Source organism: Roseococcus sp., from assembly GCF_965227005.1.
Lineage (GTDB): Bacteria > Pseudomonadota > Alphaproteobacteria > Acetobacterales > Acetobacteraceae > Roseococcus.
Genome location: NZ_CBDDFJ010000006.1, coordinates 56,396 through 167,178, shown reverse-complemented (window position 1 = coordinate 167,178; position 110,783 = coordinate 56,396). Strand labels below are relative to the sequence as shown.

The following is a 110,783-nucleotide window of genomic DNA, read 5'->3' as shown; positions in this document are numbered from 1 at the left end:
CGCCGCGCCGCACTCATCGAGGAGCGCCTGCCGCCCGTGAAGGGCCGCGCCCTCGCCTTCCCCGAGCCGGCGCCGACCGGCCATCTGGGCGGTTGGACGCTGCTGACGGGCGACACCATCCTCGCCTCGCCCACCAAGTCCTCGCCCTTCCCCGGCGGCGCGCCGCGCTTCGTGGAGGACCGCGAGGGGCCGCCGTCGCGCGCCTATCTGAAGCTCTGGGAGGGGCTGACGCGGATCGGACGCCACCCGCAGCCCGGCGAGACCTGCCTCGACCTCGGCGCCTCGCCCGGCGGCTGGACCTGGGCTTTCGCCAAGCTCGGCGCGACGGTGACGGCGGTCGACAAGGCGCCGATCGACGCGCGCGTCATGGCCATGCCCGGCGTGTCCTGGCGCCAGGAGAGCGCCTTCGGCCTGCCGCCCGAGAAGGTCGATTGGCTGTTCAGCGACGTGATCTGCTACCCCAAGCGGCTGCTCGGCTTGGTCGGGCGCTGGCAGGGCTTCGCGACGAACTTCTTCTGCTCGGTGAAGTTCCAGGGCGAGACGGATCACGACATCGCCGCGGAATTCGCGGCCATCCCGGGCGCGATGCTCTTCCACTCCGCGCACAACAAGCACGAGCTGACCTTCGTCGTGCTGGGCTGACTTGGCCAAGGGGACTGGGCCAGGGCGCGGAAACGCGCTCCGATGGCTCCCAAGAATTCCGGGAGCAACGACATGACCACCGCGCTGACCATCCGCAGCGTCCAGATCCGCGCCGTCGATGCGCCCATGGACCCGCCGCTGCGCAACAGCCTCAACGTCATCGATCGCGCACCGCTGGTCATCGCCGAGATCCAGACCGAGCAGGGCCCGCGCGGCACCGCCTATGCCTTCGCCTATGCGCCCTCGGCCCTGGGGCCGCTGGCGGCACTCACGCGCAATATCGGCGCCTCGCTGATCGGTCGCACCGTCGCGCCCGTCGCGCTCTGGGACGAGTTGCAGAACGGCCATCGCCTGCTCGGCGCCGAGGGGCTGGTGGAGATGGCCATCTCCGTCCTCGACATGGCGCTGTGGGATGCCCTGGCGAAGGCCGCGCGCATGCCCCTGGCACGGCTGCTGGGCGGCGACCTCGCCCCCATCCCCGCCTATGGCAGCCTGCGCGGCTGGGGCCCCGCCATGGTGGCCGAGGAGGCCGGGCGGACCGTGGCGGCGCTCGGCGTGCGGGCGGTGAAGTTCAAGCTGGGCGCGCCGCGCCTCGCCGACGACATCGCGACCATCCGCGCCGTGCGCGAGGCCGTGGGCGATTCGGTCGAGATCCTGGTGGACTATAACCAGGGCCTCGACCGGCCCGAGGCGCTGCGGCGCGGCCTGGCCGTGCAGGCGGAAGGCGTGCGCTGGATCGAGGAGCCGCTGCATGTCACGGATGACGAGGGCCTCGCCTGGCTCTCCGGCCAGCTGGAGGTGCCCATCCAGGGCGGCGAGAACTGGTGGGGCGTCACCGGCATGGCCCGCAGCCTGGCGGCGCGCGCAACGGATCTCTGCATGCCCGACGTGATGAAGATGGGCGGCGTCACCGGCTTCCTGCGCGGCATGGCCCTGGCGGGTGCGCATCGCGTGCCGCTGTCCTCGCACATCTTCATCGAGGCGAGCGCCCACCTGCTGAGCGTGTCACCCAACCGGCACTACCTGGAGCACCTGGATATCGCGGGCGCGCTGCTGAAGGAGCCGCTGGTGGTGAAGGACGGAAACGCCCTGATCCCCGATCGTCCGGGCCTCGGTTTGGAGTGGGAGGAGGCCGCGCTGGTCCGCCATGCCGCAAACGCATGAGGGGGGTGGGTTGCCAACCCTCAGAAGACATGGCAAATACTCACTCACGGAGCGGGCGGGCGTAGCTCAGGGGTAGAGCACGACCTTGCCAAGGTCGGGGTCGAGGGTTCGAATCCCTTCGCCCGCTCCAGTCTTCCCCGAACACACATTCTCTCATGGATCAGGCTGGCACTAAAGTCCGGTTGGGCTGCACGCCCTTGATGGGCCGTTGATCGAACACTCAAGAAATTTGTTCTCGGTGCGGCGGAGAATCTCCGAGCCTTGAGGCCTCAGCGATTCGGCCAACAAGATTCAAAGCCCTGAAATCGTAAAATTCTGCGCCAGCCTCATAGGCTGGATTTCGTCGTCGGCACTGCCGGGCGGTTGAGCCGCCGGCGCAGACCGTGCGGCAGCCCCATGCGGCGGTGGCGTTGAACCCATACCCTCCTATTCCAGGCCCGCCGCCTCACTGATGATGTTGCAAAGCGGGATGCGGAGCTCGATCGCGATGCCCGCGGCGGCCCAGTTCCGCGTGATGGTTCCATCGAGCCCCTGGACGGTCCCCCGCTCGAGCAGACTGCCGAAGCCTTCCTGCTGCGGCTTCGTCACGAGCGGTCCCCCGACCTCCGTCCAATCCAGAACGACCGTCTCATCGCGAATCGTCGCATGTGCGACGACATGCCCATCGGGTCGCAGCAGCGCGCCATATTTGGCGGCGTTCGTCGCGAATTCGTGGAGCAGCAGGGCAAGAGAGGTGAGCGCGGAGGACCGAAGCGGGACATCGGTTCCGCTGATCGCCAGTCGCGGATTTCCTCCCAGGGTGTGCGGCTCGAAAATTGCCCGCAGCAGCGAGAAGAGCGTCGTACCCACTTCCCCCGCCGCGGCGTTGCTCATGTCCGGAAGCGTCAGCTCATGCGCGCGCGCCAGGGCCAGGATCCGCTCCCGAAGCACATCGGCCAGCTCGTCCATATCGCCGGCGGTGTGCCGGCTGATGGAAAGCAGGCCGGTGACGACGGCGAAGAGATTCTTCACCCGGTGATTCATCTCGCGCAGCAGCAGGTCCTTCTGATGCTCGGCGCGCTTGATCGCCGTGATGTCGCGGGCAATCTTGGACGCACCGATGATCCGCCCGTCCTGGTCTCGAACGGGCGAAACGGTGAGCGATATCTCGACGAGACTGCCGCTCTTCTGCCGGCGCTGGGTCTGGAAATGCTCCACCCGTTCGCCATGGCGGATGCGGTTCAGAATTTCCGCTTCCTCGTGAAGGCGCTCCTCCGGAATGAGCAGGGTGATCGGCTGTCCGATCGCTTCTTCCGGGGTGTAGTGGAACAGGCTCTGCGCACCTCGGTTCCAGCTCAATATGACGCCGTCCAGGGATTTGCTGATAATCGCGTCGTCCGAATTTTCGACGATGGCGGCCAGCAAAGCGACCGCACTCTCGGACCTGTCGACGGTGTGGCCCGTCAAATGGGGCGCTCCGCAAGGATCGGCATCGCAGTTTTCAATACGTTCATCCATGGGACGGGCGAAGCCCGATTACGGCATTGCGGCACGCCGAAGTTCCAACCGGCACCTCGGCAGCCACACGACCTCAATATGGCCCGCCCCAATACCACATCGAAGCGGGATCGTCCGCCGGAGCCACCGGAACTTGCAATCGCCAAATGGTTTGCAAAGAAGGAATGGCCCGAAAGCACGGCGCGCGCCCCTCAATCGACGCGGATATCCGCCGAGCGGACCAGCGCCGCATGTCGCTGCACCTCCGCGCCCAGGAACCGCCCCAGGCTCTCCGGCGGTCCACCGGCCGCGCCGTCCGCAATCTCCAGTCCCTGCTGCACGAGCCATTCACGGGCCGGGCTGTCGAGCATCTCGTTCACCGCCCCATTGATCGCGGCGATGATCTGCGGCGGCGTCCCCTTGGGCGCGAGCCAGGCGAACCAGGTGCCCATCACCACGCCAGCGTAGCCGGCCTCGGCCGTGGTCGGCACCTCGGGCAGGACGGCGGCGCGCTTTTCGGACAGCACGGCCAGGACGCGGATCTCGCCCCCACGGGCCAGGGGCACCGCGCCCGGCGCGCCGAGGAACATGGCGCTGACGCGCCCCGCGATCGTGTCGGTCGTGGCCGCCGCCGGCGAGCTATAGGGCACGTGCGTGAGCTGCGTGCCGGTCGCGGCGGCCAGCATCGCGCCGGCCAGATGCATGGAGCTGCCGTTGCCCGTAGAGCCGAAGGTCACCGCGCCGGGATTGGCCCGCGCCATCGCCACGAAATCCGCCATGGTCCGCACGGGTGAATCCTTGCCCACGACGAGCGCGTTGGGAATGGCGCCGAAGCGCACGATCGGGTCGAAATCGCGCTGCGAGTCGAAGGTGAGGTTGGGATAGAGCGCCATGTTGGTGGCGAGCGGCCCGGCCCAGCCGAAGAGCAGCGTGTAGCCATCGGCCGGAGAGCGCGCGGCCGCCATCATGCCGACATTGCCCGAGGCGCCCGGCCGGTTCTCGATGACGAAAGCCTGGCCGAAGCGCCGGGTGAATTCCTGCGCGCCGTAGCGGGCCAGCGGATCGGAGGAGCCGCCTCCCGCCGCGGGAACGATGATCCGCACGGGCTGTCGCGGCCAGGCGGGTTGGGCCAAGGCGGGCTGGACCAAGGCGGGCGCCGCGAGCCATCCGCCCGCCGCGCCGAGGAGAATCCTGCGGCCCAATCCTATGGTCATTCCCGTTCTCTCCCGGCGCCGGACTTGTCGCCCTTGCGTCTTTGACGGCAGCTTTGCACGCGTGCTTTTTTTGTCCACAAGCATGTACAAAATCGCCCGCCCTCAGGCCGGGCCGGGGGTCGCAAAAGCCATGGCTGGTCCGCTCGACGGAATCCGCGTTCTCGACCTCACCTCGACCCTGATGGGCCCCTATGCCACGCAAACCCTGGCCGACATGGGCGCCGAGGTGGTGAAGGTGGAACCGCCCGAGGGCGATATCGTCCGCCACATCGGCCCCGGGCGGAATCCCGGCATGGGGCCGATCTTCCTCAACACGAACCGCGGCAAGCGAAGCCTCGTGCTCGACCTCAAGAAGCGGGAGGGACGGGAGGCCGCGCTGCGCCTGGCCGCCCGTTCGGACGTGATGGTCTACAACCTGCGCCCGCATTCGATGGAGCGGCTGGGCCTGGGCTACGAGGCGGTGGCCGCGGTCAATCCGCGCATCGTCTATACCGGCGTCTACGGCTTCGGGCAGGAAGGGCCCTATGCCGCCTTGCCCGCCTATGACGACCTGATGCAGGGCGCGACCGGCGTCGCCTCGCTGAATGCGCGCATCGGCGGCGGCACGCCGGGCTATGTGCCGCTCGGGCTGGTGGACCGCATCGTAGGGCTCGCGGCCTCGGGCGCCATCTCCGCTGCGCTGCTGCACCGGGAGAGGACCGGCCTCGGTCAGCGCGTGGACGTGCCGATGTTCGAGACGATGCTGCCCTTCGTGCTGGGCGATCATCTCGGCGGGCTGTCCTTCGATCCGCCGCTCGACCAGGGCGGCTATGCGCGGATGCTCTCGCCGGGGAGGCGGCCCTATCGCACGCGCGACGGCTGGATCTGCGCCATGGTCTATACGGACAAGCACTGGCGCAGCTTCTGCGCGGGCCTCGACATGCCCGACCTCGTCGCCACCGATCCGCGCTTCGCGGATCATGGCGCGCGCATCGCCCATATCGACGAGATCCTGGACATGGTCTCCGGCATCCTGGCGCAGCGCGACACGGCCGAGTGGATGGCCTTCTTCGCCAAGGCCGACATCCCCGCCATGCCGGTGAACGAACTGCCCGCGCTCTTCGACGACCCGCATCTGCGCGCCACCGGCTTCTTCGAGGCGGAGGAGCATCCGACGGAGGGCCGGCTCAACCGCCCCGCCATCGGCCCGCGCTGGTCGGCGAGCCCGACCGGCGAGCGCCGCCCCGCGCCCCGCCTCGGCGCCGATGGCGCGGAGGTGCTGCGGGAGGCGGGATATTCCGACGAGGAGATCGCGGAGCTCGCCGCCGTCGGCGCCACGCGATGGTCCAAGGCGGGCGCTTAGCCCTCGCGAAGCCGGCCAGAGCGAAGATGCCGGCGGCACTCTCGGCGGCTCGCTCGCTAGGACGACCCCAGGGCGCCGGCCACCTCGGCCATGGCGGGCCGCCGCGAGGATCGCGGCTGGAGGCATCGCTGCCGCATCTCCCGGAGCGCCGTGAGCTCGTCCCCGCCCCTCCCGGCCAGCGCCAGGAGCTCGCCGAGCAGGATCCCGAAGGCCCGGACCTCCACGCGCTGAAGCGCGCCGCCCGTCTCGTCCGGCAGGAAGCAGGCCGCGCCGAAATCGCTCAGCATCGCCTCGCCGGCCGCTCCGTCCCAAAGGATGTTGTGGGCATAGAGGTCGCCATGCAGCAGGCCCCGGCCATGCAGATGCGCAACCGCCGCGGCGATCCGCCGCGCGATGCGAAGCGCGACCGGCGCGTCCAGGCGCAAGGCGGGATCATAGACGTCGCGGGTGCAGCTCTCGAGGCTGGGCGGCCCGGCGAGGACGCGCCAATGCGCGGGCACCAGGGGCATGAGCAGCCCCTCCACACCCTCGGGATGCGCGTGCAACCGCCCGAGCGCGCCGACCAGCTGGGGATGCGGACCCGCGGCGAGGCAGGCGGCCATCTCCCGCTCGGGCAGGCCGTCGCTCGTCATCGCGCCCTTGAACAGCTTCAGCGCCGCTGGCCGGCGGGCGACATCGCCTTCGGCCTGCCAGAGCACGTGATGCACGCGGCCCGATGCCCCCTGCCCCAGCAATGAGCCCAGCTCCAGCTCGGGCCAATCCACGGCTCGGGCGGCGGGCACGGTACTCGCATCGAAGGGATTTCCGGCCCAGGCCAGCCAGGCCAGGGTCGGGTGCGCGGCCATCCAGGGCGGCAGGGCCTCGAAGCGATTGGCGGCGATCCGCAGTAGCTCGAGGCCGGGCGCTTCGCCCAGGCTCTCCGGAAGCTGCCGCAGCTGGTTGCCGGACAGCATGAGCTTCTGCAGCGCCGGCCGCTGGCCCAACGCGGCCGGCAGCGTCTCGATGCGGTTGTCGGTCAGGGTGAGCCAGCGCAGGCGCGGCGGCAGAGCCTCGGCGGGCACCTCGCGCAGGCCCACGCCCCGAAAACCGATCTGGCTGAGCGCCGCGCAATCGCCGAGCGCGGGCGGCAGGCGCTCGAAGCGATTGCCCGAGCAGAACAGCACGCGCAGATGCCGCAACCGCCCCAGATCGTCCGGCAGCATGGACAGGGCGTTGAAGCCGAGGTCGAGCACTTCCAGGCTCTCGGCCAGACCGAATATCTCGGGCGGGAATTCGGTGAGGCCGCAGCCGCCGAGCCGCAGCTCGCGCGCGCCCGCCAGCGCTCCACGCCGCAACGCATCCAGGGTCGCCAGGCTCATGCGCGCCCGCTTAGCAGCGATCCCGGCCCGTGGCACGGCCCCGGGGCAAGGCCACCGCGCTATTTGAGCTGGCTGTCCTTGCTGCCCCGGCGATTGATTCCGACGTTCACCGGACGTCGATCGCGTTCGGACTGGCAGGTCACGCAGGTTCGCACCCCGATGATCGCCTCGCGCCGGGCCTGCGGGATCTCCTCACCGCATGCGCTGCAATGCATCTGGCTCTCGCCGGCAGGGATCGCCGCCCGCGCCCTCAGAACGCCATCGGTGACCGTGTCGTCGATCTGGTCCTGCACCGCCCCGTCCGGAGCCCATCCCGTTGCCATGGTCGCCGTCCTCCTCGATCCGCCTCGGCCGGAGAGATGGGGTGGGCCTGGCCGGGATCAAAGCCCGGCGGAAAAACGGCCCGACGCTGCCGCTGCCCTGGCCAGCGTCAGGACAGGGGCGCGGATCATGCCGGATATGGTACTGTTACGGCCGCGGGCGGTCGAAGGCCCCCTTTTTGCCGGACGGAAGGATCTCCCGTGGCCCAGATTTGCAGCGAATGCGCGGTCCGTGATCAGTCGCTTTGCGGCAGCCTTTCCGACACCGAGCTCACGACCCTCAACAGCATCGGCCGCTCGCGCCACCTCAACCGCGGCGAGACGCTGGTCTGGGCCGGCGACGACGCGCTGGTCTGCGCCAATCTGCTTTCGGGAGTGCTGAAGCTCAGCGCCTCCACGGCCGATGGGCGCGAGCAGATCGTGGGCCTGCTCTACCCGGCCGATTTCGTCGGCCGCCCCTTCGCGGAGGAGGCCGAGCACAGCATCACCGCGCTCACGGATGTCGAGCTCTGCGTGTTTCCGCGCAAGGGATTCGAGAACGCGCTGGAGACCCATGCGCGGCTGGAACGGATGCTCCTGCGCCGCACCCTCTGCGCCCTCGACGAGGCGCGCGCCCGCATGCTGATGCTGGGCCGCAAGACCGCCGAGGAGAAGGTCGCGAGCTTCCTGATCGACATGGCGCTCCACCTCGCGCGCAACACCGCCTCGCGCGTCACGGAATTCGAATTGCCGGTCACGCGCGCGCAGATCGCCGACGTGCTTGGCCTCACCATCGAGACGGTCAGCCGCCAGCTCACCAAGCTGAAGCGCGACAGGCTGATCGACCTGCCCACCGGCCGCCAGGTCATGATCCTCGACCGGGGCGCGCTGCGCCTGCGCTCCGAGGCGGCCTGACGCCCGACACCTGATGCCCGGCGCGCGCTAATCCATACGGCCGTCGCGCGGGGCGATCGCGGCGCCGATGTTCATCCCGATGCCCGGCTCGGTGTCACCGCCGAGATACAGGATCGCCAGTTCCTCGAAGGCGAGCGCGCGGCGGCATCCGAGGAAGAAGCAGCGCAGCATATAGCCCAGCGACGCCGCGTCGCCGCCCTTCGCCTCGGCCAGCGCCACGCCGAGGTCCTGGGCATGGACGAGGTCAGTCACCTGCTGGCTGCGGATGCGCGCGGCCAGAGCCTGGCGCGTGCCGGTAGGGTCGCGCAGGTAGAGCAGCATGTCGAGCAGGTTGTCCTCCTCGCGCTGGCGCAACAGGGCCGACAACTCGCCCATCAGGCATTGGCTGCCCCCCTCCGGCAGGGCCGGCAGATGGTCGGCAATGGCCTCCAGGCGATCGCAAAGCTCGCGAAGCCGCGCATGCTCGGCGATCCTGCTGTGGATGCGCCCCGCCAGGCTGGCCTGCCGATGGCTGTCGCTTTGGCCCGTCAATCGCACATTCCCTCTCGAAGCCTGCGGTATCGCCCGCGGGATTCGCGCTCGCCTTGACCTCGATCAAGGAATCCGGACCGCGCGAGGATTATCCACGCGCCATGGACGATGCCGCCCCCCGCCTTCCGCTCGCGCTCGCCGAGGCCCGCGTGCCCCGCTACACGAGCTATCCCACGGCGGCGCAGTTCGGCGCGCTCGACGAGGCGAGCTGGCGCCGGTGGATGCGCGAGGGCATCGCCCCCACCGATCCACTGTCGCTTTATGTCCATGTGCCCTTCTGCCGCGACCTCTGCTGGTATTGCGCCTGCCACGCCAAGGCGACGCGCTCGGCCGAGCGGATCGCCGCCTATGCCGACGCGCTGCTCGCCGAGGCCGCGCTGCTGGCGGAGGCCGCGCCGGCCCATGGCGGCATCGCGCATCTGCATCTGGGCGGCGGCACGCCCTCGATCCTGGGCGACCGCCATCTCGCCCGACTGATGGACGCGCTGCATCGGCGCTTCGGCCTGCGCGCCGGCGCGGAGATCGCCATCGAGCTCGATCCACGTACGCTGGACGATGCGATGGCGGACGCGCTGGGCCTGATGGGGTTCACCCGCGCGAGCCTCGGCGTGCAGGACATCCATCCGGCGGTCCAGGCCGGCATCGGCCGCCCCCAGCCGGCGGTGCTGGTGGAGACCGCGATGGCGCGACTGCACCGCGCGGGCATCGGCGCGGTGAATATCGACCTGATGTATGGCCTGCCCCACCAGACCGCCGAGCATGTCGCGGCCAGTGCGCGCTTCGCCGCCTCGCTCGGCGCCGACCGGATCGCGGTCTTCGGCTATGCGCATGTGCCCTGGATGAAGCCGCAGCAGAAGGCGATCGACGCCGCCGCCCTGCCGGATGCCGGCGCGCGCCTCGAGCAGGCGGAGGCGGCCGAAGCGGTGCTGAAGCAGGCGGGCTACATCGCCCTCGGCCTCGACCATTTCGGCCGCCTCGGCGACCCGCTGACCACGGCGGCGCTGGAGGGCCGGCTGCGCCGCAACTTCCAGGGCTATACGACGGATACGGCCCCCGCCTTGCTGGGCTTGGGCGCCTCGTCGATCGGCTCTCTGCCGGGCGGCTTCGGCCAGAACATCACCGATGAGCGGCGTTGGGCCGAGGCCATCGTGGAAGGGCGCCTGCCCATCGCGCGCGGCGTCGCCGTCACCCTCGACGACCGGCTGCGCGCGCGCCTCATCGAGCGGCTGATGTGCGACTTCGCGCTCGACCTGCGCGAGGCCTCGCCGCAGGCCCAGGACATCCTGCGCGAGGCCGCCGCGCGCATGGACGGGCTGGAAGCCGAAGGCCTGGTCCGGCGAGACGGGCTGCGGCTCACCGTGACGTCAGCCGGCAGCCGCTTCGTGCGGCAGGTCGCCGCCTGCTTCGACGCCTATCTGACCGCCTCGTCCACCCGCCATTCCAGTGCCGTCTGACGTCACTCCACCTGGATGCCAAGGCGGCGGATCAACTCGGACCAGCGGATCAGTTCCGATTGCGTGAAGGCCGCGAGCTCCGCGGGGTCCATATAGGCTGGGGTCGTGCCGCTCTCCTCCGAGCGACGCCGGAAGACGGGATCCGCGGTGACCTGGCGGATCGCCTCCGAGAGGCGATTGACCACCGGCGGCGGCGTATCGGCGGGGGCATAGACGGCAAACCAGGCCTCCAGCTCGAGCTCGCCGAACCCGGCCTCGGCGGTCGTCGGGATATCCGGCAACATCGTATGGCGGCTGGGGGATGCGAGCGCGAGCGCACGGACCGCTCCGTCCCGGAGCAGGCCGACAACCGCCGGCGGGGTCGTGATCATCAGGTCGACGGTCCCTGCGACCAGGTCGTTCATCGCCGGGCCCGCCCCGCGATAGGGGACGTGGAGCATCGGCGCACCGACCATGCCCGCCAACCACTCGCCGCCGATATGCTGGATCGAGCCGGCGCCGGACGACGCGTAGGTCAACCGTCCCGGGTTCCGCCGCGCATAGTCCGCCAGCTCGGCGAGGGTCCTGACCGGGAGGTCCTTGCGGACGACGATGACATGCGGCGCGCGCAGCACCAAAGCGACGGGCGCGAAACTCCGGACCGGGTCCCAGGCCAGATTGGGGAAAAGGGCCGGGAAGGCCACATGCGTTCCGGAATAGGCCAGCAGCACCGTATACCCATTCGGTGCAGCGCGGGCGACGGCGGTGGCCGCGACACTCCCGCCCCCTCCCACCCGGTTCTCCACGACGAAGGCTTGGCCGAGGACGCGGGTCAGACCTTCGCCGAGAAGCCGCGCGGCGAAGTCGCCTCCCCCGCCGGGTGCCGCGGGCACCACGATCGTGACGGACCGATCCGGATAGCGCGTCTCCTGCGCCGTCGCGCTGCGGACGCTCGCCGCCGCGGCCAGCAGCGTCGCCATGCGCCTCGTCGTCGTCAACATGCTCGTCGTTCCTTCCCGTCCGCGTTTTGGGTGCGCGGTCTTCGCGCGATCTGACGCCGCCAGAGGACCGGCGGCAAGGCGCTTGATGGACCGGTCGATCAACCGAAAGCGCCGGAGCGGCGCCAGCGCACCCGGCTGTGCCGCAACCCGAGCGATGCCAGCATCCCCGCCATGCGGAGCGGGGCGCCGATCCCCTCCACGACGGGCACGCCGACCTGCCTCTCGACCCAGGCCGGATCGAGCAGGACCGGGCATTGCGTGACGCCCATGGCGAGGATCACGTCGCAGCCGTCCTCGCGCACGAGTTTGCGCGCCACCTGCACGAAAGCCTCGCCCATGGCCGCGGCATTGGCGCTGATATCCGGCAGGTCGAAGCCGGTCGCACGCCAGCCTGCCATCTTGTCCTCCATCCCGTGGCGGCGGACGATCGCGCGGAGCATCGGGATGAGGTTGTCGTGGTAGACGACCGCGCCGAAGCGGTCGCCGAGCAGGCTGGCGACGTGCAGCATGGCTTCGGTCGGCGCGATGACCGGGATGTCCACGACGCTGCGGCCCCCGTCCACACCGAGATCGAGCGTGCCCAGGGGCACCACCGCGTCGTAACCCTCGCGCTCCGCCTCTCGATAGGCAGCGATGAAGCTCGGCGCCGCGAGCTGCACTTCGGCGGGCGTCAGGCCATGGACAAACGGCGTCGCGGCCGCGCGCACGATGCCGATCTGGAGGTCGGACGTGGCGTAGGAGAGCGCAGCCGCCTCGCGTTTGCGGAACTCCTCCTCGGGGTAGTCGCCGATGACGAAGGCCACGCGAACGGGCCGGGGTCCGCCATGCGCGCGGGCGGTGGCGGAAGGAGCGACGGCGTCGCGAGATTCTGGCGTTTCCATGCGCCGCATCATGCCCCCGTCGCAACGGGTTAGACAGGGGACGCCCGGGTCAGGTCTCGATCGCCGTCATTACCCGCGCCAGCTTGTCCGGATTTCGGGTGATGTAGATGGCGGTGATCCGCCCCTCCTCGATCGCCAGGGCCGTCGTCTGCACGATCCCGCGCTCCAGGCTGACATAGCCCGGCAGGCCGTCGATCCACTGCGGCTGCACCAGCACCGAGGGACGGCCCTTGCGCGCCAGGCCCTGGAACAGCCGCAACACCTTCGCCAGCCCGAGGATCGGATTGCGGAAGGCCAGCACCTTGCCGCCGCCATCCGCTTGCAGCGTCACATTCTCCGCCAGCAGAACGCGCAGGGCCGCGAGATCACCGCTGTGCGACGCGGCGTAGAAGGCCCTGGCGATGCGGTCCCCCTCCTCGCGGGGCACCGGATAGCGGGGCCGTGCCTCGCGCAGATGCTGGCGCGCCCGCACGGCGAGCTGGCGCACGCTGGCGGGTTGGCGATCGAGCGTAGTCGCGACCTCGTCCAGCGGCACCCCGAAGACATCGTGCAGGAGGAAGGCCGCGCGCTCCAGGGGCGAGAGGCGCTCCAGCGCCAGCATCAACGTGAGGGTGAGCTCGTCGGGCCGCATCTCCTCCTCCTCATGGTCGTCGAGGATCGGCTCCGGAAGCCAGCTCCCGACATAGGTTTCGCGCCGGGCACGGGCGGATTTCATGGCGTCGAGGCAGAGATGCGTGACGGTGCGGGTGAGGAAGGCGGCAGGCTCGCGCACCTCCGCCTGCGCCACCCGGCTCCAGCGGAGCCAGGCGTCCTGCACCGCATCCTCGGCCTCGGCCATGGAGCCGAGCATGCGATAGGCGAAGCGCAGCAGCCGGGGCCGGTGCGCCTCGAAGGTGGTGGTCCCGGCGTCAGGCCGCGGCACGGGCCGGTTCCGCGGGGTGCGCGACGCGGAAGCCCACCTGCAGGCGATTCCAGGTGTTGATGACGCCGATGGCGAAGGTGAGGTTCACTTGCTCCGCTTCCGTGAACTGGGCCTTGAGGAGTTCGTAATCGGCATCCGGCGCACCGGTCTCGGCGACCAAAGTGAGGGCCTCGGTCCAGGTGAGGGCGGCGCGCTCACGGTCCGTATAGAGCGTGGATTCGCGCCAGGCGGGAAGCATATGGATGCGCATCTCGGTTTCGCCAGCCTTGCGCGCGTCGGTCGTGTGCATGTGCAGGCAGAAGGCGCAGCGGTTGATCTGCGAGGCGCGGATCTTCACCAGTTCCAGGAGGCTATGCTCGAGGCCGTTGGCAACGGTGGCGGACAGCGCCAGCATCGCCTTCACGGTGTCGGGAGCGGCCTTGGCGGGATTTTTCATACGAGGGGTCATGGTCTTCTCCTTGAGCGCGAAGGGCGCGCTTGCAGACAGGACGAGACGGCGGGGCGGAATGTGACACGCGCGCACCCAGCTGAGCCCCGCTAAGCCGCATATTCCGCTTTCCTGCCACGCCCGCGACGACCTAGCATCCGCCCGGCACGGCCCGACACAGGGCCGGCCTCGGGGATTTCGCCATGTCCGTCACATCGCTCTCGCGTCGCGACCTCACGCTCCTTCTTGGCGCCACCGCGGCCACCCTGCCCTTGCTGCCGGGCGGCCAGGCGCTGGCCCAGGCGCGTGGCAACACCCTCGTCATCGGGCTCGACATCTCGGACACCGTCACCTTCGATCCGGTGAAGCAGTCGCAATACACGCCGCCAATGACGCTGGCCGCCTGCTACGACAGCCTGATGACGCTGGAGCGGGATGACCTCATCAATCCCAAGCCGTCCCTCGCCTCCGCCTGGGCGCGCACGCCGGACGGCAATGGCTGGCGCTTCACGCTGCGCCAGGGCGTGCGCTTCGCCAGCGGCGCCGCGATGACGGCGGAGGACGTGAAGTTCTCCTTCGACCGCATCCTCGGCATGCAGGACCAGACGCAGCAATACATCAAGGCGGTCGACCGCGTGGAGGTGGTGGACGCGCAGACCGTCGACTTCATCCTGAACTCGCCCAACGCGCCCGTGCTGCCGATCTTCTGCAATCCCGGCTGCGGAATTTCGGAGAAGGCCGTGGTGGAGCGCCAGGGCGGCATCGGCGGGCCGACCGCGAAGGAGGCGGACCGCGCGACCGAATGGCTGAACGGCAACTCGGCCGGCACCGGGCCGTATCGCCTCCTGCGCTGGGAGCGTAACTCGCAGATCCAGCTCCAGCGCAACCCGAACTACTGGGGCCAGCAGCCCGCCTTCGAGCGCGTGATCATCCGCCATCTCTCCGACAGCGCGGCCCAGCTGCTCGCCGTCCGGCGCGGCGACGTGCATGCGGCCTTCAACCTGATCCCCGAGCAGATCGCCACGCTGCGCAACGATGCGAATGTGCGGATGGAACGGCTGCCGAGCCTCGACTTCGTCTACATGGCCGTAACGCAGAACGGCGCCGCCAATCCCGCTTTGGCGAAGAAGGAGGCGCGTCAGGCCATCGGCCACGCCATCGACTATGACGGCATCATCAACAACCTGCTCGGCGGCGTCGCGCTGCGCCCGGCGCATTTCCTGCCCATCGGCGTGAACGGCAGCACGGAGCAGGTCGCGCGCGAGATCGGCTACAAGCAGGATCTGGGCCGCGCGCGGCAGCTGCTGCAGCAGGCCGGCGTGCCGGACGGCTTCGAGATGGAGATCGCCTATGGCAACGCGGCCGTGGCCGGCATCTCCTACCAGGTGCTGGGTCAGAAGCTGCAATCCGATCTCGCGCGCGTCGGCATCCGCGTCCGGTTGAATCCGATGGATCAGGTGAACATTCGCACCACCTATACGCAGGGCCGCGCGGCCGGCGGCGTGCTCACCTTCTGGAACCCGCCCGCCGTCTGCAACGACCTCTGGGCCAGCGCGGTGGTGGAGCGGGTGGCGCGGCGCGTCCACTGGCCCGTGCCGCCGGAGATGATCGCCCTCGTGAAACAGGCGTCGGAGGAGCAGAACCTCGACACCGCGGCGAACCTCTGGATCGAGTGGCAGCGCAAGATGGTGGACGAGGCCCACCACTTCATCCTCTTCCAGCCGATCTACCAGATCGCCGTGCGCAACAATATCCGCGGCTTCCCGCTGACCGCCGCGGGATGGCAGCTCGAGATGGCGCATGTGACGCCGGCATAGGGACCACCGCCTTGGTGCGATACATCGCGACCCGCCTGGTTTCCGCCGTCGCGATGGCGATCCTCGCCAGCCTGGTGGTCTTCCTCATCTCCGCGCTGGTGCCGGGCGATCCGGTGCTGGCGCAGCTCGGCGACATCCAGGCCTCCAACCCGCAGACGGTGCTGGAATGGCGCGCGAAATGGGGCCTCGATCTGCCGCTCTGGGAACGCTACGGCATCTTCCTGAAGGGGCTGGCCCAGGGCGACCTCGGCATCTCCATCGCCACGCGACGGCCCGTGCTGGACGACATCGTGCAATACGCGCCGGCGACGGTGGAGCTCGCCACCATCGCCTTCCTGCTGGCGATCGGCATCGGCATTCCCCTCGGAATCGCGGCCGCCGTCTGGCGCGACAGCTGGGTGGATTCGCTGGCGCGCGCCATCTCGCTGCTGGGCGTCTCGGCGCCGACCTTCTGGCTCGCCTTCATCATGCTGGCGATCTTCTATGGCTGGCTCGGCTGGGCGCCGGGTCCGGGGCGGATGGACCCCATCGCCTTCCCGCCCGAGGGGCCGACCGGCCTCTTCCTGATCGACACGCTGCTGGCCGGCGATGCGGAGGCCTGGTGGGACGCGGCCGCGCATCTCGTACTACCGGCCGTCGTGCTGGCGGCGGCGACGATCGGGCTGATCACGCGCACGACGCGCGCCGCGATGCTCGACGCGCTGGGCCAGGACTTCGTGCGCGTGGCCCGCGCCAAGGGCCTGCGCGGGCGCGCCGTCGTGCTGCGCCACGCGCTGCCCAATGCGCTGGTGCCGGTGGTGACGCTGGGCGGCCTCGCCTATGCGAACCTTCTGGCGGGCGCGGTGATGACGGAGACCGTGTTCTCCTGGCCCGGCCTTGGCCGCTACACCTTCCGCTCCGCCGCCGCGCTCGATTTTCCGGCGATCATGGGGATCACGCTGGTCGTCTCGGCCACCTATCTGCTCGTGAACCTGCTGGTGGATCTCTCCTACGCCGCGCTCGACCCGCGGGTGCGGCGTTGAGCGCCACCGCCCTCGCCATGCCGGCGACACGCCCGCGCTGGCGCCGGCGGTTGCGGCGCTACGGCCCGGCCTGGGTGGGCGGCGCGATTGTGCTCGCCTGGATCCTGGTCGCGCTCCTGGCCCCGCTCATCGCGCCCTATCCGCCGCATGTGCAGGACATCGTGAACCGCCTCGCGCCACCCTCGGCCGCGCATTGGCTCGGCACCGACGTGCTGGGGCGCGACGTGCTTTCAAGGCTGATCTACGGCGCGCGCCTCTCGCTCTTGGCGGGCTTCTCCGTGGTGCTGCTGGGGGCGGCGATCGGCGTCACGGTCGGCATCGTCGCGGCCTGGGCGCGCGGCTTCGTGGACGAGGCGCTGATGCGCTTCACCGATCTCGTTTTGTGTTTTCCGCCGATCATCCTGGCGCTGGCCATCGCCGCCGCGCTGGGCATCGGCAGCACCAACACCATCCTGGCGATGCTCATCGTCTGGTGGCCGAAATTCGCGCGCCTTGCCCGCGCGCTGGCCCTCGTGCAGCGTAGCCAGGAATATGTCGAGGCCGCGACGGTGCTGGGGCTGAAGCCCGTGCGCATCCTCGGCCGCCATATCCTGCCCAATACGCTGGGGCCGCTCGCCGTGCTCGTCACGCTCGATCTCGGCAACGCCATCCTGACCTTCGCGGGCCTGTCCTTCCTCGGCCTCGGCGTGGTGCCGCCCACGCCGGAATGGGGCTCCATGGTGGCCGAGGGGCGCGAGCTGGTGGAGCAATGGTGGGTCGCCGCCTTCCCCCGGCCTCGCCATCCTCACCGTCGTCGTCGGCTTCAACTTCCTGGGCGACGGGCTGCGCGACTGGCTCGATCCGCGGATGCGCGGACATTGAGGGATCCGGGCACGCTCCCCGTGCTGGAGGTGGAGGATCTGCGGACGGTCTTCCTCACCGATGCCGGCGCCGTGCGCGCGGTGGACGGCGTCACCTTCGCCGTCGGCCCCGGCGAGACGCTGGGCATCGTGGGGCGAAAGCGGCTCGGGCAAGAGCGTGACGGCGCTTTCGCTGATGCGCCTGCTGGAGGAACCCGCGCGCATCATCGGCGGCTCCATCCGCTTCCAGGGCCGCGACGTGCTGGAGATGTCCGGCGAGGAGCTGCGCAACTGGCGGGGCGACCGCGCGGCCATGGTCTTCCAGGACCCGATGACCGGGCTGAACCCGGTCATCCGCATCCTGCGCCAGGTGACCGAGCACATGGTCTCCCACGGCCGCCAGACGCCGGCCCAAGCGAAGCCGCGCGCGGTGGAGCTGCTGCGGCGGATGGGCGTGGCGGCGCCCGAGCGCGCGGCGGCCTCCTTCCCGCATCAGTTCTCGGGCGGCATGCGCCAGCGCGTGATGCTGGCCATCGGCGTGGCGAACGACCCCGCGCTGCTCATCGCCGACGAGCCGACGACGGCGCTGGACGTCACCATCCAGGCGCAGATCCTCGACCCTCATGCGCGGGCTTAACCAAGAATTCGGCACGGCCATCGTGCTCATCTCGCACGACCTCGGCGTCATCGGCACGGTCTGCCGGCGCGTGGCGGTGATGTATGCGGGCGAGATCGTGGAGGAGGCCGAGACGGCGGCGGTCCTCACCGATCCGCGCCACCCCTATGCCTGGGCGCTGGTCAACGCCGTCCCGCGGCTCGACAGCCCGGCGGGCGCGCGCCTCGTCTCGATCGAGGGCGGCCCGCCCAGCGCGCTCGACCCACCGCCCGGCTGCCGCTTCGCCGCGCGCTGCCCCTTCCGGATCGCGCGCTGCGACACCGACCATCCGCCGCTGATGGAGGTCGCGCCCGGCCGCCGCGCGCGTTGCTGGGTGACGATGGACGGCAGCCCCCTGCCCCCGCCGCCCATCGCCGCCGAGGCCGCCTTGCGCAGACCCGCGCCGGAGGAGCGTCCGCTGCTGGAAGCGCATGACCTCGTGAAGCACTTCCCGCTGGGGCGGATCGGCTTCTTCGGCCCGAAGCCCGTCGTGCATGCCGTGAACGGCGTCGACCTGCGGCTGCGCCGGGGCGAGGCGCTGGGCATCGTGGGCGAAAGCGGCTGCGGCAAGTCCACCCTCGCGCGGCTGGTGACGCGGCTGCATGCGCCGACCTCCGGAACGCTGCGCTTCGATGGGCAGGACATCACGGACTTCACCGCCGCCCAGATGCGGCCGCTGCGGCCGCGCATCGGCATGATCTTCCAGGATCCCTACGCCTCGCTCAATCCGCGCATGACGGTCGGCGCCGCGCTGGCCGAGCCGTTGCTGGCCCATGGCCGCGTCGCGACGAAGGCCGAGGCGCGCGAGCGCGTGCTGGAGCTGATGTCCACCGTCGGCCTCAAGCCGGAATGGGCGGAGCGCTTCCCGCATGAGTTCTCCGGCGGGCAGCGGCAGCGCGTCTCCATCGCGCGCGCGCTGGCGCTGGAGCCGGATCTGGTGGTCGCGGACGAGCCGGTCTCGGCGCTCGACGTGAACGTACAGGCGCAGGTGCTGAACCTGATGCTGGACCTGCGCGAGCGGCTGGGCCTGTCATACCTTTTCATCGCGCACGACCTCGCCGTGGTGCGCGCCTTCTGCGATCGCGTGGCGGTGATGTATCTCGGCCGCATCGTCGAGGAAGGCCCGGCGCAGGCGCTGTTCGCGCAACCGCTGCACCCCTACACCGTGGCGCTGACCTCCGCCGTTCCGGAGCCGGGCCGCGAGCGCGTCGTGCTGGCGGGCGAGCCGCCCTCGACGCTGTCGCTGCCCGCCGGATGCGCCTTCCGCGCGCGATGCCCCGTGGCGCGGCCGATCTGTTCCGAGGAGCGCCCTCCGCTCGTGCCGGCGAGTCCCGCACGTCTCGTGGCCTGCCATTTCCCCGGCGCTTTCGTCGTCTGAGGGAAAGGCTCCCGCCTCTCCTCAATGCCCCCAGAGCGAGTCCGCGCCGCGCTTCACCATGAAGAGCGCGAAGGCGATGCTGACGAGCGTCAGCCCCGTGCCGAAAAGCGACATCCCCACATCCTGCGCCCGCGCGATGGCGAAGAGGCCGAGGATGGCCAGCGCGAAGGAGCCGGCGAGATAGACGCAGCGGCTCACGGGGAATCCGATGGCGGGCATTTGGGGGTCTCCTGGTTGTCGTCGAAAAGGATGCGGGCGGCGGCGCCATCGGGGTCTTCATACTGACCGTTGCGCAGCGTCCAGCCGAAGAAGGCCAGCGCCATGAGGCCGAGGCCGAGGGCCAGCGGCACGAGCACGGCCAACGCGTTCATGCGTCCCTCCCCGCGCGCAGCGAGTTGAGGATCACAATGAGCGAGGACGAGGCCATCACCACCGCCGCGAGAAGCGGCGTCACGAAGCCGAGCACGGCCATGGGCACCGCCACCGCGTTATAGGTCAGGCTGAAGCCGATGTTCTGCCGTGCGAGGGACTGCGCCCGGCGCGCCGTCGCGATCGCGGCGGGCAGGGCCGACAGCCCCTCCGCGCGCAGCACGAGATCCGCCGCGGCCTGGGCGAGATCGGTGCTGCCGGCAGGGCTGGCGGAGGCATGCGCGAGGGCGAGGGCCGCCGCGTCGTTGATCCCGTCGCCGAGCATCAGCGGCCGGCGCCCCTGCGCGCGAAGTTCCTCGATCCGCGCGGCCTTGTCGGCTGGCGTGACGCCGGCCCGCCAATGGTCGATGCCCAGCGCCCCAGCCGCCTGCGCGACGGCCGAGGGGGCGTCGCCGGAGAGGAGTTCCACCTCCAGGCCGAGCTTCCGCAGCGCCGCCACGGCCTCGGCCGCATCGGGGCGCAGCGGGTCGACGAAGCGGAAGGCCACCGGCTCGGCCGCCGCGCCGGCGCGATACCACAGCGAGGGGCCGGCTTCCGCCGTGGCCGGCACGCCGCAGAAGGCCGCGCTGCCCAGCAGAGCGCCCTCGCGCCGCAAGCCGGCGCCAGGGATCTCGACGACACCCTCGGCCGCCTGAACGGGCGTCTTGCAGGCCGCGACCAGCGCACGGGCCAGCGGGTGCCGGCTGCTCGCCGCCAATGCCGCCGCCGCTTCCAGAACGCCTTCCGGTCGGGCCGGATCGGGCAGCAATTCCGGCCGCCCCGTGGTGAGCGTGCCGGTCTTGTCCAGCACCGCCACGTCGCAAGCCGCGAGCCGCTCGAGCGCCGTTGGCGAGCCCACCAGAACTCCGCGCCGGAACAGCGCGCCGACCGAGACCACCTGCACGGCCGGCACCGCGATGGCCAGGCCACAGGGGCAGGTCACGATGAGCGCCGCCACCGCCGGCACCAGCGCCTCCTGCCAGGACAGCCCGACGCCGAGCCACCAGCCCAGGAAGGTCATCAGGGCCACGACATGCGCGACGGGCACATAGATGCGCGCCGCGCGATCGGCGATGGAGACATAGCGGCCGCGCGATTGCTCCGCGCGCTCCAGCAGGCGCGACACTGCGGCCAGCGAACCTTCGGAGGCGGCCGCCGTCACGCGCTGTATCAACGCCGCGCCAAGATTCACCGCGCCCGCCGGCAGCGCTTCGCCACGGGTGAAGTTGCGCGGCAGGCTCTCGCCCGTGGTCGCGGCGGTGTCGAGCAGCGCCTCGCCCTCCTCCAGCGCGCCGTCGAGCGCGAGGCGTTCCCCAGGCGCGACCAGCAGGCGCTCGCCGGGGCGGATATGCTCCGCGCCAATGCGCTGCGCGGTGCCGTCGGGCGCGAGGCGCGTCACCTCGGCGGTTTGCAGCGCCAGGAGCTCGGCGCAGGCCTGGCGGGCACGGCGGCGCGCGGCGCGATCCAGCAGGCGTCCGGCCAGCAGCAAGGCCAGCAGCGCCGTCGCGCCGTCGAACCAGGTGAAGGGGCCGTTGCGCAGCGCTTCCGACAGGCTCATGGCCGTGGTCGCGAGCACGCCGAGCGAGACGGCCATGTCCATGTTCAAGCGGCCCGCGCGCAGGGCGGAAAGGGCCGAGCGGTAGAAGGGCATGCCCGCGACCAGCACCACCGGCATGGCGATGAGCGCGGCCAGCCAATGCATCAGCGCGCGCGTCGCCTCGCCCATGTCGCTGCCGACCCAGACGGCGACGGAGAGCATCATCACGTTGGAGACGCCGAAGGCGGCCAGGCCGAGGGCGCGGGTCAGCGCCTTTTCCTCGGCGTCCTCGGTGGCGCGCAGGCAGGCGGCGGACCAGGGTGCGACGCGAAAGCCGAGCCGCGCGACGATGCCGATTAGATCCTCCGCGCGCGAGGCGGGACCGCGCCAGGTGAGGGTGAGACGCCGCGCCGTGAGGCTGGCGCGCGCACGCAGGACGTCGGGCTCCATGGCCAGCGCCTGCTCGACCAGCCAGACGCAGGCGCCGCAGGTGAGGCCCGCGACCATCAGCTCCAGCCGATGCTCCGCGCCGTCGCGCAGCGGCACCGCGCGCGCGGAAAAGTCGACAGGGGGCAGCGGGACGGGCCGCAGATCGGCGATGGCCTCGCGGCGGCGATAGAACGCATCCAGGCCAAGGCCGGAGATCAGCGCGGCCGCGCCCTCGCAGCCCGTGCAGCAGAAACGCCCCAGGTCCGCCGGGACCGGCGCGCCGCAATGGGCGCAGCCAGCCACGGAAGCGCGCGGCGTCTCGACCTCGATCCGGGCCGGAAGGGCGTTCACGGGAAGGTCAGCCTTTCACGCAGTTCCAGACGATCCGTCCCGCGCGTCACGGTCAGCACGGCCTCCCAGGCACCCGGGGCCGGAACCGCCGCCGCGGCGCGCCAGCCACCCGGCGCGGACGGCTGAAATTCCAGCGGAAGCGAGGTGCGCTCCAGCGGCCGCTGCAGGCGGCCGGTAACCACCGCATCGGCCGGAAGCGGCGTGCCATCGGCCTGGCGCAGGGCGATCACCACGAGGTCATCGGCCCGCGCGATCCGCCCGCTCCAGCCCAGAGCCCGCTGCCGCGCGGCCTCGGCCAGTACATCGCCATAGCCGAGCCCACGGTCATAGGAGCCGGTCGTCGTGATGCCGGTGAAGGTCGTCACCGCCGCCGTGATGAGCACGGCATTCACCGCGACCACCACGCCGAAACCACCCACGAAGACCCAGGGAATCCAGCGGCCGCGCGGCAGCGTCGTCGTCATGATCTCGGCCTCAGGAAGGAGGTGGTGGCGACTGCGCGCGGGGCGCTGCCATCGGTGGGAAGAAGGCGGATCGTCACCGGCGTGCCCTCTTCGGCCGGCAGCGCGTAATGCGGCGTGGTGACGAAGAGGCGGAACTCGGCGACGCCGTCCGGGCGGGTGCTCACCAAGGGCAGGCCCGATGCGTCCTGCCGCGTCACATCCAGCACCTGCCAGACGGTACCGGAGGGCAGCCCTTCGACGGAGACCGCGAGGGCCTCAACGGCATGCCGGTGATCGGCGAGCTTCAGCGTGTAGCTGTTGCGGATGCCGCCATCGGCGAGGCGGACATAAAGCGGCGCACGGTCACGCAGCACCTCCAGCGAGAGCGGCTGGCGGATCGCCAAGCCGATCAGCATGGCCAGCACGATGCCGGCCATGGCCGCGACATAGACCCAGGTGCGGGCACGCAGTAGCAGCACCGGCTCGCGCGCCTTCATGCCCGCGGCGCAGCGCGCCGGGCCGGGCGGGATGGACATCGTCGCGGCATCGGCGGCCGCGAGGTTGCCGACAGTCTCGAAGGCGATCAGGCCTTCGGGGCGACCGAGCTTCGTCATGATGCCGTCGCAGGCGTCGATGCAGAGGCCGCAATTGATGCAGGCCATCTGCATGCCGTCACGGATGTCCACCCCGGTCGGGCAGACGTTCACGCAGGCGCGGCAGTCCACGCAGTCGCCGGCGGCGGGATCATGCGCCTTGCCGCGCGGCTCGCCGCGCCAGTCGCGGTAGGAGACGGCGAGGCTGTCGGAATCCAGCATCGCGGCCTGGAAGCGCGGCCAGGGGCACATATAGGTGCAGACCTGCTCGCGCGCCCAACCGGCGAGCACATAGGTGGTGAGGGTGAAAAGGGCCGCGAAGCCCAGGATCGTGGCGGAGACGTTCAGCGACACGAGGTCGCGCGCCAGGGTCGGCGCATCGGTGAAGTACATCACCCAGGCGCCGCCTGTGGCCACCGAGATGGCCAGCCAGGCGGCGTGCTTGCCGAGCTTGCGGCCCCGATCCGCGAGGCTCCAGCGCGCCTTCTGGTCGCGGCGCATGCGGGCGTTGCGATCGCCCTCGATCCAGCGTTCGACGAGCATGAACAGGTCGGTCCAGACCGTCTGCGGGCAGGCGAAGCCGCACCAGACGCGGCCATAGAGCGCGGTCGCCGCGAAGATCGCGATGGCGCCGAGCAGCAGCAGGCCGGTGAGGTAGTAGATCTCCTGCGGCCAGATCTCGAGCGCGAAGAAGAACAGCCGCCCACGCCCGATATCCACGAGGATGGCCTGGTCCGGCTGGTCCGGGCCACGATCCCAGCGCAGCCAGGGCAGCAGGTAGTATAGCCCGAGGCAGGCGATGAGGATCGCCCATTTCGCGCGCCGCACCCGCCCCTGGACCGCCTGCGGATAGACCCGCACGCGGTCCGCATAGAGAGGCTGGTCGCGGTCGTCGGGCGCGAGGGCCTCGGGCTTGTCCATCTTGCTCATCTCGCTACTGCTCGGTGCCGCCCAGGCTGTGCAGGTAGATGACGAGCATGCGGATGGTCGCCGCATCCAGGCGCGTCTCCCAGGACGGCATCACGCCGCCACGACCCATGGCGACGGTGCGCAGAATGCTCGCGCGGTCGCCGCCATAGAGCCAGACGCGGTCATCCAGGCGCGGGGCGCCCATCTCGCGGCTGCCCTGGCCACGCTCGCCATGGCAGCTCACGCAGTTCTCGGCGAAGACGGCCGCGCCCCTGGCGGCGGCCGCCGCATCCGTCGAGCGCCCGTCCAGCGAGAGCACATGCTCGGTCACGTCGCTCGCCTGCGCGGCGGTGATCATGCCGTCCGCCACGAAGCGCGGCATGAGCGAGTAGTGCGTCGCGTCGTCATCGGGCGCGCGAATGCCGTGGCGGATGGTCTGCTCGATGGCGTCGAGGCCGCCGCCCCAGAGCCATTCGTCATCGGCCAGGCTCGGGAAGCCAGGAGCGCCCTGCCCGCCCGCGCCGTGGCAGCCCGCACAGCTATTAGCGAAGGCGACGCGGCCACCGGCCATGGCGAAGCCGCGCAGATCGGGGTCGGCGAGGATCTGCGCCGGCGTCGCCGCGCGCAGCCGGGCCAGCATGGGCTCGATCGCCGCGGCATGCTCGGCGCGATCCTGCTCCGCCGCGCCGCGCGTGGTGTGGCCGAGCAGACCCGTGGCGCCCGTCATGGGCAAGGCGGGATAGAGCACCACCCAGACCGCCGCGAAGGCGATGCAGGCATAGAAGGTCCAGAGCCACCACCTGGGCAGCGGCGTGTTGAGCTCGCGGATGCCGTCCCACTCATGGCCCGTCGTGGTCTGGCCAGTCACCGCGTCCAGATCGGCGGCGTCGCGCTCGGAATGATTGTCCATCTCGCGGATCCCTAATCGGCGTCGCGCAGCGGGATTTGCCGCGCGCGCTCGAAACGCTCCCGCCGGGCCGGGCGGAAGGCCCAGACCAGAATCCCGGTGAAGAGCACGAAGAACCAGATGACCCAGGCGGTGGTCAGCAGGCTGTGGAACTGGTGGATGTCCATGTCGGGCCCCTTACTGCTGCCGCAGCCGCTCGGGCGTGACCTCGGAGAAGTCCACGAGGGTGCCGAGCATCTGCAGATAGGCGACGACCGCATCCATCTCGGTGATGGTTCGGGCATTGCCGTCGGGATCCATTTGCCGGGCGCGGGCGTAGCGCGTGGCGAAGGCAGTGCCGTCTTCGGCGGGGCGTGCCTGCGCCTGGAGATCGGCGGCGGCATTGGCCACCATCTCCTCGGTATAGGGCACGCCGAGGGCCCGCTGCGTCGCCAGCTGCTCGCGGATATTCGCGTAGTTCAGCGGGCGGTCGAGGAAGGCGTAGCTGGGCATGACGCTCTCGGGCACGAGATCACGCGGCGCGCGCAGGTGCAGCACCTGCCACTCGTCCGAGTAGCGGCCGCCGACGCGGGCCAGGTCGGGGCCCGTGCGCTTGCTGCCCCATTGGAAGGGACGGTCGTACATGCTCTCGGCCGCGAGGCTGTAGTGGCCGTAGCGCTCGCGCTCGTCGCGGAAGGGACGCACCATCTGGCTGTGGCAGGTGTAGCAGCCCTCGCGCACATAGATATCGCGCCCCGCGAGCTCGAGCGGCGTGTAGGGGCGGATGCCGCCCACGCGCTCGATCGTGCTCTCGATGGTGAAGAGCGGGATCACCTGGACGAGCCCGCCGATCGAGATGGTGATCAGCGTCAGCACGCCGAACAGGATGAGGTTCCGCTCGATCCTGCTGTGGCTGAAACGAATTCCGAACATGGGATGCGCCTCCTCAGGCGGCCACGGGCGCGGCGGCCGGAAGGACGCCCCGCGGCGCCTCCACGGGAGCCCGCACGGTGCGGTACAGGTTGTAGGCCATCAGCAGGGCGCCGATGAGGAAGAGCACGCCGCCCATCGCGCGGATCACGTAGTAGGGATGCATCGCGGCGACCGACTCCACGAAGGAGTACTGGAGGAAGCCGAGGTGGTCGTAGGCGCGCCACATCAGGCCCTGCATGATGCCCGACACCCACATCGAGGTGATGTAGAGAAGGATGCCCAGCGTCGCGATCCAGAAGTGCCAGCTCGCGAGCTTGTTGGACCAGAGCATCGTGCGGCCCCACAGGCGCGGCACCAGCCAGTACAGCACACCGAAGGTGATGAAGCCGTTCCAGCCGAGCGCGCCGGAATGCACGTGGCCGATGGTCCAGTCGGTGTAGTGCGACAGCGAGTTGACGGCGCGGATCGACATCACCGGACCCTCGAAGGTCGCGATGCCGTAGAAGCCGAGCGCGGCGACGGAGAAGCGCAGGCCGGGATCGGTCCGCAGCTTGTCCCACGCGCCCGAGAGCGTCATCAGCCCGTTGATCATGCCGCCCCAGGAGGGCATCCACAGCATGATCGAGAACACCATGCCCAGCACCTGCGCCCAGTCGGGCAGCGCGGTGTGGTGCAGGTGGTGCGGGCCGGCCCAGATGTAGAGGAAGGTCAGTGCCCAGAAGTGCACGATCGACAGGCGGTAGGAGTAGATCGGCCGCTCCGCCTGCTTCGGGATGAAGTAGTACATCATCCCCAGGAAGCCGGCGGTCAGGAAGAAGCCCACCGCGTTGTGGCCATACCACCACTGGATCATCGCATCCTGCACGCCGGCCGCCGCGCCGTAGGACTTGGCGCCCGCGAAGGAAACCGGCAGCGCCATGTTGTTGCCGAGATGCAGCACGGCGACGGTGATGATGAAGGCGAGGAAGAACCAGTTGGCCACGTAGATATGCGGCTCCTCGCGCCGCAGGATCGTGCCGCCGTAGATGACGAGATAGGCCACCCAGACGAAGGTCAGCCAGAGATCCGCATACCACTCGGGCTCGGCGTATTCCTTGCCCTGGGTGACGCCCAGCAGATAGCCGGTGGCCGCGATCACGATGAAGAAGTTGTAGCCCCAGAAGAGGAACCAGCCCGCATCGTCGCCGCCCAGCAGCCGCGCGCGGCAGGTGCGCTGCACGACATAGAGGCTCGTCAGCAGCAGCGCGTTGCCGCCGAAGGCGAAGATCACCGCCGAGGTGTGCAGCGGGCGCAGGCGGCCGAAGGTCGTGTATTCGAGGCCGAGATTCAGCACCGGGAAGGCGAGCTGAAGGGCGATGTAGACGCCCACGAGAAAGCCCGCGATGCCCCAGAAGATGGTGGCGATCGCGAAGGCCTTCAGCGGCTCCTCGACATAGACGGGCTGCGGGCGTGCGGGGCGGTGCGCGACCGGCGGCAGGGCCGCGGCGGCGATCACGTCATGGGGCATGGTGAACTCCTGGCATGACGGTCTGATCGGCCCTTGCGGCGCGCGGCGCGTTGATTTGAATCAAGCGAGGCGCAGGGCGAGCGCGAGAAGCACGGCCGCGTTCGCCACCAGCGCGATCCCGCCGAAAAGACGCAGTCCCGCGCCGAAGCGCCGGCCGAAGAACCGACCTAACAGGGCGACGCCGGTGAGAGCCGGGGCGGTGCCGGCCACGAAGGCCAGCATGGCGATGGCGCCCGCGAGAGCACTGCCGCTCGCCGCCGCTGCCGCGAGTGCCGCGTAGAGCAGGCCACAGGGCAGCGCGGATAGCAGCAGGCCGATCAGGAAGCCGCGTCGAGGGCCGGGTGTCGCGCGCATCAGCCGGCCGAGGGGAGCCATGATCGGGATGGGCGGTTGGGCGAGATGCATCCGCAGCCTCGGCGGGAGCGGCAGGCTCGATGCCGCCTGGACCAGCATCAGCACAGCCGAGACCGTCAGCGGCACGGCGAGGAGCGACCTGGACAGACCCAGCGAGGCCAGTCCGACCGCCCCGCCCGCGGCTGCGCCCAGCGCGGCATATCCCACCGCGCGGCCCAGATGGTAGGGCAGGAGTTGAAAGCTCTTCGAGCCGGACTGCATCGTCTGGGCCATCACGAAAGGCCCGCACATTCCGGCGCAATGGGTGACGCCACCCGCGAGTCCCGCCAGCAACATCGCACCCGTCAGCGCGAGAATGCCGCCGGCGCCAAGCGCGGCCAGGTCGTGAAGGCAATCGGCGAGCATCCGGCTGCATGGCACGGACGCCACGCGGCCGGGTTGATGCAGATCAACGCGTGGACAGGGCCGGCTCCGCGTCCTGGATCAGTCGGCGCGGTCACGTGCCGGCAAACCTGTCCTGCAGCCTTCAGACAGTATCTAAAGAAAAATTTCCCTCAATAAACGAATCCATTATTTCTATTTTACCTCTCAATTCGTTATTCTATTTGGATATTTTATGTATTTATGTGATTTATATACCTTCATTGAAGGTATTTTCTCTGCCCTGGCCAGCGCCTTCGGCGACCAAGCACCACGACATCTTCTGTAACTAGCTGAAGGATGTTGACGTGAATGGATTCTGGGAAGGATACGTGCACTGACGGAATGAGGGTCAGATGACGGCGCGGATTTCCCTGGGACAAGCCAAAGCGCCACACGCAGGTATTGGCCAGGATACGGCTGGATCTCCTGTCACCAAGGCATGGCAGGCAGGTGAAAATCCGAAATCTCCGCATGATGCGTGACGCTATAAGCCCCCCACCAAACGGCGCGGAGCTGAAGAGAATGCGGAATCGGCCGAATCGCTTCTCTCGCAGCCTCGCCCTCGCTTTCATTCAAGGGTTTTCGAACTGGCCATGACCGAGGTCCGCCACCGCACGGTAAGCCTCGACCATGTGCAACTGCGCGTGATGCTCGTTCTCGTCGACGGCCCAATCACGATCGAGAACGTCGCCTGGCGCGCCGGTGTCGGAGCCTTCGCATCGTCGCCGCGCCCGTCGCGTCAGATCTCGGCCTGGTGGCGCAGCATCGTGAAGCGGATGCCGCCGGGTCTGATCACCTCCACCTGGCATCTGCCGAAGCACCAGCTGCTCTGGTCGCTCACGGGATTGGGCTCGGACGTGCTCCGGGAAACGATTCGCTCGGAACTGTCGAACGCCGCCTGATTCAGGCGCCGCACTTCTCGGGCCGATGCTTCCGCTCCGTCGAGGCCGGAAAGGCCGCCAGTTTCGCCGCCGGCCGGACGGGTCGCCGCACCAGCTCTCCGCTGCAATTCGGGCAGACCCCGCCCGGCAGCTTCGTCGCCACGCAATCGGCGCACCAGGTACATTCGAAGGAGCAGATCAGCGCGTCGCCGCTGTCCGGCGGCAGGTCGCGGTCGCAACACTCGCAATTCGGGCGCAGGCTCAGCATGGTTCTTGGCTCCTGGACGTTGTCGGGATTCATGGCGGACGGCCTATCGGCGCGTCAACCATTCGCCTCGCGGAGCTTGGCATTCGGCCCAACGTCCCGATTTCCCTGACGACGGGGAAAGGATCGCGCCCGGCCAAGCTTCGTCCGGGGTTGTAACCTGTGGCGCGCTCGCGCTTTCTTCCCGCGACGCAAAGGAGCCGGCATGACCACCCGCACCGAAACCGACAGCCTCGGCACGATCGAAATTCCCGAGGAGCGCCTCTGGGGCCCGCAGACCGAGCGCGCGCGCCGCCTCTTCGCCATCGGCAGCGAGCGCTTCTCGCCCCTGCTCATCAAGGCCGTGGGGCAGCAGAAATGGGCGGCCGCCGAGGCCAATGCCCATCTCGGCGAACTGCCGCTGCACATCGCCGACCCCATCCGCCAGGCCGCCAACGAGATCATCGCCGGGCAACGCGACGAGGAGTTCCCGCTGCATATCTGGCAGACCGGCTCGGGCACGCAGACCAATATGAACGCCAACGAGGTCATCTCGAACCGAGCGAACCAGATCATGGGCCATCCGCTCGGCGCGCGTCAGCCGGTGCATCCCAACGACCATGTGAATCGCGGGCAGTCGTCCAATGACAGCTTCCCCACGGTGATGCATCTCGCCGCCGCCCAGGCCGTGGAGCTGCGGCTGAAGCCGGCACTGCAGCTTCTGGCCGACAGCCTGGGCGCGCGCGCCTCCCAATGGGCCGAGATCACGAAGATCGGCCGCACGCATCTGATGGATGCCGTGCCCGTCACGCTGGGGGGCGAGTTCGCGACCTATGCGCGGCAGGTGCTGCTCGGCATCGCGCGGCTCGAATCGACCATGCCGCGGCTGCTGCAGCTGCCCCAGGGCGGCACTGCGGCGGGCACCGGGCTGAACCGGCATCCCGATTTCGACCGCGTCTTCTGCGAGGTGGCGGCGACGCGGATCGGCCTGGCCTTCACGCCCAACCCCGACAAGTCCGAGGGCATGGCCGCGCATGACGCGCTGCTGGAGCTGCACGGGCAGATGAACACCATCGCCGCCTCGCTGATGAAGATCGCCAACGACGTGCGCCTCCTGGGCAGCGGGCCGCGCGCGGGTATCGCCGAGCTCGTGATCCCGGAGGACGGCCTGTCCAGCAGCATCATGCCGGGCAAGACCAACCCGACGCAGAGCGAGGCCCTGACCATGGTCTGCGCCCAGGTGATGGGGAATCAGACCACGGTGACCATCGGCGCGAGCCAGGGCCATCTGGAACTCAACGTCTACAAGCCGGTGATCATCAACGCCGTGCTGCAATCGGCGGCGCTGCTGGCCGATGCGGCCGAAAGCTTCGCCCACAACATGGTGGACAAGCTGGAGCCGAACCTGGCGAAGATCGCGGACAACCTGGCGAAATCGCTCATGCTGGCGACCGCGCTGAACCCGCATATCGGCTACGACCGGGCTGTGGCCATCGCCAAGCTGGCCCTGCATGAGGACCTGACGCTGCGCCAGGCCGCGCTGCGCCTCGGCGCCGTCAGCGCGGAGGACTTCGACAACTGGGTGAAGCCCGAGGCGATGCTGCGGCCGGGCATCAGCCTTCCGGGGGGCTGATGCGCCATCTGGCCAAGCGCAGCGTGCGCCTTGCGGGCCACGCCACCTCGATCGCGCTGGAGCCCGCCTTCTGGGCCGTCCTGGAACAGGCAGCGACGCGGCGGGGCACCACCCTCGCCGCGCTCATTGCCGAACAGGACGCCGCGCGGGCCGGCGCCGAAGAACCCCTCGCCAGCCGGCTGCGCGTTCACGCCCTGAAGCTGGTCTCCGGAGAGGCCTGAGCCTTACTGGGCCGACTCTTCCGGATTCGGGGCCGGACGGCGGTGCTGCGGCATGGGCAGGGTCTCCGCCTCGCCGGCCAGCTCGGCTTCGAGGCTGGCAGAGCCATTGCCCTCGCCGCCCTCGCCCTGCTCCTGACCCGAGCCGCCTTCCTGGCCGTAGCCCTCGCTCTGGTCGCGATAGCCTTCGCCCTGCTCGCGGTAGCGGCGGTCCTGCGGCTGTTGCGGCTGGGCCTGCTGCTGCGCCGCGTTCATGGCGCCCAGGATGCGGAAGTAATGCTCGGCATGCTGGAAGTATCCCTCGGCGGCCACACGGTCGCCGCCGCCGGTCGCGTCGCGACCAAGCTGCAGATACTTCTCGAAAAGCTGCTGGGCCGTGCCGCGGAGACGGACGTCGGGGCCGCTGGAGTCGAAAACGTGGTTGCGATTCAGCGGCTGATTGCCGCTCCCGCCGCTGCCGCCGCCAGTGTGCCGGTACTGACCGCCACCACCACCGCCGCCGCCGCTACCGCCGCCGCCGCCTCCACCATGACGATGGCCACGGCGCATGCGCTTCATGTTCATTCGTTGCTGTGCTTCGCTGTCTTGATGCCGCGCAGGTCTCGTCTCCGCGCGAGCTGTCGGTTGTGAGGCGCCGCCTGCCCTGGGTTACCCCGGAGGGGCCGCTTCGCCCGTCGGCCGGCCTGAGGCCTTGCTGACGATCGGACACTAGACGGGATCGGCGCTTCCGCCAACCGGTTTCTGTTGCAGTTCCAACAACAACGCCCGGGTGATTCCGCCAAGGTCTTCCCGCCCGCCCCGGACACGGAGCCCGGCCGCTTCGGCCAGGGCCGAGACGGCGGGCCCCTGCCCTTCGCCCAACTCCAGCACGGCAATTCCGCGGGAAGTCAGAAGACGAGGCAGTTGGCTCAGGATGGCGCGATAGGCGTCGAGCCCGTCGGTGCCCCCATCGAGGGCGGAGGCGGGCTCGTGCCGCGAAACTTCGGGCATCAGCCCGGCGATCACGCCGCTCTCGATATAGGGAGGGTTGGAGAGGATTGCATCGAATCGGCCGAAAATCGCGTCCGCCCAATGCCCCGCCAGGAAATTCGCCCGTCCTTGCAGACCGTTGCGGGCGGCGTTGCGCCGGGCCAGGCCAGCGGCCTCGGGCACCAGGTCGATGCCGACACCCTGGGCCTGCGGGAATTCCGCCAAGGCGGCGAGAAGCAGGCAGCCGGTGCCGGTGCCGAGGTCCAGGATGCGTTCCGGCGCGATCTCCGCGGCGAGCAGCGCCTCGATCAGCGACTCGGAATCGGCGCGGGGGATGAGGGTCTGCGGCCCGACCTCCAGCTCGATGGTCCAGAATCCGACATGGCCGATGACCTGGGCCATGGGTTCGCGGGCTGCCCGGCGATCCAGCAGGACGAGGAAGCGGCCGGCCCCCTCGGGCGCCACCTCCGCGCGGGGCTCCCGCAGCAGGGCCTCGGTGCTCGAATCCAGCGCATGGGCGAGCAGCACGCGCGCCTCCCAGCGGGCATCCTCGATCCCCGCCTCGCGCAACACCCGGCCGCCCTGGCAGAGCAGGGCGCCGACATTGCTCACCCTTCCTCCGCGAGGCGGCGGGCCTCGTCCTCGCTGACGAGGGCGTCGAAGATGTCGTCCATCTCACCCATCATCACACGGTCGATCTTGTGCAGCGTCAGGCCGATGCGGTGGTCCGTCACGCGCCCCTGGGGGAAGTTGTAGGTGCGGATACGCTCGCTGCGGTCGCCCGTGCCGACCTGGCCGCGGCGATCGGCCGCACGGGCGGAATCGAGGGCCGAGCGCTGCGCGTCGTAGATCTTGGCGCGCAGCATCTTCATGGCCTTGGCCTTGTTCTTGTGCTGGCTCTTCTCCTCCTGCATCGCCACCACGGTCCCGGTCGGGATGTGGGTGATGCGCACCGCGCTGTCCGTCTTGTTGACGTGCTGCCCGCCCGCGCCCTGGGCGCGATAGGTGTCGATGCGGAGGTCCTTGTCCTCGATCTTGAGGTCCACCTCCTCGGCTTCCGCGAGGACGGCGACCGTCACGGTCGAGGTGTGGATGCGCCCCTGCGTCTCCGTCGCCGGCACGCGCTGCACGCGGTGCACGCCGCTCTCGAACTTGAAGCGGGCGAAGACATCCTTGCCCTCGATCTCGGCCGAGGCATTCTTCACGCCGCCCAGCTCGTTCTCGTCGTATTCGAGCACGGTGAAGCGCCAGCCGCGGGATTCCGCGTATTTCTGGTAGGCGGCGAAGAGCTCGCCGGCGAAGAGACCGGCCTCGTCGCCGCCCGCGGCCGGGCGGATCTCCAGGATGGCGTTGCGCTCGTCGGCCGCGTCGCGCGGCAGCAGCATGAGACGGATCTCGCGCTCCATGCGGGGCAGCTTGTGCTTGGTCTCGTGCAGCTCGGCCTCGGCCAGATCCTTCATCTCGGGATCGGAGAGCATGGCCTCGGCCTCGGCCATGGCGGTCTCCAGGGCGCGGTACTCGGTGACCTTCTCCACCAGCGGCTCCAGCGTCGACAGCTCCTTGGAGAGCGTGCCGACCTGCGCGCCGTCGGCGGTCTCGAGCTGCGCGCGCAGCTCGGCCGCTCGGATCATCACCCGGTCGAGGGAGGCGGGTAGGCTCATCCGCGCAGGCGTCCCACGATATCGGCGAGGAGGACTTCCTCCTGGGTACCCGCGTCGAGGTCGCGCAGCTGGACCACGCCCTTGGCCGCCTCGGCCTCGCCGATGATGAGGGCCGCCCGGGCATTCTGCTTGTTGGCCCGCTCCATGCGGCGCTTGAGATTGCCGCGATAGCCCATCTCGGCCGCGATGCCGCCGGCGCGCAGCGTCTGAAGCACGGTCACCGCCACGCCCTCCTCGGCCTCGGAGACGGGAATCACCGTCACCAGCCGCGGCGCGGGGGGCGTGAGGCCGGCCACGTCCATCAGCATGGCCAGGCGCTCGACGCCAGCGGCCCAGCCAACGGCCGGCGTGGGGGGGCCGCCCATCTCCTCGACCAGGCCGTCATAGCGCCCGCCGCCCATCACCGTGCCTTGGGCACCGAGGCGGTCGGTCACGAATTCGAAGGCGGTGTGGCTGTAATAATCGAGGCCGCGGACGATGCGCGGGTTCTCGCGGAAGGGCACGCCGAAGCTCTCGAGGTGACGGCGCACCGCGTCCCAATGGGCGCGCGCCGTCGGCGTGAGGAAGGGCTCGATGGTGGGCGCATCGGCGACCAGCTTGCGGTCTCCGGCATCCTTGCTGTCGATGATGCGCAGCGGATTCTTCTCCAGCCGGCGCTGGCTGTCCTCGCTGAGGGAGTCGCGATGGGCGGAGAAGTGCTCGACCAGTGCCGCGCGATAGGCGTCGCGGCTCTCGGTGTCGCCCAGCGTGTTCACCTCCAGGATCGAGCCCTCGGCGATGCCGAGCTCCTGCTGGATGTGGTAGCCGCAGGCGATCACCTCGGCATCGGAGAGCGGCTCGGCCGCGCCCAGGATCTCGGCGCCGATCTGGTGGAACTGGCGGTAGCGCCCGGCCTGGGGCCGCTCGTAGCGGAACATGGGCCCGGCATAGAAGACCTTGCGCGGCAGGGACTGGGTGAGGCCGTTGGAGACCAGCGCGCGGCAGACACCTGCGGTGTTCTCGGGGCGCAGGGTGACGCTGTCGCCGCCGCGATCCTCGAAGACGTACATCTCCTTGCTGACGACGTCGGAGGTCTCGCCCAGGCCGCGCGCGAAGACGCGGGTGTCCTCGAAGATGGGCGTGGCCCATTCCTCGAAGCCGTAGAGCGCACAGACGCGCCGGGCGGTCTTGATGACGCGATGGTGCCGGCGGAACTCGTCGCCGATGAGATCACGCGTGCCGCGCGGCGGCTGGAGCTTCTGGCTGGACATGGCCTGCGGGGGTAGCCTCGGAGTGGAGCGGGGGCAAGGGGAGAAGGGCCGCGGCGGCGGCTTTGCCGAGCCCCATCGGTACATTGTCGTTCCTTGAACCGATAGCCCGGCGCTAGCCTGAGCTGCCTGAGGGCCCTCAGAAGGATACCACCATGTCCCCGTCAGCCGGCACCATCTTCCGCCTCTGGTTCGAAGAGGTCTGGAACAAGAACGACACCGACCGGATCACGACCTATCTGGCCCCGGACGGCATCATCTATGCCCTGGACCTCGCCGGGGGCGATGCGCAGGGGCCCGACGCCTTCAGGGCCTTCTTCGAGCAGTTCATGGAGAGCTTCTCCGACGTCCATTTCACCGTGCACGAGGTGATGGAAACCGAAGACATGGCGGCCGGGCGCTGGTCGGCCCAGCTGACCCATAGCGGGGACGGCTTCGGCTTCCCCGCGAGCGGGGAGACCGTAACGGTCACCGGCATGTCCATGATCCGCCTCAAGGACGGCCTGGTGGTCGAGGGGTGGAACGAGTGGGATCGCCTACGGATGGCTACCACCTGCCGCATGGTGGCGCCGCCCGCCTGAGGGCTTTCACTCCGCCGCGAGGATCGCCTGCTTTTGCGCTTCCTCGGCGGCCTTCTTAGCATCCGCCTCAGCCTGCAGGATCGCCGCCCGCGCCTCCACCAGGCCCACCAAGTGCTCCACCATGGCGTCCGTGTCGGTCGTGTGGTCCTGCTTGCCGGTCGAATAGATCATGTGCTTGCCCGCACCACCGCCGGTCAGGCCGATATCGGTCATCAGCGCCTCGCCCGGCCCGTTCACCACGCAGCCGATGATGGAGAGGCTGATGGGCTGCACCACGTGGGCCAGCCGCTCCTCCAGCTTCTCCACCGTGCGGATCACGTCGAAGCCCTGCCGCGCGCAGGAGGGGCAGGAGATGATCTTCACGCCGCGATGGCGCAGGTGCAGCGACTTCAGGATGTCCCAGCCGACCGCGACCTCCTCGGCCGGCTCGGCCGAGAGCGAGACGCGCATCGTGTCGCCGATGCCGGCCCAGAGCAGCGAGCCCAGGCCGACAGAAGACTTCACCGTGCCCGTGCGCTTTCCGCCCGCCTCGGTGATGCCGATGTGCAGCGGGTGGTCGCAGGCGTCGGCCAGCTGCTGGTACGCGGCGACCGCGAGGAAGACGTCCGACGCCTTCACGCTGATCTTGAACTCGTGAAAGTCGTTCTGGAGCAGGTGGTCGGCGTGCCACAGCGCGCTCTCGACCAGCGCTTCGGGGTTGGGCTCGCCGTACTTCTCCAGCAGATGCTTCTCCAGCGATCCCGCATTCACGCCGATGCGGATGGAGCAGCCGTAATCCTTGGCCGCCTTCACGACCTCCTTCACCCGCTCGGCCGAGCCGATATTGCCCGGATTGATGCGCAGGCAGGCCGCGCCGGCCTTGGCCGCCTCGATGGCGCGGCGATAGTGGAAGTGGATGTCGGCGACGATGGGGACGTTCACCTCGCGCACGATCTCGGCCAGTGCCTTGGTGCTCTCCTCGTCGGGGCAGCTCACGCGGACGATGTCGACGCCGGCCACCTCGGAGAGGCGGATCTGCGCGATCGTGGCCTCGGCATCCGAGGTCAGCGTGTTGGTCATGGTCTGGACGGTGATCGGCGCGTCCCCACCCACCAGCACCTTGCCGACGCGAATCTGGCGGGACTTGCGACGTTCGATCTGCTGATACGGCCGGTAGCTCATGCGGTCCTCGGAATCCCGTTTCGTCCGCAATATAGGCCCGCGCGGCGCGATGCCAAAGGGCGCCGCGCGCCGCTCGCTATTGCGCCGGGCGCGGGGCCGCCGGATTGGCTCGCGCGGGGGCGGGCGGTTGCGCCGGGGCCGGGGCCGCGGAGGCCGGTGGCGTGGGCGGACGCAGATGGGCCACGGTCAGCGGCACGTCGCGCCGGACGCCGCGCAGTTCGGAGAAGACCGGCGAGGGCACGTTCTCGACCAGGACTTCCAGGGACAGCGCATTGCCCGCGGAGAGCACCAGGCCTTCGCGATTGGGAACCTCGAAGGTCTCGCCGGCCCGCATGACGCGGTTCACCAGCTGCGCCGCCGAGCCCGTGGCCCGGGTGTCGCGCACCTGGGTCCAGACGTCGGACTTGACGCGGATCGTGATGCGCGACTGGTCGGGCGACGGCGCGGGAGCGGCGGGGACGGCGGCCACGATCGGGGGCGGCACCTGCACCGGCACGGGCGTGGGCACCGGCAAGGGCGGCATGCCCGGCGTCCCGGTGGAGGGGCCGCCGGCGGTGGGCCCGGCGGTGGGCGCAGACCCGCTCGGGGCGGAAGCGTTGGGGCGCAGGGCCTCGCCGCTGCGCGCGGCGGGCTCGAGGCGCGCGGGCACGGACGGGACGGCATCCACGCTGCGGTCGCTCGTACCGGTCCAGTTGTACCAGGCGACATAAGAGCCGATAGCGATCACCGCGCCGATCAGCACCACCACGCCGGCCGGGAAGCCGCGCTCGGGCACCGGCTCGGGAAAGACGAGGTCGGCCTTGCGGGCGCCGACGCCGGAGACGGCATCGCGCAGGCGGCGCACCATGTCGCCGGGGTCGAGGCCGAGGAAGCCGGCGTAATTCCGCACGAAGCCAATGGCATAGGCGGCGGAAGGAAGATCCCTTACGCGCCCTTCCTCCAGCGCCACCAGATAGACGCGGCGGATGCGCAGTTGCGCCGCCACGTCCTCGATCGAGAGACCGAGGGCGAGGCGCGCATCGCGCAGTTCCTCACCGAGCCGGGCGGCGTCCACGGCGGGGGCCTCCTGGGGGCGGAAGCGTTTCATGTCGTCGAACACGGGCGCATGGTTAGACCGTCCTGGCCAGCGGCAAAAGAGGCCAAAGGCGCGCCCGCACGAATCTTCATGCGGGCCGAATCTTCACGCAGGCTTGTGGCGGGCCGCCCAGGCGGTGGCCGCCTGGCCGATGAGCTCGGAGACGATCTCGATGGCGGGCTGCTCGCGCGTCACCATGCCCACGCTCTGACCGGCCATGAGCGAGCCGTTCTCCACGTCGCCGTCGATCACCGCGCGGCGCAGCGCCCCGGCCCAGAAATGCTCGATGTCGAGCTGGGCCTCGTCCTTCGCCAGCTCGCCCGACTGGAAGCGCTTCAGCACGGCGGCCTGATGCTCCATGAAGCGCTTGGTGCCCTCGTTCTGCAAAGCGCGGACGGGGATGACCGGGAAGCGCTCGTCGATCTGCACCGTGGGCAGCGCGTCGCGCGCGGCGCCGCGGATGAAGGCCTTCTTGAAGTTCGGATGGGCGATGCTCTCGCTCGCGCAGACGAAGCGCGTGCCGAGCTGGGCGCCGGCGGCCCCCATCTCCAGGTAGGAGAGGATGGCTTCCCCTCGCCCGATGCCGCCGGCCACGAAGACTGGCACGTCGGTGATATGCGGCAGGATCTCCTGCGCCAGGACGTTGAGGCTGACGGGGCCGATATGCCCGCCCGCCTCGCTGCCCTCGATGACCAGAGCGTCGGCGCCCGAGCGGATCAGCTTCTTGGCCAAGGCGAAGGCCGGCGCGAAGCAGACGATCCTGGCCCCGCCGTCCTTGGCCCGCTTGATCGCCGAGCCGGGCGGAATGCCGCCGGCGAAGACGATATGCGTCACGCCGTGCCGGATGCAGACATCCACCAGCTGCTCGAGCCGGGGATGCATGGTGATCAGGTTCACGCCGAAGGGCTTGTCCGTGAGCGCCTTGGTGCCGGCGATCTCCTGGTCGAGGCGGTCGGGCTCCATCGCCCCGCAGGCGATGACGCCGAAGGCCCCGGCATTGGAGATGGCGGCGACGAGATTGCGCTCGCTCACCCAGGACATGGCGCCGGCCAGCAGGGCGTAGCGCGTGCCGAAGAAGGCCGCGCCCCGCGCCATCAGCCGGTCGATCTCCGCGAAGGCGGCCGCGGGAGCGACGGGGGCGGCCTGATCCATCAGGCCGCGTCCAGGCCGTAGGCGGTGTGCAGCGCGCGCACGGCCAGCTCGGTGTAGTCCGCGGCCACGAGGACCGACACCTTGATCTCGCTGGTCGAGATCACCTGGATGTTGATGCCCTTGTCGGACAGCGCCTTGAACATGGTCGAGGCGACGCCCGCATGGGTGCGCATGCCGATGCCGACGACGCTGATCTTCGTCACGTCCGCGTCGGCGATCAGTTCGCCGTAGTTCAGCTCGGCCTTGGCCTTCTCCAGGATGTCCCTGGCGCGCGGCAAGTCGGAACGGCCGACCGTGAAGGTCATGTCCGTGTTGCCGTCCTCGCCGATGTTCTGGACGATCATGTCCACGTTCACATTGGCGTCCGAAAGCGGCCCGAAGATGCGCGCGGCCACGCCCGGGCGGTCCGGCACGCGGCGCAGAGTGACCTTGGCCTCATCCCTCGAATAGGCGATGCCGGAAACGATCGGCTTCTCCATGATCTCGTCCTCATCCACGACCAGAGAGCCTGGCTTGTCTTCAAAACTGGAAAGTACCTGCACGCGAACCTTCGCCTTCATGGCAAGCTCCACGGAACGGGTCTGCAACACCTTGGCGCCCACCGAGGCCAGCTCCAGCATCTCCTCATAGGAGATCTTGTCGAGCTTGCGCGCCTTGGGAACGATACGCGGATCGGTCGTGTAGATGCCGTCCACGTCGGTATAGATGTCGCAGCGGTCGGCGTTCAGCGCGGCGGCGAGCGCCACGGCCGAGAGGTCCGAGCCGCCGCGGCCCAGCGTCGTCACGCGGTTGCGGCCGGGCTCGAGGCCCTGGAAGCCGGCGACCACGGGCACCTGGCCCTGCTCCATCCGCTTGATGAGTTCCTCGCCGAGGATCTTGTCCACGCGCGCCTTGCCATGGGCGTTGTCGGTCAGGATGGGCACCTGCCAGCCCTGCCAGGAGCGCGCCTCGACGCCGACGGCCTGCAGCGCGATGGCCGTGAGGCCGATCGTCACCTGCTCGCCGGTCGCGACGACGACGTCGTATTCGCGCGCATCATGCAGCGGCGAGAGCTCCTGGCACCATTTGACCAGCTGGTTCGTCGTCCCGGACATGGCCGAGACGACCACGGCCACCTGATGGCCGGCGTCGACCTCACGTTTCACGCGGGCCGCGACGTTGCGGATCCGGTCCAGGTCGGCGACGGAAGTGCCGCCGAACTTCATGACGATACGGGACATGCTCGTTCCTGGCCCTCGGACCCGGGACTGGGCCCGGGCCTTGCGGTGGAGGTGGGGGCGCGTCAGATACCGGGCATGACGCAGATGGGCAACACGGCGGGCTCCGCCGATGCGACAGAAGTCGCCAAGTTCGACGCTTTGGCGGCCGATTGGTGGGATGCGCGGGGCCCCATGGCGCCGCTGCACGCCATGAATCCGGTGCGGATGGCCTGGGTCGCGGGGCAGCTGGGGCCGCTGGAGGGGCTGCGAATCCTGGATGTGGGCTGCGGTGCGGGGCTCGCCTCGGAATGGCTGGCCCGGCGCAAGGCCGTCGTCACGGGGCTGGACGCCGCCGGCGCGGCCCTGGAGGCGGCGCGGGTGCATGCCGCGCAATCCGGCGTGGTCGTGGACTATCGGGAGGGCACGCCCGAAAGCCTGGAGGAGGGCGGTTTCGACGCCGTGATCGCCCTGGAGGTGATCGAGCACGTGCCCCCCGCCGAGCGGGCGGCCTTCTGCGCCGCCCTGGCGCGGCTGGTGCGGCCGGGCGGGACGGTGGTGCTCTCCACCCTGAACCGGACGCGGCGCTCCTGGCTCTTCGCCATCCTCGGCGCCGAGCACCTGCTGCGCTGGCTGCCGGTGGGAACGCATGACTGGAAGCTGTTCCTGGCCCCCTCGGAGCTGGGGGCGCTGCTGCGCGGGGCCGGGCTCGCGGTCACCGACACGGCCGGGATGGCGCCGGGCGCGCTGGGCGGCTTCCGCCTCTCGCGCGACATGGCGGTGAACTACCTGATGGCGGCGCGGAAGCCGGCGGGTTGATCTCCCGGCAGGGGCCCCGTTCCCTTTCGCCGCGAACGGATGTGAAATCCCGCCTGGGACGTCAAAGGCGGGAACGATCAATGAAGCATGTGAAATTCGGCGGCACGGGGCTGCGCGTCTCGGGCCTGTGCCTCGGCACCATGACCTTCGGCCTGCAATGCGACGTGCCCACCAGCCACTCCATCATGGATGCGGCGTCGTCGGGCGGCATCGACTTCTTCGACACGGCCGACGTCTATCCGCTCGGCGGCGGCAAGCCGACGCTGGGCCGCACGGAGGAGATCGTCGGCGGCTGGCTGAAGGGCAAGCGGAACAGCTTCATCCTCGCCACCAAATGCTTCGGCGCCATGGGGCCGAAGCCCTGGGATGGCGGCATGTCGCGCAAGCACATCCTGGACGCCATCGACGCCTCGCTGAAGCGCCTCGGCACCGATTACGTCGACCTCTACCAGATCCATCACTGGGACCCGAACACGCCGATCCTCGAGGTGCTGGAAGCGCTGGACAGCGTCGTGCGCTCGGGCAAGGCACGCTATATCGGCGTCTCCAACTGGGCGGCCCACAAGATCGCCCGCGCGCTCGGCCATAGCGAGCTGCGTCACCTCGTGCGCATCGCTTCGGTCCAGCCGCGCTACAACATGCTCTACCGCGCCTATGAGCGCGACCTCCTGCCCATGTGCGAGGAGGAGGGCATCGCCGTCATTCCCTACAACCCGCTGGCCGGCGGCATGCTCACCGGCAAGCACCTGGCCGATGCGCCGCCGACGCCCGGATCGCGCTTCACCCTCGGCGAGGCCGGGCCGCGCTATCAGGAGCGCTATTGGAACCGGCGCGAATTCGAGACGGTCGAGGCACTGAAGCCCGTCGCTGCCGAGGCCGGGATGAGCATGGCGACCATGGCGATGCGCTGGGTGATCTCCAACCCGGCGATCACCGCGCCGATCGTGGGCGCGAGCCGCCCGGCGCAGCTGGTGGACACCCTCGCCGCCGCCGAGAAGGGCGCGCTGCCGGCGGATCTCAAGGCCAAGCTGGACGACCTGACGCATGAATGGCGCGCGGTCGACGCGGAGCGATAGCCCGCGGCGAGGCAATCAGGACGGGGCAATCACAGGGCGCTGCGGGTCGGCTGGATGAAGATCCTGTCCCTGTCGGCCGGCAGGCCCCACGCCTTCAGCACCGCTTTCACCGCGCCGTTTCGCAGCGCCTTCTCCATCCCGTCGATGAAACGTTTGTCATGCGAGATGATGCGCAGGCGGTTGGTGATGCCATCCGCCGCGATCGGCAGGTCGCCTTTGCCCAGATTGCCCGTCGCCGCCAGGGCGGCATGGACCTGCTGATAGACCGCGATCCGGCCGCTGGCGAAGAAGGGCACCGCGCCGCGATCCACGACGATCTTGCCGCTCTGCCGATAGGCGTCGATGAAGGCGCCTTGCTGCGCGATCAGCCCGGCGCCGCCCTGCTGAAGCAACTCCTTATGGATCTGGTCGTTCAGCTTGATGCGGATCTCGCTGGGCGGCGCGTTGAACAGCCAGGACAATTCGTTGTTCCAGCGGTCCATGCCCGGGTTCTCGTCGCGCTTGGCTCCGCGCCCGAGCACGTCGAGGAAGGTCTGCGCGTCGACGATCACCACGCGGGTGTTGTCGTAATCGGGACTGGGCTCGATCCGGGAGGCCCAGTCCGGCCGCTGCATGGCGCCTCCCGCGCCGATCCGGGAACTTGCTGACATCGCCGTCTCCATGCCCAGGAACGTCATTTTATCTCAGCCTAGCCCTGGAAATTCCGCCGCACGACGGGAATTCTTCTCGCGCGCCCTGGCCCGTGGCCGATCCTGCCATGCCCCTCCCGCGTCCCAGGGCTCAAGCAGGAGCTCTGGCCGGATGCGCCGGTTCCTGCTGATCTGAGGGCCAGTAAAGTGCGGATCCCCTGGGGTTGCCGCCCTGTTGAAGGATTCCCGGCATGCCCTTCCCCCTGCCCGACGACCGTCTCCTGGCGATGCTGCGCGAAGATGTCCCCTATGGCGACGCGACCACATCGGGCCTGGGCATCGGCGGAATGCCGGGCCAGGCACTCTTCGCGACGCGCTCCACCATCGTCGCCTGCTGCGTCGAGGATGCCGAGCGCGTCATGCTCCTCGCCGGCTGCCGCTCGGTACAGCGCTTTCATTCCTCCGGCGCCCAGGTCGAGGCGGGGTCCGAGCTGCTGCTCGCCGAAGGCAGCGCGGCCGCGCTGCATCGCGGCATGAAGGTGGCCCAGACGCTGCTGGAGGTCGCCTCGGGCGTCGCCACCCGCGCGCGACGCATCCTGCTGGCGGCCCGCGAGGGCAAGCCCAACGTCTCGGTCACCTGCACGCGCAAGCATCTGCCCGGCACGAAGGATGTGATGATGAAGGCCATCATGGCCGGAGGCTGCGCGCCGCATCGGCTCGGGCTGTCGGACAGCGTGCTGGTCTTCCCGCAGCATCGCGCCTTCCTCGGCCGCAAGCCGCCCTATCTCTGGGTCGCGGAGCTGCGCGCCGCCCAGCCGGAACGCAAGATCACGGTCGAGGCCGAGAATGTCGACGAGGTGGCGTGGTTCGCCTCCGCCGGCGTGGATTGCGTGCAGGTGGACAAGCTCTCGCCCGAGCAGGTGGCCGAGGCGATCCGCTCCATGTCGGGCATGTCCAAGCGGCCCGTCATCGCGATGGCGGGAGGCGTGAACGAGACCAATGCGCGCGCCTATGCCGAGGCGGGCGCGGATATCCTGGTGACCTCCGCTCCCTATTCGGCGCCGGCGGCGGATATCTCGGTGCGGATGACCCTCGCTAGCTGAGGCGCAGCCCCTGCAGCCGGATCAGGCCGTCCGGCACCATCCTGAGCCCCCGCACCGCGGCCCCCGTCCCGAAGAACCAGGTCGGGTGCCAGAGGTAGATATAGGGGCGGTCGCGCAGCAGGATCTCCATCGCCTGGCCATAGGCGGCGAGGCGCGCCGCCGGGTCCACGCGGGTGCGGCCCTCGCGCATCGCCGCATCCGCCGCCTCGCTGCAATAGCGCCCGCCGTTGAGGGATTCCCGGCAGGCGTTGAAGCCCCAGAGATTGCCGTCGATATCCGTGCGGCCTGACCAGGCGATGATCAGCGCCTCGAAATCCCCGGCCGTCCATTGCCGCAGCAGCGTGGCCGTCTCGGTCACCTGCAGTTCGAGCGCGATGCCCGCCTCGGCCGCCATGGATTGCAGCACCTCGGCGGCCTGCACGTATTCCGTGGTGTTGGGCACCGAGAGCTTGACCCGCACGCGTTCCTGACCGGCCTCGCGCAGCAGCGCGCGGGCACGGGCCACGTCGCGCCCCGGCACCGGCAGGCTCGCGATATGCTGCGGATGGCCCGGCGGCGTGGACTGGTTGCCGGGGCGGAAGAGACCCTCGAAGGCCACGCGATTGAGAATGTCCCGATCGATGCTGGCCTCCAGCGCCGCGCGCACGCGCGGGTCGCGCCCGAGCGGCGTGTCGGATCTGGGGCCGTTGGCCACGTTGACGGCGATATAGACCGAAGCGAGCGACGGCCCCTCCAGCAGCCGCACGCGGCGATCGCCGCGCAGCGTGCCGACATCGGAGGGATTCACCCGCTCGATCACGTCCAGCGATCCGGCGCGCAGATTGGCGGCGCGAACGGTGGTGTCGGAGATGGGTCGGTAGATGACGCGCTCGGCGTGAATGGCCTCGCGATTCCAATAGCCCTCGAAGCGCTCCAGCTCGATGCGGTCCAGCGCCACACGGCGGGTCAGGCGGAAGGGCCCGGCGCAAGCGGGCGCGGCCTGGAATTCCGCGCCGAGGACATTGGCCTGGCGCGGCGAGACCAGCATGCCCGCGCGGTCGGACAGCGCCGCCAGCAGAGGCGCGAAAGGCTCGGAAAGGCGGATGCGGACCTGCATCGGCCCCGCGGCCTCGATGGCGGTGACGGGGCCCATCTCACCGCGCCGGGTGGAGCCGGACGCGGTCATGTGGCGGTTGAGCCCGGCCACGGCCGCCTCGGCATCCAGCGCCGTGCCGTCGTGAAAGCGCACGCCCTCGCGCAGCGTCAGCAGCAGGGCGCGGCCGTCCTCCTGCCATTCCCACGCCGTCGCGAGCTGCGGCGCCAGGCCACCCTGGTCGTCCACCTCGATGAGCTTGTCGCACATCGCCATGAAGACCTGCCGCGCCGCGACGGAGCGCGAAAGGGTCGGGTCCAGCACATCCGGATCGGACGCGATGCCGATGCGGATCGTCTGCGCGGCGGCCGGGACGGCGAGGAGGCCGAGGGCCAGCAGGGCGGCGGGAAGCAGGCGCATCTGGGACGTCCTTTGCGGATTGCCGTCAGCCTAGGCGCGGGAACGCCTCGAGGTCACCCCGCCTCGGAGCGCCGTCGCAGCGCGCGGTCGCCGAGGAGCAGCAGCAAGGTGAAGGCCACCATCAGCACGGCCACGGCGGCCATGGCCGGGTCGAGGTTCTCGTTGATCCCGTCCCAGATGCGGCGCGGCAGGGTGAAGACTTCGCGGCTCGCGATGAAGAGCACCATCACCAGCTCGTCCCAGGAGTGGATGAAGGCGAAGATCGCGCCCGAGACGATGCCCGGCATGACACGCGGCAGGATCACCCAGCGCAGGGTCTGCGAGAGCGACGCCCCCATGCTGCGCGCCGCCTGCTCCAGCCGGGGATCGAAGCCGGACAGCGCCGTCGAGACGGTGATCACCACGTAGGGAATGCCCGTGACGCCATGCGCGAGCACCACGCCCAAGAAGCGGTCGAGCAATCCGAGCGGGCCGAAATAGCGGTAGAGCCCGATCGCATAGACGATCGAGGGGATGATGAGCGGCAGCAGCATCAGCACGCGGATGAGGTCGGTCGAGCGGCGCGAGATGCGCCAGCACCCGATCGCGCAGAGCGTGCCCGCGCTCACCGCCAGCGCCGTCGCCGCGAGCGCGATGGTGAAGGACTGCCAGATGGAGCCGAGCCATTCCTCGGAGCTCAGCACCGTCGCGAAATGGCGGAAGCTGATGCCGTCCTGCGGGAGCGAGAGGTAGCGCTGGTCGGTCAGCGCCACCGGGATCACGATCAGGATGGGCAGCACCAGATAGAGCGCCGTCGCCCAGGCCAGCCCGCGTCCGGCCGGGCCAGCGCCATAGGTTCCGTGCATCAGCCGCCCGCCCCGAACATGCGCCGCAAATCCACGACGCGGGAAAATACCGCCAGCGTCACCAGGATGGCGACGATGAGCATGGTCGCCATCATGGTGCCGAGTCCCCAGCGGATGAGGTCCAGGATCTGCAGGCTGATCCACTCCGCGACCATCAGCGTCTTGCCGCCGCCGAGGATGGCCGGGGTGATGTAGAAGCCCAGCGAGAAGATGAAGACCAGCACGCCCGAGGCGATCACGCCCGGGATGGAAAGCGGCAGGAAGACCTGGCGGAACACCTGCGCCCGCGTGGCGCCCAGGCCGCGCGCGGCGGCCAGCAGGCGCGGATCGATCTCACGCATGGCCGAGAGCATCGGCAGCACCGCGAAGGGCACCATGTAGTGGATCATGCCGATGAGGATGCCGAACTCGTTCCACACCAGCGCCAGCGGCTCGGAAATGAAGCCCCAGCGCAGCAGCGTTTCGTTCACCAGCCCCTGCCGGCGCAGCAACGTGACCCAGGCGAAGGCGCGCACGAGAACGGAGATCCAGAGCGGCACGAGAACGGCCATCATCCACCAGCTCCGCGCGCGCGGACTGGCGAGGGTGATGGCATAGGCCACGGCATAGCCGAGCAGCAGCGCGAAGAAGGTCGTGATGAGGCAGATGCGCAAAGTCGTCAGGATGACGCGCTGCATGCTCTCCGAGGTGAGGAGCCGCTCGTAATTGCCCAGGCCGGGCTCTGGCTCGGAGAAGCTGATCGCCAGAACCTGGGCGATGGGCGCGACGTAGAAGACCAGCAACAGCAGCACTGCCGGCAGGATCAGCAACCACCAGCCGAGCCCCGTGCGCGTCATGGCGCATCCTCCTCGACGGGAACGGCCGCATCCGGCGGCCAGCCGAGGCGAACCGGCAGGCCCTCCGCGGGCGCGATCGCCGATCGCCAGGCGGGCAGCACCGCGCGGATCTCGCCGAGATGCTCGGTCGCGACCACCAGCGAGAAACCGGCGCCGAGATAGGACCAGGCGCGGATGCGGCCCTCGACCATGTTCTCGGCCGTCTCGCCTTCGCCCAGCAGCGCGATCTTCTCCGGCCGCAGCGAGAGCAGCGCGCGCGATCCCTCGCCCGGCCCTTCGCCGTGGACGTGCAGCTGGATCGGCCCGGCTTCGAGCACGAAGCCCTCCGCCGTCCGCGCGCGCACGACCCCTTCGAGGAAGTTCGACTTGCCCAGGAAGTCCGCGACGAAGCGCGTGCGAGGCCGTTCATAAAGCGTCGTCGGACCGCCGACCTGCACCAGCCTGCCATGGTTGAGGATGGCGATGGTGTCGGAAAGCGAGAGCGCCTCCTCCTGGTCATGCGTGACGTTGATGAAGGTGCGCCCGATGCGCCGGTGCAGCGCCTTCAGCTCCTCCTGGAGCTCCGCGCGCAGCTTTTTGTCGAGCGCGGACAATGGTTCGTCCAGCAGCAGCAGCATGGGATCGAAGACCAGCGCGCGCGCCAGCGCCACGCGCTGCTGCTGGCCGCCCGAAAGCTGCTTGGGCAGGCGGTCGGCGAACTGGCCGAGCTGCACGAGGTCCAGCGCCGCGCGCACCTTGCCGTCGCGATCGGCGCGCGACTGGCCCCGCACGCGCAGCGGGAAGGCCACGTTGTCCGCCACGCTCATATGCGGGAAGAGCGCATAGCCCTGGAAGACCATCCCGAACTCGCGCTTCTCGGGCGGCAGCGGCGTGATGTCGCGCCCGTCCAGCAGCACGGCGCCGGCCGAGGGCTCCACGAAGCCCGCCACCGCCATCAGGATGGTCGTCTTGCCTGAGCCGCTGGGGCCGAGCAGTGTCAGGAACTGCCCCTGCGCGACCTCCAGCGAGGCGTCGTCCACGGCGGTGAACTGGCCGTAGCGTTTGGTGAGTCCCCGGATCGCGAGGGCGTGTCCGGATTGGCTCAATTGCGATAATCCGGCTGCTCGCGGTCGAGCTTGCGGCGCAGCGCCTGCCAGGGCAGCCAGCCCTTGGTCGGCCCCATCGAGAACTGCGCGCTCGTGCGAGCAACGGTTTCGGCCGAAGGCAGTTCGAGCTCGGCACCTGAGGATTGCGCGGCGAGCTGGATGCGGCAGGCCTGCTCCAGATAATACATCCAGTAGAAGGCCTCGGCGACGGTCTGCCCCACGGTCATCAGCCCGTGATGGCGCAGGATCATGCAGGGCTTGTCCTCGAGATCGCGCACCAGGCGTTCGCGCTCGGAGAGGTTGTCGTCCGCCGCGACGCCCTCATAGCCGTGGATCGCGACGCGCCCGTCGAACTCCATGCTTATCTGGTTGAGCGGCAGCAGCCCGCCCTTCTGCGCGGCCACGGCCATGCCGGCCAAGGTGTGGGTGTGCATCACGCACATCGCGTCATGCCGCTCGCGATGCACGGCCGAGTGGATGACGAAGCCGGCGGGATTCACCGGCCAGCTCGTCGCCTGCTTCGGCTCGCCATCGGCATCGACCACCACAAGGCTGGAGGCGGTGATCTCCTCGAACATCAGGCCATAGGGATTCACCAGAAAGCGATGCCCCTCGCCGGGCACGCGCGCGGAGAGATGGGTGAAGACCAGATCCGTCATGCCGAAATGCGCGATCAGGCGATAGGCGGCGGCCAGGTCCTCGCGGATCTCCTGTTCGCTCTGGATATGGGCGGGATCGGGCTTCACCGGGGGCGGCGGAAGGGCGGACATGTCAGTAACCTCGTGCAGGGTCGTAGAGATGGGCGGGCGCCTCGCCGCGCCGCAGGGCGTGGATGACGCCGGCGATGTAGCGGGCGCGCTCGGGGCGGTTGGGAACGCTCGCGAGATGCGGCGTGACCAGGACGCGAGGATGCGTCCAGACGGGATCCTCGGGCGGCACCGGCTCGGGCGCGAAGACGTCGAGGATCGCGCCCGAGAGCTGGCCGGAATCCAGCGCCGCCAGGATATCGGGCAGCACGTGGTGCGCGCCGCGGCCGGCCTGCACCAGCGACGCCCCCTTCGGCAGTTTCGCCAGGAGCGGCGCGGCGATCAGCCCGTCGGTTTCGGGCGTGGAGGGCAGCAGGCAGACCAGCACCTCGCTCGTCGCCAGGAAGGCGTCGAACTCGCCCGGCCCGGCGAAGCTTTGCACGCCGGGGATGGATTTGCGCGAGCCGCGACCAGCCCCTGCACCTGAACGCCCAGGCCGCGCAGCATCTCGGCCGCGCGCTGGCCCATATGGCCCATGCCCATGATGCCCACGCGGCGATCGGCAGCCGAGAGATAGGGCTCGTAATACTCCCAGCGGCGCTCGGCCTGGAGCAGCGCCGCGCGGCGCGCCTCCTTGGCCAGAGCGAGCACCGCCCAGCAGACATATTCGCCCATGCGCTGCCCCGCCTCGGGCGGCACGCAGCGCACCACCGGCACGCCGGGCTTCAGGCCGGGATTGGCGACGAGATGCTCCACCCCGGCCCCGGAGCAGAAGACCGCGCGCAGCGAGGTCAGCGCCGCGAGACGCGCTGGATCGGGATCCCAGACGAGGGCGTAATCCACCGCCTCGGGACGCAAGGCGGGATCGTCCCAGCCCACGACCTCGAGGCCCGGGACGAGCTCGGCAAAGCAGTCCCGCCATTCCGGCACCGCCTCGGCGCCGCCGGATTGCACGACGAGGATCACGCGATCAGCCCGTCACCATATCGACGTAATCGGCATTCACCCGTTGGTAGTTGGCCCCCCACCAATTGCCGTCCTGCGCCACCTGCAAGCGGGCATTGGCCGGATCGGTCGGGTTGAAGCGGCGGAACTCCTCGGGCACCACCGCGGCGGCGCGCGGATTGGTCGGGCCGTTGCCGAGGAATTTCAGCAGCTCCACCTGCTTCTCCGCCCCCGCCAGCATCGAGGCCAGCAGCTGCTGCGCCACGGCGCCGCCCGGGTTTCCGCGCGGGATCACGAAGATGCCGGGCTGCAGGATTCCGCCGTTCCAGATGAACTTGAAGCGCCCGTTGCTCTCCTGCTCCAGGACCTTCGCGCGGGTGTGCCAGATCTGGCCCATCACCGCCTCGCCCGTGCGCATGAACTGCTCGGATTCCGCACCGCCCGTCCAGAAGACCAGGTTGCGCCGGATTTCGCGCACCCGCGCCAGGCTGGCGCGCACGTCGAGCGGATAGAGGTTCGCCGGATCCTTGCCGAGCGAGAGCTGCGCCGCATCCAGCGCGCCGGCCGCGTCGCGGCGCAGCAGGCGCGTGCCGGGGAACTTCTGCAGGTTCCAGAAGTCGGCCCAGCTCGTGGGCGCCTCGGGGAACTTGCTGCTGTCATAGACGAGCACGCTGCTGAAGGAGTAGGGCGCCGCGCCGTATTCCATCGCGAAGGTCGGGCCGATCACGTCCTCGCGCTTGATGACGCCGTAGTCCATGCGGTTCAGCAGGTTCAGCCCGCCGAGAAGAACGGCCGAGGTCGCCGAGCTGTCGCAGAGATCCCAGGTGACGCGGCCGCTTTCCACCATCGAGCGGATGCGCCCGGCCGAGGGGCCCGTGCTGTCCTGCGTGACGCGCCAGCCGGGGTTCGCCGCCACGAAGGGATCGCCGTAATTGGTGCCGAAGCCCTGATTGGCGAGCCCGCCCCAATTCACCATCACGAGCTGGCGCGCGGCCTGGGCGCTCGCGTCGTTGCCGGCGAAGGGCATGGCGCCGAGGGCGGCCAGGCCCGCCAGCAGCGTACGGCGGTCCACCTCGCCACGACGGAATTTCCGGAGCGCCAATTCGACGCAATCCTGCTGGAAGCTCTGCATCCCAAATCTCCTGCACATGCGCCCGTCGGTCGCGGCTCATGCCACGAGCGTTCCGGAGGCAACCCTATTCGGTTGCCGCAATGCCAGCGAAATCTCCCGCGCGCAGATCACCACGGCCCACGCCGCACCGCAATGACCCCTCTCGCCCGGCGTGGGTCGTTGCGCGCTGGAGGTCCCTCGCCCATAGTTCGCGGCAATCGCCAGTCAACATCGCACGGCCTGTCCCAGTCCCTTTGCCGGAGTCTGCATGGCCCTCTTTCGTTGCGTTCCCCGTTCCCCGACCAGGCGTCGGATGGATTGGCCCGCTGGCCTGAACACAGTCACGTCCGCGATACGACCGACCGCCGGAAAGGCTTCGACCCCATGACGCGTCCCTTCCATCTGGGCTGGTTTCTCCAGGGCTCCTCCGTGCAGGCCTGGGGCGAACCCTGGACCGGCGCCATCGGCCGCGACTGGATGAAGCCCGAGCTCTTCACCGACATGGCGCGCGCGCTGGAGCGCGCCTGCTTCGACTATGTACTGATCGAGGACAGCTCCTATATCGGCGAGAGCTATGGCGGCTCGCGCGAGGTCTATCTGACCAACGGCCTGGCCGTCCCGCGCCAGGACCCGGCCGTGACCGCGACGCTGATGGCTGCCGCGACCTCGCGCATCGGCATCGTGCCGACCTTCGCGACCTTCACCCATCCGCCCTATCTGCTGGCGCGCATGATCGCCTCGATGGACCAGGCCTCCTCGGGGCGCATCGGCTGGAACATGGTCACCGGCAGCAGCGACTATGCCGCGAAGAACTACGGCTTCAAGGGCGGCCTGCCCGAGCACGACCTGCGCTACGACATGGCCGACGAATACATGCAGGTGGTGAACGGGCTGTGGGACAGCTGGGAGCCCGGTGCGCTCGTCGCCAATACCGAAACCGGCGTGCTGGTCGACCACACCAAGGTCCACAGCGTCGACTTCGAGGGCAAGTGGTACAGCTGCCGCGGCCCGCTCAATTCCGGCCCCTGCCCGCAGGGGCGCCCGGTGATCGCGCAGGCCGGCGGCAGTCCGCGCGGGCGGCAATTCGCCTCGCTCCACGCCGACACCATTGTCGCCAGCATCAAGGGCACGGCCGCCATGAAGGCCTATCGCGACGACGTGCGCGCCCGCGCCGCCGCGCAGGGCCGCGATCCCGACGAGATCAAGGTGCTGTTCCTGGTCACGCCCATCCTCGGCGACACGAGGGAGGAGGCGCAGCTGCGGCAGAAGCAGAAGGCCGCGCGGGCCGAGGCGCAGCTGCCCATCCTGCTCGCCTTCTTCGGCAAGATCACGAATATCGACTTCGCGAATTACGACCTCGACGCGCCGGTGGACACGCTGAACCTGCAGACCAACGGCCATCAGGCGACGCTGGACGACTTCAAGCGGACGGTCGGCAGCAAGTCCTTGCGGCAGGCCATGCTGAGCTATCGCGGCACCTCGGGCTCGGTGCCGCTGGTCGGCACGCCGGACAGCGTGGCGGCGCAGATGGGCGAGGCCATGGAGGAGATCGGCGGGGACGGTTTCCTCATCTCCACCAACGACGTCAGCCGCCGCGCGGTGGCCGAGATTGCCGACGGGCTGGTTCCCGCGCTCCAGGCCCGCGGCCTGGCGCGCAAGGCCTATGGCCACGCGCAGTTCCGCGACAACCTGCGCGAGTTCTGAACGACGTCAGGGCGCCGGGCGGTCGATCCCGCCCGGCGCCTCGCGTCACTTCACCGACGAGAAGGCCGTCGGCTGCAGGATCAGGTTGCTGATGGTGGACACGATCGGGCCATCCGCCTCGGTCTGCGCGCGCTTGGCGATCCAGTCGGGATCGGACTGGAAGGCGGCCCATTTCGTGTCGCGCTCGGCGAGCGATTCCCATTCGAGCAGGTAATAGAGGTCCTGGTTGGAATCGCCGATCGCCACTGTCCAGAAGCCGGCCTGGCGGATACCGTGCTTCTTCCAGAGCTCGAGCGTGATCGTCTCAAAGCGGTTCAGCAGCTTGGGCAGACGGCCAGAGATGCAGTGGTAGATGCGGAGCTCGTGGATCATGGCGATTCCCTCCCAGGATTTCTCGACGTTGAACTGCGGCGACGATGCGGGCCACGGGGCGTCCTGTCGAGCCTTGGCGCCCCGGCGCCTCGTCTTGCTTGCCGGCCTCATCCTCGCCACCCTGCCGGCCATGTCCGCTGAATATCCCACGCCGCGCGAAGCCAGCTGGATCGCGCGCGACTTCCGCTTCCACACCGGCGAGGTCATGCCCGAGCTTCGGCTGGGCTACACCACCATCGGCGATCCCTCGGGCATCCCGGTGCTGGTGCTGCACGGAACGGGCGGTTCGGCGCGCAGCCTGCTGACGCCCGCCTTCGCCGGCGAGCTCTTCGGCGCGGGCCAGCCGCTGGATGCCGCGCGCCACTTCCTCATCCTGCCCGACGCCATCGGCACCGGGCGCTCATCCAAGCCCTCGGACGGGATGCGGGCCACCTTCCCGCGCTACAACTACGCGGACATGGTGGCGGCCCAGCATCGCCTCGTCAGCGAGGGGCTGGGCCTGGGCCACCTGCGCCTTGTGCTCGGCAATTCCATGGGCGGCATGCACGCCTGGCTCTGGGGGACGACCCATCCCGGATTCATGGACGCGATCGTGCCGATGGCCGCGCAGCCCACCCCGATGGCAGCGCGCAACTGGATGATGCGCCGGCTGCTGGTGGAAGCGATCCGCCAGGACCCCGCCTATGCCGGCGGCAACTACACCACGCAGCCGCCCTCGCTGCGGATGGCGGGCGCGATGTTCAACATGGCGACCAACGGCGGCACCCTCGCGCTCCAGGCGGCGGCGCCCACCCGCGCGGCGGCCGATGCGATGGTGGAGGCCCGCCTTGCCGCCCCGGTGACGGCGGATGCCAACGACTACGTCTATCAGTGGGATGCCTCGCGCGACTTCGACGCCGCGGCGCGTCTGGAGCGCATTCAGGCCCGCGTGCTCGCCATCAATGCCGCCGATGACGAGCGCAATCCGCCCGAGACGGGTTTGCTGGAGGCGGCGCTGGCACGGCTTCCCGGCAGCTGCCTGCTCCTCATCCCGGCCAGCACGGCGACCAGCGGCCATGGCACCACAGGCAACGCGCGGCTCTGGCGCGAGACCTTGCGGGACTTCCTTCGCGAACTGGATTAAATCCCCGAAAATTAGACAACCCTACAACCTGCGAACACTTTCCGCGTTTTCGTCCTGAAGGCGGTGCCCAGCCGCCTGGACGAACCGCTGGACGCCGCCTCATGGACACGACATCCAACCCGATCCCTTCCGCGCCTGAGCGGTGGATCCATGCCTATGCCGCGCGATTCTTCGAACTGTCCTCAGGCAGAATGGGGCCAGGGATTTCCGACGAGGAACTGCGCAGCTTCGCGCTCGATTGCGCGAGCGGCGGATATCCTTGTTTTCGGAACGAAGATCCGGCCCGATGCGCCGAGATCGAATTCCTCGAATGGCAGGCGAATGTAGCCAAGGCGGCGCGGGTCACGCCCGCTCCGGTGATTCAGGCGGCGAAGGCCGCGGGGATCAGCATGAAATCCGGCCCGTCATTCCCCGTGCGCGGATAAATCTGATAGCGCCAGCCAGGCGGCGTAAGTTCCTGCAATACGGCGCGGGCAATCTCGCCTCGATCGCCTCTAGCGTCGCGTGAACGCCGTTCAATTTCCGTTCGCAGCATCGCAACGATGGCGCGTGAACGTCCCCAAAGATCCTGGTGCATCAAACCCTCCGCCGGCCAAAACGGCGAAGGCCGCGGAAGGTTTCGGGGAGGATCGTCTTTCTTGCGGGGCACGCAAGCGCGGCGGCCTCAAGCGGCGACGTGCATCTCAGCAGCCATCGCCTGCGCGCTCACCAGGACCGGACCAGCGGATTTCAGATGGAACATGGCCGCGGAGACAAGCTCCAGGATCATGGGATTTCCGCGCGCGGCGTCTCTGATGGCAACGAGGATATCCGCCACGCCTTCGAGTTCAGCCGAAACCGCAAGGATAGGCTCGGCATGATGGGCATCGGAGATCGGCAACATCGCCCCCTGGATTGGGTTGCGGGGCCTATTGTAAACCGATGGTTGAAAAGAAGGGCGACGTGAAGTGTAAAATTATGTGTAGTATTGTGCAGTGACCAATATTTGAGGCTGAATTATCACCTCCCTCAATCAGTGCCGCGGCAATACCATTCTATGCCATGCAGATTCGCCGGATTTGATCCATCCGAGAACGTCGCGCATCGGGATTTGCTCCGAGAATCTTCATGCGTTGGACGCATCGTTGCGGAGACATCCGCTGCCGATTCGCTTTGGTGCTTCGCAACGCGCTTTCCGCGCTTCCATCCCTTCCGAAGCGGCACGGCTTTGCCCAACATCGCCGCATGAGGAACGAACCATCGCATCGCCGTGCCGGGTTCAGCCGATGATCGGCCGTCGCCCCCTTCGGCCCGGCATCGACCACATCCCGCTGGGCCCCGCCTTCGCGCGCCTGCCGGCCAGCCTGCGGATCCTCGCCGAGGACGCGCTGCGCCATGACGACGCAGCCGGCGCCGCCGCCATCGCCGCGCGCTCCGCCGAGGCGACCATCCGCCTGCACCCTGCCCGCATCCTGATGCAGGACAGCTCCGGCGTGCCCGTCCTGGCCGACCTCGCCACCCTGCGGGACACCGCCGCCGAACCCGCCACGGTGGAACCCCTGATCCCGGTCGACCTCGTGGTGGACCATTCCGTCGAGGTCGACCATCACGGCACACCCGATGCGGCCGAGCAGAATCTCGTCATCGAATTCCGCCGCAATGCCGAGCGCTACGGCTTCATCCGCTGGGCCGAGGGCGCCTTCCGCAAGCTGCGCGTGGTGCCGCCCGGCATGGGCATCTGCCATCAGGTGAATCTGGAGATTCTCGCCGAGACGGTGGTCCTGCGCGACGGTCTCGCCTTCCCCGACACCATGCTCGGCACGGACAGCCACAGCACCATGGTGAACGCGCTCGGCGTGCTGGGCTGGGGCGTGGGCGGCATCGAGGCACTGGCGGCGATGCTCGGCCGCGCCGTCGCGATGCGCGTGCCGCGCGTAGTCGGCGTCACGCTGGAAGGCCGGCTCTCCGCGGGCGTCACGGCGACCGACCTCGCCCTCACTCTGACCGAGGTGCTGCGCAACCACGGCGTGGTCGGCAAGATCGTGGAGTTCGAAGGCCCGGGGCTGGACCGGCTTTCGCTGCCCGATCGCGCGACAGTCGCCAACATGGCGCCGGAATACGGCGCGACCATGGGCTTCTTCCCGGTGGACGAGGAGACGCTGCGCTACCTGCGCCTGACCGGACGCAGCGAGGACAAGGTCACGCTGGTCGAGGCCTATGCCAGGGCCCAGGGCCTCTGGCGCGACGATGGCGGGCGCGACTTCGACGAAGCGCTGCGCTTCGATCTTGCCAGCGTGCAGCCCTGCATGGCCGGCCCCTCCCGCCCCACCGAGCGCCGGCGGCTGCCCGAGATCCCCGCCACCCTCCCCTCCACGCGCGACGGCGCCGAGAACGCCGTGATCCGCGATGGCGACATCGCCATCGCCGCGATCACGAGCTGCACCAACACGGCGAACCCTTCCGTCATGCTGCGCGCCGGGCTCCTCGCCCGCGCGGCGCGGCAGCGCGGCATGGTCGCCCCGCCCTGGGTTAAGGCCTCGCTCTCGCCCGGCTCGCGCGTCTCCACCGATTATCTCGCGGAGGCCGGGCTGCTCGAGGATCTCGCGGCCGTGGGCTTCAGCCTCGCCGGCCATGGCTGCATGACCTGCATGGGCAATTCCGGCCCGCTGGATCCCGCCATCGAGAGCGCCATCCGCGCGGAGGGGCTGAGCGTGGCCGCCGTGCTCTCGGGCAACCGCAATTTCGAGGGCCGCGTGCATCCGCTCTGCCGCCTCGGCTACCTCGCCTCGCCGCCGCTGGTCGTCGCCTATGCCCTGGCCGGCACGCTGCGGCGCGACCTGATGCGCGAGCCGGTCGGCGAGGATGCGCAGGGCCGACCGGTGATGCTGGAAGAGCTCTGGCCCAGCGACGCGGCGGTCGCGGAGGCCGAGGCCGCCCTGCGCCCTGCCCTCTTCCGCGCGCGCGCCGCCGACGCTTTCGAGGGACCGCCCGCCTGGCGCGCGATGCCGGCCGCGCCGGGCGAGCGCTTCGGCTGGAATCCCGGCAGCGGCTTCCTCCGCCCGCCGCCCTTCGCCGCCTCGTCGCCGCAGCTGGTCGGCGACGTGCTGGGCGCACGCATCCTCGCTTTGCTCGGCGACGACGTGACGACGGACCACATCTCCCCCGTCTCGCGCATCCCGCCGGAATCGGAGGCCGCGGCCTATCTCCTCGCGAACGGAACGCCGCGCGACGACCTGCAATCCTATAGCGCAAGGCGGGTGAACCATGAGGTGATGGCGCGCGGCACCCTGGCCAATCTGCGCCTGCGTAACCGCCTCGCCGGGGGCCGCGAGGGTGGCTTCACGCGGCTGCTTCCGGGCGAGGAGATCGTCACCATCCATCAGGCGGCGATGGAATATGCCAGGGCCGGCGTGGCCAGCCTCGTCATCGCCGGGCGGAATTACGGCGCGGGTTCCGCGCGCGACTGGGCCGCCAAGGGCACGCGCATCCTGGGCATCCGCGCGGTGATCGCGCGCAGCTTCGAGCGCATCCATCGCGCCAATCTCGTCGCTATGGGCGTGCTGCCGCTGGCCTTCCCCGAGGGCGTGAGCGCGGAGACGCTCGGGCTGACGGGCGAGGAGACGGTGGACCTCATCGGCCTGCCCGGCGCGCTGCGGCCGGGCGGCACGATCGCGGCGCGGATCGGCGAGCACCGGGTGGAGCTGATCTGCCGCATCGACACCGCGGAGGAGGTCGAGGATCTCGCCGGGGGCGGCATCCTGCCTCGCATCGCCGCGCTGCAGGCTGCGCCGCGGCCGGGCTGACGCCTCAGCTGCGGACGATCACCACGACGCCCAGCATGATGCAGGCGATGCCGGCGAGCCGCAGCAGACTCAGCGTCTCGCCGAGCAGCATCGCCGCCGCGATGCTGGAGAGCGCGAGGGTGGCGCCCACGGCGATGGGATAGACGACGGAGAGCTCGTTGCGCGCGAGCACGATCATCCAGATCAGGAAGCCGCCGATGTAGCAGGCCGCGCCGAGCGCCAGCAGGCCGCTCATGGGCCAGAGCGTGTCCTGGCGCTGCCAGGCCAGCTTCAGCTGCGAGGCCTGCGTCTTGATGAGCAGCAGCCCGCCCACGCTCAGCAGGACATGCACCACCAGAAGTCCTGCTTCGGCCGGGCGAAGGGCCATCAGACGCGCCGGCGCGCGACGAAGAACATGATGTTGTGCAGGTTGACCGTCAGCGAGAAGTCGAAGATCCGCATCACCCGCACCAGGCGGAACAGCCCCGGCATGCCGAGCTTGAGCGCGAGGATGATGTAGAGCGCCGATTGCACGTTGCGCGTCACGCCTGGATGGCTGACATGCACCACCTCGAAGCCCGTGCGCTCCAGCAGCGCGCTCAGCGACTTGGCCGAGAAGTAGTGCAGATGCGTCGGCGGATGGATCATCCGCCAGCCCTTGCCGCGGAAACGCGCGAAGAGGCTGCCGATATCGCCGGTCGTGATGGCGATATGGCCGCCGGGCTTCAGGTCCTGCGCAGCCTTGGCGAGGAAGAGGTCCGGCCGGGCGAGATGCTCGATCGTGTCCCAGACACCTCGGTGAGGGTCGGGGAGCTTAAACTTCGCGACCGCTTCCGGCTCAGATCGTTCCCGGCCCCATGCCCCCCCTCGCACGCCCTTCCCGCCCCGTCAGCCGACGACGTCCTGGCAGATGAACACGCCGTGCAGTATGACTCCCTCTGGGGACAAGCCATGGCAAAGGCTACGTTTTCAAGACATATTGGCGTGAGCACGGCGATAGGACGATGATGGTGAAGGCTTTGGTCACGGGGGTTACCGGTCAGGACGGAGCCTACCTCTCCCAATTTCTGCTCGACAAAGGGTACGAGGTTTACGGTTTCCTGCGGCGCTCCGCTTCCGCGGAGGTCATCGACGAACGCCTTCGGTGGCTGGGCATCGCGGGGCAAGTCCGCATGGTGGACGGAAACCTGTCGGACCTTTCCAGCCTCATTCGCGCCATGCAGGAGGTGAAGCCGGACGAGGTCTATAACCTCGGGGCGCAATCCTTCGTGAAGACCTCCTGGAACCAGCCGCTGCTGACCGGCAATGTCACCGCCATGGGCGCGCACAATGTGCTGGAGGCGGTGCGCCTCGCCGCGCCGGGCGCGCGCTTCTATCAGGCCTCGTCCTCCGAGATGTACGGGCGCATCCAGGAGGCGCGGCAGAGCGAGACCACGCCCTTCTACCCGCGTAGCCCTTATGCGGTGGCCAAGCTCTACGCGCATTGGATGACGATCAATTACCGCGAGAGCTTCGGCCTGCACGCCTCCAGCGGCATCCTGTTCAACCATGAGAGCCCGCTGCGCGGCATCGAATTCGTCACCCGCAAGGTCACCGACGCGGCGGCGCGCATCAAGCTCGGCCTCGCGACCGAGCTGGCGATGGGCAATCTCGACGCCACGCGCGACTGGGGCCATGCGCGCGACTATGTCCGCGCCATGTGGCTGATGCTCCAGCAGGACACGCCGGACGACTATGTGGTCGCGACCGGGCGGACGGTGAGCGTGCGCGACATGTGCCGCATCGCCTTCGCCTATGTCGGCCTGGACTACGAGGAGTTCGTCAAGGTCGATCCGCAGTTCATGCGCCCCGCCGAGGTGGACGTGCTCCTGGGCGACCCGACCAAGGCCCGCGAGAAGCTGGGCTGGGAAGCGACCGTCACCCTCGAGGAGATGATCGTCGAGATGGTGGAGGCCGATCTGGCCCGCCACCGCGCCCGGATCCGCTGAACCGCGTGAAGCGGATCCTGGTCACCGGCGCGTCGGGCTTCGTCGGCGGACATCTGCGCCTCGCGCTGCGCGCCGCCTTCCCCGAAGCGCGGCTGATCGCGACCTCCCATGGCGAGGCGGTTCCCGGTTGGGACGAAGTCGTGTCGCTCGACCTGCTGGACCCGTCCTCCTGCGCGCCGGCCGTCGAGCGGGCGGCGCCCGACGGCATCGTGCACCTCGCGGCCTTGGCGGCGGTGGGCGAGAGCTTCAAGGATCCACTGCGAACCTGGCGGGCGAACCTGTTCGGCACGCTGGCTCTGGCCGAGGCGGTGCGGGAGCGCGCCGGCGGGGCGCTCTTCGTCCATGCCTCCTCCGCCGAAGTCTATGGACTTTCCTTCCAGGACGGCCAGCCGCTGGCCGAGGACGCCCCATTGCGTCCAACCAACCCCTACGCCGCCTCCAAGGCCGCGGCTGACATCGCGATCGGCGAAATGTCCCTGCGCGGCCTGCGCGGCGTGCGGATGCGCCCCTTCAATCACACGGGAGCCGGCCAGGCCGATGCCTTCGTGGTTGCTGCCTTCGCCCGCCAGGCCGCGCTGATCGCCGCCGGCCGGCAGGAGCCGGTGCTGCGGGTCGGAGCACTGGAGCGTTGGCGCGACTTTCTCGACGTGGCCGATGTCTGCGCCGGTTATGTCGCGGCCCTGCAGGCGGGCGACCGTCTGGAGCCGGGGGCGGTCTTCAATCTGGCCACCGGCCACCCCAAGCGAGTGGGCGATATCCTGACAGATCTGCTGCGGCTTGCAGGCGTCGCGCCGCGCGTCGAAGCCGATGAGGGGCGGATGCGGCCGACCGACGTTCTGCGAACCCAAGGAGATGCCTCGGCGGCGGCGCGCGTGCTCGGCTGGGCACCGCAAGTGCCCTGGGAGCGGACGCTCGCCACGACGTTGAACGACTGGAAGGAACGGATCGGCTGAGGGCGCAGCCTGACTATGGTCCGCCCCTACGGATGCAGACCTTCGGCTTGACCCACGCCACGGGCCGGGCCTAAGCCTCCGATCCATCAGCACGGACCAGTATCAAAGGCATGCGCCGACAGAACCCGGACCTGTGGAGCTTTTTCCGCTCCGTAGTCGCTCACCAGGAATTGATCCTCCGTCTCGCGAAACGCGAGGTCTCTCAAAGGTTCCAGGGCAGCGTTCTCGGAATCGCCTGGATGCTGCTGACGCCGCTGCTAACCGCGGCCGTCTTCACCTTTGTCTTCAGCGCGGTCTTCCAGACGCGCTGGGGCGGCGCCACGCCGACAGGCCCCTTCGACTTCGCCATCCTGCTTCTCGTTGGCATGGCGGTGCACGGCATCTTCGCTGAGGCCGTTGGGCGCGCACCGACCTTGATCCTCAGCCAGGCGAGCTACGTCACCAAGGTCATATTTCCCATCGAGATCCTGCCGGTGGTGGCCGTCGCCACGGCGATCGTCAACGCGGTGATCACTGTGGCGATCGTGGTGGTTGGCCAATTGCTCCTCAATGGCGTGGTGCACTGGACCGCCCTTCTCTGGCCACTCGTCATTGCGCCCTATCTGATCTTCGTGGTTGCGTTGGTGATATTCTTCTCGGCCTGCGGCATCTTTCTGCGCGATCTCTCCCAGATCGTGTCACTGCTCATCACGGTGACGCTCTTTCTAACTCCGATCTTCTATCCCCTGAACGCCGTTCCCGGCGCCTTCCGTACACTGATGCGGCTTAATCCCCTGACCTCCATCGTCGAGCAGTCGCGCACCGTGATCGTCTTTGGTGGCCTGCCCGATTTCTTCAGCCTTGCGCTCTACACTGTCTGCTCACTGACGGCGCTCGCGCTATCGTTCTGGCTCTTCCAGCGCCTGCGGCCGGGCTTCGCCGACGTCCTCTGACATGGAAAGGCGGCCCGCCTCCCGGGGGGGGGGGGGCGCGTCGCCATATAGGCCACCTGGGATGAACGATCGGAAGAAGTTGGGCGTGAATGGAATGTTGCGCCCACCTTGGCCTATCGGGCGGACATGTCCTGTCGAGCCAAGCGATTCATTTCGAATGACGGACATCGTTCGAACCATTGGAACGTCGAATATCCCCTTCGGCATGCCAAGGCCCAACGCCCTTGCGCCTATGGTTCTTCCTCGCTAGTCAGGCGAGACCGTATATGAGCATCGAGTGAATCATGGGTGAATTGTTTCGCCGCGAGGCGGCAGCCGATCCGTTATTATTCAGCGGTGAAAGACTCACGTCTTCTATATCCGGCCAAGTTGAGATCGAACACTATCATCGTTACTTTTTAGCGCGCGAATTCTGCCGCGGCAAAGACGTATTGGATGTCGCTGCCGGCGAAGGTTATGGGACGGCGCTCCTGGCCCAGGTCGCCAATTCCGCGATTGGGATTGAAATCAATCCCAATGCAGTCACAGTCGCTCGCCGGGAGTTTGCGAGGTCGAATCTTCGCTATGAAGAAGGTGATGCTCGCTCCCTGAACATCCCTGATAGTTCCATTGATGTTGTAGTTTCCTTCGAAACCCTGGAACATTTGGCTGAACAAGATCAGTTTTTGGGCGAGATCCGCCGTGTCCTTCGACCTGAGGGCATGCTGATCATCAGCACTCCCGATAGCGAAGTGTATTCAGCCCCCGGAATACCGGCCAATCCATATCATGTTAAAGAATTAAACTCCTCAGAATTCAGTGAGTTACTTCAAAGATATTTTCATAATTTTACTTTCGCTGCCCAAAGGGCGATCATAGGCTCCATCATATCTGGATCAGATCAAAACGATCTGCCCTTCATCTATGAACGGCGAGGGAATGATACCATTGATGGCAGCAGGAAATTATTGCGCGCGCCTTATATCGTCGCCTTGGCTTCTAATTCGACCTTACCTCCTTTGCCAAATAGCATTTATATTTACAGAAACGATCTCGATACCGACGCCTCCATGAGGTTTCAGGCGGAAACTGGCTTGAAAGCCGCCCATGAGAAGGTCGAGATGATTGAGGCACGACTTTCGGAGAGTAATACTCGAACCGTGCGTGCTGAGCAGAGCATTGGTGAATTGCAGGAGCGGATTGTCGGCCTGGAGCAGGTCCGCTCCGATACGGAAGGCCGTCTTCGCGAGATTGAAGCCAGCACAATTTGGCGGGCAACCTCGCCCGTGCGTGCCGCAGCTCGCCGTGCGCCCTGGCTGACGCACGCAGTTCGGCTAACGCTGAAGGTCGCATGGTGGACCGTCACGTTACAGCTGCCGACTCGTTACCGGATGAGACGAGATGCTCGTCGACAGCCGGCAAATGCCCAGGTCCAGTCGGGGATTTCGATCCTAGCGTCCGCGTTGGCGCCTGATCTGCGCGCGGAAGATATCAAGATAAAATCGTCAGATGATCCAAAAATTTCGATTATTATTTCAACATATGGGCAATTGAAGGTCACGCTTGCTTGCTTGAATTCCATCGCCCGAAGCGAGCCCAAATGCGGAATAGAAGTGATCGTTGTAGACGACGCCTATCCTGGCATCGAGAATATGAAAGAAATCGGAAAAGTCAGCGGAATTGCATACGTAAAAAATGATGTTAATTTAGGATTTTTACTTAGCTGTAACAAGGCAGCCGCCTTGGCAAAGGGGAAGTATCTTTATTTTCTAAATAACGACACGGAACTTCTGACAAATTCGATCGATGCCCTGGTAAATTTGCTGGATAGTCGTTCTAATGTCGGCTTGGTTGGCTCCAAGCTGTTATTCAGTGACGGTCGACTTCAAGAGGCTGGCGGCATTCTTTGGAATGACGGTTCGGGGTGGAATTACGGCCGAGGCGACGATGCCTCCCGACCGGAGTATAACTATGTCCGGGAAACTGATTATTGTTCCGGCGCCTCGATCATGGTTCGGCAATCACTCTTCCATGAATTAAATGGCTTCGATGAGAGACTGAAACCAGCCTATTATGAAGATGTGGACCTGGCGATCAGGATTCGCGCGCATGGATTCAAAGTCCTCTATGAACCTCGATCGGTCGTGTTTCATCATGAGGGTATGTCGCATGGAACCAATGTTGCCGTCGGGATGAAGGCTCATCAGGTTTCGAACCAAGCGTCCATTCGATCCTTCTGGAGCGAATTGCTGGCCTCCGAGCATTATCCCAACGCCACGCACATGCTGCGCGCACGGGATCGCGCGAAGGCGCGCAAGGTCATCCTGGTCATTGACCACTATACGCCTGAGCCCGATCGCGATGCTGGGTCTCGAAGCGTGATGGGAATTATCAAAAGCCTGGTTAACGCGGGCTGGCAGGTGAAATTCTGGCCGCATAACCGCGCGCATAATCCGCTTTATGCCGGCCTTATGGAAGCCATCGGAATTGAAGTCATCGATAACCGATACCCCGGCACCTTCGATCACTGGATTGAAGAAAATGGCTCGGAGCTGGACCATGCTCTGGTCGTTCGCCCCACGGTTGCGATCGAAGTGATTTCCACTCTGGTCAAAAACACCAATGCTCTGTTGAGTTACTACGGCGTTGATCTTCATTTTGTCCGCATGATGCAGCAGGCCAGCAAGTCCGGAGATGCGAAACTGGCTCTCGAGGCCTCGGCCATGGAGCGCCTGGAACGCCGCCTTTGGCGCAATTTCGATCTGATCGTCTATCCTTCCGAAGAGGAAGCCGCCGCGGTCCGCGCGATGGACCCGAATGTCTTGGCCAGATCGATTGTACCCTTCTTCTTCGATTCATTCCCCGCTCGGAGTGCAGCGCCCTCTGAGCGGAGCATTCTGTTTGTCGCCGGCTTCGCCCATCCGCCCAATGTCGACGCGGCGATGTTCCTGATCAAAGAGGTCATCCCGCTTCTGGAACCAAGACTGGGGTCGATCAAAGTGGTCCTGGCCGGCTCCAATCCGACGGATGCCGTGAAGGCCCTTGCGTCGCCCTCGGTGGTCGTGACCGGCTTCGTGACGGATGAAGCTTTGACCGCGCTATATGGACAACATCGCGCGGCGGTCGTGCCTCTTCGCTTCGGCGCAGGCGTAAAAGGCAAAGTAATCGAGGCGCTGAGTCATGGCCTGCCGCTCGTCACGACGTCCGTAGGCGCCCAGGGCATTGTCGGCCTGGCGGAGGTCGTCCCCGTCCACGACACCGCAGCCAAAATAGCGGGAGCCTTGGAAAAACTTCTCTCCGACGATGAGCTCTGGATGACGCAATCCAGAGCTCAAATAGCATTTTCGCAGAAATTCTTCTCGCAATCGGCGATGCAGGCCTCCGTTCTGTCCGTTTTCGAGACACTTGAATCCGCCCATCGGAAATGATCGTTTTTTAAGGCGGTATCTGCCTGTCTTGGCTCAACCTGGGCGGCCGCCTCCGCTGGCCGCCCTCGTTACCGGCCCCGCAGCTGACCGCACGCAACTGAGACAAGCGCCCCTGGCACGGCGTTCGGGTTACGCAAGGGCGGGGGATCGGCTATCAGTCCGCCCGCAACAATACCTACCCTCAACCTGGATCAGGCATGCATCGTCAGTCTCAGGACCTGTGGAGCGTGCTCCGCTCGGTCCTCACTCACCGGGATCCGACCTTGAGCCTAGTTAGCCGGACGATCGCGCGGCGCGTCCAGGACAGCGTCTGGATCCTGCTCGTCGCCAGCTTCTGCCGCTTCCAGCCCACACGGCGGAGGTTTACCGATGTCACCTGATGTCTCCATCCGGGTCGCGGGCCTGTCCAAGGCCTATCGAATCTATGCACAGCCGACAGATCGCCTGAAGCAGGCGGTCATGCCTCGGCTTCGCAGGATCGCCGCGCCCCTGCTGCGGGCCCTCGGCCGGCGCGTCGAGGCGCCTGCCTATTTCCGCGAGTTCTGGGCGCTGCGCGAACTGTCCTTCGAGGTAGCGCGCGGCGAAACGATCGGCATCATCGGGCGCAACGGATCGGGCAAGTCGACCCTCCTCCAGCTCGTCTGCGGCACGTTGAGCCCCAGCCAGGGCGAGGTCGCGGTCCAAGGCCGCGTCGCGGCACTCCTCGAGCTCGGCTCGGGCTTCAACCCGGAATACACAGGCCGGCAGAACGTCTTCCTCAATGCCAGCGTGCTGGGGCTGTCCCAGTCGGAAACGGCCGCCCGGCTACCCGACATCCTCGCCTTCGCCGATATCGGGGATTTCATCGATCAACCGGTGAAGACCTACTCCTCCGGCATGGCGATGCGGCTGGCCTTCGCAGTGATCGCCCATGTCGACGCTGATGTGCTCATTGTGGACGAGGCCCTGGCGGTCGGCGATGCGGCCTTCCAACAGAAGTGCTTCCGTTGGCTGCGCGCATTTCAGCATCGCGGGACATTGCTCTTCTGCGGCCATGATCCCGCGGCCGTGATCAACCTATGCCAGCGCGCCATCTGGCTCGACCGCGGCTCGGTTCGGCTCATGGGTGCCTCTAAGGACGTGGTGGAGGCCTATGGGGCCTTCGTCGCCGCCGAGACCATGGGGCTCCCTGAAACCTCGGTTCGGGTCGGCGCCGGCGCTCAAGGAGGACAGGAAGATCCCGCCGAGGGGACGCTATTGCAGGACGGTATGCAGGCCACGATGGGGACTGAGATCCGGACATCACCGGAGTTGGCCGGCTACGGCACTGGCGCGGCGGAGATCATTGCCTTCGGGCTGCTACAGCCGGACGGCACGCCAACCCGGCTGATCCGGGGCGGAGAGGATCTGGCGCTCGCCCTGCAGGTGCGCGCGCTCCAAGACATCGACCAGCCCATCTTCGGCTTTCAGATCAAGGACCGTCTCGGCCAGGTGCTGCTCGGCGGCAACAGCCTGGACACCAGTATCGTCGCGCCGGCTGAGCTGCTGCGCGGGACGACAGTGACGGCGCGCTTCACCTTCCGCCTGCCATTGCTGGCGAGCGGACGGTATTCGGTGACCCTCGCAGTCGCCTCAGGCATGGCCGATGTGCACGTGCAGCACCATTGGATTCATGATGCTCTGTTCTTCGATGTCCACGCAAAGCAGCAGATCGGCGCGCTGATCGGGGCCGATCTGCGGGCGTTTTCGGTGACCGAGGTCAAAGATCCGGCCTGACGGCCGTTCCGGCCGCCCATGTGTGTATGAACTCAAAGGCAGGGGGGCGCTCGAAGCCTCCTGCCGCGCCGAGAGGCGGCCGGGACCGCTCCGTCAGTCAGCCTTCTCGCCGTAGATGACGACCCGGGCGCCACGACGAAACTGCTCGTAATCACCCGGCCCGCTCTCGATGACGCGCGTCCGGGTGAAGCCGAAATGCTTCAGCAGGAACAGCAGGGCGTTCAGCGAGGGGACGACGGCCAGTTCGGTATCGCCGCCTTCCCGACGGTCGTAATCCACCGAGAGGCTGAACATTCCGGTCACCTCGCGCTGCCACTCGTAGGATCCATCCTCGATGCGGCCCGAGATGTCGAAGGGGAAGATCTGCGTTTCGATCAAAATGTGCCGGCGGGACAGCTTGCTCGCCATACGAAGTGCGCGGATCGGCTCCTCGAGATGGTAAAGCAGGCCGTAGACGAGCACGAAATCCGCCGACTGGTCGACTGTCGGCTTGAGATCCAGGACGTTGCCCTGCTGGTAGGTCACGTTCCCGACGCCAAGAGCACCAGTCACCAGCGCGGCGGCGTCCAGGCTGTCCTGCCGCAGCTCGATGCCGCGCACCTCGCGGAAATGGCGTGCGAGCTCGACGGCGAAGTACCCCTCGTGCGAGGCGAAATCGAGCGCCGTCAGGCCAGCGGCCCCCGGGACTTCTTGAGCAATGACGTCGCGAAGCTTGTTGCGACGCGCAGTGTGAATGACATGAACCGCCGCGGGAATGTCCGTCTCGGTCCGGGTGCCGTCGGGCAACTCGAACTCGTAGAACCACTTGCGCGACTTGACCTTCGCCAAATCCGGCCGATCAGCCATAAATCAACCCTTCATCGTTGCGCCGCATTTAACACCGCATGATGGCAGAAGGTAGCCCTTTGGCTGTCTCACCGGCCTGGAGGCGGCGGGGGCTGTCGGCGCCGCCAGCAGCGCGTCCTTCCCGAAAACCGCGCCCGACTGAAACCCATCAGGGCGGATCCGGGACGGAAGTTCGCCCTGGCTGCACACCAGCGCCCCCTCCCTTGGAACCGTTACTCGCCGAGCTGCGGCAGGCGGTAGCGGTCCTGCGGGTCGTCCCAGCCCTTGAACTGCGGCGCCCGCTTCTCCGCGAAGGCCGCGCGGCTTTCGATCAGGTCGCTCTTCGCCCCATGCTCGTGCAGCGCCGCGGCGAGGTTCTGCTGCTGGGCCGTCGGCATCGGGCGCATGCGGCGCATCATATGCACCGTGTTCACCCGCGCGGCGGGCGGCAGGGTCAGCAGGTGGCGGGCCATGCCCATCGCCTCCTCCATCACCTTCTCCGGCTCGACGACGCGGTTGAGGAAGCCGATCTGGTGGAAGCGCTCCGCCGTGAAGCGGAAGCCCAGCGCCATCTCCAGCGCGACGGGGAAGGCCAGGTTGGCCATATGCCCGTGGTTATAACCACCGAGCAGCCAGCGCTTGGCCTCCGACACCTCGAAGATCGCGGTGCTGGCCGCGACGCGCAGATCCGTGCGCTCCACCATCATGAAGCCCCCGCCCATGGCGAAGCCGTTCACCGCCGCGATCACCGGCTTCTCCAGCGTGCCCGCATTGAAGGGATCTTCCATATCCGCGCGCCGCCCGCCCGGATTCTTCTCGGCCAGGGATTCCTTCATGTCCTCCCCGGCGCAGAAGGCGCGGCCGGTGCCGGTGAGAATCGCGACCTCCAGTCCCTCGTCGTGGCGGAATTCGGTCCAGGTCCGGGCGAGCTCGACGCGGATCTCGTGGTTCAGGGCATTGAGGCGTTCAGGGCGGTTCATCCGCACCACGAGGATCTGCCCGTGGCGCTCGGTCTCGACAACTGACATCTGGATTTCCTTGGTTCTTCAGGCTTCGCGGTAGGCGATGGCTTTGAGAAAACGCGCGCGCCCCGCCCGCGCATGGCGCTCGGCCACCTGCCGGGCGACGTCGGCGTCGCCGGAGAGGATGGCGTCCATCACATCCCGATGCTCGCCATTGGATTGCAGCATATGCGGCGATTCATCGAAGGAGCGGCGGCGCAGCAACAGCAGCTTGCGTGTATGGGCGAGGTACACGGCCTCGACCGGGGCATTGCCGGCGAAGGCGAACTGGCGCTTGTGGAAGGTCACGTTGAGATCGAAGAAGGCATCCTGCCGGCCTTCCTGCGCGGCCGCCTCCATCCCCGTCACATAGCTCTGCAGTTCTTGCGCCTGGGCCGCGGTGATGGTGGTGGCGAGGCGCCCGGCCACATAGCCGATCAGCACCGCCGTGAGGTCGTAGATCGCCAGCGCCTCGTCGATCTGCAGCTCGCGCACGAAGGCGCCGCGATTGAGGATGACGGTGACCAGGCCCATGCGCTCCAGCGCGCGCGCGGCCTCGCGAACCGGGCCGCGGCTGACCCCGAGGCGGCGCGCCAGAGCGAGCTCGTTGATATGCTGCCCCGGGCCGAGCTCGCCGCGGACGATCATCGCCTCCAGCTCCGTTTCCACGGAAACGGCGAGGGCCGAGCCGTCACCTTCGGGCTTGTTTGCCAACAATCGTCGCTGCATTTCGTTCGTCCAGCCTCTCGCAATCCCGTATATTCGAGACATTGTCCTCTTGTCACCGAATAAAGTGTTGGCAATTCTAAACCTGCCTGCCAATCTCGGCCTAACGGAGGAAAACCATGATCGCCCGCCTCAGCGCCGAGCCTCCTGCAAGGGCGGCTCGATGAATATCCTCTCCCAGCTGAAGGGCCCCTTCCGCTTCGATATGCCGATCGTCGACGCGCATCATCACCTGTGGGACCTGAACGCAGGCCGTTATCCGACCAAGCAGGATCGCTACGATCCGAACTTCTTCCTCGGCGACTACCGCAAGATCTGCAAGGACTTCCTGCCATCGGATCTGGCCGCCGAATATGCGGGCTTCGACGTCGTCGGCACCGTCCATATCCAGGCCGCGCGCGCCGAAGCCGAGCAGGTGCAGGAGACCGAGTGGCTGGAGAAGGTCCACGCGCAGACCGGTCTTCCCAATGCCATCGTCGGCCATGTGGTCTTCATCCAGCCCGACTGCGCCGAGGTACTGGCGGGGCACGCGAAATTCCCGCTGATGCGCGGCATCCGCTCGCGCCCCAACACCGCCAAGGGCCCGGGCCATTCCATCGCCGGCCAGCCCGGCACGATGCAGGACGATCTCTGGCGCCGCAATTTCGCGCTGCTGGAGAAGCACGCCATGTCCTGGGACATGCGCATCCCCTACTGGCACCTGGAGGAAGGCGCCGAGGTCGCGCGCAGCTTCCCCGGAATCCCGATGGTGGTGAACCACACAGGCCTGCCGCTCGACCGCTCCGAGGAGGGGCTGAAGATCTGGCGCCGTGGACTGGAAGCGCTGGCCGACTGCCCCAACACCGTCATCAAGATTTCCGAGCTCGGCCTGCCGCACGGCAAGTGGGATGTGCCGAGCAACATCCGCGTCGTGCAGGAAGCCGCGGCCATCTTCGGCCCCGACCGCATCATCTTCGCCAGCAACCTGCCGGTGGCCAGCCTGAGCACCGACTTCGCCGGCATCGTCGACGTCATGCGCACGGCCCTGGCCGACCGCTCGCGAGAGGATCTGGAAAAGTTCTTCCACCGCAACGCCCTCCGCTTCTACCGCATCAACCTCTGAGGATCTCCCCATGAGCAACGCCCTCCCGCGCACCGGCCCCCTCGCGCGCTTCAAGGTCATCGACCTCACGCGCGTGCGCTCCGGCCCCACCTGTGTCCGTCAGCTCGCCGATTGGGGCGCCGATGTGATCCAGATCGAGGCGCCGGAGGGCATGGAGGGCTCGGATGGCGGCTTCGGCGGCGCGCGCCATGGCCCGGACTTCCAGAATCTCCACCGCAACAAGCGCAGCCTGACGCTGGACCTGAAGGCGCCCGAGGGCATCGAGATCCTCAAGAAGCTCATCGCCGATGCCGACGTCGTCGTGGAGAACTTCCGCCCCGACGTGAAGACGCGCCTGGGCATCGACTACGAGGCGCTCTCCGCCATCAACCCGCGTCTGGTCTACGGCTCGATCTCCGGCTTCGGGCAGGACGGCCCCTATGCGCGCCGCCCCGGCTTCGACCAGATCGCGCAGGGCATGGGCGGGCTGATGTCGATCACGGGCCTGCCCGGCCAGGGCCCGGTGCGCGTGGGCATTCCCGTCGCCGATCTCACCGCCGGCATCTTCTGCGCCATGGGCATCCTGATCGCCCTGCTGGAGCGCGAGGAGAGCGGCAAGGGCCAGTGGGTGAAGTCCTCGCTGCTGGAGGCGCAGATCTCCATGCTCGACTTCCAGGCGGCGCGCTGGCTCGTCTCCAGCGAGGTGCCGAAGCAAGCGGGCAACGACCACCCGACCGGCATCCCCACCGGCGTCTTCAAGACGAAGGACGGGCTGATGAACCTCGCCGCCACCGGCAAGGCCATCTTCACGCGCTTCTGCGAGACCACGGGCGCGAAGCACATCCTCGAAAATCCCGATTACGCGACGGGCCCCGCACGCTCGGCCAACCGCGTGAAGCTCAATGCGGAGATCGGCGAGGTGCTGGCCACCAAGACCACCGCCGAATGGATCAAGCTGCTGAACGCCGCCGGCGTCCCCTCGGGCCCGATCAACAACATCGAGGAGGTCTTCGCCGACGAGCAGGTGCAGCACCTGGGCATCGCCAGGCCGGTGACGCATCCGACGGCCGGCGATATCCGCATCGTGGGCCAGCCCGTGACGCTCTCGCGCACGCCGAGCGAGATCCGCACCGCCGCGCGCGACAAGGGCGAGGACAGCGCGGCGATCCTGGGCGAGCTCGGCTATGACGAGGCGCGCATCGCCTCGCTGCGCGAGCGGCATGTGATCTGATGCCGGCGCGGGCGGCTTGGCCCGCGCCTCCCCTCCGCGAACCACGGATGACGAGCCTGGAATTGGCGGGGCACACCGCCGGGAGGAACAACCATGAACATCCGCATCTCACGCCGCCAGGCACTTCTGGCGGTGCCGGCACTCGCCGCGCCGGCCTATGCGCAGGACTTTCCCACGCGCCCCGTCAAGCTGCTGGTGCCCTTCGCGGCGGGCGGGCCGATGGATCTCGTGGCACGACTGGTGGCGCCGGGCGCCGCCGCCGTGCTCGGTCAGCAGGTGATCGTGGAGAACCGCACCGGCGGCACCGGCGCAATCGCCATGGGCGAGGTCGCGCGGGCGGCGCCCGATGGCTACACGCTGATGTTCACGGGCGCGAGCTGGCCGGTGGTGCCGCTGCTCACCCGCAACCTGCCCTTCCGCATGGCGGATTTCGCGCCGCTCACGCGCCTCACCATCGCGCCGCATGTGATGGTGGTGCCCTCGCAGCTGCCGGTGCGAAGCCTCGCCGAGTTCATCGGCGAGGCGAAGAAGCGGCCGGGCGAGTGGTCCTACGGCACCAGCGGCATCGGCACGACGCTGCATCTGGGCAGCGAGATGCTGAAGATGCGCGCGGGGATCGACCTGGTGCACGTGCCCTATCGCGGCAATGCGCCCGCCATCACCGACCTGCTGGCCGGGCGGCTTCAGACCATGTTCCCCACGCTCGCCGAGGCCATGCCCTATATCCGCGACGACAGGATGCGCCCGCTCGCCGTCGGCTACACGCAGCGCGTCGAATGGCTGCCCGAGGTGCCGACCCTGGCCGAGCTCGGCTTCGGCGATGTCCCCGCCAGCTCGGATTTCGGCGTCGCGACCGGCGTCGAGGTGCCCGCGGCCGTGCGGGAAAAGCTGACCGCCGCCTTCCGCGCCGCGGTGCGCCAGCCGGCCATCGGCGCGCGGCTGCGCGACCTCGGCATCATCGTCGTCGCCAGCACCGCCGCGGAATTCGCCGCCATGGTGACCGAGGAAGGCGCGCGCTACGCCGAGGTCATCCGCGTGGCCAACGTGCCGCAGAACTGAAGCAGGAAACCAAGAGATGCCCTACGCACAGGCCGAAGGCGCGCGCCTTCATTACGAGGAGACGGGCAAGGGACACCCCATCGTCTTCGTCCATGAATACGGCTCCGATCATCGCGAATGGGAGCAGCAGGTGCGCTACTTCTCGCGCGAATATCGCTGCATCACCTTCGATGCGCGCGGCTACACGCCGTCCGAGGTGCCGAGCGACCCGAAGCTCTACGGCCAGGACTTCGCCGCGGCCGATATCGCGGCGGTGATGCGCCACCTGGACATCCCCAAAGCGCATATCGTCGGGCTCTCGATGGGCGCCTTCGCCACGCTGCTCTTCGGCATCCGTTTCCCGCAGATGGCCACCGCGCTGGTCGTGGCGGGCGTGGGCACCGGCTCCAACCTCGCCGAGCTCAACGCTTTCCGCGCCACGCAGGTCGTTCGCGCCGACGCCATCCGCGCCGAGGGCTGGCATGAGCTGGCGCTGGAATCTGGCCACAGCCCGACGCGCGTTCAGCTGAAGAAGAAGGACCCGCGCGGCTGGAACGACTTCGTCGCGCATCTGCGCGAGCATTCCCCCGAAGGCTCGGCGTTCACGCAGCAATACTACCAGGGCGCGCGCGATCCGGTTTACGCCTGGGAGGCCGAGCTGAAGACGATGACGGTGCCGACCCTGCTCGCGCTCGGCGACGAGGATTGGCCCTGCATCGAGCCGAACTGCTTCCTCAAGCGCACCCTCCCGAACTGCGGTCTCTGGATGCAGCCGCGCACCGGCCACGCGATCAATCTGGAGGAGCCCGCGGCCTTCAACCGCGAGGTGCAGAGCTTCTTCTCCACCGTCGAGCGCGGCCGCTGGAGCCTCGACGCATGAGCACCCTTCGGCAGATGATCGAGCAGGGGCCGCCCGTCTTCGCGCCCCTCGCGCTCAATCCGATGATGGCGCGCATGGCCGAGCAGGCCGGCGCGCGGGCGCTCTATTTGGGCGGCGGCGCCTCGGGCTACCAGAACGTCTTCACCGAGGCGAACCTCACCGTCACCGAGATGGCCCATGCGGGCCTCGAGATCGGCGCGGCCTGCCGGCTGCCGCTCATCCTCGACGGCGCCTGCGGCTGGGGCGATCCGATGCACATGCACCGCACCATCCCCCTCGCGGAGACAGCGGGCTTCCAGGCCATCGAGATCGAGGACCAGATCCTGCCCAAGCGGGCGCATCACCACATCGGCATCGAGCACATCATCCCGGCCGAGGAGATGGCGGCCAAGGTGCGCGAGGCCGTGGCCGTGCGCCGCAGCCGCGACTTCCTCATCATCGCGCGCACCAACGCCACGCGCATGCACGGGCTGGACGAGGCGCTGCGCCGCGCCGAGCTCTTCGCCGAGGCGGGAGCGGACGTGCTCTTCGTCCTCTCGCGCAAGCCGGAGGAGCTGCGGGCCGTCGCCGAGCGCTTCCGTCTGCCGCTGATGTTCATGACGCCCGGCGGCGGGCTGAAGGCGGCGGGCTTCACCATGGCCGAGATGGAGGCGCTGGGCATCCGCCTGGTCGTCGATCCGACGACGCCCATCCTCGCCATGCACCGCGCCCTGCGCGATTCCTACGCGGCGATCCTGAAGGGCGAGGCGGACCCGCTGGTCGGCGACACGCTCCAGGCCGAGGACGAGGCGCTCAAGCTGAGCATCGGGCTCGAAACCCTGCTGGAGGTGGAACGCCTGACGGTCGAGCGCGGCCACTGAGCGACGGGCGCGAACGCGCCTTCCCACAAGGGTTACGGTTGATTTAGGTGACAGTGGGGGCGACCATCCGGCCATGCCCCTCGCATCTGTCCTGCGTCCGCTCCTGTCCGCCACGCTCGCGCTGCCCATGCTTATCGCCTGCGGCGGACATCCCACGCCACGAGAGGCGGTCAGCGCCAATGATGCTCAATGCCGCAGCTACGGCTTCGAGGCGCAAAGCCCGCGCTACCGGGAATGCCGAAGGCTGCTGGACCAACGCAGCGCCCTCGTGGCGTCCCGCCCGCCCGGATCGGGCAATCCGGCGGGCCTGCCGATCTACCTGCCGCCACCCGAACTGCCGGCGCCGCAGGAACGGGGTTGCCTGGTCGTGGTGATCCAGGCCCAGTCCTATACGAACTGCCCCTGACCTAACCGCCGATGCGATAGAGCGCCTTCGCATTGTCGTGGAACAGCGCGCGGATCTGCTCGCGCGGCAGGTCCGCCACGGCGCGCTTGAAGCCCGAATAGATCGTGTCGAAACTCGCCACGAGGCTGTCCACCGGGAAGTTGCTGGCGAACATGCAGCGCTCCCAGCCCAGGATGGCGATGGCCTCCCGCACGATCAGCCCGTTCTCCGCCTCGGGCCAGACGCCCGGCGGCAGGCCGATGCCCGACAGCTTCAGCCGTACATCCGGATAGGGGGCCAGCAGCGCCAGCGCCTTGCGCCAGCCGGCCAGCCCCTCGCGCGAACGATCCGCCGGCAGGCCGGTGTGGTTCAGCACGAAGGCGATGCCGGGATGGTCGCGCGCCGCATCGGCCATGGCCGGCAGGTCCCACCAGGGCACCTGCACCTCGCAGACGAAGCCGCGCTTGCCGAGTTCCTCGAAGCCGCGGCGCCAGGCCGGATCGTCCATCGAGCCGGGGCGCCCGCGCGTGTCGTCGGAGGTGTTTTCCTCCTGCGTCGGCTTGGTGCGGATGCCGCGCAGGAAGTCGAACTCGGCGAGGCGCGCGATGGTCTCGGCCACATCCGCGCGATGCAGCACCGCCCCGCCGAGGGCCACGCTCGGCAGCCCTTCCCGCTCGCGCAAGCCGGCGAGCCAGCGCGCCTCGCCGATCGCATCGCCCGCCCAGCCCGCCTGCACATGCACGGTCGCCACGACGTTGTGGCCGGCGGTGTCGCGGCGATAGTCGGCGGGCAGGTAGCTGCGGCCGAAGAGCTTTTCCGTGCTGCCGTAGCGGAAGGGCGCGGGCTTGCTCGCCCAATGCGGATACTGCGCCGCATGGGCGGTCAGGTCCCAGAAATGCTGGTGCGGATCGATGATCGGCAGGTCGCGCAGGAAGGTGTCGCTCATGATCAGTCCTGTCGGATATTCGCCTGGCGGATGAAGCCGCCCCAGAGCGCGGTATCGGCCTCCATCACGCGGCGGAACTCGGCGCGTCCCTGGTCGCGCATCGCATAGCCGGCGCCTTGCAGCCGCGCGCGCGCATCCGGGTCGCGCAGGGCGGCCAGCGTGTCGCGCTCGAGCTGGGCGAGGATTGGCTCCGGCGTGTCCCTGGGGGCGAGTAGCCCCATCCACGAGATCGCCTCGAAGCCGGGGAAGCCCTGCTCGGCCACGGTCGGCACCTCGGGCAGATCGCGCCAGCGCGTGCTGCCCGTGACGGCGAGCGCCCGCAGCTGTCCCGCCCGGATCGAGGGGACGGAATTGCCGGGATTGTTGAAGCTGGCCTTCACCTGGCCGCCCAGGATGGCGGTCTGCGAAGGGCCCGCGCCCGGGAAGGGTACATGCGTCATCTCCACGCCCGCGGTATGCGCGAAGAGCGCCGGCGCCAGATGGCTCGTATTGCCCACGCCCGCGGAGCTGTAGGTGATCCCACCCGGATCGGCCCGCGCCAGGGCCACCAGATCGGCCAGGTTGCGCGCCGGGACGGAGGGATGCACCAGCACCACCATCGGGTAGTCCACCACCTCCGCCACGGGGGCGAGGTCGCGCATCGGGTCGTAGCTGAGGTTCCGTACCAGGAAGGGCGCGGCGATGATGCTGGAGGCCGCCATCAGCAGCGTCAGCCCGTCCGGCGCCGCCTTGGCGACGAGGTCCGCCCCGATATTGCCCCCGGCCCCGGCCCGGTTCTCGACGACGACCGTCTGCCCCCAGATGGCGCCGAGCCGGTCGGCCAGAACGCGCGCGCAGACATCGGAAGGCCCGCCCGGCGCGGAGGCCGCGATGATGCGGACCGGACGCGCGGGGAAGCGCGGCTGGGCCAAAGCGGGCGCCGCCACGGCGGTTGCGCCGGCGGCGAGGAGGGTTCGGCGGGGAAGCTGCTGCATGATCATTCCATTCGGATCCCGGCATCGCGGATGAAGCCGCCCCAGAGCGCGCTGTCCGCTTCCATCTGGCGACGGAAATCGGCACGGCCACGGTTGCGGACCTCGAAGCCGGCGGCCACCAGCCGCGCGGTGACCTCGGGCTCGGCGACCGCCGCGCGGGTGTCGCGCTCAATCTGCGCGGTGACGGCCTCGGGTGTGGCGGCTGGCGCGAGAAAGCCCATCCAGGAGCTGGCGCGGAAGCCCGCGAAGCCCTGCTCGGCGACCGTCGGCACGTCGGGCAGGTCGCGCCAGCGGGTTTCGCCGGTCACGCCGATCGCGCGGTATTGCCCGGCGCGGATGCCGGGCATGGTCTGGAGCGGATTGTTGAAGGCCATCGTCACCTGGCCCGCGATCAGCGCGGTCTGCGCCTGCGAGGCGCCGGCGAAGGGCACATGCGTCATCTCGACGCCGGCCAGGCGCGCCAGCAGCGCGGGTGCGAGATGGCCGGTATTGCCCACGCCGGAGGTGCTGTAGGTCACCTCGCCCGGATGGCGGCGCGCGTAGTCGATCAGCTCCGCGACGCTGCGCACGGGCGAGGACGGATGGATGGCGATGACCATCGGATAGTCGAAGATCTCCACCACCGGCGCGAAGTCGCGCATCGGATCGAAGGTCAGGTTCGGCACCAGGAAGGGCGCGGTGACGAGCGAGACCGTGGCCACCAGCAGCGTATGCCCGTCGGGCGGGGATTTGGCGACGAGATCGGCGCCGATATTGCCGCCCGCCCCGCCACGATTTTCGGTCACCACCGGCTGGCCCCAGACGCGGGTCAGTCGCTCACCCACGACCCGGGCGCAGATATCGGCGGGGCCGCCCGCGGCGAAGGGAACGATGAGGCGAACCGGGCGCGTGGGCCAGCGGGGCTGCGCTGCGGCCGGCGTGGCGGCCATCGCGACGGCGGCCAGACCGGCGCAGGCGCGCCGGCTGACGAGGGGGGATGGCATGGTCGACATTCTCCTCCGGCGGCGGCCTTGCACGAGGCCGTCGTCCATCATGCGGAGAAGCTGTCAGCCGCCTTCTATATTGTCAACAATCCTGCACAAAAATCGGCGAAATCGATGCATGTTTAAGGCTAATTTGCCAACACTTTACGCCCCGGAAAACCGAAGGCGGTCCAGTGCCGCGGCGAAGTCCTTTATCCGATAGGGCTTCTGAAGGATCTCGATGCCGTCGAGACCCGGCTTGCCCCGCACGCCGTCCGGATAGCCGGAGGTCAGCAGGATCGGCAGGTCCGGCCGGCGGCGCCTCAGCTCCTGCGCCAGCTCGATGCCGCTCATGCCGGGCATCATGATGTCGGAGAAGACGAGGTCGATCCTCCGCGCCTTCGCCAACGCGGCGAGCGCCGCCTCGCCGCTCGCCGCGCGGGTGACGCCGTAGCCCAGGCCGTGAGCCATCTCCTGGACCAGCGACGCCACCTCGTCGTCGTCCTCGACCAGCAGCATCTCCCGCGTGATGACCTGGGCGGGGCGCTCGATATCCGGCACATGCGCCGCACTCGCGACCGACAGGCCGTCGGCGCGCGGCAGCATGAGCGTGACCGTGGTGCCGCGGCCGGGAATGCTCTCGATGGTCGCGGAGCCGCCCGACTGCCGCGCGAAGCCATAGACCTGCGCAAGCCCGAGCCCCGACCCCTCCCCCACGCCCTTGGTCGTGAAGAAGGGGTCGAAGGCGCGGGCCTGGATCTCCTCGGGCATGCCGGTGCCGGTGTCCGTGACGGCGAGCCGCACGAAATCGCCCTGCAGCCCGTGGCGATCGACCGCCGGCTCGTTGTCGGCGCTGAGGAGGATGACGCCCTGGCCCGCCATGGCATCCCAGGCGTTGGCGCAGAGATTCAGCACCGCCAGCTCCAGCTCCACCGGATCGACCATCGCGGGCCAGAGGTCCGGCGCGAAGCGTGGGCGCAGGCGCGCGGCCTCGCCCAGCCGGCGCGCGACCAGCCGGCCCATGCCTTCGATCTGGCTGGGAAGGTGCACCGGCTGCGGCCGCAGCGCCTGGCGGCGGGAAAAGGACAGGAGCTGGCGCGTCAGCGACGCGCCGCGCTCGGCCGCGTGGCGCATGCCCTCCAGAATGAGCCGCTTGCGCGCATCGTCATGGCCGCCGAGCTCCAGCAGGCTGACGCCGCCCAGCAGGACCTGGAGCAGGTTGTTGAAGTCATGCGCCACGCCGCCGGTGAGCTGGCCGATGGCATCGATCTTCTGCGCCTGGCGCAGATGCTCGTCCGCCTCGGCGAGCCCCGCCTGATCGCGCAGCCGGTCGGTGACGTCGGTGACGAACTGACAGGCGCCGACCACCCTGCCCTCCCTGTCGCGCAGCGGGCTGAAGCGGATCTCGTAATCGCGCTGATCGAAGGCGGGGTGACCGAAGCGGCCCACATGGGTGAAAGCGTCACCCGAAAGCGCGCGGTTCCAGATCCTGCGCAGCGCCTCGGAATGCTCGGGCAGGGCCCGCATCGCCGCCAGCTTGTTGTCGCCCACCCGGGGCCTGACGCCGTAGATGCGCTGGAACTCGTGCAGGGCGGCACGGTTGATCGCCAGCCAATTGTAGTCGCCATCGCAGACCTGGATGCAGAGATCGGTTGAATCGACGATCTCCGCAAGGAGATCCCGGCCGGCCAGGGCCTCCTGGAGCCGCTGCTCCAGCGCCGCGGTCAACCGCTGCTCCTCCTCGCTGGCCCGTGAGGTCCGGGCGCAAATGACGAGCACACCGCCCGCTCCTTCGCCCTCGATGGGACTGATGCTGTAGCTCCAGCCGCCCTCCGCGTCGGCGGCTTCGCGGCGCGAGGGGAGGCGGGCATTCTCGTGCCGGACCGGGTCGCCTCCCGCCATCACCTCCAGGATCTGCGGGCCCACGACCTCCCACGCCTCGCCCCAGACCTCGCGGCCGGAAGAGCCGAAGGAGGCGGGCTCCCGCCCCAGCCCGAAGAGGCCGCGAAAGGCGTCGTTGCAGAGGAAGGAGAGGTCCTCGCCCCAGTGGATGGCCATGGGGTGGCCGGCGCCGAGCACGATCCGCACCGCCGAACGCAGGGACGGTGGCCAGGTCTCCGGGTGGCCCAGGGAGATCGCCGCCACCAGATCGGTCGCCGGCATGGGCTGTTCATGAAGCATCTCGGAGAAGTCCGGCATGGCTCTTGCGAATTTCTTGTCGCACCGGAATAAAGTAAAATGCGTATCATTAACAATAGATGTATTACTTTTCCGCGCATCACGATTCGTTTGGACCCGATATCCCAAAAAATAATAATAGTTTTTCATATATTTTATTCCGGAAACCGTGCGGCGGCGTCCACTCCCGGCCCTGGCCTGATGAGTAAATCTCGTCGAAATCTAGCTCTTCGACCAAGCTATCGGCTGCGGCAAATGCCCGGATGACCAGACATTCCGGGGCTTTCAGCGTGGTTGACGACGCGGACCCCGCACGCGTAATCCCTAAATCACAGCGAGCGCAGGACCCCATTGTGAAGCAGCCAGCTACCCTGAGAAATCCGAAAACGGAAGCCAAGGCGAAGCCCGGCCTCGGCGAAGGTTATGAGCTGACCGTTTCTTCGCCGGTCCTTCTGGCCGATGGCTCGGATCGCGATTTCCGCAGGCTGGTACATAACCTCTTCGGCTTCCTGGCGCGGCACGAAGCGATCCGCGAGGGGCATGGCGCCTTCATCGACCTGGCCGGCATCGAATACACGGTGATGATCTCCATCGCCCACCTTTCGTCCGAGGCCGATGTCAGCGTGCGCGACGTCGCCGAGCATCTGCATCTCAGCGGCGCCTTCGTGACCACGGTGACGAACCGGCTGCTGGCCAAGGGCCTCGTGGCCAAACGCACGGATCCGACCGACCGTCGCCGCCTCTGCCTCACCGTCTCGCGCCAGGGACGCGACCTCCTGGCGACGCTGGCGCCGGCGCAGCGCCAGGTGAACGACGTGCAGTTCGACGGCCTCAGCGTGGAGGAATTCCACAAGCTGTCCGAGCTCATCGAACGGCTGATCGATTCCAGCGGGCGCGCGCTGTCGCTGCAGCGCTACCTGGCGGAGAATGCGCGCACGACGAAGCCGGCCAAGCCGGCGGCTCGCCACGCGAGCTGATCCCTCGTCTCGACGCCGGAGGCGCCGAAGCCGGCCTTGGCGAGCCGAAGCCCGGGCGCGATATCAGCCCCAGCCAAAGCTGCGATGGAGCCTGCCAGACAACCTTATGAATCATGAAAAAAGCTAATTTTCAAAGTCTTCCCGACGGGCATCATCATCGACCCGTAACCTACGGGAAAGGCCCACGCCCTAGATTGAACCGGCCCGGCATGGGATACGGCCGTAACTGAGAGGTGTCTGATGTCTGAACGCAAGATCTGGGTTGTCTGGGGCGGTATCTTCACGGACTTCACCTTCGAGGTGCTGGAAGCCGGCACCGAGGAGCTTCACGGCCCCTATCACGACGAAGCGACGGCCCTACGCGCCTGGCGCGACGAGACCCGCCGCAAGGTGGATATCGCGACGCATCGCCTCTTCGTGATGATCGCCTCGCCCGAGGCGCCTCCCGCGCGCTGATCGGGCCGCGGCTTTCCCCAGGAAAGCCAGGACAGCCGCCTCCTCGGCGCACAGGGCGGGCCCTTTGCCTATCGCCTTGTGCAGCCGGATCTCCGGCGATCCGGAGGGCTGATCGGCGCGGGCCTGTCAGCGCAAGCGGGGTTCGGGAATTCCATCCGCGCGGGCAAGTGCCGCGTTCTGGAACCGCGCGTCGTCAGTGACCTCGATTCCCACCCAGGACGGCAGGGTAAAGACCTGCGCCGCGTCGGCGAGCTCCACCTCGGCCATCACCAGCCCCGCCAGGCGTCCCTCGAACTCGTCGACCTCCCAGACCAGCCCCGCATGCCCCACGCGGGTCCGCTGCTTGGCGATGGGCGGCGAGACGCAATGCGCGGCCAGGAGCGCCTCCACATCCGCGACGGGGACGGCATATTCGAACTCCGCCCGGCTCAGCAGCCCGGGGGATTTGAGGGTCAGGAAGGCCTGGTCCCCCAGCCGCCGCACGCGGACCGTCATGCCCTTGCCAGCGCCGTCCACCACATAGCCCTGGCGGATCGGCATGGCGGGGCCGAGGGCGGCCTCGCGCCAGCCCTCGCCGGCGACCAGGAATTTGCGTTCGATCTCGACCGGCATGGCCGCGCTCATACCGCCATCGGGCGGGGAGGTTAAGACCGCCCCGCCCGCGGCGGCATCAGGTGCGGGCCAGCCCGGCCGCCTTCATCGCATCGCCCAGCGAGGTGTCCGCCTCCGCCATATGCCGGCCGAAGCCCTCCGCATCGGCATAGGTCAGGCCGAAGCCACGATTGTTCATGAAGCCGACATACTCGGCGGATTTGAACACACGATCGAGCGCCGCATTCATCTGCGTCTTCACCTCGGCCGGAAGGTTCGCCGGGCCCGCGATGCCGCGCCAGGCGCCCGTGGCGTATTCGATGCCCATGGCCTCCTTCAGCGTCGGGATGCTCGGGAAGGCGCCGAGCCGCTCATTGGACATGACGGCGAGGCTCTTGGCGCGATTGGCATCCAGCATCGCCCGCGCCTCGACCACCGAGTTGGTGGTGAAGTCGAGCCCGCCGGCGACGAGATCCTGCATGGCCGGCGCCGCGCCGTTGGACGGCACCCAGCGCACATGCGCCGCCGGCAGCCCCATCGCCATCAGCCAGCCGGCCAGGGCCAGGTGCCAGATGCCGCCCTGCCCCGTGCCGCTGCACTTGAACTGCCCGGGACGCGACGCCTTGATCGCCTCGGCCAGCGCACGGACATCCTGGTAGCGCGAATTGCTCGCCACCTGGATGCCCGGCGGATCGTTGTTCATCAGGCCGAGCGGGGTGAAGTTGCGATAGGTGACCTCGGTCAGGCCCTGCCAGTGCAGCATGCAGATCTCGGCCGTGATGATGCCCAGGGTGTAGCCATCCGGCGCGGCGGCGGCGATCGCGGCATGGCCCACCACGCCCGAGCCGCCGGTGCGGTTCACCACGTTGATCGGCTGGCCCAGCTCCTTCTCCAGAAGGGTGGCGACAATGCGCAGCACGGCGTCGGTGCCGCCGCCGGCGGCCCAGGGGCAGAGCATCTGGATGGGGCGTGCGGGCCAGCGGGCCTGGGCCAGAGCGGGCGCGGCAAGAAGCGCGCCGGACGCGCCCAGCAAGCTGCGGCGTGAGGTGTCGTACATGGTTCTTTTTCTCCCTGTTTTGTTGGACGAATGGTTGTGCGAGCCGCCGTCTCAGCCGGCATTCGCGGGGCTGGCGCGCCGCCGCGGCGAAAGCCGCCGCCAGATCCACGCCACCAGCGGCCAGAACAGCGCGCCCAGCGTGAGGAAGGCCAGGATCGACGACACCGGCCGCTCGAAGAACGGCAGCACGTCGCCGTCGGACTTGATGAGGCTCGTGATGAAGCTCTGCTCCAGCATGCTCCCCATCACGATGCCCAGCACCAGCGCCGCGACCGGATAGCCGTTCTTCTCCATCAGGTAGCCAAGGCAGCCGAAGAGGCCGACCAGCAGCACGGAGAAGAGGTTGTTCCCCGTCGCGAAGGAGCCGACCGCGCAGAGCAGCAGGATCACCGGCATCACCGAGGCCCGCGGCGCGCGCAGCACATGCGAGGCCGTACGGATCATGATGATGCCCATCGGGATCATGATGATATTGGCCAGGATGAAGATGATGTAGAGCGCGTACATGCTCCCCGCGCGCTCGGTGAAGAGCGTCGGCCCCGGATTCAGCCCCTTCATGTAGAGCACGCCGATGGCGATCGCCGTGATGGTGTCGCCCGGAATGCCGAAGAGCAGGCTCGGCACCCAGCCCGAGGCCAGCGAGGCGTTGTTGGAAGCCCCGGCCTCCACCAGCCCTTCGGGATGGCCCGTGCCGAAGAGCTCCGGCGTCTTGGAGAACTTCTTCGACGTCGCGTAGCTGACCCAGGCCGCCATATCCGCGCCCGCCCCCGGCAGCACGCCGATGACGATGCCGACGAAATTCCCCCGCCACATGGGCCATTGGTACTTCTTGGTCAGCTTCCACTGGTTCGCGAGGATCGAGCCGAATCGGCGATGCGGCATCTTGGGCGGCTCGGCCGTGCTCATGGCGCGCATCACCTCGCTCACGGCGAAGACGCCGACCAGCGCGGGAATGGGCTCGATCCCGCCGAGCAGATCCGCCACGCCGAAGGTGAAGCGCGGCGTGCCCGCCGGGTTCTCCATCCCCACGCAGGAGATGAGCAGCCCGAGCAGCATGGAGGCGATGGCCTTGATCGGCGAGGAGCGCGCGACCAGCGTCGCGCACATCAGCCCGAGCAGCGCGAGCCAGAAATACTCATAGGTCGAGAAGGACAGCGCCACCTCGGCCAGAGCGGGCGCCAGCAGCATGAGCGAGAGCGTGCCCACGATGCCGCCGATCGCGGAGAACCACAGACCCGCGCCCAGCGCCAGCTCCGGCTGGCCCTTGCGCGTGCAGGCATAGGCCTCGTCCGTATAGGCGGCGGAGGCGGGCGTGCCGGGGATGCGCAGCAGCGCGCCGGGAATATCGCCGGAGAAGATCGCCATGGCCGAGGCCGTGATGATCGTGGCGATGGCCGCGATGGGCGAGAGCCAGAAGGTGACGGGCACCAGCAGCGCCGTCGCCATCGTCGCGGAGAGGCCGGGCAGCGAGCCCACCACCAGGCCGTAGATCGCCGAGAGGAAGATGGCGATCAGCACGTCCGGCGCGGCGACGAGCTGGAAGCCTTCGAGGAGCGAAGCCATCATCTACCAGGGTGCTCCCAGCAGGCCGTCCGGCAGGGGCACCCGCAGCAGCTTGAAGAAGGCCAGATGCACGAAGAGCGGGGCCACGATGGCGACTGGCAGCGCCAGCTTCACGCTGCCGCGCAGGGCGAGCACGCCGAGGAAGACCATGATCCCGCCGGTGAGCAGGAAGCCCAGCCGTTCGACGGCGAGCATGTAGAAGAGCAGCAGCGCCGGCGGCGTCAGCACGCGCAGGCCGAGACGGGCCATGATGCTGCCGGAATTCTCCTCCGGCTCCTCCTCCACCTCGAAGCTCTGGCCGATGCCGAGCGCGACCAGGGCGCCACAAGCCATGAGGCCGAAGCCGATGAGCATGGGAAAGGCCGCGGGGCCCACATCCTGTCCAGGCACCGCGGGCAGGCGCGATCCCCCCCAGGCCGAAGCGGCGCCCAATACCACCAGCGCACCGCCGGTAATCCGGTCGGATAATTGCACCCCATCGCCTCCCTGGCTTTTTATGGTTGGGGGAGTTTAGGCACGCGCCCGGCCCGCGCCACACCAAAATTCGTGGCTCCCGTCGGGCTTATCGTCCCTAAGCTCTGCCGAAAATAAGGGCATGGAGAGATGTCCATCCGCGCGTTAGGCTGCCTCGACTCCAGGGAGACCGCTCATGAACCGACGCCATATCCTCGGCGCCAGCGCCGCCATGCTTGCCGCCCCGGCGATCGCCCAGACCCAGCATCAGCATCACGGCCCGGCGCTGACGCCGCTGGCTCCCTCGCCGCAGCCCTATGCGAATGTCTTCCAGGGCGGCGCGCCGCATCACATGACGCCGCAGCAGGAAGCGCAGCGCTTCACCGAGAGCAGCGCGCCCGCAGGCCCGGCGGGCCGCTGGGTCGCGCGCGCCGACATGCCGATCCCGCGCAGCGAGATGGCCTGGGCGACGGCCTGGGCCGGGCGCATGCACGTCGTCGGCGGCTATGGCGAAGGCCGCTTCAACCAGGCCTATCACACGATCTACGATCCCGCGGCCGACCGCTGGTACAACGCCGCGCCCCTGCCGCGCGGGGCGAACCACGTCGCCGTCGTGGCGGATGCGGGGAAGGTCTATGCGCTGGGCGGCTTCATCCAGCAGAACCGCCTCTGCGACGACCTCGCCTATGTCTACGACGTGGCGGGCAACCGCTGGGACGAGATCGCGCGCCTGCCCCGCCCCCGCGCCGCCTCGGCGGCCGTCGTGCTCGGCGGAAAGGTGCATCTCATCGGCGGCGCGACCGACCCGGCCGACGAGCGCGCCAGCGTGGGCTGGCACGAGGTCTATGATCCCGCGACCAATCGCTGGGAGCGTCGCCGCCCCCTGCCCGCCGCGCGCGACCATGTCGGCTGCGTCGCGCATAACGGCCAGATCCATGTCATCGGCGGGCGCTTCAACACCTTCCAGTACAACACCGCCCTGCATCACGTGTACCTGCCGCAGGGCGACACCTGGGAGCTGCGCGCGCCCTTGCCGACCGAGCGCTCGGGCCACGGCATGGTGGTCTATCGCGACCGCTTCTTCTGCATGGGCGGCGAGGGCGGCATCCTGCAGAACGGCGTGCCGCGCGACGCGAAGGTCTTCGGCCAGATGGAGAGCTACGACCCCGCCACCGACAGCTGGCAGAAGCACGCGCCGATGCTCACCCCGCGCCATGCGGTGGCGGCGACGGCCATCGGCGACTGGATCTACGTCGCCGGCGGCGGCGCGGTGCTGGGCGGGATGGTGCAGTCGGCCATCCACGAGGCGTTCACCCTGGGGTGACGATCAGGCCGTGACCGTCTTGATGTAGGTGTCCTTCTTGGTGACCTTTCCGTCGCGGAAGCCGTAGATGTCCACGCCGTACCACTCGTTCACCTTGCCGTCCCGCCCGGTCGACATGCGGTGCCATTGGGTGACGGCCTGGTCGTCCCCGATGATGAGCGCGGGGGCGCGCGGCTTCCAGGCGGCATCGGGCGTCTCGGCGAAGACCTTCTCGAAATAGCCGCGCACCTCGTCCGGGCCGGTATAGGTGTCGCCCTTCAGGTCGCCGATGGCGTTGATGAAGACGCCGTCGGGGGCGAAGAGCGCGGCGATCGCGGCGGCGTCATGCGCGCGGAAGGCCTTGCCGATCTCGGCCAGGATCTCGGTGACGGGGATCGTCGTGGTGCTCATCTGTCCTCCTCCATGCGGCCGGGGATGCCGCCGCGAGGACCATTGGCAACCCGGCGGGTCGTCGGCGTCAAGGCGCGGCGGACGCGCCGCGCGGGGGCCTTGAAATCGGCCCATTCCGGGACGGATATGACGTGATTGCACCCGAAAACCCGCCCATCATCCAGGCTGGCCATGTCATCAGATCAACCACGGAAGCTGCGCCGGCTGGCGCGACGGATCTTCGCCCTGCCCCTCATCGCCTTGGCGGTGATCTGGGCGCTGCTGGAGCTCACCCTCTGGCGCTGGCTCACGGCGCTCGGGCGGCTGATGGCCCGCGTGCCGGTCTTCGCGGCGCTGGAACGGCTGGTGGAGCGGCTGAGTCCCGGCTGGGTGATCGCGATCTTCGTGATCCCCTTCGTCCCGCTGATCCCGATCCTGAAACTGAGCGAGCTCTGGCTGCTGGCCCACGGGCACTATGTTTCGGCCGTGGCGCTCATCGTCGGGACCAAGGTCGTCGGCGCGGCGTTCTCCACGCGCGTCTTCGCCATCGCCCGCCCGAAGATGCTGCAGGTCGCGTGGTTCGCAAAGCTGTACCACGCCGTGACCTGGCTGCTGGAGCTCGGCCACAGCACGCTGGAGGGGATCGCCGCCTGGCGCGTGGCGCGGGACTGGGTGCATCGCGCGAAGCAGCGCCTCACCTCCGGCGGAAAGGGGATGATCCGCCGCGTATGGGATGCGGCGCAGCGCTGGGTGCGGCGGAAGACCCCCTAGAGTCTTCTTCGTTCGCAAGGGCTCACTTCGAAGTCTCTAGCTCTTTGTTTTTACGAGAATCTTTACCCGATCAGACGATTCTGTCTGATCGGGTGATGCTCTAGGCACCCTCCGCCGGGTCGTACATCACGCCCGCCGCCGCGAAGCCGCCATCCACATTGAGGATCTGCCCGGCGATGAAATCGCACTCCTCGCCGCAGAGGAAGGCCACGGCGCCGGCGATATCGGCCGGCGTCCCGTAGCGCTTCACGGCCATGCGATCGAGGAAGGCGCCACGCTGGCGTGGGCCATGGGCGGTGCGGGCGATCTGCGTCGGGCCCGGGGCCACGCCATTCACGCGGATGCCCAGGGGCGCGAGCTCCACGGCCAGCACCTTCGTCAGCGTCTCGATGCCGCCCTTGCTGGCGCCGTAGGCCGCCCTCCCCGTGCCGCCGAACTGGCCGGAGACGGAGGAGATGGTGACGATGCGTCCGCCGCCCTCGCCGCGCGCCATCGCGCGCGCCGCGGCCTGGGCGGAGACGAAGCAGCCCACCAGATTGGTGCGGATGATGCGTTCGAAGGCCTCCAGCGTCATCTCCAGCACGGGAATGCGATCGGTGATGCCGGCATTGCAGACGGCGATGCGCAGGCGGCCGAAATGGGCCTCGGTGGCCGCGACGGCGGCCGCGGCGTCCTTGGGCGAGGCCGCGTCCATCCGGAAGGCCAGCGCCTTGCCGCCCGATTGCATGATCGCTTCCGCCGTGCGGTTCGCGGCGTCGAGATTGAGGTCGGCGACCAGCACGCCTGCGCCCTCCGCCGCGAGCCTTTCGGCGATGCCCGCGCCGATACCCGCGCCGCCGCCCGTGACCAGCGCCGCCTGCCCGGAGAACCTCATGCCGCATCCTCCATCACGATGACGCGCGCGGGCGCGCCGTCGCTGTCGGGGAGCTTGAGCGGGAGGCCGATGACGGTGTTCCGCGGCTGCGTCAGCGCGCCCATGTTGCAGAGGTATTCGAACATGATGATGCCGCGCGCGAGCAGATGGTAGTGCGTGACGTGTTCGGGCAAAGGCGGGCGCTTCTCCCCGGTGAGGAAGTAGCGGATGCAGTGGTCCTGCGGGAAGTCGAAGCCGACGGCCTTGATGCCGCGTTCGCGCAGCCAGATGGAGGCCTCGGCCGTCATCCAGGGGGCGTTGAGCCAGAACTCCGGCGTGTCGATGCTGGCGCGCTCGTCCCAGCGGGCCCGGATGAGGGCGAAGTCGCCCGGCTGGAGATGCGCGCCCGCTTTCGCGATGGCTTCCTGCGTGATGGGTGAATTGGCCGGCACGTCCGAGATGTCCACGACGGCGCCGGGCCCGGTGGTCATGTCCAGGGTGATGGCGTCGGTGGTGAAGCCTTCGGGATCGACGTGGCGCGGGCTGTCCATATGGGTGAAGGCATGGACGTTCCAGCCGGCCCAGGTGGCTTGGCCGCCGCCGGTGTCATGCGTCTTGGCGAAGCGCCGATCGACCTCCCATCGGAAGTGGTCGGTCTTGATGGGCGTCGAGAGGTCGATGAGTTTCATGAGGGCCTGTGTGATGCGGATCGGAAGGGAGAAGCGGGGGTTCAGCCGTCCTTCCAGGGTCGCTCGCGCCAGAGATTGCGCAGCGCTTCCTGCTCGCGGAAGACGACTTCCCGCGTCTCGTCGGGATTGCGGTAGCGCAGCGGAATGAAGAGCCGCTCCGCCTCCGCGATCCAGAGCGGATCGCGCATGGTGTTCGCGATCATCTCGGCGAGCCGCTCCTGGATGGCGCGCGGCGTGGCGGCGGGGATGACGAAGCTGCGGACCACGCCGGTGTCGAGCGGATAGCCCGCCTCCCGGAAGGTCGGCACATCGGGGGTCATGGCGAAGCGCTCGCGGCCGGCGGCGGCCAGGGCGCGGACGCGGCCGTCGCGCATCAGCGACACGCTCTCGCCCATATTCATCGACGCGACCTCGATCTGGCCGGCGATGAGCGCCGTGACGCCCGGCGCCTGGCCCGCGAAGGGGATATGGTTGAGCTGGATGCCGGCCGCGCGCTCCAGCCCGATCATCAGCAGGTGGTCGTCCGAACCGATGCCCGCGGTCGCCACGGCCACGCGGCCGGGATTGGCCTTCGCATGGGCCACGAGGTCGGCGACCGTCCGCCACGGGCTGTTGGGCGCGACGAAAAAGCCGCCCGGATCCTCCACGATGGTGCCGAGATAGGCGAAGTCCTCGAGCTTGTATTGCGGCTGCCGCTCGATGGTGACGGTCTGCAGGCTCGGCGTGATGACGACGCCCAGGGTGTAGCCGTCGGGCGCCGATTGCGCGGTGGCGGTGTAGCCGATCTCGGCGCCCGCGCCGGGACGATTGACGATGACGAAGCGCGCGCCCGGCAGGTGCCGCTGGAAATGCGGCGGCATGGCGCGGATGTTGATGTCGGTCCCGCCGCCCGGCGGGAAGGGCACGATGATCTGGATGGGACGCTCGGCCGGCCAGGCGGGCTGCGCCGAGGCGATGTGCGGTGCGGCCAGCGCGGCGCCCAGGCCCGCGCCAAGGACGCGACGGCGTGATGCTTCCATGTTCTGCTTCCTCATCCTTATAATCTTCTGGTCGGGCGAACCCCGTTGGGACGGAAAACTAGCAGCGGCTCGCCGTGCCGCAAGCAGGAACGGGGCGAAGATGGCCGATGGACTCGCCAGCTCCTTTGCCGATCTAATGCGCACGCCGCGCCTCGCGCGCCAAAGGATGGAGCTTGCACATGAGCCATTTGGTCGGACGACGCCCCCTTCTGCTCTTGAGCGGCGGCCTCCTCAGCCCCGCCATCGTCAGCGCGCAGACCACGCCCCCCAAGCCCGACCGCATCGTCGTGAACGCCTCGGGCGGCGCGATGAATTCCATATTCCGCCGCAGCTATTTCGCCGCTTTCGAGCGCGAATTCGGCATTCGCGTGGTCGACACCTCTCCGGTGGATTTCGGCAAGCTGCGCGCGATGGTCGAGAGCGGCAACCCCGAATGGACCTGCACCGAGATCGGCGGGCAGGACGCGGTGCGGGCCAAGCAGCTGAACCTGCTGGAGCCGATCGACAATGCGGTGGTCGACCGCTCCGACTATCCCGAGGTCGCGCGGGATTCCCACATCCTCACCGCCTCAGCCTATTCCACCGCGCTGGGCTATCGCACCGACGTCTTCCCCAATAACAGCCAGCCCAAGGGCTGGGCCGACTTCTGGGATGTGCGCCGCTTTCCCGGCCCGCGCTCGCTGCGCAACCACCCCACCGACAACCTGGAATTCGCGCTGCTGGCCGACGGCGTGCCGCTCGACCAGATCTACCCGATCGACATGGACCGCGCCTTCCGCAGCCTCGACCGGATCCGCCCGCACATCACCGTCTGGTGGAGCACCGGCGCCCAGCCGGCGCAGCTGCTGGTGGACCGCGAGGTGGTGCTGGCCTCGGGCTGGAACGGGCGCTTCTACGAGCTCACGCGGCGCGGCGCGCCCGTCGCGACGGACTTCACCGGCGGCAGCCTCAAGAGCGGCTCCTTCGGCATGCCGCGCGGCACGCGGCAGTCCTATTGGGGCCAGCGCTTCTTCTCGGTCATGACGCGGCCGGAGCTGCAGGCCGTCTACACCACCGAGATGGGCTATCCCGGCCTCAACCGGCGCACGATGGACCACGTGCCCGCGGAGCTGCATCCGCTGATGTGCACCGCGCCGGGCAACATCGAGAAGCAGTTCTGGCTCAATGTCGAATGGTGGACGGAGAACGCCGCCGCGGCGCAGGAGCGCTGGAACCGCTGGATGCTGCGGCGCTGAGGAGCGCTAGGCCAGGCTTCGCCGCCTGCGCGCCGGGGCGCGCAGGCTGTCGAAGCCGGCATCCGTCGCCGGGTCGTCGGCGAAGTGCATCTGCTCCAGCAGATAGGCCGTCGTGTTCTCGATCTCCGTCTTCAGCAGCGCCGAGGCCGTCTCGCCGTCACGCGCCCGGAGCGCCTCCAGGATTTCCGGATGCCGGTTTTCCGTGGGGACGCGCCCGGTGATGATCCAGCGCGCGTCCCAGAAATGCGGGCCGCGCCGCATCCACAGCGCCTCGATGATCGAGAGCAGCATCGGCGCCGCGGCCGCGTGATACAGCATGAAGAGGAAATCGCGATCCGCGCGCAGCACCTCGGCCGGATCATTGGCTTCGCGCGCCACCCGGCCGGCGCGGATGATGCCCTCCATCTCATCCAGCCGCGCGCCCTCGATCAGCGGCGCGGCCAGGCGCACCGCGAGCGGTTCCAGCTCCGCGCGGATCGTCCCCAGTTCCTGGAAGGCCGCCCGGCTCAGCCGCGGCACGATGGCCGTGCCCGAGGGCAGCACATCCACCGCCTGCTCCGTCGCGAGCCGCCGCAGGGCCGTGCGCGCGGGCATGGCGCTCGTCCCCAACGCCGCGGCGATCCGCCGGATGGAGAGCTTCTGGCCGGGCTCGAAGGCGCCTTCCATCAGCGCCTGCCGGAGCCGGCGGTAGGTGGTCTCCTCCAGAGACAAGGGCGAGAGGTCGGAAGCGGCTTGCATGGCTGGAATGTTTGTGATCACGATATGTCAGTATTTGGGATGGCAAATGTCGAAAATGGCAAGGCACAGTTTCCCGGCACTCGCGGCCCAGTCACCAGCTTCCTTCGAGAAAGCCAAGAGCCCCGCATGACAATTCGGACCCATCGCCGCGGCCTTCTCCAGGCGGCGGGCGGAATCGTCGCCGCCGGGCTGCCGCTGCCCGCCTTCAGCCAAAGCGCCGCCCCGCCCAAGCCGGACCGCATCGTGGTGAACGCCTCGGGCGGCTCCATGACGAACAATCTCCGCCGCTTCTACTTCAGCGAGTTCGAGCGCGAGCACGGCATCCGCATCGTCGACAGCTCGCCCGTCGACTTCGGCAAGCTGCGGGCCATGGTCCAGAGCGGCAATCCCGAATGGACCGTCACGGAAATCGGCGGCCAGGATGCCGAGCGCGCCAAGGAGCTGAACCTCCTCGAGCCGATCGACACCTCCGTCGTGGACCTCTCGCGCTATCCGGCGGCCGGGCGTCAGTCCCATGTCTTCGTCGGTGCCGTCTCCTCGACGGCGATGGGCTATCGCACCGACGTCTTCGCCGGGGGCAGCCAGCCGAAGGGCTGGGCGGAGTTCTGGGACGTCCGCCGCTTCCCCGGCGCGCGCTCGCTGCGCAACCACCCGGTGGACAACCTGGAATTCGCGCTGCTGGCCGACGGCGTGCCCAAGGACCAGCTCTATCCGCTCGACATGGACCGCGCCTTCCGCAAGCTGGACGAGATCCGCCCGCATATCGCGGCCTGGTGGTCCACGGGCGCGCAGCCGGCGCAGATGCTGATCGACCGCGAGGTGGTGCTGACCAGCGGGTGGAACGGGCGCTTCTACGAGCTGACACGGCGCGGCGCGCCGGTCGCCACCGAATTCACCGACGGCTCGCTCAAGACCAGCGCCTGGGGCATCCCGCGCGGCGCGCGCAATGCCTATTGGGGCCAGCAGCTGTTCCAGACGCTGACCAATCCCCGTCTCCAGGCGGCCTATGCCACGGAACTGTCGTATGCCGGGCTGCACCCCGATACGATGAACTTCGTGTCAGAGGAGATCCGTCCGATGCTGCCAGCCGCGCCGGTCAATCTGCAGAAGCAATTCTGGATGGATCTCGCCTGGTGGACCGAGAACGGCGCGAGGGCGCAGGAGCGCTGGACGCGCTGGATGCTGCGGCGCTGATCGGATGAAGCTCAACGTTCAGGGTATCGTGAAGCGGTTCGGCGCGGTCACCGCGCTGAACGGCGTGGATCTCACCGTCGAGGAGGGCGAGTTCCTCACCATCCTCGGGCCCTCCGGCTCGGGCAAGACGACCCTGCTGAAGGCGGTCGCGGGCTTCGAGGCGCCAGATGCGGGCAGCGTGCGCCTCGGCGACAAGGACGTGACCTCCGCGCCGGCGCGCCATCGCAATGTCGGCATGGTGTTCCAGAACTACGCGCTCTTCCCGCATCTGACGGTGGCGCAGAACCTCGCCTTCCCGCTGGAGATGCGCGGCGTGGGCAAGGCCGAGATCGCGCGGCGCGTGACCGAAACCCTGGCCCTGGTGGAGCTCGGCAGCTACGCCGAACGCCTGCCGCGCCAGCTCTCGGGCGGGCAGCAGCAGCGGGTCGCGCTGGGCCGCGCGGTCATCTTCAACCCCTCGCTCCTGTTGCTGGACGAGCCCTTCGGCGCGCTGGACCGCAAGCTGCGGGAATCCCTGCAGCTGGAGGTGCGGCGCCTGCAACGCCGGCTGCAGCTCACCACCCTCTTCATCACGCATGACCAGGAGGAGGCGCTCATCATGTCCGACCGCATCGCGGTCATGGACCAGGGGCGCATCCAGCAGCTCGGCACGCCGGGCGAGATCTATGATTTCCCGGTGTCACGCTTCGTCGCCAATTTCATCGGCGAGTCCAACCTCATCGAGGGTACCGCCCTCGGCGATCAGGTCAGCATCCCCGGCTTCGGCGCGCTCGCGCTGAAGGCCCCGGCCTCGGGTCCCGTCACCCTGCTGCTGCGGCCGGAGGCATTGCGCCTGGGCGCCGAGGCGCAGGCCGCCCCCTGCCGCGCCACGGCCACCGTGCTGGAGACGATCTTCCTCGGCCTGTCGGTGAAGCTGCGCCTCAAGCCGGCCGAGGGCCCCGAGATGCTGGCCCGCCTGCCGCTGCGCCCCTCCGACCCACCGCCCGCCGCCGAGGGCTCCACCGTCGCCATCGGCTTCCGGCCGGAGGACGTGCATGTCGTCCCCCGCGGTTAGGCGCGAGCGCGCCCTCCTTGCGATGGGCCTGCCGGCGCTACTGCTGCTCGGCGCGCTCTTCGCCTGGCCGGTGCTGCGGCTGCTCTCCATGGCCGTCGAGGACGGAACGCTGCACCAGATCGAGCGCGTGGTGCTGGACGACCTCTATATCGCGGTCCTCTTCGACAGCCTGAAGATCGCGGGCCTCGTCACGGTCATTTGCCTGGTCGTGGCCTATCCGCTGGCCTTCTGGCTCACCCGCGCGAGCCGTCTCGGTCTCGCTTTGGGAATGTTCGCCCTTCTGCTGCCCTTCTGGACCAGCGTGCTGGTGCGGACCTATGCCTGGATGGTGCTGCTGGGCCGCAGCGGGGTGATCAACCGCCTGCTGCGCGACTGGGGGCTGATCGATTATCCCCTGCCCTTGCTGCACAACCTCGGCGGCGTGCTGATCGGCATGGTGCATGTGCTGCTGCCCTATATGGTCCTGCCGATCTATGCGGCCCTGCTGCGCATCGATCCCGATCTGCCTCGCGCGGCCGAGGGGCTGGGCGCGCCGCGCTCGGCCATCTTCCGAAGGGTGATCCTGCCGCTCTCGCTGCCTGGGGTGGCCGCGGGCTGCGCGCTGGTCTTCGTGCTCTCGCTCGGCTTCTTCATCACCCCGGCGCTGCTGGGCGGCGGGCGCGTCATCATGATCGCCATGCTCATCGAGCAGCAGGTGCGCGAGTTGCTGGACTGGCCCTTCGCCGCCGCGCTCTCCGTGGTGCTGCTGGTGGTGACCCTGGCCATCTACGCCGCCATCAACCGGCTGACGAAGGGGGCGCGCCTTGCCTCGTAACGGTGCTCGCGCCTCCTTGGGCAACTGGCTCCTCGCGGCCTTCGCGACGCTGGTCTTCGCCTTCCTGATGCTGCCCTTGCTGGTGGTCTTCCCGATCTCCTTCTCGTCGGCCTCCTATCTGCAATTCCCGCCGCCCGGCTTTTCGCTGCAATGGTACGAGCGCTATTTCGGCGATCCGGACTGGATCGATTCCACGATCCGCAGCTTCCAGATCGCGGCCCTCTGCACGGCGCTCTCGATGTCCCTGGGCGTGCCGCTCTCCTTCCTGCTGGTGCGCTCGCGCCGGCGCGGCATCTGGCTGCTGGACCGGCTGGCGGCGGCGCCCATCATCGTGCCGACCATCATCCTCTCGATCGGGCTCTACAGCGTCTTCGCCAAGCTCCAGCTGATCGGCGCCTGGTACGGCATCGCCGTCGCGCATACCGTGCTGGCCCTGCCCTTCGTGGTGATCCTGGTCGGCGCGGGGCTGCGCGGCTTCGACGAATCCCAGGAGCAGGCGGCCATCGGCCTCGGCGCTTCCTGGCCGACGGCGATCTGGCGCATCACTCTGCCGCAGCTGCGCCCCAGCCTGATTTCGGCCGGCTTCCTCGCCTTCATCTCCTCCTTCGACGAGCTGGTGGTGGCGATGTTCCTCTCGGGCGCGGAGAAGACCCTGCCCAAGAAGATGTTCGACAACATCATGATGGAGATCGACCCGACCATCGCGGCCGTCTCCGTCACGCAGATCCTGCTGGTCGCGGTCTGCCTCGGCCTCACCACTCTCTTCGGCAAGGGCGCGCTGGCCACCACCATGTCGCGCTGAGGACATTCATGAGCCCCATCTTCCATCCCGAGTTCAAATCGACGCCCTATTGGTGGGACGCGCTCCCGGCCGGGGAACCACCGCAGGAGGACCTCCCCGCCCGCGCCGATGTCGTCATCATCGGCGGCGGCCTCACCGGCCTGAACTGCGCCATCGAGCTCGGCCGCGGCGGCGCCCATGCCGTCGTGCTGGAGGCCGAGAAGCTCGGCTTCGGCGCCTCCACCCGCAACGGCGGCGGCGTCTCCGGCGGCAACGCCATCGGCAAGGGGCTCTCCGGCGCCAAGGGCCGCTCGGGCGAGACCGCCGACGAGCTGGTGAAGTCCATGATCGGCGATGCCGTCGAGGGGCTGAACCACATCGAGAGCATCGTCGCGCGCGAGAACATCGACTGCCACTACGCGCGCACCGGCCGCTTCATCGGCGCCTTCACGCCCAAGCACTATGCCGGCATGCAGGCCAAGATGGGCCAGCTCAACGACCTGGCCCAGGCCGACGCCCACATGGTCCCGCGCGAGCGCCAGCGCGAGGAGATGGCGACCGACTATTACTACGGCGGCATGGTCATCAACCGCACCGGCAAGATCCATCCCGCGCTCTATCATTGGGGGCTGATGGAGGCCGCGCGGCGCCACGGCGCGACGCTGGTTGGCCACACGCGCGCGGGAAAGCTGACCAAGCTGGCGGACGGCTGGCGCGTCGAGACCAACCGCGGCTCCATCGAGGCGCGCGAGGTGGTGATCGCCACCAACGGCTATACCGGTGACATCACGCCCGACCTCAAGCGGCGGCTGATGCCCATCGCCTCGCACATCATCGCGACCGAGGTGCTGGACCCCGGCCTGGCCGCGAGCCTGATCCCCAAGATGCGCACGCTGGCCGACAGCAAGCGCATCCTTTGCTACTACCGGCTCTCACCGGACGGCACGCGGGTGCTCTTCGGCGGGCGGGCGAAGTTCACCCAGGTCTCGCCCGAGGTCTCCGCGCCGCTGCTGCATGCGATGATGCTGGAGCGCTGGCCGCAGCTGAAGGGCACGCGCGTGACCCACGCCTGGACGGGCAATGTGGCCTTCGCCTTCGACTACCTGCCGCATATGGGCCAGACGCAGAAGGGCCTGCACTACGCCATGGGCTGCAACGGTTCGGGTGTGGCGATCCTGTCCTATCTGGGGGCGGAGATCGGCAAGAAGATCCTGGGCCAGGCGAACCGCGTGATCTCCTTCGACGGGCAGGACTTCCCCACCAAGCCCTTCTACTCCGGCAACCCCTGGTTCCTGCCCATGGTCGGCAACTGGTACAAGTTCCGCGACTGGCTGGACCGAAGGCTCGCCTGAAAGGCGTGAGCAGATCCCGATCAGGCGGCGCTGCCTGATCGGGTGAAGATGCTCGAAAAGCCCTAGGCGCCCACGATCACCGCGCCCCCGAAGGTCGCCTCCACGAAGGCCTTCACCTCCGGCCGCGCATAGCCCTGGGCGATCCGCCGCGCCCAGGCGGCGTTCTCATCCGCGCGCCGCACCACCACGAGGCAGGTATAGACGCTCTGCTCCGTCTCGCGGGCCAGGGCGTCGCGCAGCGGGTTGAGCCCGGCCGGCACGGCGAAATTGCCGATGATGGCCGCGGCGTCCACGTCGTCCAATGCGCGGACGATGGAGGCGGCCTCCAGCTCCACGATGCGGATGCGCTTGGGATTGGTCGCGATATCCGCGACCGTCGCGCGATGATCGGCGCCGGCGCGCAGGGTGAAGGCGCCGTTCTGCGCGAGAAGCAGCAGCGCGCGGCCGCCATTGGTCGGATCGTTCGGGATGGCCACGCGCGCGCCGTTGGGCAGGGCGTCCAGGCTGCGATGCTTCTTGGAGAAGATGCCCATCAGCGTCAGCACCGTCTTGCCGACCGGCACGAAATCATAGCCGCGCTGGGCGCGCTGCGCTTCCAGGAAGGGCAGGTGCTGATAGGCATTGGCCTCCATGTCGCCGCCGGCCAGGGCCGCATTGGGCTGGATGAAGTCGCCGAATTCGATCGAGCGCGTGAAAAAGCCGTCAGCGGCCAGCAGGTCGCGCACCTTCTCGAAGGTCTGCGCGTGAACGCCCTGGGTGACGCCGACGCGCACCGGGCGGGCCTGCGTGCCGAGCTCGGCCGTCTGCGCGAGAGCGAGGCCGGGAAGGAGCGCGGGCAGGGTCAGGATGGAACGGCGCAGCATGGGATATCCTCCGGGAGACGTGAGGGCGCTCTTCGGGCCGGGGCCCGGTCGGGTCAAGATCAGTGGCGCGGCGGCGCGGGATGATGGCGGCGCAGATGCGAGCGCGCGGCGGCCGCGATCTCGCCGGCGCTGCCGAAGCCGGTGCGGTCGAGCGCCGAGAGCCGGTGGTCGATGGCGATCAGGAACCAGCCGGCATCGCCCTGGGCGGCGACGGCGATAAGCGCCCCCTCCTCGATGACGGGAACGGACAAGCGCATGTTCATTTCCGGCGCCGGAGCGGGACCGGAGGGCCAGAGTTCCGCCGCGGCGGATCCGCCGGCACGGATGTCGAGGGGAAAAGGCGGCATGTCGTCGTCCTGAGTGTCGAACCGGTGGGGCATTTCGTCGGCGAAGGCGGCCATTCAAGGCCGGTCACCGTTAATTCACCGTTGACGAGACAAACATGGCCGAAGCTGCACCTCAGGCCAGGACGGCCACGCCTTCGATCTCGATTGGGGAAATCGCCGATCCTGCTCGCGGCGCCATTCGTGCCGTCTCGTGATGCCTCCGCTTCACGCCTCGGCCACGCTATTCCACGCAAATGTTGTTGGTGCGGATCACCTGGGCATAGGTCTCGGCATAGCGCGCGATCTCGGCACCGAATTCCCGCCCGGGGCGCGCCAGGACCGTGAAGCCGGCCTCCTGCAGGCGCCCCTTACCTCGGGCCGGTTGAGCGCGACGATCCAGGCCGCCTCCAGCCGTTCGCGCGCGGCCCGCGGCGCGTCACTTCGCGTGATCAGCCCGAACCAACTGTCGGAGAGCAACAGCGGCAGGCCGAGTTCACCCATGGCGGCGGGCGAGACGAAGCGCGTTCATCCCCGGACCTCCGGGGCGGGTTGGCGCGATCCTCGCCGAGCTTTGCCCATCGGGTTCTGCAGCCGATCAGGTCCTGGGCAGCACGCGTTCCGTCAGCACGCCGCGGCAATCCATCTCATATTCCAGGTCCTGCACGGGCGGGCGGCAGAATTGCCAGGTGAGGCCATGCCGCGCGGCACCGCGGGCCACGATCTCGCTGGCGAGGAAGGGATGGAGGTCGTGGACGGTATAGGCCTGAACCGCCGTTGTATCGGCCCAGCCGAAGCCCAGCGCCGCCATGCGCCGCTCCATCTCGCCCAGCACGAACTGGCCCTTGCGCAGCAGGCCGGCGGGAGAGAGGTCGCCCAGCGCAACGGTGTTGTCGCGGTAATTTCCCTTGCCTTCCTGGGACTCGCCGCTGCCCGCGACGACGAAGCTCGGCGGCGCATCGGCCGCGGGCACCACGAAGCTGAAGGCATGGAAGCCGGGCTCGCCCGGAGGCGAGATCTCCGGGCAGACATTGCTGCGCGCCACGGGATTATGCCCGTCGACGAAGATGCCCCATTCGGTCAGCACCGCGCCGTAGATCTTGTTGAAATCGGCAAAGCCCTGCTCGGTGAAGGGTGCGGGCGAGCGCATTTCGCAGGCGCAAAAGGCGGTCTTCGCCACGCCCGCCGCCGCCAGAACCTCAGCTATGCGCGCGAAGCCCGCGGCCATCGGCACGGGGTCGGCGAAGCGCACGCGCTCGATGCGAAAGCCGGGCTCGGCCGCCACCCCCGCGGAATACTGATAGACGCCGGGGACGAAGCGAAAGCCGCGACCGGCGGCGAGGATTGTCGAGGACATTCGGCGGGCTTCTCCGGACAAGGCGGCGGAATGCTGGCCCGGCCTCACCCCGGCGGCAAGCTATGCCGGCTGGCCGATCCCGCCCGCAAGCCCGATCCGCACCGCCTCGGGCAAGCTGCGCACGCCAAGCTTCTCCATCAGATTTGCCCGATGCACCTCCACCGTGCGCGGGCTGATGCCGAGCTCGAAGCCGATCACCTTATTGGCCTTGCCCTCGACCAGCGCCGCCAGCACCTCGCGCTCGCGCGGCGAGAGCGCGCCGACCTTCGCCTGGGCCTGCAGGCCGAGCTGCTTGCGGCGATCCACCTCGCGCAGGGAGGAGAGCGCGCTGCCGACCGCGCCCAGGATGCGCTCCTCGGCATAGGGCTTCTCGACGAAATCCAGCGCCCCTGCCCGCATGGCCCGCACCGCCAGCGGAATGTCCCCATGGCCGGTCACGATCACCACGGGCAGATGGATCTCCCGCCGCGACAGCACTTCCATGAGCGAGAGCCCGTCCATCCCTGGCATGCGCACGTCGAGCACGATGCAGCCCTGGGCCAGCGGTGCATCTTCCGCCGCCAGCAGGATCGCCTCCGCGCTGGCATAGGTCTCGACCTGATGGCCCGTCGAACGCAACAGCATGGCGAGCGATCGGCGCACCGCCGTGTCGTCGTCCACCACATGCACCACGCGATCCATCAGACGGAACCCTCCAGGCCAGTGAGCGGCAGATCGATGCGCATGATGGTGCCGCCTTCTTCGGGGGACAGGAGCGTGATCCGGCCGGCATGCGCCTCCACGATCGCGCGACAGATGGCCAGGCCGATTCCCATTCCCCCTTCCTTGGTTGAAACGAAGGGCTCAAAGAGACGCTCCCTCACCTCCGGCGGCAAGCCCGGTCCGGCATCGGCGAAGAGCAGCACGGCCCTGTCCCCATCCCGCCGGAGGGACACGGAAAGGCCGCGCTCCTCCAGGCCTTCCGTCGCCTCGATGGCGTTGCGCAGCAGGTTCACGAAGACCTGCTGGAGCTGCACCTCGTCGGCCATCACGTCGCAGCCGGTGATGGCGAGATCGAGCGCGATGGGCAGGCTTTCCTCGCCGCGCGCGGCGCAGGTCAGCGCCACGCCGTCGGCGACCAACGGGCCGAGGGCGACATGCCTCTGCTCCGTCCCGCCGCGGCGGATGAAGTCGCGCAGGCGGCGGACGATCTCGCCGGCGCGCTGCGCCTGGGCGGCCGCTTCCTGCATGGCCTCGCGGGCCGCGGCGATGCGCTGCGGGTCGGGCTGGTCGTCCTGCAGCCAGCGCGCGCCGGCGCGGAGGAAATTGGCCACCGCGGTCAGCGGCTGGTTCAGCTCATGCGCCACGCCCACGCCCATGGCGGTGAGGCTATCGGCGCGGGCGATGCGGCGCATCGCCTCCTCGGCGCCGCGCAGGCGCTCCTCGGTGGCGCGGCGCAGCGTGATGTCGCGCGCGACGCTGACGAGGCCCGCGATCCGTCCGGTGGAATCGCGCCAGGGGGCCTTCACGGTGAGGTAGGTTCGCAGCTCATGGCCATGGCCGGGCAGCACCACGCGGTTCTCGTATTCCTGGGTGATGCCGCTGTTCATCATGGCGCGATCGGCCATCGTCAGCTCGCGCGCCGCGTCGGGGTGGATGAGCTCGGCATCGGTGCGGCCGATCACCTCGTCCTCACTGCGGCCGAAGGCGCCGGCGGCGGCACGGTTGACCAGCACGTAGCGCAGTTCCGTGTCCTTCACGAAGATGGCCTCGGGCACGGATTGGACGACGGATTTCAGCAGCCGCCGCTCGTCCTCCGCCTCTCGGGCGAGCACGAGATTCTCCTCGGCGGCGCGGCGGGCGGCCTCAGCCTCGCGGCGGGGCGCGTTCTGGGCGGCGATGACGGCGGCCGCCAGCGCCTCGAACTCCGCGATGCGGGCCACGCCGGCCGGCTGGACGGCCGCGCCTTCCACAAGGTTCACGAGCGGCGTCATCAGCCTCTGCATCAGCCAATAGGCGGCCGCCAGGCCTAGCAGCAGCAAGGCGGCCGAGAGGCCTCCGCGCCAGAGCACCGCCGGCAGCCAGGCCGCCCGTTCCTCGGTGAGGCCGGCGCTGGCCACCACGACCCAGCCGTTGATCGGCAGGCGCTCGAAGGCCAGCACGGCCGGCAGGCCATCCAGCCCCTCGCCGCGGATGATGCCCCGCCGCCGCTCGCCGATCGCCTCGGAGAGCCAGGCCGGGCCCGTTCGCGTGAGCGTGCGCTCCGGATCGGGCTGGCGCGCGACCAGCCGGTTCCCCGGGCCCAGGATGAAGGCGGTGGAGCCCAGGCCCTCGGGAAGCAGCTGCAGGGGCTGCTCCAGCCGGCCGGTCGCCATCGGCATGGCCAGCGCGCCCAGGATCTCACCGCCGCGGATCACCGGCACGGCGACGATCGACAACGCGCGGTCGATTTCGGGCATGTAGACGGGCGGCACGAAAGTGGGCCGGCCGCTGCGGATGGACATGACGGAAGCCGCGCCGTTCGCGACGCTGGGCAGCGGCCCGCCGAGCGGCTGGCCCGAATTCATTGCCTGCTGAACCATATTGTCCCTGGTCACCAGGATGACGAAGGTATCGAGCTGCGAAGCAACCTCGCGGGCCTGCCGGTGGAAGGCATCGAGCCTCCAGCTTTCCCGATCCAGATGCGGCGAGGTGGCGAGGGTGGAAAGGACGAGAAGCGCGCCTTCCAGCTCCTCGTTCACGGCCAGGGCGGCCGCGCGCGCGCTGGTTCTGAGGTCATCCTCGGCCTGCTTCTGAAGACGAATCGCGAGATCGAAGGTCATCGCGCCACCGATCAGCAGGGCAGGCAGAAGCAACGCCACGCCGAGCAGCACCAGATGGCGGCGCAGTCCACTCGCGGGCTGCCTGCGATTCTGTGGAGTCCCTGACAAATCCCGCCCCGCCTCAGCAACCGCCAGATATGGCAGAGGCCTCGAGCTTCGTCCAAGCGGCGGATATAAATCCGCCGCTTGAAGGAAATAACAAAATTGGGATGGGGCGATCGACGGGGCTCGAACCCGCGACATCCAAGACCACAACCTGGCGCTCTGCCAACTGAGCTACGACCGCCGCACGGCGCGCTGGATAGGCCCTGCGTGGCAGATGCGTCAAGCCGGGGGTCGACGCAAAGGCGATGTCCGGTCCGTGTCAGCCCGCCGCGCGGTGCGTGGCGGCCCGGCGTTCCATCCAGGCGCCGATGCGCGAGAGCGCCTCGCGCAGGACGCTCTCGTTCTTGCAGAAGGCGAAGCGCGCGTAATGATTCGGCGGATTCTCGCCCGCGTAGAAGGCCGTCACGGGGATGGCCGTGACTTTCGCCTCCTCGGTCAGGGTGCGGCAGAAGGCCACGTCGTCGCCGCTGAAGCCGATGGAGCGGATATCCGCCGTGACGAAATAGCTGCCCATGGCCGGCAGCACCTGGAAGCCCAGCGCCGTCAGGCCCTGCGCCAGCAGGTCCCGCCGGTCGGAGAGCTGGTCCGACAGGCCGGCGAAATAGGCGTCGTCCTTGGCAAGGCCGACCGCCACCGCGCGCTGCAGGTTGGGCGGGGTGGTGAAGGTCAGGTTCTGGTGCGCCTTGGCGACATTGGGCGCCAGCGCCCGGTCGCAGGTCACGTAGCCGACCTTCCAGCCGGTCAGGTTGAAGGTCTTGCCGGCGCTGCCGACGCGCAGGCAGCGCTCGCGCATGCCCGGCAGCGTCATCAGCGGGATGTGGCTCCAGCCGTCATAGGTGAGGTGCTCATAGACCTCGTCGCAGATGGCGTAGCAGTCGTGGCGCTGGATGAGGTCGGCGATGAAGGCGAGCTCGGCCGTGGTGAAGACCTTGCCGGTCGGGTTCATCGGCGTGTTGAAGAGGATCGCCTTGGTCTTCGAGGTGAAGGCGGCGGCCAGCTCGTCGCGCGGCAGCTCCCACTTGGGCGGGTTCAGGCGGACCAGCTTCGGGATGGCGCCGAGCAGCTTCACCACCGGCAGATAGGTGTCGTAGAGCGGCTCGATGAGCACGACCTCGTCGCCCGGATTGAGCACGGCCATCAGCGAGGCGGTGATGGCCTCGGTGGCGCCGGAGGTGACGACGACCTCGGCATTGGGGTCCACCTCGATGCCGTAGAAGCGCTTATTGGCGGCGGCCACGGCCTGGCGCAGCTCGGGCACGCCGGTCAGGGGCGGATACTGGTTGCGGCCATCCATCAGCGCGTCGGCCGCGGCCTTCAGCACGTCGGGCGGGCCGTCATAGTCGGGGAAGCCCTGACCGAGATTGATCGCCTGATGTTGCACCGCAAGGGCGGACATGACGGTGAAGATGGTCGTCCCCGTGGCGGAGAGCAGTTCGTTCATGGGCTTCATCGGCTTTGGCACCTGCGTATGACGGCAAACATGGTTTCTACCATGGTCGGGCTCCCCCCGCCGCGCAATGGCCGCAAGGGGGCGATGCGACACGACCTGCCTCCAACGCGGGCAGCGTGCCCGTCTTTCGGGCGCTACCCCCAGGAAATCCCTGCCAATCGAGGTCATCGCCCGATTGCGCCTGTCGCATGGCACGTGCAAAACAGGGCGGCTCGACGGACGTTGGCGTGGAACAGCGCCGCGGTCATCGGGGAAACGTCGCGGGCCGCCCTTCCCCCGCGCCAGAATGTGACGGATGCGATGAAGAAGATCGAGGCCATCATCAAGCCCTTCAAGCTCGACGAGGTGAAGGACGCGCTGCACGAAATCGGCCTCCAGGGCCTGACCGTGCTCGAGGCCAAGGGCTTTGGCCGGCAGAAGGGCCACACGGAGCTGTATCGCGGCGCCGAATACGTCGTGGACTTCCTGCCCAAGGTGAAGATCGAGGTCATCTGCGCCGACGACATGCTCGAGCGCGCCGTGGAGGCCATCCAGGCCGCCGCGCGCACGGGCCGCATCGGCGACGGCAAGATTTTCGTCTCGGATATCTCCGAGGTGATTCGCATCCGCACCGGCGAGCGCGGCGAGGATGCGGTCTGAGACGATGACGGGGCGCTAAGCGCCCCGGGAGTTTCGCCGTGTTCCGGCCCTGGGGGCGTCCCTGGCCGGCGACATGGCGGCTGCGCGGCTGGCCGCGCGGAAGGTGCAACAGGGACGCAGGCAACAGGACAGAGACAGAGACATGGCGAATACGACGAGCGAAGCAGTCTCCAAGGTCATGGAAATGATCAAGGAAAACAGCGTCGAGTATGTGGACTTCCGGTTCACCGATCCGCGCGGCAAGTGGCAGCACACGGCTCAGCACGTTTCGACCATCGACGAGGACACCTTCGTCGACGGCATCATGTTCGACGGCTCCTCGATCGCCGGCTGGAAGGCGATCAACGAGTCCGACATGATCCTCATGCCGGACGCGACGACCGCGACCATGGATCCCTTCGCCGCCAAGCCGCAGCTGATCCTGATCTGCGACATCATCGAGCCCTCGACCGGCCAGTTCTATGCGCGTGACCCGCGCGCCACCGCCAAGCTCGCGGCCGCCTATGTCGGCGCCAGCGGCGTGGGCGACACGGTGCTCGTCGGCGCCGAGGCCGAGTTCTTCATCTTCGACAACGTGAAGTTCGGCACGGGCGGCAATTACGGCATCTACCAGCTCGACAGCATCGAGGGCCCCGGCGCGAGCCTGAAGGACTTCCCCGAGGGCAACATGGGCCACCGCCCGGGCCTGAAGGGCGGCTACTTCCCCGTCGCTCCCGTCGACGGCGACGTGGACCTGCGCGCCGAGATGCTCTCGACCATGATCGAGATGGGCCTGCCGGGCGAGAAGCACCATCACGAGGTGGCGCAGTCGCAGCACGAACTGGGCACCAAGTTCGGCACGCTCGTGACCATGGCCGACCAGATGCAGATCTATAAGTACTGCGTCCACAACGTCGCCCACAGCTACGGCAAGACCGCGACCTTCATGCCGAAGCCGATCTACGGCGACAACGGCTCGGGCATGCACACGCACCTGTCCATCTGGAAGGATGGCAAGCCGATGTTCGCCGGCAACGGCTATGCCGACCTGTCGGAGATGTGCCTCTACGCCATCGGCGGCATCATCAAGCACGCCAAGGCCTGCAACGCCTTCACCAACCCCTCGACCAACAGCTACAAGCGGCTGATCCCGGGCTTCGAGGCCCCCGTGCTGCTGGCCTATTCGGCCCGCAACCGTTCGGCCTCCTGCCGCATCCCCTACACGAACAGCCCGAAGGCCAAGCGCGTCGAGGTTCGCTTCCCCGATCCTTCCGCGAACCCCTACCTGGCCTATTCGGCGCTCGTCATGGCGGCGATGGACGGCATCAAGAACAAGATCCACCCGGGCGATCCGATGGACAAGGATCTGTACGACCTGCCCCCCGAGGAGCTGAAGGACATCCCGACGGTTTGCGGTTCGCTCCGCGAGGCCCTGGGCGCGCTCGAAGCCGATCACGAGTTCCTGCTCGCCGGCGGCGTGTTCTCGAAGGACCAGATCGAGAGCTACATCGAGCTGAAGTGGCAGGAAGTGTACCGCTTCGAGCACACCCCGCACCCGGTCGAGTTCGAGATGTACTACTCGGTCTGAGACGATCGGACGCCGGCCGCGCAAGCGGCCGGCCCTTTCGAAAGCCCGTCGCCAGCCCTGGCGACGGGCTTTTTCTTTGTTCAGGCCGTCGCCAGCTCCGCGGCGACGCGCTGCGCCTGCAGGCGCAGTTCCGGAACGGCGGTGGCTTCCCACAGCGCCGCGCGCGTCGCCGGGCCGACGACATAAAGCCCCCGCACCGGCCGCCCATCGGCCCCCAGCGCCCGCAGGCTGTCGGGATCCACGTCAAGCCCGAGCCCGAGCCCGTCGCCGCGCAGCAGGCCGCGATCGCGCAGGCCGCAGAGCGGCTGGGTGGCCAGCCAGTCCGGCCCCGTATCGGCGCCGGTGCAGAGGATGATCCGCGCCACCGCCAGCTCCTCCTCCCCGCCGCCCGGCCTTCGGATCACCGCCTCCACGCCGTCGGGCCCCGGCCGCCAGCGATCCAGCCGGCCGGCCTGCACGCGCAGCCGGCCCGCCGCCACGGCCTCGCCGAGCAGCCGGCCCACCTCGGGCGCGACGCGATGGCGATGCAGATTCCAGGGGGTGCGGGCGTGGCGCAGGAACCGGGCGCGCTCCGGCCCGGACATGCCGCGCCAGGCGCGCTGGATCTGCGGCCGGAAGCCGTCCAGCGCGGCCTGCCAGGGAAGGCCGCGCGCCAGGGCCTGGGCGGCGGCTCCACGCATCGCCTGCGCGATGTGGCGCGGCCCCGCGCCCTCCCGCAGTTCGGGAGCGGGAATCGGTGCGGCCATCGGCGTGGCATGCGGCAAGGGCAGCCAGCCCCGCCGCGAGACGGCATGGATGACGCCGTGATGGCCGCGCGCCTTCAACAGCGTCGTCGCCAGATCGGCCATGGTGAGACCCGTCCCCACGAGCAGCAGGTCGTCCTCGGGCGACAGCCCGTCGAGCGCGCCGGCCTCCCAGGGATTGCCGAAGATCCAGGGCGGCGCGTGGCGCTGGGAGGGCGGCGGATTGCCCAGGCACAGCGCCACGGCCGAGACCTCCACCGGGCTGCCGCCCTCGGCCATCCGAATCCCGTATCCGCCCTCGGCCAGCGGCAGCACGTCGCTCACCTCGCCAGCGAGCCGCGTGATGCCCGGCGTGGCCGCCAGATTCGCCTGGATATAGCGGCCGTAAAGCTTGCGCGGCGCGAAGGCCGTGGGCAGCGCTGCCGGGCAGAGCGGGCCGAGCGCCGCCTGGTCCTGCCGCATCAGCCATTCGAGGAAATGCCCGGGCTCCTCGGCAAAGGCGCTCATGCCCTGGGCCGGGACATTCAGCAGATGGAGCGGATCCTCGGTGCCATAGGCCAGACCGCGGCCTGGCTCCCCGTTGCGCTCGATGAGAAGGACATCACGGCCCGCCCGGGCGAGGTGGATGGCGAGGAGGGAGCCAGAAAAGCCGGCGCCGATCACGGCGACCGGACGAAGGAAACTACATCGCATGCGCCCGAGGATAAGCGATCGAGTCCGGCCCGTCCAAGCGCGACGCCCGCGGGAGCGGAGCGCCGCCGCTCAGCGCAGGATCGCGGGCAGCTCCAGCCCCTTCTCCCGCGCGCAGTCCAGCGCGATGTCGTAGCCCGCATCGGCATGGCGCATCACGCCCGTCGCCGGGTCGTTCCACAGCACGCGCGCCAGGCGCTCCGCCGCCTCGGGCGTGCCGTCGGCCACGATGACCATGCCGGCATGCTGGCTATAGCCCATGCCCACGCCGCCGCCATGATGCAGCGAGACCCAGGTCGCGCCGCTGGCCGTGTTCAGCAGCGCGTTGAGCAGCGGCCAGTCGGAGACGGCGTCGGAGCCGTCCCGCATCGCCTCCGTCTCGCGGTTCGGCGAGGCGACGCTGCCGCTGTCCAGGTGATCGCGCCCGATGACGACGGGGCCGATCTCGCCGCGCGCCACCATCTCGTTGAAGGCGAGGCCAATCCGGTCGCGATCGCCGAGGCCGACCCAGCAAATGCGCGCGGGCAGGCCCTGGAAGGCGATGCGCTCCTTCGCCATGTCGAGCCAGCGGTGGAGGTGCGTGTCGTGGGGCATCAGCTCGCGCACCTTGGCGTCGGTGCGATGGATGTCCTCGGGATTGCCGGAGAGCGCTGCCCAGCGGAAGGGACCGATGCCGCGGCAGAAGAGCGGGCGGATATAGGCCGGCACGAAGCCGGGGAAATCGAAGGCGTTGGCCAGCCCCTCGTCCTTCGCCATCTGGCGGATGTTGTTGCCGTAGTCGAGCACGGCCGAGCCCATCTTCTGGAAGTCCAGCATGGCCTGCACATGCGCCACCATGCTGCGCTTGGCCGCGGCGTAGACGGCGGCCGGATCGCTCTCGCGCTTGGCCATCCATTCGGCGAGCGTCCAGCCCGCCGGCAGATAGCCGTTGCCGGGATCGTGCGCGCTGGTCTGGTCGGTCACGATATCGGGCACCACGCCGCGGCGGACCAGTTCGGGAAACACCTCGGCGGCATTGCCGAGCAGGCCGACGCTGATGGCCTTCTTCTCCGCCGTCGCCCGGCGGATCATCTCCAGCGCGGTGTCGAGGTCGTCGGCGCGATGATCGAGGTAGCGCGTCTCCAGCCGCTTCTCGATGCTGCTGGGCTGGCATTCCACGGCCAGCACGCAGGCCCCGGCGAAGACGCCGGCCAGCGGCTGCGCCCCGCCCATGCCGCCCAGCCCGCCGGTGAGAATCCATCGTCCCGCCAGGGAGCCGCCGAAATGCTGGCGCCCCGCCTCCACGAAGGTCTCGTAGGTGCCCTGCACGATCCCCTGGCTGCCGATATAGATCCAGGATCCGGCCGTCATCTGGCCGTACATCATGAGCCCCTTGCGATCGAGCTCGTTGAAGTGCTGCCAGTTCGCCCAGGCCGGAACCAGGTTGGAATTGGCGATCAGCACGCGCGGCGCATGGCTGTGCGTGCGGAAGACTCCGACCGGCTTGCCCGACTGCACCAGCAGCGTCTGGTCGCCCTCCAGCTTCTTCAGCGCGGCGACGATCCGCTCGTAGCTGTCCCAGTCGCGCGCGGCGCGGCCGATGCCGCCATAGACCACCAGCTCGCCGGGCTTCTCCGCCACCTCGTCGTCGAGGTTGTTCATCAGCATCCGCATGGCCGCCTCGGTGGTCCATTGGCGGCAGGTGATCTCGAGCCCGCGGGGCGCACGGATGGCGGGAGCGTTGCGGAAGCGGTTCTCGGTCATGCGAAATCCCCTCGATGATGCGGCATCATGGCAGCCCCCCGCCCGCCGCCAAAGGCCAACAGCCGGCCGGGCTGCGAGGGACGAATTCCCAAGCACCCGGCTTCTGGGCTAGGAGGGGCCATGTCCGACGATACGCAGCCTGCCAGCCCCCCCGACCGCCTCGCCAGCGATCCGAAGAGCCCCTTCTATGATGCCGCCGCGCTGGAGCGCGGCGTGGGCATCATCTTCAAGGGCGTCGAGAAGACGAATGTCGACGAATATTGCGTCAGCGAGGGCTGGGTCCGCCTCGTCATGGGCAAGACCGTGGGTCGCAACGGCCTGCCGCTCACCATGAAGGTCCAGGGGACGGTCGTTCCCTATTTCCGTGACCTGCCGCGCCCCGACACGAAGGCCTGAGCGCCAACACACTCGGCCGACGCGGACCTTTGTCGCGTTTGTATCGCGACGCGAGGTTGTCCCTAGGCGTTTCGAATTGCGCGCATTAGCATGCAATTCTGTGCTTTAGGGATGAACATCATGGCCCGCCGTCCGCTGTATCGCGCGACCGCCCTCCTGACCGCGACCGTCATTCTGGCGGGTTGCGTGACAACCCAGGCCGGACGCATCGGCGCTGATGACGGGCGCGACGTCTGCCGCCAATACCTCGTCTCGCTCGACAGCACCGGCGACTACTACGGCGAGGATATCCTCCAGGGCGCCGCTGTCGGCGCGCTGGGCGGCGCGCTGGTGGGTGGCCTCGCGACCGGACGCTGGCAGGGCGCGCTGATCGGCGCGGCCATCGGTGGCGCGACCGGCGCGGCGGCCGGCTACTACTCGGCCCTGCAGCGCCAGGCGCATGACCAGCAGGCGATCTTCGCCCAGATGAGCAGCGACCTTTCGCGCGAGAACGCCCAGCTCGACCGCACCCAGGTCGCCTTCGACCAGCTGACCGATTGCCGCCTGCGCGTCGCCCAGTCGGTGCGCGACGCGGTGAAGTCGGGCCAGCTCAGCCGCGAGGTCGGCACCGCGCAGCTCGCCGAGATCCGCGCCCGCTTCCAGGGCGACATTCAGGTGGCCCAGCGCAATCAACACCAGCATCACCGGCCGCGGCGCGCAGTTCGACACAGCCTTCGACAGCGCCATTCCCGGCGGTAAGTCGGGACTGGAGGCGAGCTACCGTCGCCCCGCGCCGGCGCGCCTGGCCCCGCGCCGCGCCGTCGTCGTGAAGCTTCGTCCCGATGCGGGCAGCTCGCAGGTCGCGCAGATCAACGCGCGCGAAGTGGTGGCGACCCGGCCCGGCCCGCCCGGCTACGTCCAGGTCGAGACCGCCTCGGGCGTGCGGGGCTATGCCCCGGCC

110 protein-coding genes, 2 tRNA genes and 2 pseudogenes (2 of these 114 running past the window's edge) are annotated in these 110,783 nt (G+C 68.6%); 49 read left to right on the top strand and 65 right to left on the bottom strand.

The window, feature by feature from the left end; all coding sequences use genetic code 11:
• The 3 genes from ACO057_RS02790 to ACO057_RS02780 all read left to right on the top strand — a co-directional run.
• A protein-coding gene (locus ACO057_RS02790) for an SAM-dependent methyltransferase (protein WP_421988824.1) crosses the window boundary here: on the top strand, positions 1-642 show its 3' portion. The gene continues 255 nt to the left of window position 1, outside the view; only the last 642 of its 897 coding nucleotides appear in the window; the start codon falls outside the window, past its left edge; the stop codon is at positions 640-642.
• 72 nt (positions 643-714) lie between these two features.
• Positions 715-1,806: an enolase C-terminal domain-like protein gene (locus ACO057_RS02785; protein ID WP_421988823.1), complete on the top strand. Its 1,092-nt coding sequence runs from the start codon at positions 715-717 to the stop codon at positions 1,804-1,806.
• Positions 1,807-1,861: 55 nt separating this feature from the next.
• Positions 1,862-1,936: transfer RNA gene (locus ACO057_RS02780), tRNA-Gly, on the top strand.
• 296 nt (positions 1,937-2,232) lie between these two features.
• On the opposite strand, the gene ACO057_RS02775 is transcribed toward ACO057_RS02780, so the two are convergent.
• Both ACO057_RS02775 and ACO057_RS02770 read right to left on the bottom strand, forming a co-directional pair.
• Positions 2,233-3,303 (bottom strand): PAS domain S-box protein, encoded by a 1,071-nt coding sequence (locus tag ACO057_RS02775; protein WP_421988822.1) that lies wholly within the window; start codon positions 3,301-3,303, stop codon positions 2,233-2,235.
• Positions 3,304-3,494: 191 nt separating this feature from the next.
• Entirely contained in the window at positions 3,495-4,496 is a 1,002-nt protein-coding gene (locus ACO057_RS02770; protein WP_421988821.1) for a Bug family tripartite tricarboxylate transporter substrate binding protein, read from the bottom strand.
• A 130-nt stretch (positions 4,497-4,626) separates the two neighbouring features.
• Between ACO057_RS02770 and ACO057_RS02765 the strand changes: the two genes are divergently transcribed.
• Entirely contained in the window at positions 4,627-5,838 is a 1,212-nt protein-coding gene (locus ACO057_RS02765) for a CaiB/BaiF CoA transferase family protein (protein WP_421988820.1), read from the top strand.
• A 56-nt stretch (positions 5,839-5,894) separates the two neighbouring features.
• Here the strand turns inward: ACO057_RS02765 and ACO057_RS02760 are convergent, their stop codons facing one another.
• Complete coding sequence (locus ACO057_RS02760; RefSeq protein ID WP_421988819.1) at positions 5,895-7,196, bottom strand: leucine-rich repeat-containing protein kinase family protein; 1,302 nt, start codon at positions 7,194-7,196, stop codon at positions 5,895-5,897.
• A 59-nt stretch (positions 7,197-7,255) separates the two neighbouring features.
• Entirely contained in the window at positions 7,256-7,519 is a 264-nt protein-coding gene (locus ACO057_RS02755) for a DksA/TraR family C4-type zinc finger protein (protein ID WP_421988818.1), read from the bottom strand.
• 198 nt (positions 7,520-7,717) lie between these two features.
• Here ACO057_RS02755 and ACO057_RS02750 point away from each other — a divergent pair, with 198 nt between their 5' ends.
• Positions 7,718-8,410, top strand: a complete 693-nt coding sequence (locus tag ACO057_RS02750; RefSeq protein ID WP_421988817.1) for a Crp/Fnr family transcriptional regulator — start codon at positions 7,718-7,720, stop codon at positions 8,408-8,410.
• A 27-nt stretch (positions 8,411-8,437) separates the two neighbouring features.
• On the opposite strand, the gene ACO057_RS02745 is transcribed toward ACO057_RS02750, so the two are convergent.
• The gene (locus ACO057_RS02745; protein ID WP_421988816.1) at positions 8,438-8,941 is read right to left on the bottom strand and encodes a hypothetical protein; all 504 of its coding nucleotides are present in this window, start codon (positions 8,939-8,941) and stop codon (positions 8,438-8,440) included.
• A gap of 53 nt (positions 8,942-8,994) precedes the next feature.
• On the opposite strand from ACO057_RS02745, the gene hemN reads away from it, so the two are divergent.
• Positions 8,995-10,395 carry an oxygen-independent coproporphyrinogen III oxidase gene (hemN, locus tag ACO057_RS02740; protein WP_421988815.1) on the top strand — a complete coding sequence of 467 codons (1,401 nt, stop codon included), beginning with the start codon at positions 8,995-8,997 and terminating at the stop codon, positions 10,393-10,395.
• 2 nt (positions 10,396-10,397) lie between these two features.
• Here hemN and ACO057_RS02735 read toward each other — a convergent pair whose 3' ends face one another.
• The 4 genes from ACO057_RS02735 to ACO057_RS02720 form a co-directional block, all read right to left on the bottom strand.
• A complete protein-coding gene (locus ACO057_RS02735) occupies positions 10,398-11,375 on the bottom strand; it encodes a Bug family tripartite tricarboxylate transporter substrate binding protein (protein ID WP_421988814.1) in 978 nt (325 codons plus the stop codon).
• A 98-nt stretch (positions 11,376-11,473) separates the two neighbouring features.
• Positions 11,474-12,256: an aspartate/glutamate racemase family protein gene (locus tag ACO057_RS02730; protein WP_421988813.1), complete on the bottom strand. Its 783-nt coding sequence runs from the start codon at positions 12,254-12,256 to the stop codon at positions 11,474-11,476.
• 49 nt (positions 12,257-12,305) lie between these two features.
• Entirely contained in the window at positions 12,306-13,178 is an 873-nt protein-coding gene (locus ACO057_RS02725; protein ID WP_421988812.1) for a sigma-70 family RNA polymerase sigma factor, read from the bottom strand.
• Complete coding sequence (locus tag ACO057_RS02720) at positions 13,165-13,626, bottom strand: carboxymuconolactone decarboxylase family protein (protein ID WP_421988811.1); 462 nt, start codon at positions 13,624-13,626, stop codon at positions 13,165-13,167. The genes ACO057_RS02725 and ACO057_RS02720 overlap by 14 nt, the downstream gene beginning before the upstream one ends.
• Positions 13,627-13,808: 182 nt before the next feature.
• On the opposite strand from ACO057_RS02720, the gene ACO057_RS02715 reads away from it, so the two are divergent.
• The 5 genes and pseudogenes from ACO057_RS02715 to ACO057_RS02695 all read left to right on the top strand — a co-directional run bounded on the left by ACO057_RS02715 (position 13,809) and on the right by ACO057_RS02695 (position 19,316).
• Positions 13,809-15,422 carry an ABC transporter substrate-binding protein gene (locus tag ACO057_RS02715; RefSeq protein WP_421988810.1) on the top strand — a complete coding sequence of 538 codons (1,614 nt, stop codon included), beginning with the start codon at positions 13,809-13,811 and terminating at the stop codon, positions 15,420-15,422.
• 14 nt (positions 15,423-15,436) lie between these two features.
• Positions 15,437-16,444 (top strand): ABC transporter permease, encoded by a 1,008-nt coding sequence (locus ACO057_RS02710; RefSeq protein ID WP_421988920.1) that lies wholly within the window; start codon positions 15,437-15,439, stop codon positions 16,442-16,444.
• Positions 16,445-16,461: 17 nt separating this feature from the next.
• Positions 16,462-17,118 (top strand): annotated as a pseudogene (locus ACO057_RS02705) (ABC transporter permease); the annotation flags it as partial.
• Positions 17,119-17,479: 361 nt separating this feature from the next.
• The gene (locus ACO057_RS02700) at positions 17,480-17,920 is read left to right on the top strand and encodes an ATP-binding cassette domain-containing protein (protein WP_421988809.1); all 441 of its coding nucleotides are present in this window, start codon (positions 17,480-17,482) and stop codon (positions 17,918-17,920) included.
• Positions 17,907-19,316, top strand: coding sequence for a dipeptide ABC transporter ATP-binding protein (locus tag ACO057_RS02695; RefSeq protein ID WP_421988808.1), 1,410 nt, complete (start codon positions 17,907-17,909; stop codon positions 19,314-19,316). Before ACO057_RS02700 ends, ACO057_RS02695 begins: the two co-directional genes overlap by 14 nt.
• Before the next feature lie 21 nt (positions 19,317-19,337).
• Here the strand turns inward: ACO057_RS02695 and ACO057_RS02690 are convergent, their stop codons facing one another.
• Genes ACO057_RS02690 through ACO057_RS02645 form a run of 10 tightly spaced genes read right to left on the bottom strand, consistent with a single transcriptional unit; the run spans position 19,338 to position 28,095 of the window.
• Complete coding sequence (locus ACO057_RS02690) at positions 19,338-19,535, bottom strand: hypothetical protein (RefSeq protein ID WP_421988807.1); 198 nt, start codon at positions 19,533-19,535, stop codon at positions 19,338-19,340.
• A complete protein-coding gene (gene ccoS, locus ACO057_RS02685) occupies positions 19,511-19,687 on the bottom strand; it encodes a cbb3-type cytochrome oxidase assembly protein CcoS (RefSeq protein ID WP_421988806.1) in 177 nt (58 codons plus the stop codon). Before ccoS ends, ACO057_RS02690 begins: the two co-directional genes overlap by 25 nt.
• Entirely contained in the window at positions 19,684-22,041 is a 2,358-nt protein-coding gene (locus ACO057_RS02680; protein ID WP_421988805.1) for a heavy metal translocating P-type ATPase, read from the bottom strand. The genes ccoS and ACO057_RS02680 overlap by 4 nt, the downstream gene beginning before the upstream one ends.
• Positions 22,038-22,505: a FixH family protein gene (locus ACO057_RS02675; RefSeq protein WP_421988804.1), complete on the bottom strand. Its 468-nt coding sequence runs from the start codon at positions 22,503-22,505 to the stop codon at positions 22,038-22,040. The genes ACO057_RS02680 and ACO057_RS02675 overlap by 4 nt, the downstream gene beginning before the upstream one ends.
• Positions 22,502-24,007, bottom strand: a complete 1,506-nt coding sequence (gene ccoG / locus ACO057_RS02670) for a cytochrome c oxidase accessory protein CcoG (RefSeq protein WP_421988803.1) — start codon at positions 24,005-24,007, stop codon at positions 22,502-22,504. The genes ACO057_RS02675 and ccoG overlap by 4 nt, the downstream gene beginning before the upstream one ends.
• A 4-nt stretch (positions 24,008-24,011) precedes the next feature.
• A complete protein-coding gene (ccoP, locus tag ACO057_RS02665) occupies positions 24,012-24,896 on the bottom strand; it encodes a cytochrome-c oxidase, cbb3-type subunit III (RefSeq protein WP_421988802.1) in 885 nt (294 codons plus the stop codon).
• An 11-nt stretch (positions 24,897-24,907) separates the two neighbouring features.
• Positions 24,908-25,060 (bottom strand): cbb3-type cytochrome oxidase subunit 3, encoded by a 153-nt coding sequence (locus ACO057_RS02660; RefSeq protein ID WP_421988801.1) that lies wholly within the window; start codon positions 25,058-25,060, stop codon positions 24,908-24,910.
• A 10-nt stretch (positions 25,061-25,070) separates the two neighbouring features.
• Complete coding sequence (ccoO, locus tag ACO057_RS02655) at positions 25,071-25,805, bottom strand: cytochrome-c oxidase, cbb3-type subunit II (RefSeq protein WP_421988800.1); 735 nt, start codon at positions 25,803-25,805, stop codon at positions 25,071-25,073.
• 13 nt (positions 25,806-25,818) lie between these two features.
• Positions 25,819-27,312, bottom strand: a complete 1,494-nt coding sequence (ccoN, locus tag ACO057_RS02650) for a cytochrome-c oxidase, cbb3-type subunit I (protein ID WP_421988799.1) — start codon at positions 27,310-27,312, stop codon at positions 25,819-25,821.
• A gap of 60 nt (positions 27,313-27,372) precedes the next feature.
• The gene (locus tag ACO057_RS02645; RefSeq protein WP_421988798.1) at positions 27,373-28,095 is read right to left on the bottom strand and encodes a sulfite exporter TauE/SafE family protein; all 723 of its coding nucleotides are present in this window, start codon (positions 28,093-28,095) and stop codon (positions 27,373-27,375) included.
• 587 nt (positions 28,096-28,682) lie between these two features.
• Between ACO057_RS02645 and ACO057_RS02640 the strand changes: the two genes are divergently transcribed.
• A complete protein-coding gene (locus ACO057_RS02640) occupies positions 28,683-28,991 on the top strand; it encodes a hypothetical protein (RefSeq protein WP_421988797.1) in 309 nt (102 codons plus the stop codon).
• A gap of 1 nt (position 28,992) precedes the next feature.
• Here ACO057_RS02640 and ACO057_RS02635 read toward each other — a convergent pair whose 3' ends face one another.
• The gene (locus tag ACO057_RS02635) at positions 28,993-29,238 is read right to left on the bottom strand and encodes a DUF1272 domain-containing protein (protein ID WP_421988796.1); all 246 of its coding nucleotides are present in this window, start codon (positions 29,236-29,238) and stop codon (positions 28,993-28,995) included.
• Positions 29,239-29,440: 202 nt separating this feature from the next.
• Between ACO057_RS02635 and ACO057_RS02630 the strand changes: the two genes are divergently transcribed.
• Complete coding sequence (locus ACO057_RS02630) at positions 29,441-30,847, top strand: class II fumarate hydratase (protein ID WP_421988795.1); 1,407 nt, start codon at positions 29,441-29,443, stop codon at positions 30,845-30,847.
• The gene (locus tag ACO057_RS02625) at positions 30,847-31,068 is read left to right on the top strand and encodes a ribbon-helix-helix domain-containing protein (protein ID WP_421988794.1); all 222 of its coding nucleotides are present in this window, start codon (positions 30,847-30,849) and stop codon (positions 31,066-31,068) included. Before ACO057_RS02630 ends, ACO057_RS02625 begins: the two co-directional genes overlap by 1 nt.
• 3 nt (positions 31,069-31,071) lie before the next feature.
• Here the strand turns inward: ACO057_RS02625 and ACO057_RS02620 are convergent, their stop codons facing one another.
• The 4 genes from ACO057_RS02620 to hisS all read right to left on the bottom strand — a co-directional run bounded on the left by ACO057_RS02620 (position 31,072) and on the right by hisS (position 34,945).
• The gene (locus tag ACO057_RS02620; protein ID WP_421988793.1) at positions 31,072-31,623 is read right to left on the bottom strand and encodes a DUF4167 domain-containing protein; all 552 of its coding nucleotides are present in this window, start codon (positions 31,621-31,623) and stop codon (positions 31,072-31,074) included.
• Positions 31,624-31,773: 150 nt separating this feature from the next.
• Positions 31,774-32,646: a peptide chain release factor N(5)-glutamine methyltransferase gene (gene prmC / locus ACO057_RS02615; protein ID WP_421988792.1), complete on the bottom strand. Its 873-nt coding sequence runs from the start codon at positions 32,644-32,646 to the stop codon at positions 31,774-31,776.
• A complete protein-coding gene (prfA, locus tag ACO057_RS02610) occupies positions 32,643-33,695 on the bottom strand; it encodes a peptide chain release factor 1 (RefSeq protein ID WP_421988791.1) in 1,053 nt (350 codons plus the stop codon). Before prfA ends, prmC begins: the two co-directional genes overlap by 4 nt.
• On the bottom strand, positions 33,692-34,945 hold the full coding sequence (gene hisS, locus ACO057_RS02605; protein ID WP_421988790.1) for a histidine--tRNA ligase: 1,254 nt from the start codon (positions 34,943-34,945) through the stop codon (positions 33,692-33,694). The genes prfA and hisS overlap by 4 nt, the downstream gene beginning before the upstream one ends.
• A gap of 152 nt (positions 34,946-35,097) precedes the next feature.
• Between hisS and ACO057_RS02600 the strand changes: the two genes are divergently transcribed.
• Positions 35,098-35,523 carry an ester cyclase gene (locus tag ACO057_RS02600; RefSeq protein WP_421988789.1) on the top strand — a complete coding sequence of 142 codons (426 nt, stop codon included), beginning with the start codon at positions 35,098-35,100 and terminating at the stop codon, positions 35,521-35,523.
• Positions 35,524-35,529: 6 nt separating this feature from the next.
• Here ACO057_RS02600 and ispG read toward each other — a convergent pair whose 3' ends face one another.
• The 4 genes from ispG to ACO057_RS02580 all read right to left on the bottom strand — a co-directional run bounded on the left by ispG (position 35,530) and on the right by ACO057_RS02580 (position 40,131).
• A complete protein-coding gene (ispG, locus tag ACO057_RS02595; protein WP_421988788.1) occupies positions 35,530-36,684 on the bottom strand; it encodes a flavodoxin-dependent (E)-4-hydroxy-3-methylbut-2-enyl-diphosphate synthase in 1,155 nt (384 codons plus the stop codon).
• 76 nt (positions 36,685-36,760) lie between these two features.
• Positions 36,761-37,771 (bottom strand): helix-turn-helix domain-containing protein, encoded by a 1,011-nt coding sequence (locus ACO057_RS02590; RefSeq protein WP_421988787.1) that lies wholly within the window; start codon positions 37,769-37,771, stop codon positions 36,761-36,763.
• 93 nt (positions 37,772-37,864) lie between these two features.
• On the bottom strand, positions 37,865-38,911 hold the full coding sequence (locus ACO057_RS02585; protein ID WP_421988786.1) for an NAD(P)H-dependent flavin oxidoreductase: 1,047 nt from the start codon (positions 38,909-38,911) through the stop codon (positions 37,865-37,867).
• A complete protein-coding gene (locus ACO057_RS02580) occupies positions 38,911-40,131 on the bottom strand; it encodes an aspartate kinase (protein WP_421988785.1) in 1,221 nt (406 codons plus the stop codon). The genes ACO057_RS02585 and ACO057_RS02580 overlap by 1 nt, the downstream gene beginning before the upstream one ends.
• Before the next feature lie 75 nt (positions 40,132-40,206).
• Here ACO057_RS02580 and ubiG point away from each other — a divergent pair, with 75 nt between their 5' ends.
• Entirely contained in the window at positions 40,207-40,926 is a 720-nt protein-coding gene (ubiG, locus tag ACO057_RS02575) for a bifunctional 2-polyprenyl-6-hydroxyphenol methylase/3-demethylubiquinol 3-O-methyltransferase UbiG (RefSeq protein ID WP_421988784.1), read from the top strand.
• Positions 40,927-41,006: 80 nt separating this feature from the next.
• Positions 41,007-42,002, top strand: coding sequence for an aldo/keto reductase (locus tag ACO057_RS02570; RefSeq protein WP_421988783.1), 996 nt, complete (start codon positions 41,007-41,009; stop codon positions 42,000-42,002).
• Positions 42,003-42,031: 29 nt separating this feature from the next.
• On the opposite strand, the gene ACO057_RS02565 is transcribed toward ACO057_RS02570, so the two are convergent.
• Positions 42,032-42,553 (bottom strand): hypothetical protein, encoded by a 522-nt coding sequence (locus tag ACO057_RS02565; protein WP_421988782.1) that lies wholly within the window; start codon positions 42,551-42,553, stop codon positions 42,032-42,034.
• A gap of 329 nt (positions 42,554-42,882) precedes the next feature.
• Here ACO057_RS02565 and modD point away from each other — a divergent pair, with 329 nt between their 5' ends.
• Entirely contained in the window at positions 42,883-43,734 is an 852-nt protein-coding gene (gene modD / locus ACO057_RS02560) for a ModD protein (RefSeq protein ID WP_421988781.1), read from the top strand.
• On the opposite strand, the gene ACO057_RS02555 is transcribed toward modD, so the two are convergent.
• The 7 genes and pseudogenes from ACO057_RS02555 to ACO057_RS02525 all read right to left on the bottom strand — a co-directional run bounded on the left by ACO057_RS02555 (position 43,727) and on the right by ACO057_RS02525 (position 50,815).
• Entirely contained in the window at positions 43,727-45,226 is a 1,500-nt protein-coding gene (locus tag ACO057_RS02555) for an ABC transporter substrate-binding protein (RefSeq protein ID WP_421988780.1), read from the bottom strand. The genes modD and ACO057_RS02555 overlap by 8 nt on opposite strands.
• 53 nt (positions 45,227-45,279) lie before the next feature.
• Positions 45,280-46,071 (bottom strand): ABC transporter permease, encoded by a 792-nt coding sequence (locus ACO057_RS02550; protein WP_421988779.1) that lies wholly within the window; start codon positions 46,069-46,071, stop codon positions 45,280-45,282.
• A complete protein-coding gene (locus ACO057_RS02545) occupies positions 46,071-46,907 on the bottom strand; it encodes an ABC transporter permease (protein ID WP_421988778.1) in 837 nt (278 codons plus the stop codon). The genes ACO057_RS02550 and ACO057_RS02545 overlap by 1 nt, the downstream gene beginning before the upstream one ends.
• On the bottom strand, positions 46,904-47,992 hold the full coding sequence (locus ACO057_RS02540) for an ABC transporter ATP-binding protein (protein ID WP_421988777.1): 1,089 nt from the start codon (positions 47,990-47,992) through the stop codon (positions 46,904-46,906). Before ACO057_RS02540 ends, ACO057_RS02545 begins: the two co-directional genes overlap by 4 nt.
• A complete protein-coding gene (locus tag ACO057_RS02535; protein WP_421988776.1) occupies positions 47,989-48,762 on the bottom strand; it encodes a class II aldolase/adducin family protein in 774 nt (257 codons plus the stop codon). Before ACO057_RS02535 ends, ACO057_RS02540 begins: the two co-directional genes overlap by 4 nt.
• Position 48,763: 1 nt before the next feature.
• Positions 48,764-49,413: pseudogene (locus ACO057_RS02530) on the bottom strand (NAD(P)-dependent oxidoreductase).
• Positions 49,414-49,708: 295 nt separating this feature from the next.
• Complete coding sequence (locus ACO057_RS02525; protein WP_421988775.1) at positions 49,709-50,815, bottom strand: extracellular solute-binding protein; 1,107 nt, start codon at positions 50,813-50,815, stop codon at positions 49,709-49,711.
• A 363-nt stretch (positions 50,816-51,178) separates the two neighbouring features.
• Here ACO057_RS02525 and ACO057_RS02520 point away from each other — a divergent pair, with 363 nt between their 5' ends.
• Positions 51,179-52,498, top strand: coding sequence for an NtaA/DmoA family FMN-dependent monooxygenase (locus tag ACO057_RS02520; RefSeq protein ID WP_421988774.1), 1,320 nt, complete (start codon positions 51,179-51,181; stop codon positions 52,496-52,498).
• Between the two features lie 45 nt (positions 52,499-52,543).
• Here the strand turns inward: ACO057_RS02520 and ACO057_RS02515 are convergent, their stop codons facing one another.
• Complete coding sequence (locus ACO057_RS02515; RefSeq protein WP_421988773.1) at positions 52,544-52,870, bottom strand: NIPSNAP family protein; 327 nt, start codon at positions 52,868-52,870, stop codon at positions 52,544-52,546.
• Here ACO057_RS02515 and ACO057_RS02510 point away from each other — a divergent pair.
• Together ACO057_RS02510 and ACO057_RS02505 are read left to right on the top strand one after the other, a co-directional pair.
• Positions 52,869-53,993 (top strand): alpha/beta fold hydrolase, encoded by a 1,125-nt coding sequence (locus tag ACO057_RS02510; protein WP_421988772.1) that lies wholly within the window; start codon positions 52,869-52,871, stop codon positions 53,991-53,993. The genes ACO057_RS02515 and ACO057_RS02510 overlap by 2 nt on opposite strands.
• A 101-nt stretch (positions 53,994-54,094) precedes the next feature.
• The gene (locus tag ACO057_RS02505) at positions 54,095-54,418 is read left to right on the top strand and encodes a hypothetical protein (RefSeq protein WP_421988771.1); all 324 of its coding nucleotides are present in this window, start codon (positions 54,095-54,097) and stop codon (positions 54,416-54,418) included.
• A 239-nt stretch (positions 54,419-54,657) separates the two neighbouring features.
• Here the strand turns inward: ACO057_RS02505 and ACO057_RS02500 are convergent, their stop codons facing one another.
• Entirely contained in the window at positions 54,658-54,876 is a 219-nt protein-coding gene (locus tag ACO057_RS02500; RefSeq protein WP_421988770.1) for a hypothetical protein, read from the bottom strand.
• Between the two features lie 382 nt (positions 54,877-55,258).
• Here ACO057_RS02500 and acnA point away from each other — a divergent pair, with 382 nt between their 5' ends.
• Positions 55,259-57,775, top strand: coding sequence for an aconitate hydratase AcnA (acnA, locus tag ACO057_RS02495; RefSeq protein ID WP_421988769.1), 2,517 nt, complete (start codon positions 55,259-55,261; stop codon positions 57,773-57,775).
• Positions 57,776-57,779: 4 nt separating this feature from the next.
• Here acnA and ACO057_RS02490 read toward each other — a convergent pair whose 3' ends face one another.
• Together ACO057_RS02490 and ACO057_RS02485 are read right to left on the bottom strand one after the other, a co-directional pair.
• Positions 57,780-58,142, bottom strand: a complete 363-nt coding sequence (locus tag ACO057_RS02490) for a hypothetical protein (RefSeq protein ID WP_421988768.1) — start codon at positions 58,140-58,142, stop codon at positions 57,780-57,782.
• On the bottom strand, positions 58,142-58,627 hold the full coding sequence (locus ACO057_RS02485) for a methyltransferase domain-containing protein (protein ID WP_421988767.1): 486 nt from the start codon (positions 58,625-58,627) through the stop codon (positions 58,142-58,144). Before ACO057_RS02485 ends, ACO057_RS02490 begins: the two co-directional genes overlap by 1 nt.
• A gap of 134 nt (positions 58,628-58,761) precedes the next feature.
• Between ACO057_RS02485 and gmd the strand changes: the two genes are divergently transcribed.
• The 6 genes from gmd to ACO057_RS02455 all read left to right on the top strand — a co-directional run bounded on the left by gmd (position 58,762) and on the right by ACO057_RS02455 (position 66,789).
• A complete protein-coding gene (gene gmd, locus ACO057_RS02480) occupies positions 58,762-59,742 on the top strand; it encodes a GDP-mannose 4,6-dehydratase (RefSeq protein WP_421988919.1) in 981 nt (326 codons plus the stop codon).
• A gap of 5 nt (positions 59,743-59,747) precedes the next feature.
• Entirely contained in the window at positions 59,748-60,695 is a 948-nt protein-coding gene (locus ACO057_RS02475) for a GDP-mannose 4,6-dehydratase (RefSeq protein WP_421988766.1), read from the top strand.
• Between the two features lie 110 nt (positions 60,696-60,805).
• Complete coding sequence (locus ACO057_RS02470; protein WP_421988765.1) at positions 60,806-61,627, top strand: ABC transporter permease; 822 nt, start codon at positions 60,806-60,808, stop codon at positions 61,625-61,627.
• A gap of 284 nt (positions 61,628-61,911) precedes the next feature.
• Positions 61,912-65,034, top strand: coding sequence for a methyltransferase domain-containing protein (locus ACO057_RS02465; RefSeq protein WP_421988764.1), 3,123 nt, complete (start codon positions 61,912-61,914; stop codon positions 65,032-65,034).
• Between the two features lie 197 nt (positions 65,035-65,231).
• On the top strand, positions 65,232-65,414 hold the full coding sequence (locus ACO057_RS02460; protein ID WP_421988763.1) for a hypothetical protein: 183 nt from the start codon (positions 65,232-65,234) through the stop codon (positions 65,412-65,414).
• Complete coding sequence (locus ACO057_RS02455) at positions 65,404-66,789, top strand: ABC transporter ATP-binding protein (RefSeq protein ID WP_421988762.1); 1,386 nt, start codon at positions 65,404-65,406, stop codon at positions 66,787-66,789. The genes ACO057_RS02460 and ACO057_RS02455 overlap by 11 nt, the downstream gene beginning before the upstream one ends.
• A 93-nt stretch (positions 66,790-66,882) precedes the next feature.
• Here the strand turns inward: ACO057_RS02455 and ACO057_RS02450 are convergent, their stop codons facing one another.
• The 3 genes from ACO057_RS02450 to ACO057_RS02440 form a co-directional block, all read right to left on the bottom strand.
• Complete coding sequence (locus ACO057_RS02450) at positions 66,883-67,617, bottom strand: class I SAM-dependent methyltransferase (RefSeq protein WP_421988761.1); 735 nt, start codon at positions 67,615-67,617, stop codon at positions 66,883-66,885.
• A gap of 230 nt (positions 67,618-67,847) precedes the next feature.
• Positions 67,848-68,642 carry an enoyl-CoA hydratase/isomerase family protein gene (locus ACO057_RS02445; protein WP_421988760.1) on the bottom strand — a complete coding sequence of 265 codons (795 nt, stop codon included), beginning with the start codon at positions 68,640-68,642 and terminating at the stop codon, positions 67,848-67,850.
• Between the two features lie 18 nt (positions 68,643-68,660).
• A complete protein-coding gene (locus ACO057_RS02440; RefSeq protein ID WP_421988759.1) occupies positions 68,661-69,332 on the bottom strand; it encodes an FCD domain-containing protein in 672 nt (223 codons plus the stop codon).
• 172 nt (positions 69,333-69,504) lie between these two features.
• Here ACO057_RS02440 and ACO057_RS02435 point away from each other — a divergent pair, with 172 nt between their 5' ends.
• The 6 genes from ACO057_RS02435 to ACO057_RS02410 all read left to right on the top strand — a co-directional run bounded on the left by ACO057_RS02435 (position 69,505) and on the right by ACO057_RS02410 (position 74,837).
• On the top strand, positions 69,505-70,443 hold the full coding sequence (locus ACO057_RS02435) for an amidohydrolase family protein (RefSeq protein WP_421988758.1): 939 nt from the start codon (positions 69,505-69,507) through the stop codon (positions 70,441-70,443).
• A 10-nt stretch (positions 70,444-70,453) separates the two neighbouring features.
• Positions 70,454-71,653: a CaiB/BaiF CoA transferase family protein gene (locus ACO057_RS02430; RefSeq protein ID WP_421988757.1), complete on the top strand. Its 1,200-nt coding sequence runs from the start codon at positions 70,454-70,456 to the stop codon at positions 71,651-71,653.
• Positions 71,654-71,746: 93 nt separating this feature from the next.
• Entirely contained in the window at positions 71,747-72,712 is a 966-nt protein-coding gene (locus tag ACO057_RS02425; protein ID WP_421988756.1) for a Bug family tripartite tricarboxylate transporter substrate binding protein, read from the top strand.
• A gap of 16 nt (positions 72,713-72,728) precedes the next feature.
• Positions 72,729-73,571, top strand: coding sequence for an alpha/beta fold hydrolase (locus tag ACO057_RS02420; protein ID WP_421988755.1), 843 nt, complete (start codon positions 72,729-72,731; stop codon positions 73,569-73,571).
• Positions 73,568-74,431 carry an isocitrate lyase/PEP mutase family protein gene (locus ACO057_RS02415; protein ID WP_421988754.1) on the top strand — a complete coding sequence of 288 codons (864 nt, stop codon included), beginning with the start codon at positions 73,568-73,570 and terminating at the stop codon, positions 74,429-74,431. The genes ACO057_RS02420 and ACO057_RS02415 overlap by 4 nt, the downstream gene beginning before the upstream one ends.
• A gap of 73 nt (positions 74,432-74,504) precedes the next feature.
• Positions 74,505-74,837: a hypothetical protein gene (locus tag ACO057_RS02410; RefSeq protein ID WP_421988753.1), complete on the top strand. Its 333-nt coding sequence runs from the start codon at positions 74,505-74,507 to the stop codon at positions 74,835-74,837.
• Position 74,838: 1 nt separating this feature from the next.
• Here the strand turns inward: ACO057_RS02410 and ACO057_RS02405 are convergent, their stop codons facing one another.
• The 4 genes from ACO057_RS02405 to ACO057_RS02390 all read right to left on the bottom strand — a co-directional run bounded on the left by ACO057_RS02405 (position 74,839) and on the right by ACO057_RS02390 (position 79,861).
• Positions 74,839-75,762 (bottom strand): amidohydrolase family protein, encoded by a 924-nt coding sequence (locus tag ACO057_RS02405; RefSeq protein WP_421988752.1) that lies wholly within the window; start codon positions 75,760-75,762, stop codon positions 74,839-74,841.
• Between the two features lie 2 nt (positions 75,763-75,764).
• Positions 75,765-76,736, bottom strand: coding sequence for a Bug family tripartite tricarboxylate transporter substrate binding protein (locus ACO057_RS02400; protein WP_421988751.1), 972 nt, complete (start codon positions 76,734-76,736; stop codon positions 75,765-75,767).
• Between the two features lie 2 nt (positions 76,737-76,738).
• Positions 76,739-77,719 (bottom strand): Bug family tripartite tricarboxylate transporter substrate binding protein, encoded by a 981-nt coding sequence (locus ACO057_RS02395; protein WP_421988750.1) that lies wholly within the window; start codon positions 77,717-77,719, stop codon positions 76,739-76,741.
• A 144-nt stretch (positions 77,720-77,863) separates the two neighbouring features.
• Complete coding sequence (locus ACO057_RS02390; RefSeq protein ID WP_421988749.1) at positions 77,864-79,861, bottom strand: ATP-binding protein; 1,998 nt, start codon at positions 79,859-79,861, stop codon at positions 77,864-77,866.
• A 368-nt stretch (positions 79,862-80,229) separates the two neighbouring features.
• Between ACO057_RS02390 and ACO057_RS02385 the strand changes: the two genes are divergently transcribed.
• Both ACO057_RS02385 and ACO057_RS02380 read left to right on the top strand, forming a co-directional pair.
• Complete coding sequence (locus tag ACO057_RS02385; protein ID WP_421988748.1) at positions 80,230-80,853, top strand: MarR family winged helix-turn-helix transcriptional regulator; 624 nt, start codon at positions 80,230-80,232, stop codon at positions 80,851-80,853.
• Positions 80,854-81,093: 240 nt separating this feature from the next.
• On the top strand, positions 81,094-81,309 hold the full coding sequence (locus ACO057_RS02380) for a DUF4170 domain-containing protein (RefSeq protein ID WP_421988747.1): 216 nt from the start codon (positions 81,094-81,096) through the stop codon (positions 81,307-81,309).
• A gap of 126 nt (positions 81,310-81,435) precedes the next feature.
• On the opposite strand, the gene ACO057_RS02375 is transcribed toward ACO057_RS02380, so the two are convergent.
• Genes ACO057_RS02375 through ACO057_RS02360 form a run of 4 tightly spaced genes read right to left on the bottom strand, consistent with a single transcriptional unit; the run spans position 81,436 to position 84,994 of the window.
• Positions 81,436-81,921, bottom strand: a complete 486-nt coding sequence (locus ACO057_RS02375; protein WP_421988746.1) for a CYTH domain-containing protein — start codon at positions 81,919-81,921, stop codon at positions 81,436-81,438.
• Between the two features lie 58 nt (positions 81,922-81,979).
• Positions 81,980-82,957: a tripartite tricarboxylate transporter substrate binding protein gene (locus tag ACO057_RS02370; RefSeq protein ID WP_421988745.1), complete on the bottom strand. Its 978-nt coding sequence runs from the start codon at positions 82,955-82,957 to the stop codon at positions 81,980-81,982.
• Between the two features lie 51 nt (positions 82,958-83,008).
• Positions 83,009-84,523, bottom strand: a complete 1,515-nt coding sequence (locus ACO057_RS02365) for a tripartite tricarboxylate transporter permease (RefSeq protein WP_421988744.1) — start codon at positions 84,521-84,523, stop codon at positions 83,009-83,011.
• Positions 84,524-84,994 carry a tripartite tricarboxylate transporter TctB family protein gene (locus ACO057_RS02360; protein ID WP_421988743.1) on the bottom strand — a complete coding sequence of 157 codons (471 nt, stop codon included), beginning with the start codon at positions 84,992-84,994 and terminating at the stop codon, positions 84,524-84,526.
• 175 nt (positions 84,995-85,169) lie between these two features.
• On the opposite strand from ACO057_RS02360, the gene ACO057_RS02355 reads away from it, so the two are divergent.
• Positions 85,170-86,297 carry a Kelch repeat-containing protein gene (locus ACO057_RS02355; RefSeq protein ID WP_421988742.1) on the top strand — a complete coding sequence of 376 codons (1,128 nt, stop codon included), beginning with the start codon at positions 85,170-85,172 and terminating at the stop codon, positions 86,295-86,297.
• A 3-nt stretch (positions 86,298-86,300) separates the two neighbouring features.
• Here the strand turns inward: ACO057_RS02355 and ACO057_RS02350 are convergent, their stop codons facing one another.
• Positions 86,301-86,687, bottom strand: coding sequence for a nuclear transport factor 2 family protein (locus ACO057_RS02350; protein ID WP_421988741.1), 387 nt, complete (start codon positions 86,685-86,687; stop codon positions 86,301-86,303).
• 171 nt (positions 86,688-86,858) lie between these two features.
• On the opposite strand from ACO057_RS02350, the gene ACO057_RS02345 reads away from it, so the two are divergent.
• Positions 86,859-87,437, top strand: coding sequence for a hypothetical protein (locus tag ACO057_RS02345; RefSeq protein WP_421988740.1), 579 nt, complete (start codon positions 86,859-86,861; stop codon positions 87,435-87,437).
• Positions 87,438-87,537: 100 nt separating this feature from the next.
• On the opposite strand, the gene ACO057_RS02340 is transcribed toward ACO057_RS02345, so the two are convergent.
• From ACO057_RS02340 to ACO057_RS02330, 3 genes are read right to left on the bottom strand one after another with little or no spacing between them, the layout of a single operon-like run.
• Positions 87,538-88,311, bottom strand: a complete 774-nt coding sequence (locus ACO057_RS02340; protein ID WP_421988739.1) for an SDR family NAD(P)-dependent oxidoreductase — start codon at positions 88,309-88,311, stop codon at positions 87,538-87,540.
• Positions 88,308-88,979 carry a cyclase family protein gene (locus ACO057_RS02335; protein ID WP_421988738.1) on the bottom strand — a complete coding sequence of 224 codons (672 nt, stop codon included), beginning with the start codon at positions 88,977-88,979 and terminating at the stop codon, positions 88,308-88,310. Before ACO057_RS02335 ends, ACO057_RS02340 begins: the two co-directional genes overlap by 4 nt.
• A gap of 41 nt (positions 88,980-89,020) precedes the next feature.
• On the bottom strand, positions 89,021-89,998 hold the full coding sequence (locus ACO057_RS02330; RefSeq protein ID WP_421988737.1) for a tripartite tricarboxylate transporter substrate binding protein: 978 nt from the start codon (positions 89,996-89,998) through the stop codon (positions 89,021-89,023).
• 179 nt (positions 89,999-90,177) lie between these two features.
• Between ACO057_RS02330 and ACO057_RS02325 the strand changes: the two genes are divergently transcribed.
• Positions 90,178-91,233, top strand: a complete 1,056-nt coding sequence (locus tag ACO057_RS02325; RefSeq protein WP_421988736.1) for an ABC transporter substrate-binding protein — start codon at positions 90,178-90,180, stop codon at positions 91,231-91,233.
• Between the two features lie 6 nt (positions 91,234-91,239).
• Here ACO057_RS02325 and ACO057_RS02320 read toward each other — a convergent pair whose 3' ends face one another.
• Positions 91,240-91,971 carry a GntR family transcriptional regulator gene (locus ACO057_RS02320; RefSeq protein ID WP_421988735.1) on the bottom strand — a complete coding sequence of 244 codons (732 nt, stop codon included), beginning with the start codon at positions 91,969-91,971 and terminating at the stop codon, positions 91,240-91,242.
• A gap of 126 nt (positions 91,972-92,097) precedes the next feature.
• Here ACO057_RS02320 and ACO057_RS02315 point away from each other — a divergent pair, with 126 nt between their 5' ends.
• The 5 genes from ACO057_RS02315 to ACO057_RS02295 are packed head-to-tail and all read left to right on the top strand — an operon-like array spanning position 92,098 to position 97,166.
• Positions 92,098-93,165, top strand: a complete 1,068-nt coding sequence (locus ACO057_RS02315) for an ABC transporter substrate-binding protein (RefSeq protein WP_421988734.1) — start codon at positions 92,098-92,100, stop codon at positions 93,163-93,165.
• A 4-nt stretch (positions 93,166-93,169) separates the two neighbouring features.
• Entirely contained in the window at positions 93,170-94,219 is a 1,050-nt protein-coding gene (locus ACO057_RS02310; protein WP_421988733.1) for an ABC transporter ATP-binding protein, read from the top strand.
• Positions 94,200-95,033 carry an ABC transporter permease gene (locus ACO057_RS02305; protein WP_421988732.1) on the top strand — a complete coding sequence of 278 codons (834 nt, stop codon included), beginning with the start codon at positions 94,200-94,202 and terminating at the stop codon, positions 95,031-95,033. Before ACO057_RS02310 ends, ACO057_RS02305 begins: the two co-directional genes overlap by 20 nt.
• Positions 95,034-95,049: 16 nt before the next feature.
• Positions 95,050-95,835 (top strand): ABC transporter permease, encoded by a 786-nt coding sequence (locus tag ACO057_RS02300; RefSeq protein WP_421988731.1) that lies wholly within the window; start codon positions 95,050-95,052, stop codon positions 95,833-95,835.
• 8 nt (positions 95,836-95,843) lie between these two features.
• Positions 95,844-97,166 carry an NAD(P)/FAD-dependent oxidoreductase gene (locus tag ACO057_RS02295; protein ID WP_421988730.1) on the top strand — a complete coding sequence of 441 codons (1,323 nt, stop codon included), beginning with the start codon at positions 95,844-95,846 and terminating at the stop codon, positions 97,164-97,166.
• Positions 97,167-97,228: 62 nt separating this feature from the next.
• Here ACO057_RS02295 and ACO057_RS02290 read toward each other — a convergent pair whose 3' ends face one another.
• The 7 genes from ACO057_RS02290 to ACO057_RS02260 all read right to left on the bottom strand — a co-directional run bounded on the left by ACO057_RS02290 (position 97,229) and on the right by ACO057_RS02260 (position 104,065).
• The gene (locus tag ACO057_RS02290) at positions 97,229-98,029 is read right to left on the bottom strand and encodes a MetQ/NlpA family ABC transporter substrate-binding protein (RefSeq protein WP_421988729.1); all 801 of its coding nucleotides are present in this window, start codon (positions 98,027-98,029) and stop codon (positions 97,229-97,231) included.
• 59 nt (positions 98,030-98,088) lie between these two features.
• Positions 98,089-98,280 carry a hypothetical protein gene (locus ACO057_RS02285; protein WP_421988728.1) on the bottom strand — a complete coding sequence of 64 codons (192 nt, stop codon included), beginning with the start codon at positions 98,278-98,280 and terminating at the stop codon, positions 98,089-98,091.
• Positions 98,281-98,950: 670 nt separating this feature from the next.
• The gene (gene cnbZ, locus ACO057_RS02280; RefSeq protein WP_421988727.1) at positions 98,951-99,709 is read right to left on the bottom strand and encodes a 2-amino-5-chloromuconate deaminase CnbZ; all 759 of its coding nucleotides are present in this window, start codon (positions 99,707-99,709) and stop codon (positions 98,951-98,953) included.
• A gap of 60 nt (positions 99,710-99,769) precedes the next feature.
• On the bottom strand, positions 99,770-100,390 hold the full coding sequence (locus tag ACO057_RS02275) for a response regulator transcription factor (protein ID WP_421988726.1): 621 nt from the start codon (positions 100,388-100,390) through the stop codon (positions 99,770-99,772).
• Positions 100,390-102,549, bottom strand: a complete 2,160-nt coding sequence (locus ACO057_RS02270) for an ATP-binding protein (RefSeq protein ID WP_421988725.1) — start codon at positions 102,547-102,549, stop codon at positions 100,390-100,392. Before ACO057_RS02270 ends, ACO057_RS02275 begins: the two co-directional genes overlap by 1 nt.
• A gap of 171 nt (positions 102,550-102,720) precedes the next feature.
• Positions 102,721-102,796 (bottom strand) — tRNA-His (locus tag ACO057_RS02265).
• Between the two features lie 78 nt (positions 102,797-102,874).
• Entirely contained in the window at positions 102,875-104,065 is a 1,191-nt protein-coding gene (locus ACO057_RS02260) for an aminotransferase (protein ID WP_421988724.1), read from the bottom strand.
• Between the two features lie 300 nt (positions 104,066-104,365).
• Here ACO057_RS02260 and ACO057_RS02255 point away from each other — a divergent pair, with 300 nt between their 5' ends.
• Positions 104,366-104,704: a P-II family nitrogen regulator gene (locus ACO057_RS02255; protein WP_131546936.1), complete on the top strand. Its 339-nt coding sequence runs from the start codon at positions 104,366-104,368 to the stop codon at positions 104,702-104,704.
• A gap of 142 nt (positions 104,705-104,846) precedes the next feature.
• A complete protein-coding gene (glnA, locus tag ACO057_RS02250; RefSeq protein WP_421988723.1) occupies positions 104,847-106,271 on the top strand; it encodes a type I glutamate--ammonia ligase in 1,425 nt (474 codons plus the stop codon).
• A gap of 80 nt (positions 106,272-106,351) precedes the next feature.
• Here the strand turns inward: glnA and ACO057_RS02245 are convergent, their stop codons facing one another.
• Positions 106,352-107,707, bottom strand: a complete 1,356-nt coding sequence (locus tag ACO057_RS02245) for an FAD/NAD(P)-binding protein (protein WP_421988722.1) — start codon at positions 107,705-107,707, stop codon at positions 106,352-106,354.
• Between the two features lie 69 nt (positions 107,708-107,776).
• Complete coding sequence (gene hutU / locus ACO057_RS02240) at positions 107,777-109,447, bottom strand: urocanate hydratase (protein WP_421988721.1); 1,671 nt, start codon at positions 109,445-109,447, stop codon at positions 107,777-107,779.
• Positions 109,448-109,567: 120 nt separating this feature from the next.
• On the opposite strand from hutU, the gene ACO057_RS02235 reads away from it, so the two are divergent.
• The 3 genes from ACO057_RS02235 to ACO057_RS02225 all read left to right on the top strand — a co-directional run.
• Positions 109,568-109,843: a DUF3297 family protein gene (locus ACO057_RS02235; protein ID WP_421988720.1), complete on the top strand. Its 276-nt coding sequence runs from the start codon at positions 109,568-109,570 to the stop codon at positions 109,841-109,843.
• Positions 109,844-109,963: 120 nt separating this feature from the next.
• Positions 109,964-110,581, top strand: a complete 618-nt coding sequence (locus ACO057_RS02230) for a glycine zipper domain-containing protein (RefSeq protein WP_421988719.1) — start codon at positions 109,964-109,966, stop codon at positions 110,579-110,581.
• 67 nt (positions 110,582-110,648) lie between these two features.
• Positions 110,649-110,783, top strand: partial view of a hypothetical protein gene (locus ACO057_RS02225; protein WP_421988718.1) — the 5' end (the start) only. 171 nt of this gene lie beyond the right edge of the window; only the first 135 of its 306 coding nucleotides appear in the window; it begins with the start codon at positions 110,649-110,651; its stop codon lies off the right edge, out of view.

Bases quoted from the DNA above. Each gene is read 5' to 3' on its own strand.
- ACO057_RS02785 (WP_421988823.1), top strand. From the start codon at position 715: ATGACCACCGCGCTGACCATCCGCAGCGTCCAGATCCGCGCCGTCGAT.
- ACO057_RS02775 (WP_421988822.1), bottom strand. From the start codon at position 3,303: ATGGATGAACGTATTGAAAACTGCGATGCCGATCCTTGCGGAGCGCCC.
- ACO057_RS02770 (WP_421988821.1), bottom strand. From the start codon at position 4,496: ATGACCATAGGATTGGGCCGCAGGATTCTCCTCGGCGCGGCGGGCGGA.
- ACO057_RS02765 (WP_421988820.1), top strand. From the start codon at position 4,627: ATGGCTGGTCCGCTCGACGGAATCCGCGTTCTCGACCTCACCTCGACC.
- ACO057_RS02760 (WP_421988819.1), bottom strand. From the start codon at position 7,196: ATGAGCCTGGCGACCCTGGATGCGTTGCGGCGTGGAGCGCTGGCGGGC.
- ACO057_RS02755 (WP_421988818.1), bottom strand. From the start codon at position 7,519: ATGGCAACGGGATGGGCTCCGGACGGGGCGGTGCAGGACCAGATCGAC.
- ACO057_RS02735 (WP_421988814.1), bottom strand. From the start codon at position 11,375: ATGTTGACGACGACGAGGCGCATGGCGACGCTGCTGGCCGCGGCGGCG.
- ACO057_RS02730 (WP_421988813.1), bottom strand. From the start codon at position 12,256: ATGGAAACGCCAGAATCTCGCGACGCCGTCGCTCCTTCCGCCACCGCC.
- ACO057_RS02720 (WP_421988811.1), bottom strand. From the start codon at position 13,626: ATGACCCCTCGTATGAAAAATCCCGCCAAGGCCGCTCCCGACACCGTG.
- ACO057_RS02715 (WP_421988810.1), top strand. From the start codon at position 13,809: ATGTCCGTCACATCGCTCTCGCGTCGCGACCTCACGCTCCTTCTTGGC.
- ACO057_RS02700 (WP_421988809.1), top strand. From the start codon at position 17,480: ATGCGCCTGCTGGAGGAACCCGCGCGCATCATCGGCGGCTCCATCCGC.
- ACO057_RS02695 (WP_421988808.1), top strand. From the start codon at position 17,907: ATGCGCGGGCTTAACCAAGAATTCGGCACGGCCATCGTGCTCATCTCG.
- ACO057_RS02690 (WP_421988807.1), bottom strand. From the start codon at position 19,535: ATGCCCGCCATCGGATTCCCCGTGAGCCGCTGCGTCTATCTCGCCGGC.
- ccoS (WP_421988806.1), bottom strand. From the start codon at position 19,687: ATGAACGCGTTGGCCGTGCTCGTGCCGCTGGCCCTCGGCCTCGGCCTC.
- ACO057_RS02675 (WP_421988804.1), bottom strand. From the start codon at position 22,505: ATGACGACGACGCTGCCGCGCGGCCGCTGGATTCCCTGGGTCTTCGTG.
- ccoG (WP_421988803.1), bottom strand. From the start codon at position 24,007: ATGAGCAAGATGGACAAGCCCGAGGCCCTCGCGCCCGACGACCGCGAC.
- ccoP (WP_421988802.1), bottom strand. From the start codon at position 24,896: ATGGACAATCATTCCGAGCGCGACGCCGCCGATCTGGACGCGGTGACT.
- ACO057_RS02660 (WP_421988801.1), bottom strand. From the start codon at position 25,060: ATGGACATCCACCAGTTCCACAGCCTGCTGACCACCGCCTGGGTCATC.
- ccoO (WP_421988800.1), bottom strand. From the start codon at position 25,805: ATGTTCGGAATTCGTTTCAGCCACAGCAGGATCGAGCGGAACCTCATC.
- ccoN (WP_421988799.1), bottom strand. From the start codon at position 27,312: ATGCCCCATGACGTGATCGCCGCCGCGGCCCTGCCGCCGGTCGCGCAC.
- ACO057_RS02640 (WP_421988797.1), top strand. From the start codon at position 28,683: ATGACCGAGGTCCGCCACCGCACGGTAAGCCTCGACCATGTGCAACTG.
- ACO057_RS02635 (WP_421988796.1), bottom strand. From the start codon at position 29,238: ATGCTGAGCCTGCGCCCGAATTGCGAGTGTTGCGACCGCGACCTGCCG.
- ACO057_RS02630 (WP_421988795.1), top strand. From the start codon at position 29,441: ATGACCACCCGCACCGAAACCGACAGCCTCGGCACGATCGAAATTCCC.
- ACO057_RS02625 (WP_421988794.1), top strand. From the start codon at position 30,847: ATGCGCCATCTGGCCAAGCGCAGCGTGCGCCTTGCGGGCCACGCCACC.
- ACO057_RS02620 (WP_421988793.1), bottom strand. From the start codon at position 31,623: ATGAAGCGCATGCGCCGTGGCCATCGTCATGGTGGAGGCGGCGGCGGC.
- prfA (WP_421988791.1), bottom strand. From the start codon at position 33,695: ATGAGCCTACCCGCCTCCCTCGACCGGGTGATGATCCGAGCGGCCGAG.
- hisS (WP_421988790.1), bottom strand. From the start codon at position 34,945: ATGTCCAGCCAGAAGCTCCAGCCGCCGCGCGGCACGCGTGATCTCATC.
- ACO057_RS02600 (WP_421988789.1), top strand. From the start codon at position 35,098: ATGTCCCCGTCAGCCGGCACCATCTTCCGCCTCTGGTTCGAAGAGGTC.
- ispG (WP_421988788.1), bottom strand. From the start codon at position 36,684: ATGAGCTACCGGCCGTATCAGCAGATCGAACGTCGCAAGTCCCGCCAG.
- ACO057_RS02590 (WP_421988787.1), bottom strand. From the start codon at position 37,771: ATGAAACGCTTCCGCCCCCAGGAGGCCCCCGCCGTGGACGCCGCCCGG.
- ACO057_RS02585 (WP_421988786.1), bottom strand. From the start codon at position 38,911: ATGGATCAGGCCGCCCCCGTCGCTCCCGCGGCCGCCTTCGCGGAGATC.
- ACO057_RS02580 (WP_421988785.1), bottom strand. From the start codon at position 40,131: ATGTCCCGTATCGTCATGAAGTTCGGCGGCACTTCCGTCGCCGACCTG.
- ubiG (WP_421988784.1), top strand. From the start codon at position 40,207: ATGACGCAGATGGGCAACACGGCGGGCTCCGCCGATGCGACAGAAGTC.
- ACO057_RS02570 (WP_421988783.1), top strand. From the start codon at position 41,007: ATGAAGCATGTGAAATTCGGCGGCACGGGGCTGCGCGTCTCGGGCCTG.
- modD (WP_421988781.1), top strand. From the start codon at position 42,883: ATGCCCTTCCCCCTGCCCGACGACCGTCTCCTGGCGATGCTGCGCGAA.
- ACO057_RS02555 (WP_421988780.1), bottom strand. From the start codon at position 45,226: ATGCGCCTGCTTCCCGCCGCCCTGCTGGCCCTCGGCCTCCTCGCCGTC.
- ACO057_RS02550 (WP_421988779.1), bottom strand. From the start codon at position 46,071: ATGCACGGAACCTATGGCGCTGGCCCGGCCGGACGCGGGCTGGCCTGG.
- ACO057_RS02545 (WP_421988778.1), bottom strand. From the start codon at position 46,907: ATGACGCGCACGGGGCTCGGCTGGTGGTTGCTGATCCTGCCGGCAGTG.
- ACO057_RS02535 (WP_421988776.1), bottom strand. From the start codon at position 48,762: ATGTCCGCCCTTCCGCCGCCCCCGGTGAAGCCCGATCCCGCCCATATC.
- ACO057_RS02525 (WP_421988775.1), bottom strand. From the start codon at position 50,815: ATGCAGAGCTTCCAGCAGGATTGCGTCGAATTGGCGCTCCGGAAATTC.
- ACO057_RS02520 (WP_421988774.1), top strand. From the start codon at position 51,179: ATGACGCGTCCCTTCCATCTGGGCTGGTTTCTCCAGGGCTCCTCCGTG.
- ACO057_RS02510 (WP_421988772.1), top strand. From the start codon at position 52,869: ATGGCGATTCCCTCCCAGGATTTCTCGACGTTGAACTGCGGCGACGAT.
- ACO057_RS02515 (WP_421988773.1), bottom strand. From the start codon at position 52,870: ATGATCCACGAGCTCCGCATCTACCACTGCATCTCTGGCCGTCTGCCC.
- ACO057_RS02505 (WP_421988771.1), top strand. From the start codon at position 54,095: ATGGACACGACATCCAACCCGATCCCTTCCGCGCCTGAGCGGTGGATC.
- ACO057_RS02500 (WP_421988770.1), bottom strand. From the start codon at position 54,876: ATGTTGCCGATCTCCGATGCCCATCATGCCGAGCCTATCCTTGCGGTT.
- acnA (WP_421988769.1), top strand. From the start codon at position 55,259: ATGATCGGCCGTCGCCCCCTTCGGCCCGGCATCGACCACATCCCGCTG.
- ACO057_RS02490 (WP_421988768.1), bottom strand. From the start codon at position 58,142: ATGGCCCTTCGCCCGGCCGAAGCAGGACTTCTGGTGGTGCATGTCCTG.
- gmd (WP_421988919.1), top strand. From the start codon at position 58,762: ATGGTGAAGGCTTTGGTCACGGGGGTTACCGGTCAGGACGGAGCCTAC.
- ACO057_RS02470 (WP_421988765.1), top strand. From the start codon at position 60,806: ATGCGCCGACAGAACCCGGACCTGTGGAGCTTTTTCCGCTCCGTAGTC.
- ACO057_RS02465 (WP_421988764.1), top strand. From the start codon at position 61,912: ATGGGTGAATTGTTTCGCCGCGAGGCGGCAGCCGATCCGTTATTATTC.
- ACO057_RS02460 (WP_421988763.1), top strand. From the start codon at position 65,232: ATGCATCGTCAGTCTCAGGACCTGTGGAGCGTGCTCCGCTCGGTCCTC.
- ACO057_RS02455 (WP_421988762.1), top strand. From the start codon at position 65,404: ATGTCACCTGATGTCTCCATCCGGGTCGCGGGCCTGTCCAAGGCCTAT.
- ACO057_RS02445 (WP_421988760.1), bottom strand. From the start codon at position 68,642: ATGTCAGTTGTCGAGACCGAGCGCCACGGGCAGATCCTCGTGGTGCGG.
- ACO057_RS02435 (WP_421988758.1), top strand. From the start codon at position 69,505: ATGAATATCCTCTCCCAGCTGAAGGGCCCCTTCCGCTTCGATATGCCG.
- ACO057_RS02430 (WP_421988757.1), top strand. From the start codon at position 70,454: ATGAGCAACGCCCTCCCGCGCACCGGCCCCCTCGCGCGCTTCAAGGTC.
- ACO057_RS02425 (WP_421988756.1), top strand. From the start codon at position 71,747: ATGAACATCCGCATCTCACGCCGCCAGGCACTTCTGGCGGTGCCGGCA.
- ACO057_RS02420 (WP_421988755.1), top strand. From the start codon at position 72,729: ATGCCCTACGCACAGGCCGAAGGCGCGCGCCTTCATTACGAGGAGACG.
- ACO057_RS02415 (WP_421988754.1), top strand. From the start codon at position 73,568: ATGAGCACCCTTCGGCAGATGATCGAGCAGGGGCCGCCCGTCTTCGCG.
- ACO057_RS02410 (WP_421988753.1), top strand. From the start codon at position 74,505: ATGCCCCTCGCATCTGTCCTGCGTCCGCTCCTGTCCGCCACGCTCGCG.
- ACO057_RS02405 (WP_421988752.1), bottom strand. From the start codon at position 75,762: ATGAGCGACACCTTCCTGCGCGACCTGCCGATCATCGATCCGCACCAG.
- ACO057_RS02400 (WP_421988751.1), bottom strand. From the start codon at position 76,736: ATGCAGCAGCTTCCCCGCCGAACCCTCCTCGCCGCCGGCGCAACCGCC.
- ACO057_RS02395 (WP_421988750.1), bottom strand. From the start codon at position 77,719: ATGCCATCCCCCCTCGTCAGCCGGCGCGCCTGCGCCGGTCTGGCCGCC.
- ACO057_RS02390 (WP_421988749.1), bottom strand. From the start codon at position 79,861: ATGCCGGCGACCGATCTGGTGGCGGCGATCTCCCTGGGCCACCCGGAG.
- ACO057_RS02380 (WP_421988747.1), top strand. From the start codon at position 81,094: ATGTCTGAACGCAAGATCTGGGTTGTCTGGGGCGGTATCTTCACGGAC.
- ACO057_RS02375 (WP_421988746.1), bottom strand. From the start codon at position 81,921: ATGCCGGTCGAGATCGAACGCAAATTCCTGGTCGCCGGCGAGGGCTGG.
- ACO057_RS02370 (WP_421988745.1), bottom strand. From the start codon at position 82,957: ATGTACGACACCTCACGCCGCAGCTTGCTGGGCGCGTCCGGCGCGCTT.
- ACO057_RS02365 (WP_421988744.1), bottom strand. From the start codon at position 84,523: ATGATGGCTTCGCTCCTCGAAGGCTTCCAGCTCGTCGCCGCGCCGGAC.
- ACO057_RS02355 (WP_421988742.1), top strand. From the start codon at position 85,170: ATGAACCGACGCCATATCCTCGGCGCCAGCGCCGCCATGCTTGCCGCC.
- ACO057_RS02350 (WP_421988741.1), bottom strand. From the start codon at position 86,687: ATGAGCACCACGACGATCCCCGTCACCGAGATCCTGGCCGAGATCGGC.
- ACO057_RS02345 (WP_421988740.1), top strand. From the start codon at position 86,859: ATGTCATCAGATCAACCACGGAAGCTGCGCCGGCTGGCGCGACGGATC.
- ACO057_RS02340 (WP_421988739.1), bottom strand. From the start codon at position 88,311: ATGAGGTTCTCCGGGCAGGCGGCGCTGGTCACGGGCGGCGGCGCGGGT.
- ACO057_RS02335 (WP_421988738.1), bottom strand. From the start codon at position 88,979: ATGAAACTCATCGACCTCTCGACGCCCATCAAGACCGACCACTTCCGA.
- ACO057_RS02330 (WP_421988737.1), bottom strand. From the start codon at position 89,998: ATGGAAGCATCACGCCGTCGCGTCCTTGGCGCGGGCCTGGGCGCCGCG.
- ACO057_RS02325 (WP_421988736.1), top strand. From the start codon at position 90,178: ATGAGCCATTTGGTCGGACGACGCCCCCTTCTGCTCTTGAGCGGCGGC.
- ACO057_RS02320 (WP_421988735.1), bottom strand. From the start codon at position 91,971: ATGCAAGCCGCTTCCGACCTCTCGCCCTTGTCTCTGGAGGAGACCACC.
- ACO057_RS02315 (WP_421988734.1), top strand. From the start codon at position 92,098: ATGACAATTCGGACCCATCGCCGCGGCCTTCTCCAGGCGGCGGGCGGA.
- ACO057_RS02310 (WP_421988733.1), top strand. From the start codon at position 93,170: ATGAAGCTCAACGTTCAGGGTATCGTGAAGCGGTTCGGCGCGGTCACC.
- ACO057_RS02305 (WP_421988732.1), top strand. From the start codon at position 94,200: ATGTCGTCCCCCGCGGTTAGGCGCGAGCGCGCCCTCCTTGCGATGGGC.
- ACO057_RS02295 (WP_421988730.1), top strand. From the start codon at position 95,844: ATGAGCCCCATCTTCCATCCCGAGTTCAAATCGACGCCCTATTGGTGG.
- ACO057_RS02290 (WP_421988729.1), bottom strand. From the start codon at position 98,029: ATGCTGCGCCGTTCCATCCTGACCCTGCCCGCGCTCCTTCCCGGCCTC.
- cnbZ (WP_421988727.1), bottom strand. From the start codon at position 99,709: ATGTCCTCGACAATCCTCGCCGCCGGTCGCGGCTTTCGCTTCGTCCCC.
- ACO057_RS02275 (WP_421988726.1), bottom strand. From the start codon at position 100,390: ATGGATCGCGTGGTGCATGTGGTGGACGACGACACGGCGGTGCGCCGA.
- ACO057_RS02260 (WP_421988724.1), bottom strand. From the start codon at position 104,065: ATGAAGCCCATGAACGAACTGCTCTCCGCCACGGGGACGACCATCTTC.
- ACO057_RS02255 (WP_131546936.1), top strand. From the start codon at position 104,366: ATGAAGAAGATCGAGGCCATCATCAAGCCCTTCAAGCTCGACGAGGTG.
- glnA (WP_421988723.1), top strand. From the start codon at position 104,847: ATGGCGAATACGACGAGCGAAGCAGTCTCCAAGGTCATGGAAATGATC.
- ACO057_RS02245 (WP_421988722.1), bottom strand. From the start codon at position 107,707: ATGCGATGTAGTTTCCTTCGTCCGGTCGCCGTGATCGGCGCCGGCTTT.
- hutU (WP_421988721.1), bottom strand. From the start codon at position 109,447: ATGACCGAGAACCGCTTCCGCAACGCTCCCGCCATCCGTGCGCCCCGC.
- ACO057_RS02235 (WP_421988720.1), top strand. From the start codon at position 109,568: ATGTCCGACGATACGCAGCCTGCCAGCCCCCCCGACCGCCTCGCCAGC.
- ACO057_RS02230 (WP_421988719.1), top strand. From the start codon at position 109,964: ATGGCCCGCCGTCCGCTGTATCGCGCGACCGCCCTCCTGACCGCGACC.